Origin of the sequence: Faecalicatena orotica, assembly GCF_905197545.1 — a bacterium.
In the GTDB taxonomy this organism is placed as follows: Bacteria; Bacillota; Clostridia; order Lachnospirales; family Lachnospiraceae; genus Faecalicatena_A; species Faecalicatena_A orotica.
Genome location: NZ_CAJJZH010000011.1, coordinates 1 through 115,343, shown reverse-complemented (window position 1 = coordinate 115,343; position 115,343 = coordinate 1). Strand labels below are relative to the sequence as shown.

104 protein-coding genes (1 of these 104 running past the window's edge) are annotated in these 115,343 nt (G+C 46.8%); 15 read left to right on the top strand and 89 right to left on the bottom strand.

Translation table 11 applies throughout. From position 1 onward, the window contains the following. On the top strand, nt 1-324 hold the 3' end of the coding sequence (locus ABIN22_RS20070; protein WP_346910751.1) for a bifunctional diguanylate cyclase/phosphodiesterase. 2,667 nt of this gene lie to the left of the window's left edge; the window shows 324 of its 2,991 coding nt (coding positions 2,668-2,991); its start codon lies beyond the left edge, outside the window; it ends in the stop codon at nt 322-324. 118 nt (nt 325-442) lie between these two features. On the opposite strand, the gene lexA is transcribed toward ABIN22_RS20070, so the two are convergent. Beyond that, entirely contained in the window at nt 443-1,057 is a 615-nt protein-coding gene (lexA, locus tag ABIN22_RS20065; protein ID WP_346910749.1) for a transcriptional repressor LexA, read from the bottom strand. Nucleotides 1,058-1,282: 225 nt separating this feature from the next. On the opposite strand from lexA, the gene ABIN22_RS20060 reads away from it, so the two are divergent. Both ABIN22_RS20060 and ABIN22_RS20055 read left to right on the top strand, forming a co-directional pair. Further along, complete coding sequence (locus tag ABIN22_RS20060; protein ID WP_109730364.1) at nt 1,283-1,648, top strand: LysM peptidoglycan-binding domain-containing protein; 366 nt, start codon at nt 1,283-1,285, stop codon at nt 1,646-1,648. A gap of 222 nt (nt 1,649-1,870) precedes the next feature. Then, the gene (locus ABIN22_RS20055) at nt 1,871-2,938 is read left to right on the top strand and encodes a tyrosine-type recombinase/integrase (protein WP_118618796.1); all 1,068 of its coding nucleotides are present in this window, start codon (nt 1,871-1,873) and stop codon (nt 2,936-2,938) included. Nucleotides 2,939-2,946: 8 nt separating this feature from the next. Here the strand turns inward: ABIN22_RS20055 and ABIN22_RS20050 are convergent, their stop codons facing one another. Beyond that, nucleotides 2,947-3,567, bottom strand: a complete 621-nt coding sequence (locus tag ABIN22_RS20050; protein WP_346910787.1) for a DUF4317 family protein — start codon at nt 3,565-3,567, stop codon at nt 2,947-2,949. Between the two features lie 281 nt (nt 3,568-3,848). On the opposite strand from ABIN22_RS20050, the gene ABIN22_RS20045 reads away from it, so the two are divergent. Then, nucleotides 3,849-6,134: an ATP-binding cassette domain-containing protein gene (locus ABIN22_RS20045; protein ID WP_430517208.1), complete on the top strand. Its 2,286-nt coding sequence runs from the start codon at nt 3,849-3,851 to the stop codon at nt 6,132-6,134. Nucleotides 6,135-6,157: 23 nt separating this feature from the next. On the opposite strand, the gene ABIN22_RS20040 is transcribed toward ABIN22_RS20045, so the two are convergent. Genes ABIN22_RS20040 through ABIN22_RS20030 form a run of 3 tightly spaced genes read right to left on the bottom strand, consistent with a single transcriptional unit; the run spans nt 6,158 to nt 13,395 of the window. Further along, the gene (locus tag ABIN22_RS20040; RefSeq protein WP_346910747.1) at nt 6,158-10,456 is read right to left on the bottom strand and encodes a DEAD/DEAH box helicase; all 4,299 of its coding nucleotides are present in this window, start codon (nt 10,454-10,456) and stop codon (nt 6,158-6,160) included. 10 nt (nt 10,457-10,466) lie between these two features. Further along, nucleotides 10,467-12,512 (bottom strand): methyl-accepting chemotaxis protein, encoded by a 2,046-nt coding sequence (locus ABIN22_RS20035; RefSeq protein ID WP_346910745.1) that lies wholly within the window; start codon nt 12,510-12,512, stop codon nt 10,467-10,469. A gap of 40 nt (nt 12,513-12,552) precedes the next feature. Continuing rightward, on the bottom strand, nt 12,553-13,395 hold the full coding sequence (locus ABIN22_RS20030) for a hypothetical protein (protein WP_346910743.1): 843 nt from the start codon (nt 13,393-13,395) through the stop codon (nt 12,553-12,555). A gap of 293 nt (nt 13,396-13,688) precedes the next feature. Between ABIN22_RS20030 and ABIN22_RS20025 the strand changes: the two genes are divergently transcribed. Then, nucleotides 13,689-14,423: a tRNA lysidine(34) synthetase gene (locus ABIN22_RS20025; protein ID WP_109730370.1), complete on the top strand. Its 735-nt coding sequence runs from the start codon at nt 13,689-13,691 to the stop codon at nt 14,421-14,423. A 72-nt stretch (nt 14,424-14,495) separates the two neighbouring features. Here the strand turns inward: ABIN22_RS20025 and ABIN22_RS20020 are convergent, their stop codons facing one another. From ABIN22_RS20020 to ABIN22_RS19990, 7 genes are all read right to left on the bottom strand, one after another. After that, complete coding sequence (locus ABIN22_RS20020; RefSeq protein ID WP_109730371.1) at nt 14,496-15,143, bottom strand: cytidylate kinase-like family protein; 648 nt, start codon at nt 15,141-15,143, stop codon at nt 14,496-14,498. Between the two features lie 156 nt (nt 15,144-15,299). After that, nucleotides 15,300-16,208 (bottom strand): RluA family pseudouridine synthase, encoded by a 909-nt coding sequence (locus ABIN22_RS20015; RefSeq protein ID WP_109730372.1) that lies wholly within the window; start codon nt 16,206-16,208, stop codon nt 15,300-15,302. A gap of 1 nt (nt 16,209) precedes the next feature. Beyond that, nucleotides 16,210-16,734: a signal peptidase II gene (gene lspA / locus ABIN22_RS20010; protein WP_118618806.1), complete on the bottom strand. Its 525-nt coding sequence runs from the start codon at nt 16,732-16,734 to the stop codon at nt 16,210-16,212. Nucleotides 16,735-16,745: 11 nt separating this feature from the next. Next, nucleotides 16,746-17,546 carry a YlmH family RNA-binding protein gene (locus ABIN22_RS20005; RefSeq protein WP_118618808.1) on the bottom strand — a complete coding sequence of 267 codons (801 nt, stop codon included), beginning with the start codon at nt 17,544-17,546 and terminating at the stop codon, nt 16,746-16,748. Nucleotides 17,547-17,584: 38 nt separating this feature from the next. Beyond that, on the bottom strand, nt 17,585-18,115 hold the full coding sequence (locus tag ABIN22_RS20000; RefSeq protein WP_109730375.1) for a cell division protein SepF: 531 nt from the start codon (nt 18,113-18,115) through the stop codon (nt 17,585-17,587). 75 nt (nt 18,116-18,190) lie between these two features. Next, complete coding sequence (locus tag ABIN22_RS19995; protein ID WP_109730376.1) at nt 18,191-18,883, bottom strand: YggS family pyridoxal phosphate-dependent enzyme; 693 nt, start codon at nt 18,881-18,883, stop codon at nt 18,191-18,193. A 49-nt stretch (nt 18,884-18,932) separates the two neighbouring features. Next, on the bottom strand, nt 18,933-20,315 hold the full coding sequence (locus ABIN22_RS19990) for a biotin/lipoyl attachment domain-containing protein (RefSeq protein WP_181368608.1): 1,383 nt from the start codon (nt 20,313-20,315) through the stop codon (nt 18,933-18,935). 119 nt (nt 20,316-20,434) lie between these two features. Here ABIN22_RS19990 and ABIN22_RS19985 point away from each other — a divergent pair, with 119 nt between their 5' ends. Beyond that, nucleotides 20,435-20,638, top strand: a complete 204-nt coding sequence (locus ABIN22_RS19985) for a DUF378 domain-containing protein (RefSeq protein ID WP_109730377.1) — start codon at nt 20,435-20,437, stop codon at nt 20,636-20,638. Between the two features lie 66 nt (nt 20,639-20,704). Here the strand turns inward: ABIN22_RS19985 and ABIN22_RS19980 are convergent, their stop codons facing one another. The 27 genes from ABIN22_RS19980 to ABIN22_RS19850 all read right to left on the bottom strand — a co-directional run bounded on the left by ABIN22_RS19980 (nt 20,705) and on the right by ABIN22_RS19850 (nt 48,768). Then, a complete protein-coding gene (locus ABIN22_RS19980; RefSeq protein ID WP_430517207.1) occupies nt 20,705-21,703 on the bottom strand; it encodes a D-alanyl-D-alanine carboxypeptidase family protein in 999 nt (332 codons plus the stop codon). Then, nucleotides 21,678-22,082 (bottom strand): methylglyoxal synthase, encoded by a 405-nt coding sequence (locus ABIN22_RS19975; RefSeq protein ID WP_109730379.1) that lies wholly within the window; start codon nt 22,080-22,082, stop codon nt 21,678-21,680. Before ABIN22_RS19975 ends, ABIN22_RS19980 begins: the two co-directional genes overlap by 26 nt. Before the next feature lie 15 nt (nt 22,083-22,097). Continuing rightward, nucleotides 22,098-23,213: an FtsW/RodA/SpoVE family cell cycle protein gene (locus tag ABIN22_RS19970; protein ID WP_109730571.1), complete on the bottom strand. Its 1,116-nt coding sequence runs from the start codon at nt 23,211-23,213 to the stop codon at nt 22,098-22,100. 23 nt (nt 23,214-23,236) lie between these two features. Continuing rightward, nucleotides 23,237-23,446, bottom strand: coding sequence for a cell division topological specificity factor MinE (locus ABIN22_RS19965; protein ID WP_109730380.1), 210 nt, complete (start codon nt 23,444-23,446; stop codon nt 23,237-23,239). A 13-nt stretch (nt 23,447-23,459) separates the two neighbouring features. Then, nucleotides 23,460-24,251: a septum site-determining protein MinD gene (gene minD / locus ABIN22_RS19960; protein ID WP_109730381.1), complete on the bottom strand. Its 792-nt coding sequence runs from the start codon at nt 24,249-24,251 to the stop codon at nt 23,460-23,462. A 35-nt stretch (nt 24,252-24,286) separates the two neighbouring features. Further along, nucleotides 24,287-24,931: a septum site-determining protein MinC gene (locus ABIN22_RS19955; protein WP_109730382.1), complete on the bottom strand. Its 645-nt coding sequence runs from the start codon at nt 24,929-24,931 to the stop codon at nt 24,287-24,289. A gap of 40 nt (nt 24,932-24,971) precedes the next feature. Next, on the bottom strand, nt 24,972-27,821 hold the full coding sequence (locus ABIN22_RS19950) for a penicillin-binding transpeptidase domain-containing protein (RefSeq protein ID WP_346910738.1): 2,850 nt from the start codon (nt 27,819-27,821) through the stop codon (nt 24,972-24,974). Nucleotides 27,822-27,825: 4 nt separating this feature from the next. Further along, nucleotides 27,826-28,359: a rod shape-determining protein MreD gene (gene mreD / locus ABIN22_RS19945; protein ID WP_346910736.1), complete on the bottom strand. Its 534-nt coding sequence runs from the start codon at nt 28,357-28,359 to the stop codon at nt 27,826-27,828. A 38-nt stretch (nt 28,360-28,397) separates the two neighbouring features. Next, complete coding sequence (gene mreC, locus ABIN22_RS19940) at nt 28,398-29,270, bottom strand: rod shape-determining protein MreC (protein WP_346910734.1); 873 nt, start codon at nt 29,268-29,270, stop codon at nt 28,398-28,400. A 1-nt stretch (nt 29,271) separates the two neighbouring features. Next, a complete protein-coding gene (locus ABIN22_RS19935; protein ID WP_109730386.1) occupies nt 29,272-30,294 on the bottom strand; it encodes a rod shape-determining protein in 1,023 nt (340 codons plus the stop codon). 40 nt (nt 30,295-30,334) lie between these two features. After that, nucleotides 30,335-31,030: a RadC family protein gene (gene radC, locus ABIN22_RS19930; RefSeq protein WP_118618814.1), complete on the bottom strand. Its 696-nt coding sequence runs from the start codon at nt 31,028-31,030 to the stop codon at nt 30,335-30,337. Nucleotides 31,031-31,131: 101 nt separating this feature from the next. Then, entirely contained in the window at nt 31,132-32,736 is a 1,605-nt protein-coding gene (locus ABIN22_RS19925) for an NAD(P)/FAD-dependent oxidoreductase (protein ID WP_346910731.1), read from the bottom strand. Further along, nucleotides 32,723-33,949 (bottom strand): BaiN/RdsA family NAD(P)/FAD-dependent oxidoreductase, encoded by a 1,227-nt coding sequence (locus tag ABIN22_RS19920; RefSeq protein ID WP_109730389.1) that lies wholly within the window; start codon nt 33,947-33,949, stop codon nt 32,723-32,725. Before ABIN22_RS19920 ends, ABIN22_RS19925 begins: the two co-directional genes overlap by 14 nt. A gap of 33 nt (nt 33,950-33,982) precedes the next feature. Next, the gene (locus ABIN22_RS19915; RefSeq protein WP_346910729.1) at nt 33,983-34,648 is read right to left on the bottom strand and encodes a hypothetical protein; all 666 of its coding nucleotides are present in this window, start codon (nt 34,646-34,648) and stop codon (nt 33,983-33,985) included. A 125-nt stretch (nt 34,649-34,773) separates the two neighbouring features. Further along, a complete protein-coding gene (locus ABIN22_RS19910) occupies nt 34,774-36,075 on the bottom strand; it encodes a methionine gamma-lyase family protein (protein ID WP_109730391.1) in 1,302 nt (433 codons plus the stop codon). A gap of 60 nt (nt 36,076-36,135) precedes the next feature. Beyond that, nucleotides 36,136-37,080, bottom strand: coding sequence for a tRNA (adenosine(37)-N6)-dimethylallyltransferase MiaA (gene miaA, locus ABIN22_RS19905; RefSeq protein WP_346910727.1), 945 nt, complete (start codon nt 37,078-37,080; stop codon nt 36,136-36,138). Nucleotides 37,081-37,098: 18 nt separating this feature from the next. Further along, nucleotides 37,099-39,186 carry a DNA mismatch repair endonuclease MutL gene (mutL, locus tag ABIN22_RS19900; protein WP_346910725.1) on the bottom strand — a complete coding sequence of 696 codons (2,088 nt, stop codon included), beginning with the start codon at nt 39,184-39,186 and terminating at the stop codon, nt 37,099-37,101. A 115-nt stretch (nt 39,187-39,301) separates the two neighbouring features. Then, complete coding sequence (gene mutS, locus ABIN22_RS19895) at nt 39,302-41,953, bottom strand: DNA mismatch repair protein MutS (RefSeq protein WP_430517206.1); 2,652 nt, start codon at nt 41,951-41,953, stop codon at nt 39,302-39,304. A 106-nt stretch (nt 41,954-42,059) separates the two neighbouring features. Further along, nucleotides 42,060-42,476, bottom strand: coding sequence for a putative ABC transporter permease (locus tag ABIN22_RS19890; protein WP_109730394.1), 417 nt, complete (start codon nt 42,474-42,476; stop codon nt 42,060-42,062). 122 nt (nt 42,477-42,598) lie between these two features. Next, complete coding sequence (miaB, locus tag ABIN22_RS19885; RefSeq protein ID WP_346910723.1) at nt 42,599-44,053, bottom strand: tRNA (N6-isopentenyl adenosine(37)-C2)-methylthiotransferase MiaB; 1,455 nt, start codon at nt 44,051-44,053, stop codon at nt 42,599-42,601. 50 nt (nt 44,054-44,103) lie between these two features. After that, nucleotides 44,104-44,286, bottom strand: a complete 183-nt coding sequence (locus ABIN22_RS19880) for a DUF4250 domain-containing protein (RefSeq protein ID WP_118618828.1) — start codon at nt 44,284-44,286, stop codon at nt 44,104-44,106. After that, nucleotides 44,280-44,858 (bottom strand): 5-formyltetrahydrofolate cyclo-ligase, encoded by a 579-nt coding sequence (locus tag ABIN22_RS19875; RefSeq protein ID WP_346910720.1) that lies wholly within the window; start codon nt 44,856-44,858, stop codon nt 44,280-44,282. Before ABIN22_RS19875 ends, ABIN22_RS19880 begins: the two co-directional genes overlap by 7 nt. Beyond that, nucleotides 44,836-45,057 carry a DUF896 domain-containing protein gene (locus tag ABIN22_RS19870; protein WP_181368610.1) on the bottom strand — a complete coding sequence of 74 codons (222 nt, stop codon included), beginning with the start codon at nt 45,055-45,057 and terminating at the stop codon, nt 44,836-44,838. Before ABIN22_RS19870 ends, ABIN22_RS19875 begins: the two co-directional genes overlap by 23 nt. A gap of 62 nt (nt 45,058-45,119) precedes the next feature. After that, entirely contained in the window at nt 45,120-45,488 is a 369-nt protein-coding gene (locus ABIN22_RS19865; protein ID WP_346910718.1) for a hypothetical protein, read from the bottom strand. 72 nt (nt 45,489-45,560) lie between these two features. Next, complete coding sequence (locus tag ABIN22_RS19860) at nt 45,561-47,240, bottom strand: putative polysaccharide biosynthesis protein (protein ID WP_109730399.1); 1,680 nt, start codon at nt 47,238-47,240, stop codon at nt 45,561-45,563. A 20-nt stretch (nt 47,241-47,260) separates the two neighbouring features. Further along, on the bottom strand, nt 47,261-47,758 hold the full coding sequence (gene ybeY, locus ABIN22_RS19855) for an rRNA maturation RNase YbeY (RefSeq protein WP_109730400.1): 498 nt from the start codon (nt 47,756-47,758) through the stop codon (nt 47,261-47,263). Continuing rightward, on the bottom strand, nt 47,758-48,768 hold the full coding sequence (locus ABIN22_RS19850) for a PhoH family protein (RefSeq protein WP_109730401.1): 1,011 nt from the start codon (nt 48,766-48,768) through the stop codon (nt 47,758-47,760). Before ABIN22_RS19850 ends, ybeY begins: the two co-directional genes overlap by 1 nt. Before the next feature lie 416 nt (nt 48,769-49,184). Between ABIN22_RS19850 and ABIN22_RS19845 the strand changes: the two genes are divergently transcribed. Beyond that, nucleotides 49,185-49,670, top strand: coding sequence for a hypothetical protein (locus tag ABIN22_RS19845; protein WP_346910715.1), 486 nt, complete (start codon nt 49,185-49,187; stop codon nt 49,668-49,670). Between the two features lie 68 nt (nt 49,671-49,738). Here ABIN22_RS19845 and ABIN22_RS19840 read toward each other — a convergent pair whose 3' ends face one another. The 29 genes from ABIN22_RS19840 to ABIN22_RS19700 all read right to left on the bottom strand — a co-directional run bounded on the left by ABIN22_RS19840 (nt 49,739) and on the right by ABIN22_RS19700 (nt 81,228). Then, nucleotides 49,739-50,095: a molecular chaperone Hsp90 gene (locus ABIN22_RS19840; RefSeq protein ID WP_346910713.1), complete on the bottom strand. Its 357-nt coding sequence runs from the start codon at nt 50,093-50,095 to the stop codon at nt 49,739-49,741. A gap of 148 nt (nt 50,096-50,243) precedes the next feature. Continuing rightward, complete coding sequence (locus tag ABIN22_RS19835; protein WP_346910711.1) at nt 50,244-51,554, bottom strand: sporulation protein YqfD; 1,311 nt, start codon at nt 51,552-51,554, stop codon at nt 50,244-50,246. A 13-nt stretch (nt 51,555-51,567) separates the two neighbouring features. After that, nucleotides 51,568-51,852 (bottom strand): YabP/YqfC family sporulation protein, encoded by a 285-nt coding sequence (locus ABIN22_RS19830; RefSeq protein ID WP_109730404.1) that lies wholly within the window; start codon nt 51,850-51,852, stop codon nt 51,568-51,570. Nucleotides 51,853-51,923: 71 nt separating this feature from the next. After that, nucleotides 51,924-52,541: a hypothetical protein gene (locus ABIN22_RS19825; RefSeq protein WP_118618838.1), complete on the bottom strand. Its 618-nt coding sequence runs from the start codon at nt 52,539-52,541 to the stop codon at nt 51,924-51,926. After that, nucleotides 52,498-53,733, bottom strand: coding sequence for an ABC transporter permease (locus tag ABIN22_RS19820; RefSeq protein ID WP_109730406.1), 1,236 nt, complete (start codon nt 53,731-53,733; stop codon nt 52,498-52,500). The genes ABIN22_RS19825 and ABIN22_RS19820 overlap by 44 nt, the downstream gene beginning before the upstream one ends. Next, entirely contained in the window at nt 53,733-54,611 is an 879-nt protein-coding gene (locus tag ABIN22_RS19815) for an ABC transporter ATP-binding protein (protein WP_109730407.1), read from the bottom strand. The genes ABIN22_RS19820 and ABIN22_RS19815 overlap by 1 nt, the downstream gene beginning before the upstream one ends. 141 nt (nt 54,612-54,752) lie before the next feature. Beyond that, entirely contained in the window at nt 54,753-55,997 is a 1,245-nt protein-coding gene (locus ABIN22_RS19810; protein ID WP_346910708.1) for a HAMP domain-containing sensor histidine kinase, read from the bottom strand. Then, on the bottom strand, nt 55,985-56,656 hold the full coding sequence (locus ABIN22_RS19805; RefSeq protein WP_109730409.1) for a response regulator transcription factor: 672 nt from the start codon (nt 56,654-56,656) through the stop codon (nt 55,985-55,987). The genes ABIN22_RS19810 and ABIN22_RS19805 overlap by 13 nt, the downstream gene beginning before the upstream one ends. A 90-nt stretch (nt 56,657-56,746) precedes the next feature. Then, nucleotides 56,747-57,214 carry an NADH-quinone oxidoreductase subunit NuoE family protein gene (locus ABIN22_RS19800; RefSeq protein ID WP_243099239.1) on the bottom strand — a complete coding sequence of 156 codons (468 nt, stop codon included), beginning with the start codon at nt 57,212-57,214 and terminating at the stop codon, nt 56,747-56,749. A gap of 169 nt (nt 57,215-57,383) precedes the next feature. After that, nucleotides 57,384-58,445, bottom strand: a complete 1,062-nt coding sequence (locus ABIN22_RS19795) for an endonuclease/exonuclease/phosphatase family protein (RefSeq protein WP_346910705.1) — start codon at nt 58,443-58,445, stop codon at nt 57,384-57,386. A gap of 105 nt (nt 58,446-58,550) precedes the next feature. Further along, nucleotides 58,551-59,618, bottom strand: a complete 1,068-nt coding sequence (locus tag ABIN22_RS19790) for a helix-turn-helix domain-containing protein (protein WP_346910703.1) — start codon at nt 59,616-59,618, stop codon at nt 58,551-58,553. A gap of 116 nt (nt 59,619-59,734) precedes the next feature. Beyond that, entirely contained in the window at nt 59,735-60,766 is a 1,032-nt protein-coding gene (locus ABIN22_RS19785) for a sensor histidine kinase (RefSeq protein WP_109730412.1), read from the bottom strand. Continuing rightward, entirely contained in the window at nt 60,735-61,445 is a 711-nt protein-coding gene (locus ABIN22_RS19780) for a response regulator transcription factor (protein WP_118618852.1), read from the bottom strand. Before ABIN22_RS19780 ends, ABIN22_RS19785 begins: the two co-directional genes overlap by 32 nt. Before the next feature lie 9 nt (nt 61,446-61,454). Then, on the bottom strand, nt 61,455-63,527 hold the full coding sequence (locus ABIN22_RS19775; RefSeq protein ID WP_346910700.1) for an FtsX-like permease family protein: 2,073 nt from the start codon (nt 63,525-63,527) through the stop codon (nt 61,455-61,457). After that, a complete protein-coding gene (locus ABIN22_RS19770) occupies nt 63,517-64,293 on the bottom strand; it encodes an ABC transporter ATP-binding protein (RefSeq protein WP_346910698.1) in 777 nt (258 codons plus the stop codon). The genes ABIN22_RS19775 and ABIN22_RS19770 overlap by 11 nt, the downstream gene beginning before the upstream one ends. A 296-nt stretch (nt 64,294-64,589) precedes the next feature. Further along, nucleotides 64,590-65,495 carry a CAP domain-containing protein gene (locus ABIN22_RS19765; protein WP_346910696.1) on the bottom strand — a complete coding sequence of 302 codons (906 nt, stop codon included), beginning with the start codon at nt 65,493-65,495 and terminating at the stop codon, nt 64,590-64,592. Between the two features lie 125 nt (nt 65,496-65,620). Then, nucleotides 65,621-66,676 carry a 16S rRNA (cytosine(1402)-N(4))-methyltransferase RsmH gene (rsmH, locus tag ABIN22_RS19760; protein WP_346910694.1) on the bottom strand — a complete coding sequence of 352 codons (1,056 nt, stop codon included), beginning with the start codon at nt 66,674-66,676 and terminating at the stop codon, nt 65,621-65,623. Between the two features lie 91 nt (nt 66,677-66,767). Further along, nucleotides 66,768-67,247: a 23S rRNA (pseudouridine(1915)-N(3))-methyltransferase RlmH gene (gene rlmH, locus ABIN22_RS19755; protein WP_118618860.1), complete on the bottom strand. Its 480-nt coding sequence runs from the start codon at nt 67,245-67,247 to the stop codon at nt 66,768-66,770. 17 nt (nt 67,248-67,264) lie between these two features. After that, complete coding sequence (locus ABIN22_RS19750) at nt 67,265-67,678, bottom strand: C-GCAxxG-C-C family protein (protein WP_118618862.1); 414 nt, start codon at nt 67,676-67,678, stop codon at nt 67,265-67,267. A 78-nt stretch (nt 67,679-67,756) separates the two neighbouring features. Beyond that, on the bottom strand, nt 67,757-69,145 hold the full coding sequence (gene gltA / locus ABIN22_RS19745; RefSeq protein ID WP_109730420.1) for an NADPH-dependent glutamate synthase: 1,389 nt from the start codon (nt 69,143-69,145) through the stop codon (nt 67,757-67,759). Beyond that, on the bottom strand, nt 69,145-70,035 hold the full coding sequence (locus tag ABIN22_RS19740) for a sulfide/dihydroorotate dehydrogenase-like FAD/NAD-binding protein (protein WP_109730421.1): 891 nt from the start codon (nt 70,033-70,035) through the stop codon (nt 69,145-69,147). Before ABIN22_RS19740 ends, gltA begins: the two co-directional genes overlap by 1 nt. Nucleotides 70,036-70,253: 218 nt before the next feature. Next, nucleotides 70,254-71,435, bottom strand: coding sequence for an iron-containing alcohol dehydrogenase (locus tag ABIN22_RS19735; RefSeq protein WP_109730422.1), 1,182 nt, complete (start codon nt 71,433-71,435; stop codon nt 70,254-70,256). 182 nt (nt 71,436-71,617) lie between these two features. Then, on the bottom strand, nt 71,618-73,039 hold the full coding sequence (locus ABIN22_RS19730) for a chitobiase/beta-hexosaminidase C-terminal domain-containing protein (protein ID WP_346910690.1): 1,422 nt from the start codon (nt 73,037-73,039) through the stop codon (nt 71,618-71,620). 11 nt (nt 73,040-73,050) lie between these two features. Further along, on the bottom strand, nt 73,051-73,890 hold the full coding sequence (gene folD, locus ABIN22_RS19725) for a bifunctional methylenetetrahydrofolate dehydrogenase/methenyltetrahydrofolate cyclohydrolase FolD (protein ID WP_109730424.1): 840 nt from the start codon (nt 73,888-73,890) through the stop codon (nt 73,051-73,053). Between the two features lie 76 nt (nt 73,891-73,966). Beyond that, nucleotides 73,967-75,637 carry a formate--tetrahydrofolate ligase gene (locus tag ABIN22_RS19720; protein ID WP_109730425.1) on the bottom strand — a complete coding sequence of 557 codons (1,671 nt, stop codon included), beginning with the start codon at nt 75,635-75,637 and terminating at the stop codon, nt 73,967-73,969. A 55-nt stretch (nt 75,638-75,692) separates the two neighbouring features. Continuing rightward, complete coding sequence (locus ABIN22_RS19715; protein WP_346910688.1) at nt 75,693-78,155, bottom strand: FtsK/SpoIIIE family DNA translocase; 2,463 nt, start codon at nt 78,153-78,155, stop codon at nt 75,693-75,695. 79 nt (nt 78,156-78,234) lie between these two features. Next, entirely contained in the window at nt 78,235-78,954 is a 720-nt protein-coding gene (locus ABIN22_RS19710; RefSeq protein ID WP_109730575.1) for a ClpP family protease, read from the bottom strand. 232 nt (nt 78,955-79,186) lie between these two features. Then, the gene (locus tag ABIN22_RS19705) at nt 79,187-80,461 is read right to left on the bottom strand and encodes an O-acetylhomoserine aminocarboxypropyltransferase/cysteine synthase family protein (RefSeq protein ID WP_109730427.1); all 1,275 of its coding nucleotides are present in this window, start codon (nt 80,459-80,461) and stop codon (nt 79,187-79,189) included. A gap of 11 nt (nt 80,462-80,472) precedes the next feature. Next, nucleotides 80,473-81,228: a CFI-box-CTERM domain-containing protein gene (locus tag ABIN22_RS19700; RefSeq protein ID WP_109730428.1), complete on the bottom strand. Its 756-nt coding sequence runs from the start codon at nt 81,226-81,228 to the stop codon at nt 80,473-80,475. 235 nt (nt 81,229-81,463) lie between these two features. Between ABIN22_RS19700 and ABIN22_RS19695 the strand changes: the two genes are divergently transcribed. The 3 genes from ABIN22_RS19695 (at nt 81,464) to ABIN22_RS19685 (ending at nt 82,297) form a co-directional block, all read left to right on the top strand. Then, nucleotides 81,464-81,691, top strand: a complete 228-nt coding sequence (locus tag ABIN22_RS19695; protein ID WP_118618872.1) for a helix-turn-helix transcriptional regulator — start codon at nt 81,464-81,466, stop codon at nt 81,689-81,691. Continuing rightward, nucleotides 81,691-82,002: a hypothetical protein gene (locus ABIN22_RS19690; RefSeq protein WP_118618874.1), complete on the top strand. Its 312-nt coding sequence runs from the start codon at nt 81,691-81,693 to the stop codon at nt 82,000-82,002. Before ABIN22_RS19695 ends, ABIN22_RS19690 begins: the two co-directional genes overlap by 1 nt. A 160-nt stretch (nt 82,003-82,162) precedes the next feature. Continuing rightward, on the top strand, nt 82,163-82,297 hold the full coding sequence (locus tag ABIN22_RS19685) for a hypothetical protein (RefSeq protein ID WP_279220777.1): 135 nt from the start codon (nt 82,163-82,165) through the stop codon (nt 82,295-82,297). Nucleotides 82,298-82,460: 163 nt separating this feature from the next. Here the strand turns inward: ABIN22_RS19685 and ABIN22_RS19680 are convergent, their stop codons facing one another. The 5 genes from ABIN22_RS19680 to ABIN22_RS19660 all read right to left on the bottom strand — a co-directional run bounded on the left by ABIN22_RS19680 (nt 82,461) and on the right by ABIN22_RS19660 (nt 87,407). Next, nucleotides 82,461-83,192: a YebC/PmpR family DNA-binding transcriptional regulator gene (locus ABIN22_RS19680; protein WP_109730429.1), complete on the bottom strand. Its 732-nt coding sequence runs from the start codon at nt 83,190-83,192 to the stop codon at nt 82,461-82,463. 205 nt (nt 83,193-83,397) lie between these two features. Beyond that, complete coding sequence (locus tag ABIN22_RS19675) at nt 83,398-83,745, bottom strand: type II toxin-antitoxin system PemK/MazF family toxin (RefSeq protein WP_109730430.1); 348 nt, start codon at nt 83,743-83,745, stop codon at nt 83,398-83,400. A gap of 219 nt (nt 83,746-83,964) precedes the next feature. After that, the gene (gene alr, locus ABIN22_RS19670; RefSeq protein WP_118618876.1) at nt 83,965-85,131 is read right to left on the bottom strand and encodes an alanine racemase; all 1,167 of its coding nucleotides are present in this window, start codon (nt 85,129-85,131) and stop codon (nt 83,965-83,967) included. Next, a complete protein-coding gene (locus ABIN22_RS19665; protein WP_118618878.1) occupies nt 85,128-86,633 on the bottom strand; it encodes an NAD(P)H-hydrate dehydratase in 1,506 nt (501 codons plus the stop codon). The genes alr and ABIN22_RS19665 overlap by 4 nt, the downstream gene beginning before the upstream one ends. Nucleotides 86,634-86,756: 123 nt before the next feature. Then, nucleotides 86,757-87,407 (bottom strand): redox-sensing transcriptional repressor Rex, encoded by a 651-nt coding sequence (locus ABIN22_RS19660; protein ID WP_109730433.1) that lies wholly within the window; start codon nt 87,405-87,407, stop codon nt 86,757-86,759. A 241-nt stretch (nt 87,408-87,648) separates the two neighbouring features. Between ABIN22_RS19660 and ABIN22_RS19655 the strand changes: the two genes are divergently transcribed. Continuing rightward, nucleotides 87,649-89,592 (top strand): ABC-F family ATP-binding cassette domain-containing protein, encoded by a 1,944-nt coding sequence (locus ABIN22_RS19655; protein WP_346910683.1) that lies wholly within the window; start codon nt 87,649-87,651, stop codon nt 89,590-89,592. A 69-nt stretch (nt 89,593-89,661) separates the two neighbouring features. On the opposite strand, the gene ABIN22_RS19650 is transcribed toward ABIN22_RS19655, so the two are convergent. The 11 genes from ABIN22_RS19650 to ABIN22_RS19600 form a co-directional block, all read right to left on the bottom strand. After that, nucleotides 89,662-90,858, bottom strand: a complete 1,197-nt coding sequence (locus tag ABIN22_RS19650) for an NADP-dependent isocitrate dehydrogenase (RefSeq protein ID WP_109730435.1) — start codon at nt 90,856-90,858, stop codon at nt 89,662-89,664. Between the two features lies 1 nt (nt 90,859). Then, on the bottom strand, nt 90,860-91,540 hold the full coding sequence (locus tag ABIN22_RS19645) for a GntR family transcriptional regulator (RefSeq protein WP_109730436.1): 681 nt from the start codon (nt 91,538-91,540) through the stop codon (nt 90,860-90,862). 22 nt (nt 91,541-91,562) lie between these two features. Continuing rightward, nucleotides 91,563-92,951 carry a hydroxymethylglutaryl-CoA lyase-like TIM-barrel protein gene (locus ABIN22_RS19640; protein WP_118618882.1) on the bottom strand — a complete coding sequence of 463 codons (1,389 nt, stop codon included), beginning with the start codon at nt 92,949-92,951 and terminating at the stop codon, nt 91,563-91,565. A 264-nt stretch (nt 92,952-93,215) separates the two neighbouring features. Then, nucleotides 93,216-94,379, bottom strand: coding sequence for a phosphoglycerate dehydrogenase (locus ABIN22_RS19635; RefSeq protein ID WP_109730438.1), 1,164 nt, complete (start codon nt 94,377-94,379; stop codon nt 93,216-93,218). A 1-nt stretch (nt 94,380) separates the two neighbouring features. After that, entirely contained in the window at nt 94,381-95,463 is a 1,083-nt protein-coding gene (serC, locus tag ABIN22_RS19630) for a 3-phosphoserine/phosphohydroxythreonine transaminase (protein WP_118618884.1), read from the bottom strand. Nucleotides 95,464-95,532: 69 nt separating this feature from the next. Then, on the bottom strand, nt 95,533-97,215 hold the full coding sequence (gene ilvB, locus ABIN22_RS19625; RefSeq protein ID WP_346910680.1) for a biosynthetic-type acetolactate synthase large subunit: 1,683 nt from the start codon (nt 97,213-97,215) through the stop codon (nt 95,533-95,535). 12 nt (nt 97,216-97,227) lie between these two features. Continuing rightward, on the bottom strand, nt 97,228-98,901 hold the full coding sequence (ilvD, locus tag ABIN22_RS19620; RefSeq protein ID WP_346910678.1) for a dihydroxy-acid dehydratase: 1,674 nt from the start codon (nt 98,899-98,901) through the stop codon (nt 97,228-97,230). 105 nt (nt 98,902-99,006) lie between these two features. Beyond that, on the bottom strand, nt 99,007-100,095 hold the full coding sequence (gene leuB / locus ABIN22_RS19615; RefSeq protein ID WP_346910676.1) for a 3-isopropylmalate dehydrogenase: 1,089 nt from the start codon (nt 100,093-100,095) through the stop codon (nt 99,007-99,009). A gap of 395 nt (nt 100,096-100,490) precedes the next feature. Continuing rightward, nucleotides 100,491-100,796: a preprotein translocase subunit YajC gene (gene yajC, locus ABIN22_RS19610; protein ID WP_025657375.1), complete on the bottom strand. Its 306-nt coding sequence runs from the start codon at nt 100,794-100,796 to the stop codon at nt 100,491-100,493. Nucleotides 100,797-100,901: 105 nt separating this feature from the next. Next, entirely contained in the window at nt 100,902-102,038 is a 1,137-nt protein-coding gene (tgt, locus tag ABIN22_RS19605; protein ID WP_346910674.1) for a tRNA guanosine(34) transglycosylase Tgt, read from the bottom strand. 27 nt (nt 102,039-102,065) lie between these two features. After that, on the bottom strand, nt 102,066-103,838 hold the full coding sequence (locus ABIN22_RS19600) for a L,D-transpeptidase family protein (RefSeq protein ID WP_346910672.1): 1,773 nt from the start codon (nt 103,836-103,838) through the stop codon (nt 102,066-102,068). A 163-nt stretch (nt 103,839-104,001) separates the two neighbouring features. On the opposite strand from ABIN22_RS19600, the gene aroC reads away from it, so the two are divergent. Genes aroC through ABIN22_RS19580 form a run of 4 tightly spaced genes read left to right on the top strand, consistent with a single transcriptional unit; the run spans nt 104,002 to nt 108,865 of the window. Next, nucleotides 104,002-105,105: a chorismate synthase gene (gene aroC / locus ABIN22_RS19595; RefSeq protein ID WP_109730444.1), complete on the top strand. Its 1,104-nt coding sequence runs from the start codon at nt 104,002-104,004 to the stop codon at nt 105,103-105,105. A 1-nt stretch (nt 105,106) separates the two neighbouring features. Continuing rightward, nucleotides 105,107-106,180 (top strand): ABC transporter ATP-binding protein, encoded by a 1,074-nt coding sequence (locus ABIN22_RS19590; RefSeq protein ID WP_109730445.1) that lies wholly within the window; start codon nt 105,107-105,109, stop codon nt 106,178-106,180. Further along, nucleotides 106,170-106,985 carry an ABC transporter permease gene (locus ABIN22_RS19585; RefSeq protein WP_109730446.1) on the top strand — a complete coding sequence of 272 codons (816 nt, stop codon included), beginning with the start codon at nt 106,170-106,172 and terminating at the stop codon, nt 106,983-106,985. Before ABIN22_RS19590 ends, ABIN22_RS19585 begins: the two co-directional genes overlap by 11 nt. Further along, nucleotides 106,982-108,865, top strand: a complete 1,884-nt coding sequence (locus tag ABIN22_RS19580; protein ID WP_346910669.1) for an extracellular solute-binding protein — start codon at nt 106,982-106,984, stop codon at nt 108,863-108,865. Before ABIN22_RS19585 ends, ABIN22_RS19580 begins: the two co-directional genes overlap by 4 nt. 72 nt (nt 108,866-108,937) lie before the next feature. Here the strand turns inward: ABIN22_RS19580 and ABIN22_RS19575 are convergent, their stop codons facing one another. From ABIN22_RS19575 to dnaG, 5 genes are all read right to left on the bottom strand, one after another. Continuing rightward, nucleotides 108,938-110,608, bottom strand: coding sequence for a nucleoside kinase (locus tag ABIN22_RS19575; RefSeq protein WP_109730448.1), 1,671 nt, complete (start codon nt 110,606-110,608; stop codon nt 108,938-108,940). Between the two features lie 114 nt (nt 110,609-110,722). Further along, nucleotides 110,723-111,505: a Nif3-like dinuclear metal center hexameric protein gene (locus ABIN22_RS19570; RefSeq protein ID WP_109730449.1), complete on the bottom strand. Its 783-nt coding sequence runs from the start codon at nt 111,503-111,505 to the stop codon at nt 110,723-110,725. Beyond that, the gene (locus ABIN22_RS19565; RefSeq protein WP_109730450.1) at nt 111,495-112,220 is read right to left on the bottom strand and encodes a tRNA (adenine(22)-N(1))-methyltransferase; all 726 of its coding nucleotides are present in this window, start codon (nt 112,218-112,220) and stop codon (nt 111,495-111,497) included. The genes ABIN22_RS19570 and ABIN22_RS19565 overlap by 11 nt, the downstream gene beginning before the upstream one ends. Before the next feature lie 4 nt (nt 112,221-112,224). Further along, nucleotides 112,225-113,334, bottom strand: coding sequence for an RNA polymerase sigma factor RpoD (gene rpoD / locus ABIN22_RS19560; protein WP_109730451.1), 1,110 nt, complete (start codon nt 113,332-113,334; stop codon nt 112,225-112,227). A 59-nt stretch (nt 113,335-113,393) separates the two neighbouring features. Next, nucleotides 113,394-115,169 carry a DNA primase gene (gene dnaG / locus ABIN22_RS19555; protein ID WP_118618892.1) on the bottom strand — a complete coding sequence of 592 codons (1,776 nt, stop codon included), beginning with the start codon at nt 115,167-115,169 and terminating at the stop codon, nt 113,394-113,396. Nucleotides 115,170-115,343: the final 174 nt, after the last annotated feature.

Here is a 115,343-nt window from a genome sequence, read left to right as displayed (position 1 = left end):
GCCCTGGATGATTATGGCAGCGGCTACAATGGCGAGCGGATATTGCTAGAGCTTGCACCAAAATATATTAAGATAGACAGGGAGATCATCTTCGGGATCCATCTTAATACTGACAAGCAGAAGATTGTGGAGAATACAATTTCCTATGCGAAAGAGCGAAACATCAAAGTAATTGCGGAAGGAATTGAGACAGAGCAGGAGATGAAAAAGGTGATTGAACTGGGAGCCGACTATCTTCAGGGATATTATCTGGCCCGTCCGGATGCTGAACCACCGAAGATCAATGACTATGTCCTAAAGCAGATCAGAGAATTTCAAAACTAATAAGTACTGTCAGTTAAAAACATCCTGTCTGAAGAGAAATTCCGATACTGGAATTACCAATTCAGACAGGATGTTTTTTATTTCATAAGAAAGTACTCCTATTATCATGGATCATTAATTAAAAGAAACGGAAGACACCGATTACTTTGCCCAGAATGGAAACATCCTTTACAATGATCGGATCCATATAGTCATTCTCTGGCAGGAGGCGGCAGACGCCTTCTTCTCTGTAAAATGTCTTGACAGTGGCTCCATCCTCTATAAGGGCCACGACCATATCCCCGTTATCTGCAGTCTGCGCCTGCTCCACAAGGACCATATCACCATCCAGAATGCCCGCATTGATCATGCTTTCACCCTTTACGGTCAGCAGGAAGGTCTGTTTGTTTGGCATGAATTCCATTGGGATTGGAAAGTAGTTCTCGATGTTCTCCTGGGCGAGCAGCGGCTCTCCGGCGGCTACACGGCCGATAAGCGGTACGTTCACAACTTCACGTCTGGTCAGATTAAAAGTATCGTCCAGAATCTCGATTGCCCTTGGCTTCGTTGGATCTCGTCTGATATACCCGTTCTTCTCCAGCGTCTCCAGATGAGAGTGGACAGATGAGGTGGACTTCAGGCTGACAGCCTCGCAAATCTCCCTGACTGCAGGCGGGAATCCCCTTTCAAGAATCTGTGACTTTATGTATTCTAATATTTCCAGCTGCTTCTTGCTGATCTTCCCCTGTGACATACACGGAACCTCCTCATATTGTTAAAGTATATCTGATATGCTGTATAAATATAGTACCATAGGTCCTGTTAAAAAGCAAACACTTGTTACGAAAATACGTTCGAAAATACTGTTTAAACTATTGACAAACATGTGTTCGTGTACTATAATCTTAACTATGAAGAACAAATGTTCGACACAGAACGAGGGATCCAAATATGCAGTATGAATCAGGGGGAGATACAGATGAGAAGCCAGAAGTGTACAAAGGTAAAAGCAGTAAGACAGGACGATGGATTAAAAAAGAGAATCCTAATATGTATTGCCACAATATTTATCATATTTGCTGCATGTGCAGTGTTTGGCAATATACGGAGTTCTGCACATGGAAGCCGTTCAGAGAATCCTGTCAATTTTAAGTACTATACAAGCATAGAGATTCAGCCAGGAGATACTTTATGGGACATTGCCAAAGCATATATAACTGAGGATTACGATTCCGTACAGGAATACGTCCAGACACTGAAAGAAATAAACTCACTGAACTCAGACAAGATTAAAGCTGGTCAGAATCTGATCGTTGCTTATAATAATACAGAATTTGTAAATTAGATACGGTATCAATATACATCCCTATGTATTGATATATAAACTCACCCAGAGGCAGCCTGCCGGAGTCATCCGCATGGCTGCCTCATCCTATGTACAAATAGAAGTATAGTAATAGCAATATATCTATACGACAAATACCGATTTTTCCAATAGATATGGACAGAAATCCGTATATATGGTATAATTATTCTTACATTCATTCATTAAGGGGGAATTATTCAGATGTCCACACAGGATTCTAAGACATACCATGAACAGACTTACATAGATAACACATTGCGCCTCAGGGAGATCCTTAAGACGATGCCGCCTTTTGCGAAGGATTATTTTCGTGCCATTGAGCCGAAAAGCTCTGCAAAGACACGGATTTCTTATGCCTATGATATCCGTATTTTCTTTCATTTCCTGATGGAGAATAATCCGGTTTATAAGAACTATAAGATGGACAAGTTCACAGTCAAAGATCTGGAACGTATTGAGCCGGTCGATATTGAAGAATATCAGGAATATCTGAAGGTCTATAAAGGGGACGGGAACAAACAGATCACAAATACGGAAAAAGGTCTGGCACGTAAAATGTCAGCGCTTCGAAGCTTCTACGCATATTTCTTTAAGCATCAGATTATCGATAAGAACCCCACCCTGCTTGTCGATATGCCGAAGCTGCATGATAAGGCGATTATACGTCTGGATACCGATGAAGTTGCCACCCTTCTGGAATACGTGGAACACGGGGGCGATGACCTGACCGGCCAGCGCAAGGTATATTTTGAAAAAACTAAGAATCGTGACCTGGCGATCTTAACTTTACTTTTAGGCACAGGGATCCGCGTTTCTGAATGCGTGGGACTTGATATCCAGGATGTGGATTTTAAGAATAATGGTGTGAAGGTTACCCGGAAAGGCGGGAACGAAATGGTTGTATACTTTGGCGAGGAGGTCGAGAATGCACTGAAGATGTATCTCTATACAACGAGGAAGTCCACTACTGCCCTGCCCGGCCATGAAAATGCACTGTTCCTTTCTACCCAGCGCAGACGGATCGGGGTACAGGCAGTTGAGAATATGGTTAAGAAGTATGCACGCCAGATCACGCCGAATAAAAAAATTACGCCGCATAAGCTCCGCAGTACCTATGGCACCGCACTGTACAAGGAAACAGGTGATATATACCTTGTAGCGGATGTTTTAGGGCACAAAGATGTGAATACTACGAAAAAGCATTATGCGGCTATCGATGAGAACCGCCGCAGGCAGGCTGCAGGGGCTGTTAAGCTGCGGGAACCGTAAAACGCAGGCTAAAGTCCTAATATTTTCAGTATTTCCGGGTGTGGATGCTTTTCATCTGCCTGAAAGACATCCACAAAATTCTGTGCCGCGCCCCCGTCATAGAAGGCGGGAAACAGAAAACCGCATTCCGGCTTATCCGGCTCATAGTCCCCTGCCAGAGGACATACCGCACAGATAATATACTCGAAGACCTCTTCAGATTCCCCCAGCCGCTCATGGTTTGCTGCCTTGGCCGGGATATCATACCGGTCGTGGAACACAAAAACTGCATACTCATGATCTGACTGGTAGGATTCAGCTATCAGTTCATAGAAGGTTTCCATCAGCGCATCATTTTTCAGTCCGCAGGTTTTCATACCCATAAGAAGCTGCCACATGCTGCCCGGTTTCATGGCGCGATCGGGAAATCGATACCTTTTCAGATTGACATTTGTTTCTGAAAAGGGAATTGCCTTGGCAATCTTAAGGTTTTTTCCCTTTTCCTGCGGAGAAAGTTTCAGGAAATTTGTATTAAATGTCCCGTCGATTTCTCCATCCTGATCCATATAGCTCCCCGCAATTCTCGTAACAGAGGATCTTGCCTGTGTCATGCGCCGGGTTAAAGCCAGCATATCCTCCCTGTTTATCATCTCGTTGTTAATCACGTTCATTACCTCCATAGTTCTTGGTGCCTGCCCGGCACATTTATTCGAATATTGCCGCTGTATCGTATATTATCTCATATCTCCCCTCCCCTTTGCAATTCCCTGAACAATAAATTCTTAACAGTATTGGGAAATTTACGTGATGGTGACTTGACTCTCCCACTGGGGGAGGGTGTATCCTGAACATAGCAGTCCGGCGGGAGTCTTCACGCTCCTGACCTGAGAAAGCAGAGAAAGTCAGGTTATTTTTTCTATGTACTGCTATAATGAACTACAATTTACAGAAAGAAGGGAATAACATGTCTTATCAGGATCACATTATCATCAAAGGGTTAAAGCAAAATAATCTAAAAAATGTATCTTTAGAGATTCCGAAAGGAAAAATCATAGTTTTTACAGGTGTTTCAGGCTCCGGAAAATCGAGTATCGTATTTGATACGATCGCTGCGGAAAGCCAGCGTCAGATGAACGAAACCTATTCCGCGTTCATCAGGGGGAGGCTTCCGAAATATAAGAAACCAAGGGTCGATTTTATAGATAATCTTTCCGCTTCTGTCATCATTGACCAGTCAAGGCTGGGTGGCAATGCTCGTTCTACTGTGGGGACCATCAGTGATATGTATTCCGCAATGCGGCTGCTGTACTCACGCATTGGGAAGCCTTATGTGGGAACTGCGTCTTACTTTTCCTTTAATGATCCGAACGGAATGTGTCCGGAATGCTCGGGTATCGGTAAGATTCTGGATCTGGACATGGACCAGGTGCTGGCGCAGGATAAAAGCTGGAATGAAGGTATGGTGCAGCTTCCGGCTTTCAGTGTCAATAACTGGTATTGGAAACAGTATACACAGACAGGTCTTTTTGATCTTGATAAAAAGTGGGCGGATTATTCAGAGAGGGAAAAGAATCTTCTGTTATACGGAGCTTATGAACGCGGCGGGAAGCAGGTAAACAAGAAAATAGAAGGAATCTACAATCACCTGAACCGGCTGCTCATTAAGCGTGATTTATCGTCATCCAGCGACCGCTCCCTGATGCGTCTGAATAAGCTGGTGAAAGAACGGGAATGCCCTGTATGCCGTGGGAAGCGTCTGAATGAAGCAGCACTCTCCTGCCGGGTAAACGGGTACAGTATTGATGAGATGTGTGAGATGGAATTCACTAGGCTATATTCTGTCCTGAGTGAGGTCAGAGACCCGCGGGGAGAAGCAATCACAGGCAGCCTGACGGCGTCCCTGAAGCGCATGATCGAGATCGGGCTTCCGTATCTGAGCATGAACCGGGAGTCTACGACTTTATCAGGTGGTGAGGCACAACGTCTGAAACTGGTGCGCTATATGGGGAGTTCCCTCACGAATATGATCTATATCTTTGATGAGCCCAGTACGGGAATGCACCCGAGAGATGTGCACCGTATGACCGGGCTGCTAAAGAGCCTGCGCAGTAAAGGAAATACGGTCCTTGTAGTGGAGCATGACAAAGACGTCATATCAATTGCAGACGAAGTGATCGATGTCGGTCCCATGGCAGGCCGCAATGGAGGCCGGATTCTCTACCAGGGGAGTTATGAAGGACTTTTAGATTCTGGCACCCTTACGGGAAATGCCATGAAAGAATATATTCCGGTCAAAGAGTACCCGAGGAAGGCGGAGCATTTTCTGCCCGTGCGCGGGGCGGCCCTTCATAATCTGAAAAATGTATCCGTGGATATTCCGACAAATGTGCTGACTGTTGTGACAGGGGTAGCAGGTTCGGGTAAATCCAGCCTGATCCGTGATGTTTTTGCCCGGGAATATGAAGACCGGGTGGTACTTGTAGACCAGTCTCCGATTACTGCTACCGGGCGATCTACTCCAGCTACATTTTTGGGCTTTTTCGACCACATACGTAAGCTGCTTGCAGATGAAAACGGTGTGGAGGCTTCCCTCTTCTCTTTCAACAGCAGGGGCGCCTGCCCGGCCTGCAAGGGAAGGGGTGTTGTCATTACGGAGCTGGTGTTTATGGATCCGGTGACTACCGTATGTGAAGCCTGCGATGGCAGCCGGTATAGTGATGAAGCCTTATCCTACAGATATAAAGGGAAGAACATGATTGATATCTTAAACATGACAGCGGAAGAAGCGGCAGAATTCTTCAGTGACAGCAAAAAAATCCATAAGCAGCTTCAGGCAATGATCGATGCAGGTCTCTCCTATCTGACACTCGGACAGCCGCTTTCCACCCTCTCCGGTGGTGAAAGGCAGCGGGTAAAGCTTGCAAAGTATCTGGATAAGAAGGGGAATATCTACCTGCTTGATGAGCCCACCACAGGCCTGCATGCTTCAGATGTTAAAAATATCATGAAACTTTTAGATGGTTTTGTAAGGCGGGGAAATACAGTCATTGTAATAGAACATAATCTGGATGTAATGAAGCAGGCAGATTATATCATTGATATAGGTCCTGACGGCGGAACAAACGGGGGAGAGGTCGTATTTACCGGCACCCCTCAGGAAATGGCTGATAACGCGGATACGATCACAGCCAGATACCTGAGAAAATCTTTGGAGTAAATCACTGCCTCTGCTGGAAAATCCTAACGGTAAAGCACATAATTCATAATCTCCCGGCTGAAACCTGAATTAATTAGTACATCTTTCATTTCATCGGGATATTCCCGGACAGTAATTCGGTTCTTTTCGGGAAAGATGGCTTTCGTCCTGAAAGTATAGACGAACTCTTTTAGTACCTGTCCGGCATCTTTTGTATCAAAGACCCTGAGCACCTTTCCCTGCCGTTCCAGTACCATGACTGGTCTTCCTCCATGCAGGGCGACTGCGGTCCCCGCTATATTCAGAAAGGAGCAGCCCTCCCTGTGTTCCAGGACCTTCCCCCATATCTGAACCGGGTCCGCGGCATTCAGCCAGATGATCTCTTCTCCGGGACGCCCGAGTGCCCGGATAGTCCCTTCATAGTCCTCTTTTCTTATAAACTGTGCCCCTGACAGCCCTTTTATGAAATATCCTCTGCGGACACGGCCGGTAATCTCCCATATCCGCAGCAGTTCCAGTGCATTGCCCCAGTCTGCGGGGCATCCTCCGGCTGTCTGCACCATATTCTGGCGCTGGAGGAGTGAACGCCGGAAGGTTTCCCTGCACAGGACGGTATTTTCCTGAAAGAATGATTCCAGCAGTTCTTCCATGCTTTCTTTTTTCCGGGGCCGGATGATATCCCATCGTCCTGCGGAGAGTGCGGCGATCCTTGCATTGACCCGCGCTCTGGGGCCAGCCTTTTTGAGTTTGTCCTGATTGAGCCACTGCCTTACCGGGACGAAACTGTCGGCACATACAAGCCCCTTCTCGGCGAGATGGATGAGAAGTTCGCGGATATCTCCTGTTACCGGAAGTTTTGATAATGCTTTCAGGAAACTTGCACCGCGCCGCCGTAATTCCCGGTAGACAATTTCTTCTTCCTCTTCCAATGTCCTGTGGCTGACGGAATCTTCAACTGTCTGCGGATCTTCCCAGTCAATGTCCTCGTACCGGCAGAAAGAAAGGGTTTTATCGGGAGACATTTTCCAGAAATAATCCCCTTCTGTGAGAAGCTTATCTAAAAGCCCCTCCCGGTATTCATGGACTCTCCTCGGAAATACGATACTCTCCCAGTATGCTGCGGGAAGAGACTGTCCGCAGAACATTTCCGCGGTCTGCTTTAACTGGTCTGTGGAAGGTGCGTTGATCCTGACCCGGTCGGCCATCAGGGCTGCATAATGTGCAGGGGGCTGTGTCACGGCCTCTGTGCGGAGATTACGCAGGGTTGCTTTTCTTGCCCGGTCGTAAAGCTTTGCATGATAATAAAGCCCTTCCGCCTCTACGATTTCCCCGTGTGCACACAGCATTTCCAGCCAATTGTCTATACAATCAGCCTGGTCCGGAATGTAGCGTTTCTGAATCTGTTCTGCGGAGAACGGGCCACGGTAATAAAGCAGCCGCCGTATCATGTGCATGCCGGATTCCGGGTCCTGATCTGTCATGGCTTTGGCATATTCCTTGTTCTGTTCGGCTGCGATCCAGAGTCCGGGCTCGATATATTCTGCCAGCCCCCGTGCAGCCAGCTCTTCCAGCCAGCCTGATACTTCTGCGGTGACGGTGGCTGAAATACCGGAATGACTGGGAGTTTCATACAGCTTACCTAGTTCCGGTGCAGAAATATCGCCTTCAATCATCAGGAGCGTATGGAGTTCTTCCGCGTTTCCAGGTACTTTTTTCCTTTCCCGGACACGCTTCAGTTCCTCAGCGGAAGGCTTCAGTTTTTCCATCTCGTTCAGCTCGTCATATACAGCCTGGCGGATCCCCGGCGTTGTGGGAGTATATTCATACATCTCGGCCGCTTCCACGCGCCACTGCATTGGCAGGGACATGGGGGAAGGCAGATCCAGATATAATTCCCGTACTGCGATCCGGCCGCTTCGCACCCCGTTTAAGACCTCCAGAAGTCCGCTTATATCCCATTGGTCTTCCAGACATTCCCTCGTGGTTTCTCGTATCAGGGGGTGGTCAGGCTCCCGGACCAGTGTCTCAAGCATCTCTGTACTTCTAAGTCTCTGCATCCACAGGGGCTGCCTGCCGTTTTGCCGCATCCCCATCATCAGTGCCCTTGCAGCATTATAACGGAAAGTCATGTTAAATACCGGTGTGACAGGCAGTATCGTGCGAAGTATTTCTCTGACAGTATCCGGATCGATGGAAAAAAGAATATCTTCAGGCACGGTTTCCTCCCCGTAAGAGTACAGAAGAATGCCGTCTTCCTCATCTACACAGCCGATATTGCATCCCAGAGACTTTCGGACCGCATCCTGCATAAGAAGTGAAAGCGGGGCATTGATGCGTCTTCCAAACAGTGCATGTATCATTGCCTGATGACTGCCTGTTGAATCTTTAAAATGTTCGATGACGATGGTGCGGTCATCCGGCAGTACCCCTGCGGCCTTACGCTGTCTTTCCAGAAATCCTGCGGTATTTTCCTGTGCCGCTTCATCCATCCCGAGACGCTTGAGCTCATCCTTCAATGTCCCACGCTTATCTGCGTCAGAAAGAGTCCGCATAATCCGGCCGAAGGACAGACTGGTCTTTAAATCCCTTCCCTTGAGTTCCCCTTTCCAGAATGGCAGCCGCGCCCCTTCCGCATTTGTCTGGGTCACAACCACGGTATCTTTGTCCAGACTCACAATCTTCCATGCAAACGCGCCCAGAATAAAACGGTCCCCGCGCTGGGATTCGTAGACGAACTCCTCATCCAGTTCTCCCACCTTGACCCCATCCTCGGTCTTAGCCGTATATAATCCCTTGTCGGGAATTGTACCGCCTGCAGCTACGGAAAGCATTCTGCTGTACGAATCGGCGAAGACACGGTCATGCAGCCTGTCATACAGGATCCTCGGGCGGACCGGGATTTCCCGTTTATGTTCATAATCTCCTGCCAGCATTTTCAGGATGGATATGACATCCTGCCTTGTCACTTCCCTGAACGAATAGGTGCGCGCAAGGATATCCATCACCTCATCCACTGTATAGGCGGTGCCTGCAGGGGTCTTCCCAGTCATTTCGGAGTTCTTTGTCTTACCGGCGTCTGTATCAGAGACTGCCGCCATAGAAACCAGATGCTGGGCGAGCACATCCAGACAGAGCCTTGGCGGCCTGGCCAGTTCCACACCGCCCTCCCTTGCAATCTGGGCCGTCATGCCACAGAAGAGCGTCTCGGGTGACGTACGCGGGTACATGTACATCACACTGACTCGGCCCGGACTGTGCCCGGCTCTCCCGAGACGCTGCATGGTGCTGGAGATGGTACGGGGACAGCCGATCTGGAGGACCTGGTCAATATCTCCTACATCGATTCCGAGTTCCATAGATGAGGTGGCGCACAAAAGGCGCAGCGTACCGCTTCGCAGGGCATCCTCTGCCTCACGGCGCTGTTCTTTTGACATGCTGCCGTGGTGTACGCGTGCAAAATCTTCTCCAGCCAGCTGATTCACATAGTATGCCAGTTTTTCCGCATACCTCCGCCCTTCTGAAAATGCGATAACGCTTCTGCACTGCAGGCATCGCTCATAAACCTTTCCGGCAAGCTCTTCCCAGACAGGATCTTTCTTCCGGCCGGCAGAAGGGGTGAGGCCGTCCACTTCAATCAGGACCTCCTTGCGCATGGAAGGGGAAATGATATCAGCCGGCTCTGTAGATAAATAGGAAGCCGCGGTTTGAAGAGGCTCTATGGTTGCCGAGAGACCGATTCTTTGGAGGGGCACTTTGCAGAGATGGTCCAGTCTGGCGGCGGAAAGCATCAAATGGGCCCCGCGTTTTGTGTCAATCAATGCGTGGAGCTCATCAATAATCAGGGCTTTTGCCGTCCGAAGGACGTTTCTCCCGGTCCTGCTTGTCAGCATGAGGAACAGAGACTCCGGAGTGATGATCAGGATATGGGGCGGATGCTTGATCATCCGCTGACGGTCTTTCTGGGGCGTATCGCCTGTTCGTATTCCCACACGTATCTTCCCTGCGCCCTCCCCGCCCGGCGTGTTAGTGATACCATCCAGTGGAGTATTCAGATTCTCACGGATATCTCCGGCCAGAGACTTTAAGGGGGATACATAGATCAGATACAATTCATCCTTCAGTTCATCTTTCGAGGCAAGATCCTGCATGCGGTCAATAAATACAAGAAATGCAGATAACGTCTTCCCTGTCCCTGTCGGTGCACTGATCAGGACCGGCCGGCCGGATGCTATGGCAGGCCATGCTTCCTGCTGGACTTTTGTTGGGCTGCCGAATCGCCCCTGAAACCAGGAGGCAGTCGGCGGAGAAAATAATTCCATACTGCACTTACTGTCTTTTTTCATCTTTACTACCTCAATTATCCTGCATTTCGAATTTTGCAATCAATTCTTCCAGAAGGACCGCCTGGGCGGAAAGTTCTTCGCTGGCAGCGGCACTTTCCTCTGCAGTAGCGGAATTCCCCTGTATGACGTTAGAGATCTGGGAAATTGCCCGTGTGATATGTTCGACAGAATCTGCCTGTTCACTGGAAGCTCTGGTGATTTCAGCCAGTGCTTCTGCAACTTCCCCGGCCCCTTCTTTGACATTCTGAAGGGACATGGCTGTTTCGTCTGCTATCTGTACACCGTTTTCCACGATATCCAGAGAACTGTCAATCAGCGTGCCTGTAGTTTTTGCTGCCTCAGAACTCTTGGCAGCCAGATTTCTGACCTCTCCGGCCACTACGGAGAATCCTTTTCCTGCATCACCCGCCCTGGCAGCTTCGACAGCAGCGTTTAGAGAAAGAATATTTGTCTGGAAAGCGATATCTTCGATGACTTTCAGGATGCTTCCTATCTTGTGTGAACTCTCCTGAATCTCCTTCATTGCTTTGAGCATCTCCTGCATCCGCCGGTCACTCTCCACGGCTTCCATTCCAACAGCGGCCGCCTTTTTGCTGGCGGTATCTGAATGATCGGCATTTGAACTGACCTTGCGGGATATCTCATGTATACTAGCCGCGAGTTCTTCCACCGTCCCAGCCTGTTCAGAAGCGCCCTGGGCAAGTGACTGAGCACCGTCGGAAACCTGTTCAGAACCAACTGACACCTGTTCGGCAGCTCCCCTGATCTGTTTCAGCGTTGTATTTAGAGATTCAATAATTTGCTCGAGGGCATTCCTGATATCCTGAAAATCTCCGACATAATTCCCCTTCACAGCAACATCTAGATTTCCGTGTGAAATCTCCCCGAGTATGTAGGAAATATCCTGAATCATCTCCTTTAATGAATGGATTGCAGACCGGGTGCTGTCCGCCAGAAGTCCGATCTCATCATTGCGCATGGTCTTAAGCTCCACATTCAGATTCCCCCTTGCAAACTCCTGCATTCCTCCGCTGATCTCCGATAAAGGTTTTGTAATCCTACGGATAATCGTAATGATGATAAACACCAGCAGTGCAAGCACTACAATGGCCAGAACAGCAAGAATAGATATGAGGTGGTTGCGTGTCGCATTCATCTCAGAAACCGGTAGCGTGGCAATAGCCAGCCAGCCGGTTGTTTTACTGTCTCTGAACACAGAGGTGTACTGGTTACCCTGGTAAGTGAAATGATAGTTACCATTATAGTTTTCTTTTACCTTTTGTTTATATTCATCCGTGATATCAAGCTCGTCTACATTTTTATTTACAGCTGAAGGGTCATTGCTGTATACATATACATCATTATTTGAAATCAGTTCCATATATCCATGTTCTCCGACATGGATACCGGATATCAGTTCACTCAGGCTGTCCAGTGTTACATCCAGACCCATGAAGCCTGCTATTTCAGAATTATAATATACAGGTGTTACGATCGTAACAACGGTTTTTCCTGTTATTCCGTCAACATAAGGGTTGGAGATTGCTGTTTTCTTTTCCGACAGGGCCAGATGATACCATTCCAGGTCATCTAAACCGGCCTTTCCGTATTCGCCGGAAGGGATGACGTAGCAGTCTGTTCTTTCATCGGCGATCCATGCCTGGAGCACCTGCTCGTCCTCAGTTGCCGCCATAATATTGTTCAATTCCTGTGTAACATCACTTAGATATTCATAGCTTCCGATATCATCGGGGGTTGAAACGGCATGAAAATATTTGCCGAAAATACTGTCATTTTCATAAAGGCTGACTATGGAAATCTTTCCACTGAAGAAATCATCGACAACAGAAACGGCATAATCAGTCTGTGCGTCTATCAGCTTAGTATTTAAGCCCGATATGGAGCCTGAAGCCATAAGGCCGGCAATGGTGATCATACCTACCAGTGCCGGTACAAGAACAGCAAGAAGACTCCAGCTGATTTTCCGGCTGATGCTGCTATGCTTCCCGGCTGTCTTCTTCGCAGGTATTTTTTTTGATTTTCTGTGACTGGACATATTTATGAACCTCTTCTTCTTTTTTGTATAGTGTGCACACTTATTTTGTCAGGAAACCGTATTCCACAGTTCCGTTCTCCCATGTGCCTGTGATGCGGTATACATACCCGGAGAGGGCATCTTTTATCACAAATCCTTCGCTGTCTTTTGTAACGGTTACCGTTTCACTGCCGGGAACCTCGTCACCGTCCTGATAGGTATCCATAAGTCCGGACGGCCATCTCTCGGCCGTGATACTCTCCGGCTCTGCTGAAAAACATAATGTCAAGTCTGTACCGTGTTCCGGATCCAGCGTCATGTCGGCTATATTCTTCCAACTGAGGATAAATGCAGAATCCGTTGTAACAGACTGGGTCTGCCCGTTCTCATCTGTATACGTCCATTGAAAGCCGCCCTCCGTTATATAGGTGTAAACATTCATGGTGTCTGTCCTATATTCGATACCAAGATACGGCCTTTCAGATGGATCCGGCTCCTGATAGATCTGGTCCACGATGTTCTGATACTGGTCGGCATCGGAAGGCTTCCCCCGTTTTGTCACTTCTATCTTCGTGACACCCGGGTACTGGCCCGGATAAGATTCCAGCATGATGCCGTTCCCGTAAATGGTCAGCAGATCCCCTTTTTTCAAGTCTGATTCCGTAATCCGGCTCCCATCGGTATCATAGATATCCTCGGGCATCGTTACACAAAAGACACTGCCCGTGTCCTGATCTACCATAAGATGGGAATTTTCGCCGAAAGGAACATACATGACAAGATTCTTATTCGTTCCGGTAGTTTCAGCCCCCCTGTGAGTATGCTGCCATATTAAGATGCCTGCGGCTGCCAGCAAGGCAAACACAGCAATTCCTGCGGTCAGCCATTTTTGTTTTCGATGCATATTTATCTTCCCCCTTTCCTGAAAATCCATCCTGATTCATGCAGTATAATAGATTCATTATAGCATACAATAATCGGCCGGCACAGGCCCCAAAACAGTTTTCTTTTGTATCTTTTTGTCAGTATAATCATATGTAAATGAGATCATAGAGTTATCATTCAGACCAGATAGGCGGAAGAAGCCCGCACTTATGCAAAATAAGTATTGTATTTCGATGGCAGGGAATTTATAATAGAAAAGTCGTACAGGATTTATCTAACACGCTCCAATACATAAGAAAGAGGATTATAACGATGCAGTTACAGAGATTACTAAGCTTTACAAGAAAAGCCGTTGATGAATATGACATGATTCAGGAAGGGGACCATATCGCGGTCGGGATATCCGGCGGCAAGGACAGCCTGACCCTGCTCTATGCCCTGCATGGTCTGAAGCGGTTCTATCCGAAGCACTTTGAACTCAGTGCAGTGACTGTGGACTTAGGTTTTGAAAATTTTGACCTGAGCCCGATACAGGATTTGTGCAAAGAACTTGGGATTCCTTACCGGATCGTAAAGTCCGAGATATACCATATACTCTTTGATGTGCGCAAGGAGGCGAATCCATGCTCCTTGTGCGCAAAGATGAGGAAAGGGGCACTAAATGATGCTGTTAAGGAAATGGGATGCAACAAGGTGGCATATGCGCACCATAAAGATGATATCATAGAAACGATGCTGCTCTCGCTGATCTTTGAGGGACGTTTCCATTCCTTTTCCCCGAAAACATATCTGGACCGCATGGACCTGACTGTGATTCGTCCTATTATGTTTATTGACGAGAAAGACGTGATCGGGTTTAAGAATAAATATGACCTGCCGGTTGTGAAGAGTAAATGCCCGGTGGATGGTTATACGAAGCGGCAGTATGCCAAAGAGCTCGTAAAGCAGCTGAATGAGGAACACCCGGGAGCCAGGGAAAGAATGTTTCATGCAGTCTTAAACGGGAATATCAAGGGATGGCCGGAAAGAATCCCACATATAAGATAAAATGAAAATACCGGGAACAGAAACATAAAGGCAGGGAATGAAAGGTTCACTTCATTCCCTGCCCTGTGCTTATTATAGCTTCTTATCTGCTGCAGTAATATCCTGCTTCAATGCAATATACTGTTCGATTGCCTTCGCTGTACCTTCGATCCCAAGTTCGGAACTGCTTAAGCAGAGTTCGTAGCTCTCGGAATCGGACCACTTTTTATTCGTATAATAGTTATAGTAGCTTGCACGCTTCTTGTCTGTCTTAATGATCATATCTTTCGCCTTGGCATCCGTAAGGTCATAAAGCCTTGCGATACGGCGGATACGTGCATCCAGATCTGCATGGATGAATACACTGACTACATTTTCATAAGATTCCAGTGCATAGTCTGCACAGCGTCCGACCAGAATACACGGTCCTTCGTCAGCAATCTTCTTAATTGCATCAAACTGTGCAAGAAAAACCTTATGATTGATGGGCATATCGGAATATGTATTCCCCGGATAACCCATTGAATACGTATCCATTACCAGAGAATACAGGAAACTGTTCGTTGGTTTCTCATCGTGGGATTCAAATATCTCTTCACAAATCCCGCTCTCTTTTGCAGCTCTTGCAAGCATCTCTTTATCATAAAGCTTGATTCCAAAATACTCTGCTACTTTGTAGCCGATCTCGCGCCCTGCGCTGCCATACTGTCTGCCGATTGTAATAATTGTGTTTGTTTTCATATAAGTCACTCTCCTTTGCGTCAAACCAGGCGTTGCCATCCGTTTTCGGATAACCTTATTAGTATTATACAAGATGGTGCAGAAATTTACAAGAAAAATCCTGTTTATTGTGCAAATTCACCAGTTAATGGCGAACGTATATGCTATAGTACGGGCTTATTGACGCAATTTCCGGAGGAGTTCTTCAAAGTAGGCGGGCAGGGGGGCATCAAATTCCATGTATTCTCCTGTGCGGGGATGTTTAATTCCGAGTACTTTGGCATGGAGGGTCTGCCCTTCCAGTTTGAACGGGCATTTGACGGGACCATATACCGCGTCCCCGAGGATCGGGTGGCCGATGCTGGCCATATGCACGCGGATCTGGTGGGTGCGTCCGGTTTCCAGCTGGCACTCGATATATGTGTAGGCTCCGAACCGTTCCAGTACTTTATAATGCGTTACAGCCGGCCGGCCATTTGGCGCATGGGTACTCATCTTCTTCCGGCTGACCGGGTGACGCCCTATGGGGGCGTTGACAGTACCTGTATCTTCTTTTAAGTTTCCGTGTACGATGGCGTGGTATTTTCTTGTAATACTGTGATCTTTCAGCTGTTTAGCCAGAGACTGGTGGGCCAGGTCGTTTTTACAGATGATCAGAGAGCCGGTGGTATCCATGTCGATCCGGTGTACGATCCCGGGTCTGGATACGCCGTTGATACCGGAAAGGTTGTCCTTGCAGTGAAACATAACCGCATTTACAAGCGTCTGGCTGTAATGGCCCGGTGCAGGGTGCACGACCATTCCCTTCGGCTTGTTGACGATCAGAATATCATCATCTTCATACAGAATGTCCAGAGGGATATCTTCCGGTACGATGTCAGGTACTTCCGGATCCGGCAGGGAAACTGAAACAGCATCCCCGGTATTGACTTTATAATTGGATTTGACCTGATTTCCATTTACGGTAACAAGATGCTCCTTAATCAGCTTCTGGATGTGGGAGCGGGAGACATCGGGCATTTCGTCGGAGAGGAACCTGTCGATCCTGCTTCCGGGGACTTCTGCCGTAAAGTTCAATTCTTCCATCTTAGTTCTGTCCCTTTCTTAATGAAAAACACTTTAACTCATCTTCTTTATAGTAGAACAGGATAGAGACTGCAAATAAAATGCATGATACGACTACATAGCAGTCCGCAACATTAAAAATCGGGAAATCAATGAGCTCAAAATAGAAAAAATCTACCACATAGTTCAGCCGCATGCGGTCTATAAGGTTGCCGAAGGCACCTGCACAGATTAAAACGGAACAGATGCGCAGGATATAGTATCTGCCTGTATGTGGCATTCTGCCGTATAAAAAGCCGATCAGGGCAACGATGATGACGGCCCCGGCAGCAAATAGTATCTGCCTGTCCTGCATAATGCCGAAAGCGGCACCGCGGTTTTCCAGATATTCCAGTTTGAATACCCCCTGCCAGATGACGAACGGGGGCTGGTCCTTCAGATGTGTGACTGCCAGCCACTTCGTAAGCTGATCCAGCACGACAAGAAGGATACAGCTGAAAATTGCAAGCAGATAGCTTTGAGTTAATTTCGTATTTTTATCTCTCATGGCTCTTCCTTTTATATATATTTATGGATCGTTACAAAAATCCGGTTCTTCTTCGTGCGCGATAAAGTCCCGATATACCGGAACTTTCCCATGCCCCTGACGGAAATGATATCTCCCTCTCTTACCTGATAGCTGTTTGTTGTCATCAGGCGTCCGTTTACGAATACTTTCGCCCCTTCGATGAGTCCGGTCAGCTTTGTCCTTGAAGAAGAAAACGCCAGTGCCAGCAGGCTGTCCAGCCTGACAGAGGCAACCGTGCCTTTCAGTTCCTCATAACGGGGTGAGTAATGACAGTCCTCTAAAGTAACCTCCTTTAAAAGCACGCCTGTATGGCGCACCCGGGTAAGCTCATCCTTTAGAAAAACGCATAAGGCAGACTGTATGAAAATGTAAGCCTGCTTTCCGTCTATTATAATATCTCCCAGTTTTGAGCGTTCAATCCCCAGATTCAGGATTGCCCCCAGGTAATCCCGGTGTGTCAGCTCCTCCGCATATTTATCATGCAGCGGTTCGATGGAAAGCACACAGAACGGAAAATTACAACTGTCGGGCAGCACCTCCTGTTCTTCCCCGGAATCGGATGTCCCACGCAAATAAAGAGCATCAGGTATAAATGCTGCCATCTGACGCTCTGCTAATTCATATCCGCCGAAAGTGATATACCTTGTATATAGTTGGTCTTTCGGAAGGGAATGTAGTATATTCAGTTCATTCAGATTCAGAAAATCCGAATATGTAATGATGTCACGGTGATATGCTGTCTTTGACAGCTCAATCAGCCTTTTTTCCAATAACTGCTCTTCTTTTAACATATCAGAATAAACTGCTTCCTCTTAGTAACTGCTTATGATTAGTATCTGCCTCTTACATTTGCCGACTCCATAGAACCGCCCAGCAGATCCTGAAGATCACCGGAAATATCTACGTTCGTAGGTGTCACAAGGAAAATGTAATTAGAAATCTTCTGAAGGTTGCCGCTGATGGCAAATGTCGCACCGGAAATAAAATCTATGATACGCTGTGCAATCTCCAGATCCATACCTTCTAAGTTCAGGATTACGGTACGTCCTGCCAGCAGTGTTTCCGTGATTTCTCTGGAGTCATCCACGGATGCCGGTTTGACAACGCAGACCTCCATGTTGGCGTTCCTTCTGGATGCAGGCTGGCGCATCGGCGTTACTTTATTACCTGCCTGTGCATATTTCTTATCTTCCTGGATATCAAAATCGTCGTACTCATCTTTTCCTTTTTTATTAAACAGAGAACGGCGTGGTTTTTCATCAAAATCGTCATCATCAAATTCATCATCATAGATATCGTCATCATCATACTCATCGTCATTCAATTTCATGATGTCTAAAAATTTATCAAACACACCCATGTTTACACTCCTATCTTATGCCTTTTTCGTGCATAATTTATTTTTAAAGCACTTTCTGTTCCGGTATACTGATGCCTAAACGGCATAGTTCCTGGCACCAAAGATTCCGGTCCCAACGCGGACCATTGTCGCTCCTTCTTCGATTGCGACTTCATAATCATTGGTCATCCCCATTGAAAGTATGCTCACATTAACATTATCAATGTTTTTCATCCCAATGTCAACAGATAATTTATGTAAATTTGCGAAAATTGGGCGGTTTTCCTCGGGATTTTCAACAAAAGGCGCGATAGTCATAAGCCCGCATACGCGCAGATGTGGAAATGTGGCTATTTTTTCTACAAATGGAATTACTTCCTCAACTTTCAGTCCGAACTTACTTTCCTCCTCTGCCACGTTTACTTCGATGAGGACTCTGGCCGTGATATTACGTTTGGCAGCCTCCTTTTCAATCGTCTCTGCGAGCTTCAGGGTATCAACAGAATGGATCAGGTCCACTTTATCTATGATGTATTTTACTTTGTTCGTCTGAAGGTGTCCGATCATATGCCAGTGAATATCGTCAGGGAGGAGGCCGTGTTTCTCATCCAGTTCCTGCACTTTATTTTCACCAAAGACCCTCACTCCCAGCTCATAGGCTTCTTTTAAGACCGGCAGCGGCTTCGTCTTACTGACTGCAATCAGTGTCACCTCACTGCGGTCACGGCCGGACCTGTCACAGGCGGCCTGAATCTTTGCCTCTACTTCCATAAGCTGTTCTTTTAACATGTTCTTTCACTCCTTATTTGATGATATAGTTGTAACACAATTTCTAATTCTATTGAAAAACGACTTCCTCGTCATCGACTGTCTCACCGTCCTGCACGATATGGTCATAATTGTACAGTCCGTAGGAATCACCCTCCTGTACAATATAATATTCATCACTCTCACACAGTATCGTTACCTGTCTGAATACAGCGTAGCCCTTGTTGATGTTATAGACCCCTTTTAACGGCTCCGTCTTTGAAAGCTGGAGTGTCTCGGAGGAATCAGGGCGTACGAGGACGGTTCCTTTGTCAAATTCCGCGGGATTCAGGTATACCGTGCCGTCATCCGTTGTTTTATAGATATTCACAGTCTGGAAAACTGTGGACCCACCTCTTTTCTGTATCATAACCCCCGACGAAGAGCTGTTCCCTCCTGTCGTGATATAACTGTCGGGAACAGCATAAAAATCTTTATCCACGACAGCACTTTTCGGAATTTTCAGCCCACTTTCATCCTCGCGGATCAATTCAACGTTCAGGAATCTTTCACCGGCGTAGCGGATCATGGAATTGTCGTAATCCAGTTTCCCATAAAAGTCCCCGCCCTTTTTCAAAATGGAAAAATCCGCCCAGAGTGCTTCACTGTCCTTGTCAATCCGTGTCTTAATGTAGGTAACGTCGGAAAGCTCCGATGCGGTATCCTTTTCAAGCGGAACGATGATGGACCAGTTCTCGCTCGTGACAAGTTTATAGGCAGGATCGCCCTTCTTTACCTGTACGTTGTCCCCGCGGACGGTATGCTTATAGTTACTTCTGTCAAAGTCTGCCTTTTCAAAAGAATCCGCAGTCACGGATTCGTACCCGTCATAGCTCAACACAATAATACCATCTGCTGGTGTTGTGAAAATATCCGCACTGCCGCCGTTCTGGGCAATCACAGCGTCCATCTGCGCGGTCTTTGTCTGGTTGGACGCGTCCAGCAGGGCATTGTCGACCTCATTTTTCAGAGAATAAACAGAGGAAAACTTCTGCGGGTTGAAATTCTCATTAAAACTTTGTGTCTTGACAACCAGCGAGGTCATCTCGTCCGAACTTAAAGCAGCACCCTCTGAATCCGTATCCGCACTGTAGTTTAACTTACCCGTGGTGACGGCATAAATGTTTGTACCGGCCTTCACCTTGCTGTTCTCGTTTTGAAAATAATTAATATAACCCGTCTTTTCCGCATCCACTACGGTCTCGCTACGTATGACAAGCCCTGTGTATGAATTGTCTTTTAAAATACTGCCTTCGCGTACCTCATATATAGAGATTTTCTTGGAAGATGCATACATGATAATCGTAACTACGAGATAGATGAACACAATGGCAAATAAAAAAATACCGATATTCATCTCCCGCTTTCTTTTATATTTTTTGAGGCTTATGGAATTGTCTTTCTGTGATGCCAAATCTAACTCCTCCGTAAAATCTTTAATTTTATAACTTTAACAGTATAACATTTTTAAATGTATATTTCCAGTTTTTGTGGCAATAATAAGAGCATTGATATTGAAAAGGAGGAAATAATATGAAGTGGTTCGATAACACTGCTCTTACCATTGTGATTATTGGAGCGGTCAACTGGCTTCTGGTTGGCATTTTTCGATTTGATTTAGTAGCCTTTCTCTTTGGAAATTTAAGCTGGCTTTCCAGAATAATTTATACGATCGTTGGCCTTTGCGGCCTCTATCTGATCAGTCTTTTTGGCAGAATCAATAACATGTCAGAATAAATGAAAGAGAAAAAAAGCAGGATCTTATGATATCACATCTGGTATCATAAGGTTCTGCTTTTTGTTTTACTCGGTATCATAACTGCCGCCTGCTGCTCCTGCAGCAAGCAGATTCGTCATATCATCATAGAGGATCGTTTTGTCATTTGCACCCATAACGATCGATATGTAAGGATTATTTTCCAGATCCTGGGAATACAGGATGACACAGGACCCGGCCTCATCAGTCGTCCCTGTCTTGCCTCCGAAAATATTGACCCCGTAAGGCGCATACGCTTCCCCCAGGGAATAATAATTCGTCGGCAGCCACTGTTCTGTACGGTAAACACCGTCCGCCCCGGTCAGTTCCCCTGTATAGGAGGGCAGCGAGATAATATCCAGAAACCGCTGGTCCTTCACACATGCATTGAACATCAGGTACAGGTCATATGCAGTTGTGTAGTGATCTTCGTCCTGAAGTCCATGTGGGTTCACAAAATGTGTATTCGTGGCCCCGAGTGCTTTTGCTTCCCGGTTCATCATGACGGCAAATTCTTCCACGCTTCCGCCGAGATGCTCGGCTATCGCCACGGCACAGTCGTTGCCGGAGTGCAGGACAAGGCCGCACAGTAAATCATAAAGACTGATCTGGTCACCGGTACGGAGGTTACAGGTCTGCTCATCTGCCGCAAAATCAGTCGCATCGCTGCTGACTGTCACAATGTCGTCGAGATTGCCGTATTTCAGTGTCAGATAGGCTGTCATGACCTTTGTCGTACTTGCAGGAAAAAGCTTCTCGTGGAGCTGGTATGCATACAGTACTTCCTCATCTTTCAGATCGAACAATCCCGCCGCATGGAGACTGGTATCCTCAGTGAACCCAGCCAGAGGGACATCCTTGTCAGTCACGCATAAATCCTCTGCGAACAGGCTTCCCTGGTACAGGTTCTTATCGTAATTCGAATGTTCATAGGCGGCTGCCTGGTCATATGACGGTCTGAAACCACAGCCTGTTGTAGTGAAAGCCAGAATCAGACAGACTGCAGCCCCCAATTTTCTTTTAGTTTTTGTTTTTATATATCTCACGCCAGTCAAGATCTCCCCTGTCTAATGCTAATATCAATGCTTCTGCTGTGGCAATATTTGTCGCGATCGGAATATTGTACATATCACACAGGCGTACAATGTCGTTGACATTCGGTTCATGTGAGCGCGGGGTCAGAGGATCACGGAAAAAAATCAGAAGGTCCATCTCATTATGTTCGATCTGTGCCCCGATCTGCTGGTTTCCGCCCAGATGCCCGGCAAGATATTTGTGGATATTCAGATTTGTCACGCTTTCAACCAGCATACCTGTGGTCTCTGTAGCAAACAGATGGTGCTTGCTCAATATCCCCCTGTAGGCGATACAGAAGTTCTGCATTAATTTCTTTTTGGCATCATGTGCCACTAATCCTATGTTCATAGCTGCTACTCTCCTCTACTGATATTTATTAGGCTGTAAACCTACATTGAGTACAAAACCAATTCCCATATAGAAACAGACAACAGACGTCATCCCGTAACTGACAAAAGGCAGGGAAATACCTGTATTCGGAAAAATCTGTGTAGCCACACTGATATTGATAAAAGTCTGTACCCCTATCAGTGTGGCAACCCCGCCGCATATCAGGCGCCCTCCGGTGTCTTTGGCCTTTACTCCTATTAGAATACATTCTATCACAATTAATAATAACAAAATTATGACGACACAACAACCCACAAATCCTAATTCTTCTCCGATAATCGCAAAAATAAAGTCTGTCTGGGGTTCGGAGATGAAATTTCCGTTTTTAACGGAGGTAGTCGTATTACTGTTGTACCCTTTTCCTGTCAGCTGCCCGGATCCAATGGCCATAACCGAATTAATCTGCTGGTAGGCTTCATCTGTGGCATACTTCTCCGGTTCCAGCCATGCAAGGATACGCTTCTGCTGGTAATCCTTCAAAAACGGCTGGTTGGGCTGCACGACAATACTTAAAAACAAAGCGGCAGTCGGAATTACAATAGCCAGTACAGTCCCAATGAACTTATAGCTTAACCCTGCCAGAAACAAAATGATGCAGAACAGTATGGCAAGGCAGATCGTATTGGACAGGTTAGGCTGTTTGTAGATTAGTATCAGCGACGGCAGCAGCAGGGCGACCGCCTGTATAATAGTCTTTTTATTGTTAATCGCCTGTTCCCGGTCCATATAGAACTTTGCGTAGAACAGGATCATAATGATCTTAGTCAGGTCGGATGGCTGAAATTGCACAAATCCCAGATTCAGCCATCTCGTTGCTCCATTTACTTCTTCACCGAAAAAATGCACGGCCAGAAGCAGGACGATATTTAATCCGTACAAGGGCCAGTACCAGTTCATTACCCATTTGTAATCAATAAGTGAGATGACAACCATAGCAATCGTGCCGAGTATGACTCCGAGTGCCTGCTTCCCCTGTACAGACGCCTGTGCACTTCCCACTACAAAAATTCCAATGATGGAGATCGCAGTTACAAGTGCAACGAGGCTGAATTTATAATCTCTTAAGTGATACCTTTGTTTGATATTCAGAAAATGAAGTTTCAATTGAAGTTTCAATAGTTTTCTCCTGTTATCTTTATATGTATATCTGAATGTGTTATCTTTATGTGGAAATCTTCGGGCTTAACCTCCAGGTATTTTGATACCGTGTGGTATATATCTGAAGAGAACTTTTCAGCCGTCTCGGGTGTACACTGCATTCTGTCTGCCATAAGCAGAGTTTTCAATCTTTCTTTTGCAACGTGAACAGAAGGTACACTCATATAAGTTTCCCTCCTAATTCTTTTTAAATAGGCTGGAGAACTTTGCAAAGAATCCTTCCGGCTTGCTAAAATCTGTGATCGGGATGTCATCACCTAAGATTCTTCTGCATACATTTAAATATGCCTGTCCGGACATACAGTCTGTGCCGACGATTGGTTCACCCTGATTCGTTGCGATGACTACCTGCTCATCATCCGGAATGACGCCAAGCAGGTTAATCGCGAGAATTTCCGTGACATCCTCCACAGACATCATGTCCCCCCGCTTTACCATGTCTACCCTGAGGCGGTTGATAATCAGGTCGTTATTCTTGATGCCGTGTGTCTCTAAAAGTCCGATGATGCGGTCTGCATCACGGATGGCTGATACTTCCGGTGTCGTAACGATGATGGCCCTGTCTGCCCCGGCGACCGCATTCTCGAATCCCTGTTCGATACCGGCCGGACAGTCCAGAAGTATGTAATCAAATTCATCTTTCAGATCCGCGATGAGCTTGCGCATCTGTTCCGGAGAAACGGCTGTCTTGTCCTTCGTCTGTGCAGACGGGAGCAGGTATAATTCAGGAAACCTTTTATCTTTGATCAGCGCCTGTTTCAGGCGGCAGCTGCCTTCTATCACATCAACCAGATTATAGACGATCCGGTTTTCCAGTCCCATGACAACATCCAGGTTACGAAGCCCTAAGTCTGTGTCAATGACGATTACCTTCTTGTCCATCTGCGATAAACCGATTCCTATATTTGCTGTCGTAGTCGTCTTCCCGACTCCGCCTTTTCCCGATGTAATGACAATAACTTCTCCCATGTTTTTCTTCCTCCTACAACTTCTTATTCTAAAGATTAGTCTACAAGCGGATCCAGATAGATCCGGCGTCCGTCTACAACGGCTATCTTAGGCCCCCTGATATTGAGGCTTTCCTGATAGATCACCTGACGTTTTGCTTCGATGTCGCCAATTCGAAGTTGTTTGGGCTGCATGGAAAGGGCTACGATAAACGCGTCCCTGTTCCCTGACGCACCCGCATGGACGGAACCTGACAGAGAACCAACAATGACAACATTTCCTTTGGCAATCACCCTGGCGCCGAGCTCCACATCACCCAGTATGATGATACTTGAATCGGATTCCAGCACTTGTCTTTTGCTTAATGTACCTCTGTAGAACTGCCCTTCCCGTTTCTGGATATTGGTGAGCGTATTTTCCACAATGCTTTTGTATGTCATCTCATTGGTTTCATCGCGGTCTATGATACATACGATATCAATTCCCGTGATTTCAGCAATCAGGCCCAGAATTGTCTGTTCTTCCTGGTCTGACAGCTTACGGTCTAAAAACGTAACTGCCATCTTCGCCCCCTCAAAGAATTTTGCAGAATCTTTGAATTTGGCGGCGACACTTTCCAGAAGTACCTCAAAGGATACCTCCGGATTCAGGTGAACTTCGATACCATACCGGTTGCTTTTAATTGTTACCAGCCTGTCCATGTATATTCACATCCTTTATAAATAGTTCAGCCTGCAGGTATTAGTCACCTGCAATCGCTGTGCCAAGCTGTGCAGCAGAACCTGTGATTAATTCGTCTTTGTCGGCAAGCTTGAAGTTTGCCCTTACGATATCTCTGCCTATTTCTGCGGCATAGGATGAGCTGTAACCGTTCGCAATACGCACTGCTACTGCAATCTCGGGATCCTCTGCCGGTGCAAATCCAACAAACAGGCCGTGGTCCGGGTGTACCGCACTCTGCTGTGCAGTACCGGTCTTGCCGGCCATCTGGATCCCCAAATTTGTAAAGCTTGAATTATTTGCTACCATGGCGATCATACCCTGGTGCACCAGATCCCATGTCTCTGCGCTTACATTCTCAATCTTGCTGGCGGCAACAGGTTCGTACTGCTTGATGATCTTGCCGTTTACATCCGTTGTCTTGTTCAGAAGCGTCAGGTTATATACCGTGCCCTTGTTTGCCACTGTTGAAACATAACGGTTGAGCTGGCTGACTGTAAAGTTATTCGTACCCTGTCCGATCGCACTCTGTACGGCATATTCATCCGAAATCTGAGGTTCTGACTCCGGAATCTCGATCCCGGACTTTTCACCAAGGCCGAATTCCTTCGCATATTTGGCAAGCTTCTCGATTCCGGCATCGCTGTCATAGTTTCCCTCAGCGTCAAGGCCAAGGTCATAGCCGACTTCATAGAAGAAGACATTGCAGGATTCATTTAGCGCGCCGACCACATCCAAACTCCCGTGTCCGTAGATGTTCCAGCATTTCGGGCTCGGCGTAACCTTGTCAAATTCACCTGTACAGTTGATGAAAGACCCGCTGTTTATGACTCCTTCTGTCAGGCCTGCCACCGCAGAAACCATCTTGTAGGTAGAACCGGGCGCCGTTGTCTCCTGTGTGGCATTATTGTAAAACGGACGGGACAGCCCGGTTACCAGCTGATTATAGTAACTGGAATCCATTGTGTTTGCAAGCCTGTTATTGTCATATCCGGGATAGGATACGCAGGCCAGTACTTCCCCGGTATCCGGGTCACTGACCACGGCAGAGCCTGTACAAGGTTCCAGCGCCAGCTGTCCCGGTGTAATCTCAAGACTCTGTATTTTCTGGTACAGCCATGTGTAGGAATCTACACTGCCATCAGTCAGACCCTTGTAAGCCCCCTCATCCATAGGCAGGACTCCCTGCTCATATACCATGGCGCAAATCTGTCCGCCACTGATACCCCCTGATTTTATAAGATATTTGTAGAGAAGTTTGTCGAAATTAACATCCGAATCTAAATAATTTTGTAAAAATGTTAAAATTCCCTGGTAAATTTCGGCGGAATCAGAGTATTTTTCTTCTGAAATGTAATCAGAGAGTTTGGAAGTATCGATCCAGTTCTTGGAAATCGCGTAATTCAGGTACTTATTGATACTGATTGTTTCATCCTTAGTCCACTGTTTGTAGACTTCGTCATTCGTGTCAATGGCATCCGGCATCAGGATTCCGGTATCGGTCTGGAGCACATTGATGGAAATGTAGTCCATGAATGCCTTCATCTCATCTGACAGCGACTCATAAGAGCCGGCCTTGCTGTTGTTCATTTCATTGATGATCTCCGTGATTGCGGACTTCTTCCTCTCCGTGAAAGTGCTGTATACCTGTTTCTCCACCGGTTTCGCATCGTCCGCACCGAAATGGCTCTCATCAATGATCTCGTTGGCAATAAAAGAATTATAGGCGTCATCGACCGGGATGATGATCTCACTTGCATCGGACGTCTTACTCGGGTCATAATTCATGACATTGCGAAGCTTTGCGAGGACGATTCCGGCCAGTTTCTCTTCCAGAAGCTGGTAGGTCTGCTCCTGCAGGTCTTTATCAATAGTCAGGTAGACATCATTGCCCGCCTCAGGCTCTTTATTGCTGACAGTATCCGTTACCTTTCCGACACTGTCCACATAATACTGTGTCTCACCTTTTGTCCCCTGAAGGACCTCATCCATCGTCTGTTCCAGTCCGGCTTTTCCGACAATATCCGTCTGGGAGTACTTTTCTTTCTGGTCTTTGTCCAGTTTGTTGTATTCTTCCTGTGAGATCTTGCCCGTATAACCGATGATGGAGGCAAAATACTTGCTGTCCGTGTAACGGCGCATGGAATCGGCCACGACATCGACGCCCTCGAGCCTGTCCATATTCTCCATAATCGCAGCAACCGTTTCATCACTGACATCGGTCGCAAGTGTAGTCGGGATGAATTTCTGGAAACTGTTAAGGCCTATGGCATATCTAAGATTTACCATTTTCAGGATGTATGGCTTCTCCAGCTTTTTCACGTCCAGCCCGTAACCGTAAGTCTTGTCTGTACACAGATAATTAATGATGTCTTCCGCACTGGATGCGCGCTGTTTTTCCGTCAGCTCATCAATGGTCTTCAGGCCATATACGTCGGCGATAAAACGCAGTTTGAGCGTTTCGTTCGTCTGTGAGAATTCATAATTTCCCGCAGAATCCAGAACTACACCGAAATCACTGATTACAGAATCTCCGTTTGATTCCACGATGGTTATAATCTCATCCAGAATGCCGTTAATGATCTCGTTCTTTTCTTTTCTTGTATCGGCCGTTATGTTATCTTCTATAGTCACGGTATAAGCCAGCTCATTATAAGCCAGCAGGTTCCCGTTGCGGTCATAAATTTTCCCGCGTGTTCCGGCGGTTTCTCTTGTTTTTCGAATCTGCAGCTTATAGTTGTCCAGATAATCCTGCCCCTTTACGATCTGCAGGTAAAATACCCGGTTGATCAGTACTGCAAACATAACGCAGAACACAAGGATTAAAACAAAAAGCCGTGATTTTACGATTCGATATACTGCATCTTTCATTCGCTCAAACAAATTTACTTGCACTCCTTTTTTCTTCTGCTTCCAGTTTATGGTTCAAAAATAGAATCAGTGGATACAATCCGAGGGCGATCACAATTGTGTAGATCAGTTCAGGGATGATATTATGACTCAGGTAATAGATAAAATTAAACTCACTGCGCAGCATGAACATCAAAAGATAGATGACCAGCCCGTAAAGGAACTCACTTGCTGCAATCAGGACCAGCGGCAGTTTGATGTCTTCGTCGTAGTACACCTGCTGGAACAGACTGTTGCCAAATCCGATCAGCAGATAGATCAGGGCATAAAAGCCAAGGATAGATCCAAACTGTATATCAATCATCAGGCCGGAGAAAAAACCTGCCAGCATTCCTTCTTTTGGACCTCTCATAAAGCCGAATGCCGCGGTAACGATAATCATGAGGTTGGGCTTTATGGATGCAAGTGCCAGATGAGGAAACAGGGTGCACTGAAGCAGGTAGCACATAATTACGATCGCCGCAGTCACACCGATTCTTTTCGCCTTCATTTTTTTCACAGGTTCGTATTCTCCTTTCTTTTTGGATTTCCGTACATTTACTTCCCTTTCTCGTCTTTGCCGGTCAGGTCGGCTTTGGTTGTTGTGATGACCAGTACTTCCTGCAGATTCTTAAAATCCACAACCGGGGTGATGTAACCAGAACGTGTCAGGTTGTTGGAATCTACGGAGATCTCGCTGATATAACCAATCAGGATGCCCTGCAGATATTTGTCACTGATGTGGGAGGTGACGATCTGGTCCCCGACCTGCACCTTATTCTCGTTGTTCTCCATCTCTTCGAAACGGATCTTGCCTTCATTGATCAGGGACAGGTCCCCCCGGACCATACACCTGTCAGAGGAAGTAAGCGTCATTCCACTGACATTGCTCGAATCATCAATAATAGAGCGGACGGTTGACCATGTTGGCGCAACTTTCGTGACAATACCGACAAGGCCGCTCCCGGCCATGACATTCATATCAACCTTGATGCCGTCGCGGCTTCCTTTATCAATCGTAAATGTACTGAACCAGTTCCCGGAATCCTTACTGATAACATGTGCACCTGTCTTTTCATAATCCGCATAGTTCTGGTCCAGCTTATATAAGGCCTGGAGCCTTTCCAGCTCATACTTTTCTTCCTGCAGGTTATTATTCTCCGTGATCAGTTCATCCACCTTGGTCTGAAGTGCCTTGTTCTCCTTCCGGACTTCCTGCAGCGTATCAAAATTATCACTGATATCGCCGAGCCACGTGCCGACCTGGTTGATTCCCTTCTGCATCGGGATGATTGTTACACTGGCGATTCCATTGAAAGGGGCCGCTGCTTTGTTATAGAATAAGGACAGCACCATCAAAAGGATGCAGAAAAGACTAAGTCCCACAAGGTAGTATTTACTTTTCGAAGAGGTTTGATTTTTCTTTTTCATATTATCTCAGCCACCTATAATCTTCATCTAACATAGAATATGTTAACTTTTTATAATCTTTGTTCAATATAATCTGTTTGAGCCCTCTCACCGCACAAAGTTCAGGATCAGGCAGAGTCGTCACCTTAAGGCCGGTGCTTTCCTCCAGATATGTAGAAAGACCTTTCAGGCCTGCCAGCCCGCCGGTCAGGTAAATTCCCTTCTCGTCAATCCCCCTGCGTACATCAGGCGGCGTACGGTCGAGCAGTGCTTTGATGGAACGCACACATTCTGCAAGCGGTTCCTTCATGGCAGCCCTAATTATGCCGATAGGGATATCCTCCTGCTGGGGGACCCCGGTGAGCAGGTTCCTTCCCGCCACCTTGAGGGTTGCATCGCCTTCCTGATCAAACACACCGAATTCCTTTCGCAGTGCCTCGGCCGTCAGGCGTCCGATCAGAAAGTCCAGATTGTGCCTGACAAGATTGGCGATCGCCGCATCCATATGGACCCCGCCTATCTTTATAAGCCGGTTCAGCACCATGCCGCCCGATGCCAGAACGGATAACTCTGTTGTCTCCCCGCCGAAATTAGCGATAAAGATCCCCTTTTCATTCCAGATATCAATCCCCATACCCACGGCATCCGCTATCCCGCGTTCCACAATGCGGACCGATTTGGCCTTTGCCGTAGAATGGAAGACGAGGTCATAGAAGGCTTTCTTCTCTACTTCTGTCACATCCGTTGGAACGGCGATGACATATTCCGCCCCCCTTGAGAACTGGCGGTCCATGCCCAGCAGATTCTGAAGCAGGTACTGCATATCGTCAAAATGGGCGATCACACCGTTCTTCATCGGAAAAACAACCTGTATATTGGCCGGTGCCTTTTCATACATCGCGAAAGCCTCATCCCCGACAGAAAAGATATACTTCTTGTCCTGCATCGCAATGACATTCTTCGCTTTCCATAATTTATCTTTCTTTTTATCAAATACCTTAATCTCATAAGTGCCGAGATCGAGGCCATACACATTCCTAGCCATGCTGCATTTAATCCCCCTGCTTATGTCACTTAGATCTGTCCTATATCAGCTTTTTTTCCCTCATGCTGACATAACAGTTATTTCCGATTATAATATGGTCCAAAAGTTCGATCCCGATCAGCATGCCTGCCTCCTGTATCCTCTTCGTAATCAGAATATCGTCTCTGCTTGGAGCCGGGTCGCCGCTTGGATGGTTATGGAGCAGAATGATAGAAACGGCATTCTTCTGAAGCGCCTCCACAAACAGTTCGCGTGGCGAAATCACAGCCGAATTGACGGTACCTTTGGAAATATCGGTCTCCCCAATGAGCCTTGTTTTCGTATTGAGCAGCAGAAGTTTCATGCTTTCCTGCCTGCCGTGCCTCATATCTTCCATATAATATTGTGCGATGGAAGACGGAGTGGAAAAATTAAGCCCTGTCTGTGCCGTGGCCTTGGAGAGTCTCTTTGCCAGCTCGGACAGACATAAGATCTGGACGGCCTTTACTTTGCCGATCCCCTTGACCCGCAAAAGCTGTTCCAGTGTCCACTGATGGATATTTAAGATTCCTTCCTGAGAGAAAACCGGGTGCAGGAGCTTCTCTGCAAGACTTAAGGAAGTCTCTCCCCTTGTGCCGGTACGCAGCAAAACAGCCAGTAATTCAATATCCGTTAAATTACTCGCCCCAAACCTCGCGCACTTCTCGTAAGGCCTCTCTTCTTCCATCATCTGTTTCATTGTACTGTTCTCTTTCATTACATCATTCCCGACTGCGATGATTACAATACAATGACTTATTTTAGCATAAATTAAAATTCATGTATAGGTCTGCATTCTTAAAATTTTGTGAAGACAGTCTATTTAGGCCGGTATTTCAGGATGACAGCCTCCGCTGTTTTTATGCCGTCCATAGCCGCGGAAGTGATGCCTCCGGCGTATCCGGCGCCTTCCCCGCAGGGATAAACCCCGGGGATATTACTCTCAAACTCTTCGTTTCTGAATATTTTTACCGGTGAAGATGTACGGCTTTCCACACCGGAAAGTACAGCATCCTCTCTGGCAAACCCGTGAATTTTGTGGTCCATGAGCCGGATTCCTTCCTCCAGGGAGTCCCCGAGGCCTTCAGGGAAAATGGCACGCACATTGGCGGGTACAAAGGCCCCCTTGATCTGGGGTTTTACATCCCCGAACTGGTCAGACACCTGATTCGCACAGAAATCCTTAAAACACTGTACAGGCACCCTGCCTTGTCCCTGTTCCCATGCACGCTCCTCCAGCATGCGCTGAAACCGGATACCGGCCAGTGGATGTGCACTGCCGTAATCCTCAGGTGTAACCGTAACAATGACGGCACTGTTTGCATTGACCCCGCCGCGGTCATGGTAACTCATTCCATTTACCGCCAGACGGCCTTCCTCCGAGGAGGCATTGACCACATAACCGCCCGGGCACATGCAGAAGGTATAGGCCCCGCGTCCGTTTTCCAGCTGGGCCGTCAGTTTGTAGGAAGCGGCAGGGAGTTCCCCGGCTGCCTCTTTTCCGTACTGGCACACATTCATCATGGCCTGCGGATGCTCGATACGCACCCCGACGGCAAAAGATTTCGCCTGCATGTCCAACTGCTTTTCATACAGCATGTGGAAGGTATCTCTCGCACTGTGTCCGACAGCCAGTATGAGAAGCTTCGTTTCGAGATATTCTTCTTGATTTACGATGATTCCTTTGAGCACCGGGTGGCCGTTCTGTGTATCTGGTTTCAGGTCCAGATCCGTGAGCTGCGTGTGGAAACGGATTTCTCCACCCATCGCTTCGATGCTCTGCCTCATACTCTTTACAACGTGGATTAAGATGTCCGTCCCGATATGTGGTTTCTGTTCATACAGGATACTTTCAGGTGCGCCGTGTGCCACGAATGTCTCGAGTACGAAACGGCCCCTTCCCTTTGCATCTTTTACAAGGGTGTTGAGCTTTCCATCCGAAAACGTCCCCGCGCCGCCTTCCCCGAACTGTACATTGGAAGAAAGGTTCAGCCGTCCGCTTTTCCAGAATTCCTCCACATCCTGCATGCGCTCATCCACACTGCCGCCCCGCTCCAGAATCAGAGGCCTGTACCCCGCTTTGGCGAGCAGGTATCCGCAGAACAGGCCCGCAGGCCCGCTCCCTGCAATGACCGGGCGCGAATGCAGTGATAATTCCCCACAGGAAGGTATCTCGTAGTCCTGTCTTATGACCTTAAGCACCTGATTCTTCATTTTCCGGAGAATACTGCTCTCCTGCTTTACTTTCACATCAATCGTATACGAGAAAAAGATGTCCGGCTTTTTCCGGGCATCAATGGACTGTTTTTGTATCTGGTAATCTAATAATGCATCCTTTTTTATATGGAGGTATTTTAAAATCTTATCCTCCAGTTCCTCCCGGGAATGCCCGGGACGCAGTTTGATCTGGTTAATCCTGAGCATGAGCTGCCTCCTTTCCCGTGAGATATCCGCTGGACCATGCCCACTGCAGGTTATAACCGCCGCAGACCGCATCCACATCCAGTATCTCCCCTGCAAAATACAGACCTTTCACATACAGTGATTCCAGAGTATCCGGGTTTACCTCTTTCGTATCCACCCCGCCTCTGCATACCTGGGCATGTTCAAACGAATTGGTTTCTGTGACTTCTGTACGGAAGTTCTGGATCAGTTCTGCCAGTTCCGAAATCTCCCTGTCATTTAAGTCCCCTGCCTTTCTGCCACGGTCGATACGCGCAAGTTTCAGCCAGAGGTCCGAGAGTTTCTTATGGAACAGGCCGGTGAAAAATTCTTCCATTGTCTTTTGCGGCCGTGTGGAAATTCTTGTTTTCAGGAAAGCGAGGAACTGCTTTTGTGTAAAGTCTGGCATAAAATTCAAAACTGCCTCTACTTTTTTCTTTTCATACAGGCCGATAGCCGCATAACGGCTCACCTGAAAGACCGGGATTCCAGAGATTCCGTAATTGGCAAGCTGGATTTCCCCGGTGTCCCTCGCCTGACATTCTCCATCTGTATAGATGCTGACCTGTCCGTTCACCCTGACCCCTGCGATACTTTTATAGTATTTCTCCCTGCATTTTAGCTGCACGAGGGACGGGAGCACCGGGATCAGGTGGTGTCCAAGTTTTTTAGCCAGCGTATAACCAGAACCGTCGGAACCGGACGCGGGTGCCGCCTTGGACCCGGCAGCAAGGATCACTTTATCTGCTGTAAACTCTCCCTGATCTGTATGGATCCGGAATTTCTTTTTCCCGGGGATGATCTCCTGACATTCGGCCCCGGTGATAACGTGCACGCCTAACCGCGCGGCCTCCATCCTGAGTACATCCAGTACAGCAGATGCCTGGTCCGAATGTGGGTAAAGGTACCCGTTCCTGTTTTTCGAATAGATTCCCAGCTTCAGGAAAAAAGCGATGGTCTGCTGGGCGTTGAACTTCTCCACAATATGCCAGGGAAACATCATATTTTCGGAATGATAATAGATGGGTTCCTGTGCCAGATTTGTGAAATTGCACCGTCCGTTTCCGGTTGATAAGATTTTCCTGCCGACTTTGTCTTTATGTTCCAGAATAAAGACTTCCGCCCCTTCAGAAGCGGCAGTGACGGCTGCCATCAAGCCGGATGCACCGCCGCCGATTACTGCGATTTTTCTCATATGTGTCTCCTTACGTTTTTGCTGTTTTGTTTGTCAGGCCAGATATTCTGTTAATATCAGCCGTATCGCTTCTTTTTTCTGCTCGGATAAAGTCTCCTCATCCTGAACCGCCGCATAAGGAACAGGCTGTCCCGCGGATTCCCGCCTTTTCTGGCGAGGTGGTTCCTCCGTCTGCTTCTCCTTTAGGAAACGGTGTGCGTATACATTATCCAGATAATCAGCCAGATAGGTTTCCACGCCTTTTATTTTATAAGCCTCATCCGAGAGCTGTGAGATGACGGAAATTGTAATCATTTCTGCCGCCCCGGCAGCTAAATACTGGAACATGCCCTCACAGAAGCCATGTGCCATATAGTGGATGGCAGCCCCCAGCACTGCCAGAATTCCGGAAAACCAGACCGTCTGTGTCTCCAGCTGCCGCCATGTATGTATCCTGAACAGAAATCCCCGGTATTCGTACAGGTATTTCCGGATAAATGCAAGGACATTACTGACGGGACCGTACGTCCTGTATGCATGTCCATATTCAGAGAGAATACGTTCCATCAGCCGGTGCCTGCTTTTAGACAGATTTCCCGCCGCTTTTACCAGACGGTGAAGGGTAAGATGGTTTATGATCTTTGAGAGAATCCCGATGACGCCCACGGCAGCCATGAGATAAAAAATGATATTTGTGTCAGCAATTACATTGTACAACATAAAAGACCTCCTGTGTTTCAAATGATGTCAACCTAGTTTTCTATATGAGCCTATTATAGCCCAACACGGCAGGTCTTTCCTCATAAATCGTTCTACATAATATGCTAAAATACGTGGGATGAATGTCAGTTTTCCAGAGACTTTGCGGAAACAATGCCTGCATCCACAAGGTTCTGGAGGGATTTCAGGATGCCGAGCTTCGCATGAGGCCATGTCAGCCCGCCCTGAAAATATACAGCGTAAGGCGGCTTGATTGGTCCGTCGGCGCTCAGTTCGATGGATGATCCCTGCACGAATGCACCGGCTGCCATGATGACGTCACTGTCATACCCCGGCATTGCCCAGGGCTCGGGAGTCACGTAGCTGTCTACCGGCGCCGCGGCCTGAATCCCCTTGCAAAATGCAATCACACCCTCAGGGGTCCCGAGTTCAACCGCCTGTATGATGTCATGGCGGCTTTCATTTCCGTCCGGTATGACTCCAAAGCCCAGCTTCTCATAAATATTTGCCGCAAACACAGCGCCTTTTACCGCACTGCACACGACAGTCGGGGCGAGGAAGAAGCCCTGGTAAAAGGACTGCATAACGCCCAGAGAGGCTCCTACTTCTTTCCCGAGTCCCGGGGAAGTCAGGCGGTAAGCGCAGTTTTCAATCAGGTCTTCTCTTCCTGCAATATATCCGCCGATCGGGGCCAGTCCGCCGCCCGGATTTTTGATCAGGGAACCAACGATCATGTCCGCACCTACATCACTCGGCTCCCTTGTCTCGACAAATTCACCGTAGCAGTTGTCAACCATACAGATCACATCCGGTTTGATGCTCTTTACAAATGCAATCAGCTCACCGATTTTCTCCACGGAATAGCTGGGGCGGGTCTGATACCCTTTGGAACGCTGGATCGTGACCAGTTTCGTTTTTTCGTTGATTGCTTCCCGGATTGCGGGATAATCGAAGTACCCATCCTCCAGAAGTTCCACCTGGCGGTATGTAATGCCATACTCTGCCAGTGAGCCTTTGGACGGACGGATTCCTATCACTTCTTCCAGTGTGTCGTAAGGCTTTCCGACCGGGGAGAGCAGCTCATCGCCCGGACGCAGGTTTGCAGCGAGGGCGAGTGCCAGTGCATGGGTGCCGCATGTAATCTGCGGACGTACAAGGGCGGACTCGGTGTGGAAGGCGCTGGCATAGACGGCTTCCAGTGTATCTCTTCCCATATCGTTATATCCGTATCCACTTGCGTACTGGAAACACCCTTCACTGACACGGTTTTCCTGCATCGCATGGAGGACCTTCAGCTGATTATATTCAGCGGTTTCATCGAAAATTTTGAAACGTTCGGAGAGTTCATCCTCGATTCTTAATCCAAATTCCAGAGTTTCCTGTTTGATTCCTAATTTTTTGTATATCTGACTGATTTCTGAATTCATTTATCTAACCTCTATTCTTTTTCCTTTTGCACCCCATACATGGGGCGGAATCATCATGCTTCAGATGATCCCGCGTATCTTCAATTCTGAAAGCATCTGATCCAGAAGTTTTGTTTCCTCATATGCATAATCCTGCTTGTTTAGCCAGATCACGTCTCTTTCCCGTTTGAACCATGTGATCTGGCGTTTGGCAAAGTGTCTCGTATCCCGCTTAATAACATAGACAGCCTCATCAAGACTCATTTCACCGTCCAGGTAAGCAAGGATTTCTTTATACCCGAGCCCCTGCATGGATACCATACCGCGGGTATAGCCGCGTTCTTTTAAGCCTTTTACTTCTTCCACCAGTCCCTCTTCGATCATCTGGTCAACGCGCATGTCAATCCGTTCGTACAGGCGTGCCCTCTCGTCACTAAGGACGAAGTAAGCGGACCGGTACGGGGAAGATTTCTGCCGTTCTTCTTCATTATGCTCCGAGATTTTTTTTCCTGTCTGATGGTGGAACTCCAGTGCCCGGATGACCCGTTTCACATTGTTTTCATGAATGCTTCCGGCGGCTTTTTCGTCGATTTCCTTCAGCATCCCATGCAGAAATGCTGCCCCCTTCTCTTTTGCAAGACGCTCCAGTTCTTCCCGGTAACCGGTATCGCTGTCACTTTCCGTAAAATCAATGTCATAGAGCAGGGCCTGGATATAAAAACCTGTCCCTCCTACGACAATGGGGATCCGGCCCCTTTTGTAAATTCCTTCCATCGCCTCTTTTGCCATCTGCTGGAAACGCACGACATGGAACTCCTCGTCTGGCTCAAGCGCATCGACAAGGTGATGGGGGACGCCTTCCATTTCTTCTGCCCGGATTTTCGCCGAACCGATATCCATATGTTTATACACCTGCATGGAGTCGGCGGATATAATCTCGCCGCCGACTGCCTTTGCAAGCCCGATGGAGGCCTTTGTCTTCCCGACAGCGGTCGGGCCTGTCAGAATAATCAATGGTTTCTTCATGTTTTCCACCCTTAATTTCTATACAATTCTCTTAAACTTCTTTTCCAGTTCCCGTTTGGTCATGGAGATGATCGTCGGCCTGCCGTGCGGGCAGTGGTACGGATTCTCAAGCCCCAGCAGTTCACCGATCAGGGAATCCACCTCCATTGTGGAAAGGCGGTTATTCCCCTTGACTGCCGCTTTACAGGACATAGAAGCCACCTTCTCATCGATCAGCTCCGGCGTCATGGTCGTGGTTACCCCGTCTGCAAGGGAGTCCAGCATCTCCATGAGAAGCTCCTTCTTGGCAATACTAAAGAGATTATCCGGTACGGCACGCACCGCATATTCCTCGCCGCCGAATGGCTCGATTTCAAAGCCAATCCTCCGGAACCGGTCCATGTGTTCCTTTAACAGCTCCGTCTCCTGCATAGAAAGGCTTAAGATGATAGGGGGACTTAAGTACTGGGACGTAAACTCCCTGTTCTTCATCTCACGCAGCGTCCTTTCATATAGAACCCTCTCATGGGCGGCATGCTGGTCAATGATGTAGAGGCTGTCGTGAAACTCAACGAGCCAGTACGTGTCAAATACCTGCCCAATCAGCTTATATTCTGCCCTGATATCGCGCCGGAGCAGCTTTTCCTCGAAGAGGTCCATCTGTTTCCCGCTTCCGGGCAGGCTTTCCCCGGCCGGCGGTGCGGCCGCCTCTGGTTCAGGAGCCTTCTGTTCCCCGGTACTCTCCTGCTCTTCTATATGATAATTGCCGGTTTCACATATCCTATTCGTTTCCGGAATGCTTTTTGTCTCAGGGTTATTTTCCTTCTCCCGCCTGCTCTCAGCAGCCACACGGATGCGGTCTTCCTGTTCTTCTGCCCGGTGTATCTGGCCAGGGGCCTTGATTTCGGCGGAGGAAGCCCTGTTATGGTAGGACAAGACTCGCTCCTTCATTTTCCTGAGAAAATAATCTTCGTCTTTCGTTTCCGGAAGGGGCGCCGCTTTTTGTACGGGGGAGGAAAGTCCTGCCGCCCCTGCTTCGGCACTGGGCCTTGCTTTAGGTTTCAGCAGGAAAGGGCTGTCCTGCTCGGGAGGCTGTACGGCCTTCTTCGGTTCTGGCACATCGACGACAGGAATCAGTTCCGGCTCGAGAAGCGTCCTGTGCACACCCTCGTAGACTGTATTGTAAACCTCCTGCTGCTTCTGGAACCGCAGTTCCATCTTTGTCGGATGGACGTTGACATCAATGTCTTCCCCGTCGATCTCAAAGTGCAGGACAACAAACGGGAACTTATGCTGCATGACAAAATCCCGGTAGGCGTCCTCGACAGCCTTGGAAATCATCGCGCTCTTGATATAGCGGCCGTTGATGAAAAAGTTCTCGAAGTTCCGGTTTCCCCGGCTGATAAGTGGTTTACCGAGGAACCCTTTCATGTGGAGCCCGCCCTTCTCATAGTCCATCTCAATGAGGCTGGCGGCCACTTCACGCCCGTAAATGCTGTAGATGACATCTTTGAGTCTGCCGTTCCCCGCAGTGCGGAGCTTTTCCTGTCCGTTATTGATGAACTGAAAGGAGACTTCCGGATGGGAAAGGGCCAGACGCATCAGCAGGTCCTGAATGTGCCCGGCTTCTGTCATCGCTGTCTTCAGGAACTTCCTTCTGGCAGGGACATTGTAGAAAAGCTGGCGGATCAAAAAAGTGGTTCCGTCCGGTGCACCGGTATCCTCCAGAGACAGCTCCTGCCCTCCCTCGATGATATAGCGGGTCCCGAAGGTTTCTTCCCTTGTTTTGGTAATCAGTTCCGTTTTTGTGACAGCGGCGATGCTGGAAAGCGCCTCACCTCTGAATCCGAGGGAGGCGACATGGGTCAGGTCGTCCACGCTGTGGATTTTACTTGTGGAATGTCTCAAAAATGCGTTCGGTACATCTTCCCTCGGGATTCCGCTGCCATTATCTGTGATACGGATGAAAGATATCCCTCCCTCCTGTATCTCTACAACAACTGCGGCAGCCTTCGCATCTATGGCATTTTCCACTAATTCCTTCACAATAGAGGCCGGACGCTCAATGACTTCTCCGGCGGCGATCTTATCGATTGTAATTTGATCTAATACCTGAATATGCGGCATACATTCCCTCCTTTATCTTAGGTGCCGGCCGGCGGATGATCAGACACGCCCAAGGGCCCGGCCCTCCCGTAAAAAGGCAGAAGCCATTTTCTAAGGAAGGGTCAGACCCCTTTGCCTACCAGCGGTTTTTTAATTTATTCTGTAATCTGTAAATCGCGTTTAATGCATCAATCGGTGTCAGATTGCCTACATCCATGTTCTTCAATTCTTCCAGAACATCATCGTCTTTTACCGTATCAAAGAGGGACATTTGTGCAATATCAACTTCGTCATATTTCTTTGTTTTCGGTTTTTTTCTGGAATCGTGGTCTTTCACGGCAATCTCGCTTACACGTGTTGTAATATCTTCCTCACTTAATTCTTCCACGATTTCTTTGGCCCTGTCAATGACGATATCCGGGACTCCGGCAAGCTTCGCCACCTGAATTCCGTAACTCTTGTCTGCCCCGCCCTTCACGATCTTGCGGAGGAATACGATGTCGTCACCTTTTTCCTTCACGGCGATACAGTAGTTGTTGACGTTTTCGATCTTCCCTTCCAGCTCGGTCAATTCGTGGTAATGTGTGGCAAAGAGTGTCTTTGCGCCCAAAAGCTTTGTATCTGAAATATATTCGACAACGGCCCATGCAATGGAAAGGCCGTCAAATGTACTGGTCCCGCGTCCAATCTCGTCCAGAATCAAAAGGCTTCTGCTCGTTGCATTGCGAAGGATATTGGCAACTTCCGTCATCTCCACCATGAAAGTACTCTGTCCTGAAGCCAGATCGTCAGACGCGCCAACCCTCGTGAAGATCCTGTCCACCAGCCCGATATTGGCACTGGCCGCCGGCACAAAGGAGCCGAGCTGGGCCATCAGGACGATCAGGGCGGCCTGCCTCATATAGGTAGATTTTCCGGCCATGTTCGGGCCGGTAATGATGGAAATCCGCTGTTTCTTGTCGTCCAGATAGGTATCATTAGAGATAAACATATCATTCGGAATCATCTTCTCCACGACAGGGTGCCTGCCATCCTTGATATCAATTGTCCCCTTCTCGTTAATCTTCGGGCGCACATAATTGTTCCGTTCTGCCACCAGCGCAAGGGATGCAAACACGTCCAGGGCTGCGACAGCCTTTGCCGTCTTCTGGATTCGCTCGACCTCTCCTGCAATGGTATCCCTGACAGTGCTGTAGAGGTCATATTCCAGTGCGAACAGTTTGTCCTCCGCTCCCAGAATCGTATCCTCCAGCTCCTTGAGTTCGGGGGTGATATACCGCTCCGCGTTTGCGAGTGTCTGCTTTCTTGTGTAGTAGTCAGGAACCATATCCTTGTAGGAATTTGTCACTTCCAGATAATAGCCGAAGACCTTGTTGTACTTGATCTTCATGGTCTTGATCCCTGTCTTTTCGCGTTCTTCTTCCTCCAGCTTTGCGAGCCAGTCTTTCCCTTCTGACTTCGCGCGCCGGAGTGTGTCAACCTCCTCATGGTAACCGTCGCGGATGATCCCGCCTTCCTTCATGGCCAGCGGGGGATCGTCAATGATCGCATCCCGAATCAGCATACAGAGGTCTTCCAGCGTATCCAGATCCCCTCGGATCCCGGTAAGCAGGGGGGACTGCATTTCCTCCAGAATATAATGCAGGGAAGGCAGCATCTCCAGAGAGGTCTTGAAAGCGGTCAGGTCCCTCGGGTTGGCGGAACCGTATGTAATCCTCGTGATCAGGCGTTCCAGATCATAGACAGGAGTCAGGTATTCCCGGATTTCCTCCCGGGAGATCGCCATGCTTTTCAGCTCCTCTACCGCATCCAGACGTTTGAGGATCTCTTCTTTTTCAATCAGCGGCTGTTCCAGATACTTGCGGAAGAGGCGCGCCCCCATCGCTGTTTTGGTCTTGTCCAGCACCCAGAGGAGGGAGCCTCTCTTTTGCTTTTCCCTGAGTGTTTCTGTCAGCTCCAGATTCCTTCTTGTGGAACTGTCCAGCATCATGTACTTTGCCGTTGTATAAGGTGTAATATGCGTCAGCTGGGCCAGCGAATTCTTCTGTGTCTCAATCAGGTACTGCAAAAGAGCACCGGCACTAATGATTCCGCAGTCATAATCCTCCAGCCCGAGGCCTGCAAACGAAGAAACGTGGAAATGCTCCAGCAGCTTCTTCCTGCAGATTGCATCGTCGAAGTACCATGAATCCAGAGAATAGATCGTAATCCCCAGCCTGTTTCTCAAGTCTTCCAGATCCATGCCGCTCATGTAAAAGGATTCATTGCAAATGATCTCGGAGGGCATGAATTTATAGATTTCATCCATCAGTTTTGCACTGTCTTCCAGTTCTGTTACAAAATAATCACCGGTCGTGATATCAGCAATAGAGATGCCGTATCTGTCGGCTATGTAAACGATACACATCAGGTAATTGTTCTTTGTCTCATCGAGGGCCTGTGGGGCCAGGTTCGTCCCGGGCGTCACGATTCGTGTAACCTCCCTTTTTACGAGTCCCTTGGCCTGCTTCGGGTCCTCCACCTGTTCACAGATGGCTACCTTATATCCTTTGGCAACCAGCTTATTCAGATAGCCGTCCACTGCATGGTAGGGAATGCCGCACATTGGCGCCCTCTCCTCCAAGCCGCAGCTTTTGCCAGTCAGTGTGATCTCCAGTTCCCGGGACGCGGTAACCGCATCTTCAAAGAACATCTCATAAAAGTCGCCTAATCTATAAAATAAGATGCAGTCAGGATAAGTTTCTTTTGTCTCTAAGTATTTCTGCATCATAGGGGTTAATTCTGCCACGTTATTACTTCCTTTCGCTTTTGTAATGGATAGCGGCTAAAGACGCTATCCAAAGTATATCATTTTTTAAAAAGTTGTGAAAGATAATTTTTCTCAGTAAAAAACTCTATAGCACATGAAAATGGGGCTTTGTTTCGCCATACAGCCAGTATAAAAGGTACCCGGTCAGCAGGATGCCAAGCAGGCATAAGCCCGAAAAAAGAATGGTGAAGGGGGCGCATATCTGCCCGAACAGCTGGAACGGCTGGTCCGAGTAATCCCATACATTCCATTTCAGCCATTTGTTGACTATGATTCCCGTGATGAATTCTCCTGCCGTTACAAATAATGTGCAGCGCAGCAGCTGGAGCCACAGTGGGTCCTCCCATTTGATCCAGAGTCCCTGCTGCCCGAAAAAGACAAGGCAGAGTCCCCCGAGTACAAACATGGACCAGTGTGAAAATCCCCTGAAAATCATCTCGAATGAATAATAAATTGTCCCGCCCAGTGCAAATAACACCAGATATTCGCTCACCTTCTTCACAGAAAAAACGTCCTCCTATATATCATTCCGGTCTGTTGCTGTCATTGATATATAGTTTGGACGTTTTTGCCTGAAATATAGTTGGAATTTATTCCTAATCTCCATACGGCATCCATTTTCTTTTATGATTCGCGTACCAGTTCTCCGATATAATAAAAACCTTTGCATTCTTTCAGTTCTACAGGTACGATTCTGCCAACCAGGCTTTCATCTCCCGGAAAATGTACGAGCAGGTTATTGCTCATTCTTCCGGTCATCAGGGACGAATCATGGTCATTCACAGTTTCGACGAGAACCTCCTGAATAGTATCCGTGTATATACTGCAGACTTCGCTGGAGATATGCTGCACCTCCTTTAACAGACGGTCAAAGCGGTCTTTTACCACGTCCGCCGGAACCTGGTCTTCCATTACCGCTGCGGGCGTGCCTGTCCGTTTGGAATAGATGAAGGTAAAGGCACTGTCATAGCGGACCTTTCTGACAACATCCATTGTCTCCAGAAAATCTTCCTCTGTCTCACCGGGAAATCCGACAATGATATCCGTAGTAAGGGAGATGTCCGGCACTGCGGCTCGAATTTTTTCAACCAGTTCCAGATAATGCTCTTTCGTATACCTGCGGTTCATCTTTTCCAGAATCCTTGAACTTCCGGACTGGACAGGTAGATGCAGGTGCCTGCATATTTTTTTCGAAGTTCTCATGACCTCGATCAGTTCATCGGAAAGATCTTTCGGATGGGAAGTCATGAAACGGATCCGTTCCAGTCCCTCGATTTTTTCAATCTCCATGAGGAGCTGTGCAAAGCTCATTGGGTGCTCAAGTGTCTTCCCGTAGGAATTGACATTCTGTCCGAGCAGCATAACTTCAACGACACCGTCATCGACAAGCCTGCGTATCTCGCGGATGATATCCTCCGGGTTCCGGCTCCTCTCCCGCCCTCTTACATAAGGGACGATACAGTAGCTGCAGAAATTATTGCAGCCAAACATGATGTTGACACCCGATTTAAAGGAATACTTCCGCTCACTCGGCAGGTCTTCCACGATCTTATCCGTATCTTTCCAGATATCAATGACCATCCGTTTCGATTCCATGCGGGTTACAATCAGCTCGGCAAACTTAAAAATGTTGTGGGTTCCGAAGATCAGATCCACAAAACGGTAGCTTTTCTTTAATTTTTCAACTACCTCAGGTTCCTGCATCATGCAGCCGCAAAGGCCAATCAGCATGTGCGGGTTCTTCTTTTTCACCCTGTTTAACTGTCCCAGCCGCCCATAGACACGCTGGTTGGCGTTCTCGCGGACCGTACAGGTGTTGTATATTACAAAGTCTGCCTTTTCTTCATCCGGTTCCTCCACGTAGCCGATCTGCTCGAGAATGCCGGAGAGCTTCTCAGAGTCTCTGGCATTCATCTGGCAGCCGAAAGTGGTCACACAGAAGGTCAGCGGCCTTCCGGCTTCCTGAGACTGCTTTTTTAAATATTCTTTTGCCTTTGCGATAAAATAGTACTGTCTTTCCGGCTCTCTGGCCGGAGCCTCTTTTGACAGGTCAATCGTCGTATAATCAATCGTGTTCATATGTATGAATCCTCTTCTATCATTCATTCGTTATGTAGCAATGGTGCATGTCAGATAAACTGGTTCCTCCCTGCATCATATTCATAATCAATCATTTTAAGCCTGCCGGACAGTTCTGTTCTTGATATATCCATATCATCACACAGATCGTCCAGTGTCCTGTAATAATCTCTGAGCTTTGTGTTAATGACACCGAGCAGAATGACCGGGTCAGCCGGAAGTTTGTTTAACATGTGTATATCTCCCTTTCTGTTATAATCATCTCCGGACGGATGTCATGTTCCCTGGATGGGATGGCGTCCAGACATTGTATGGAATAAGCAAGTGCGATCGTCCGGTAGTCAGGATGGCGTTTAAGATAGGCATCGTAAAATCCTTTTCCATAGCCGATGCGCCGCCGGTTCTTATCAAAGGCAACACCGGGCATGACCACCAGCACATTTTTACCGGAATCAGGATTCCCGGCAGGTCTGTCTTCATCCGGTTCCGGAATGCCGAAATATCCTTTTTTCAGATCAGCCAGACTCTCTATATAGAAAAACTCCATCCGCATAAAGGGCCCGCTGTCCGTAAGAATTTTCGGAACGGCAAGCTTCCTGCCTGATTTCCAGACATGTTCCAGTATCCCGTATGTTATGACCTCTTCCTCAAAGGAAACGTAACAGTATACCTCGTCTGCCTGCTGGTACAGCGGCTGGTCAAAGAGCTTGTCCCTGATCAGGGCGCTGTATTTAAGCCGCTCATCTTCAGGAAGGGCGGCTCTCTTTGATCGGACTATTTTTCTAATTTCCTTTTTTGATTCCAAACTTCTCACCCAGATTCGTGACGCTTCCGTCTTTTTCCTCAATGTCAATTCTGTCGAGCTGGCTGCGGAGATTTCTCCGAAAGGAATCCACATACTCCTGACGCAGGATCTTCTGTTCCTTTTTTTCGGCATCAGTCAGCCCTTCAGCCTTTGATTTCCTGTATAATTCATTAATTCGTTTAATCTTTTGTTCGTCCATTTGTATCTCCTTTTTGTAAACCAACCTTTATATTACACTATTTGATACCATTCGTCTACTTGTCAGCTCGAATAATTTTCTAAAAATCCGTAAAGTGCTTCCTCTGTTTCCATATATTTCGCACCCCTGATTTCCTCCTGCACTTCCTCGGGCAGGTCTGTAAGCGGAATATTGGTAACCTCGAAAATGGTCTTCTTATCATAGAGATAGACTACTACATAGCCGTGCAGTTCACATATATAGTATCCTTCGTTCTTAGTTGCTTCACCTTTTGTCGTGACGCTCTCCGTATTTTGTTTAGGAATCTCGGACTCCACTCTGGCCTGCTGCCTGTCCAATGCTAATTTATAGCTTAACTGGTAACCAATCCCGATTGCGGAAACAAGCAGGAACACACCCGCAAAAAAGCCAATACAGTATCTCGGTTTCATAAGGATCCAACTCCTTTTTTACATACAGTATTGGCTTTTTATATAAAAAATATACAGTTTTACACTTTTTCATTATCCTTCTTTACGAGGAAGAAGGTGGAAGCGGCGGCAGATTCTTAAAAGCTTATAACCCTGCGGCAGATCCTTGATGTCCTGTTCCGTAAGCGTTCCCAGTTTCAAAATACTAAAGGCGTATACAGCCACGGCTGCAAGGACGGATATCATCGTTGCCACGACGCGCCCCGGGAACACGATAGCCAGCACAAGATGCACGGCATAAGTCACGATACCCATGATCACGGCGGCGATCAGCGGTTTGACAAAGGTCCGCTCCATCTCCTGCTTATAACCGCTCGCCTTGCCGATTGCCCTTGCATTTAAGAAACACATGCAGACGGCGAAAACGATATTGCTTCCAACCAGTGCGTAAATATTCCATTTAAAAACAACGAGCATGAGCAGTAACGCAGCGATATGTATAACAAGTGAAATCGCCGCGTTCTTTGCGGGCGTTGAAATCCTGTCCAGTCCCTGCAGAATGGAGTTGGACACGGTGGACCAGCAGTAGAATACTACGGTAACCGCCCCCAGGGAAAGGAGAAGCGCCGGTGTTTTACGGGAGTCATTAAATAAAAGTACCATAAGCGGTGAAGCCAGCACGACAAAACCTACAAAACACGGAATCGCCACCAGCATGGTAAACCGGATGGTCTGGCTGATCTTACCATGTATCAAAGTCTTATTGCCTGTCGGGACAGCCGCCGTCAGACTCGGGATGACAGATGCCGCCAGTCCGTTCGCCATAGCCATTGGAACATTAATCAGGGTATTATACTTCCCGGTATAGATTCCCTGGAGCGCCATATACTCCTTCTCGGAAAATCCCTGTGCAGCCATAATTTTATTAAAAAGCGTCAGGTCAATTAACTGGTTGATATTATAGATTGCCGTACTAAATATAACCGGAACCATAGTAAGAAGCAGGATCTTCAGGATACGGCTGTAACTCTCCTGCCGTCTCGTCCTGTCCGTTTTAAGCTGCCGGCGGATGACATTCTTGAATGCAAATAAAGCAAAAAGCAAAAACAGGAGCCCTGCCAGTGCACCCATAATTGTACCAACGGTTCCACCTGCCGCACCGTAGGCGGGTCCTAAGAGTTCTTCGTTATTTTTTTCGGCGGCGCCTGCCCCGATTTTAAACAGCACACTTGCCCCGACCAGACTGATCACGGCATTGATGATCTGTTCAATGACCTGTGACACCGCAGTCGGGACCATGGTTCCGAGTCCCTGAAAATACCCGCGCAGCACACCCATGACGGATACAATGAACAGGCCGGGAGCCAGTACCTTCAATGCATATACACTCAGCGGGGATTCCATCAGGTGTGTGGAAATGGCATCCGCGCCGAAAAAGATGAAAAGTGCCACGACGGCGCCTATCACGATCGAAAATGCCAGCGCACACGTAAATACCCGGAAAGCATTCCTGCGCTGCCGCATTGCCATTCTGGCGGAAACCAGTTTGGAGACAACGATCGGAAAGCTTAAAGAAGAAAGGAGCAATGCAAGGGAATATACCTCAAATGCATAACCATAAAATCCGTTTCCTTCATCCCCGAGTATATTTGCAAGCGGAATCCTGTATGCAACACCTATAATTTTGGTGAGCATGGCAGCGGCGGCGAGTATGGCTCCCTGCATCAGGAAATCATCTTTTTTCTTCTTTTTATTCTTATGTGTTTCAGCCATAAAGTCCTCCGTTTATTCAGCTACCGTAATATCTGAATCTTTTCTAAGATCTCTCTCTGCTTCTGTTCCATCTGGATGCGTTCGTCCTCCTCCATATGGTCATAGCCAAATAAGTGTAACATACTATGGGCGATCAGGAAAGCATATTCTCTCTTCGGAGTGTGGCCGTATGCTTCTGCCTGTGCAAGGACCTTATCTTTGGAAATCACGATATCCCCCAGCATAAGCTCCCCGGATTCCGGATTGAAGCTGTCCCCCGGATTCTCTTCGAGGCCGGAAAAATCTCCCGGTGTGCCATATTCCAGCATCGGAAATGACAGGACATCTGTTGCCCTGTCAATCTGGCGGAACATCTGGTTCATCTCCCTGATATCTTCATCAGTTGTCAGAAGCAGATTAATCTCCGCCTCATAAGGACATCCTTCGTATTCCAGTGCAGCCTCTATGACAAGCTCTGCGGTTTCTTCAGTATCAAACGGCAGTCTGACTGCCCCTTCTTCTTCCATGTATAGACTCATTACTTTCTCCTTTTGCCGCTGTTTCTCCTGCCATCCTTATTACCCGGCCGGATACTTTTCTTTTCATATTCTTCATATGCCTTAACGATCTTCTGCACAAGCGGGTGCCTCACGACATCCTTGCTCGTCAGTGTACAGATACTGATATCGTCGATATTTTTTATGACATTAACCGCTACATCGAGTCCTGAGACTGTTCCTGGCGGCAGGTCCTTCTGTGTGGTATCGCCTGTGATAACAACCTTGGACCCAAAGCCGATACGGGTCAGGAACATCTTCATCTGTGCGGGGGTTGTGTTCTGCGCTTCATCCAGAATAATGAAGGCGTTGTCAAGCGTGCGCCCCCTCATATAAGCCAGCGGGGCAACCTCAATCAGCCCTTTTTCAGAATTCTTCAAAAAGCTTTCGGCCCCCATGATCTGATACAGTGCATCATACAGCGGACGCAGGTAAGGGTCTACCTTGCTCTGCAGGTCTCCCGGGAGGAATCCCAGCTTCTCTCCTGCCTCGATAGCCGGACGGGTCATGATGATCCGGCTGACCTCATTGCTTTTAAAAGCCGTAATTGCCATTGCCATCGCCAGATACGTCTTTCCGGTCCCGGCCGGCCCTAAACCAAAAGTAATCATGCGGCTGCGGATCGCATCCACATACTTCTTCTGCCCGAGCGTCTTAGGCTTGATTGGTTTGCCCTGAAGTGTATGGCAGATCAGGTCCCTGTCGATCTCCACGATCCCTTCTTCCTGGTCTTCAAAGACAAGGGATATGGCATAGTCTACATTCTGTTCCGTAATCACGTTTCCGCGCCGGGATAACTCAGTGAGCTGTTCCAGTACCCTCTTTGCCTTTTCGGCGGCATGTCCCTCTCCTAATATTTTTGTCTGTCCGTCACGGGCGATTAGTGTGACGTGAAATGTGCGCTCCATCTTTTTCGCATATGCATCAAACTGGCCGAATACATTTTTCTCGTGTTCGGCCGGTATGTCAATCATCAGTTCTGCCAGACTCATCCTGTTTTTTCCTTTCCATATATATTCTATGTGTATTTTAACACTATTTTTCTTAATTGGAATACCCTTTTCCAGTATTTCCTAAGAAAAAAGAATTAAATTTTCTTTTAATTATTTTCATATTCATTTTATTGTATAACTTTTTCATCCGGATATGTATGATTTCAAAAATTTGTCATAAATCAGGTTGATACCGCTGGATGAAATTTTCTATGAGAAAAAATTAATTTCTAAGATATGTACAGATTGAAAATACTTTCATCGGTGCTAATAAACTGTAACCTTTAATTAATACAAATAATATATCAGATAATTTATTGTGCTTTCATATTATTGAATAACAATATGTAAAATGGTATAATAAATATAAGTAATAAGTAAAATGTTTATTGTAAATGAAAAGGGAGGGCAAAGAAATGGGAACTGAAGTTTTAACAAATAAAAAGTATGATTATATTTGCCGCTATCGTCCTAAGGCTTCCGGATCTGACAGGGATGAATGCAGGGAAATATATCTATCCCGGCAGCAGGCCGCATTATTAACCCTCCTGCACAGGACAAAAAGTTTTCCGGTATTCAGGCTCATGAATATGTATGATACAAGCCATGTATACGCCGAAATGTCAAAAGACCCGTTTTATGTCACCAGTGACATGGAAACGGATGAAGAGATACTCGAATCCTCAGAAGACCTGAGGTATCTGTGCGGGCTCGGACTTTTGGAAATGGATTTCGGCGGGAAGGATAAGATTTATGTCTATCATTCTCTGGAGGATGGGGAATTTTTTAAGACAATCTTACAGAAATACAGCGAAATATCACATGTACACCCACTCATCCACAGAGGCGTTGTCCGTCTGACAGAAGAAGGCAGGACGACAGAACTGATCTGCAGAAGGTAGTCTGCCCCTGCCATGCAAAAAAGGCACCTGTGTTTCAAAGCACAGGTGTCTTTTTGCAACTAATTTTCTTAGATCATAAGATCTTTCTTTTCTAGAATCGCTTCCACTGCCGCACAGGCGGGGCAGTCACAGTATTTTGCCCCGGCAGCCTTAATCTCGCGGGCATGTGCCGCTACTTCTTTTGCCTTATCCGCCCCGAACACCTGGGACCCTGCCTCGGATTCTGCAAATCCGATCAGGTTGTCGACCGGCATGATATCCTCTTCTAGTTCTTCTATATACTTTCTGGTTTCTGCGGCCTCCCCTTCTGTGCCAACAGCATCCAGCCATGCCAGAGCCGCAGCCTTTGTCTCACTGCTGCATGTCGGTGCGTCCACTAATTCGTGTGTCTTCTCAACAACGTAGTTCAATACTTCCTTGTCCATAATTAACACTCCTTTTCCTCCAGAACTTTTCCTATATTTTACCATACTTATCCGGGTAACGCAATTTGAACCTCTTTCCTATTCAAAACCCTATTCAAAACAAGAGAACCAAGCGTTACCATGCACGTCTGGTTCTCCTTTATAGGGATCATTCCTGTGTTTCTTCTGTTCCATCCGAAGTCTTATTCTCAATCTGCATGATTTCGGTGTCCTTCTCCTGTGTGATCCGCTCATTCAGGTATAAGATGCCTTTTGCTGTTGCCGTGTCCTGACCGATATGTATTTTCACACTGTTATCTTTCATCTGGACATCCTTCTCTTCCAGATCTTTGGAGAACAGGCTGAAGTTCTCACTCAGCTGTTTCTGGAGGTCTTCTTTTGTGTGTGGTTTCTCTTTGGAGGTGTATGATCTAACAATCTTACTGCCGTAAGATACAGGGAGGTAGAAATTCTCACCTAATTTCAGCTGGTGCTCCTTTGTGTACATCTCCCATTCTTTATAATCATTCTTCAGTGTGCCCACTGAGAGTATCCGGGAACCGATTTTTAGATAATACAAGCGTCTCTGGGACTTCTCATAGTATTTCTTTTTATATTTTGTGCTGATTGTATCCTCGTAAGCCATCTGTGTATCCGCAAATATATCCGCATCCGAAGTCTGGTACTGGTAGTCGATGACTTCGCCTGCATCGTTCATGACCTCGATCCTGCCGGACACGAGGATATCGCCTTTTGCGACGGTATCTCCGACATGCACCATCGGGACTCCCGTCCGGGTGATGATACTGGTAATCACGCCGTCTTTCGTTGCAACCAGGTCTTTCGGCTGAGCCTGGCTGCTCTCGGTTTTTGGGACTTCCGGGGGAGTGGAATCGGAGGAGGCACTTTTAGGGTCCGCATCCTCTCCGTCCTCCCGGAACGTATCTTCATTTTCCTTGATCTGGATACGGAGCCGGCTGCCGTCAATGGATGCAGATACCCAGACGATATCGTCGTACTCTTTTCGGATTTCTTTTACGATCTGTGCACAGTCAACCTGTTTTTTCGGCATATGGGGAGTGACCTCTTTCGTCTCGAGGAATTCAAGCAGCGTCTCGTTTGTCCATTTTTCGTTTCCCTCAAAATGAATGTCCCAGATAAAGCTGGAATACAGGTATAAAAGCCCGAGACAAAGGAAGAAGCTGATAAAAAACAGCTTCCGCTTCCGGTACCTCTGCAGAAAAAAAGGAAGACCGGCCCTGCCTGTCAGTACCACTTTTGTATGCGTCTTGCGGACGATCGGTCGAAGCTTTCGAAAACCTTTGAGGCTCATATACATCTCATACGCATTGCCGCAGGGAGTCAGTCCCCATATATAAATTTGATGGTGGCTGCACAGATTTAAAAAGCGTTCGGGGGAATATCCCTCGACGCGGACCTTTACATAGCCATGTACATACCGGATGATTGACTGTATCACAGTTTTTCTTACCTCACTTACAATATTCTAGCGAACAAATTCTGCCTGTAATCTTCATTTCATCGTTGGTATAATACTCTATTTGAAGGTTTTTCCCCTGAAGCCGGATCTGGCACCCTTTCGTCTGGACACGGATCAGGACATCCGTGTATTCAATGATGCCGCGGTAATTTTCGATGCAGACTTCCTGACAGCCCACGATTGTGACAACGGCTGCACCGAGGACTACATCCTTTGGCATACTTGCAGCAGATGCCAGTTTTTCTTTGAATTTTTCGTTATCTAAATCTCTGCCCATATAGAAATGCCACACATACGCCCTTTATTTGAAGTATATGTGCGGCACAATTGTCCTATTCTTATGAATTCTTATTTCCGGCTTCTGATGCGGACTGCTGCGGCCATCAAAATAACACCCCCGGCAAGGAGCCAGTATTTTTCGGTATAGCTGCCCTTCGTCATCGAGAAGGGATAGAATACCTTCAGATATTTAGAGCCTGCCCCCATTGCGGTGATATAGTAGAATACAGGGATCATGTAACCCGCAATCAGGTTATCCGTCAGGCTGTAAAACAAAAGTCCGAGCCCTCCCATAAAGATCATTTCCGCGAGTGTCCCTGCATAGTATGCCGGTGCCTCCATCTGGCAGCCATTTATGTGGAGAATTAAGAGGTATACGCCGAGATATAATGCGAGGACAAGCACGGCCTCTATGGCCCGGATGCTGTAAACAGTGCTTATTTTTGTATATTTCGACCGGATCAGGTCTCTTAAATCCGGATTCTGCTCGGGAAGGAAGACAGGGGGGATCAGGATAATCCCGATCAGGGCCACATACATTTCCAGAACCTTGGCAGTGTCCGCCAAAGGCAGGTTCTTTACCCCCAGTACGAGCGGGGAAAGGCAGAGCAGGATGCCTGCTGTGACGGCATGGACGGGCAGGTTATGCCTTATGTTCTCTCTTGCGATTTCCAAATAATTTGCCACGGATATCAAGCCTCCCTTTCCTCTTTAATGAATAGATCCAGACAGTAACTGCAGCGAGCAGGATGGAAATTCCTGCGTACAGCGCCCTGTTTGCAGCCAGCTGGCTGAAACCTGCATGAAAACCTTCATAATTAAACGGTGTGTTGTGTCTGGGAACGAGATCCCAGCCGTATATTCCGCCGTGCATGGCTGACATGGAACTAAAGACAGACAGAAACCACCAAATAAGCTGTACCAGTACACCCAGAGCCGTATCCGTAAGTTCCGTCAGAACCATTCCCACGGCAGTGGAGATCATGGCAGTCGGCATCAGCCAGCCAACACTGTATTTCACGAATGCCAGATAATCCAGACGGATACCTCCTCCTGCAGCTTTGATACATTCGGACAGCGGTATGCAGGAAATGAGAAGAACCGGCAGCATCAGCATTACAATCATGGAAAAGTAACGGCTGAAGATAATCACGGCTGAGGAGGCCTTTCTTGATGCGATCAGCGCCTGCATGCGGGAACGCCTGTCACGCATGCCCCGCGTGGCTGCCAGAAATACGGGCAGTATCCCGAGCATAATTCCCATGTAATCACTAAACAGTCTTGCATATGCACCGGTAAAATGATCTTTTTCTGTCAGGTCATTATATTGCTGCAGTGCCTGTTCATAAGTCATTGGTGTTTTTGCATTTGTTTTAAGACTCTCTTTACTGTAATTGGAACCTCCTCCAAGCATATCGTCTGTTTCTTCCATTAATGCACAGAACCGTTCAAAAGTAAGCCCGTCTTTTGGCTTGACCGGCGAACTGCCGTATACGATCTGGCTGTCTCCCTGGGCCGCTGTCATCGCATCGTCGATCTCCTGATCTGTGGACAGCCCTGTTGTTTCAGTAACAATCTCATGGATCCTCTTTAACTCCTTTTGACTGGGCTTGACTGTTTTATAAAACCCGATCGGGTACGTTGTAAAGGAGCCGCTCCTGTACTCACTGACCAGATATCCAAGCGTTGCCTCCATTGTGGCCTGTTCATCACCGCCTGCGACCATGCCGTAGTCTTCCTGCCCCGGTTCCGGTTTCTCGGCAAATTCCATGCTGCCGAGCTGGGAGTTGAAAAAAATAAGCAGGATCAGGATGATCAGCCAGTAGATCATGCTTTTGGCCGTCTGTTTACATTCTTTTATGAATAGATGTCCAAACATCAGGCCTCACTCCCTTCTCCGTTCATCAGATACATGTAAGCATCTTCTACACCCGCATCACAGCTTTCGGCCGAAGCGAAGGGCTTCTTCTCTGCGATAAAACGGATCATGACATTGTTTCCAAGTGTCAGCATGCTGGTTACGATGTATCTTTCTTTTAATTGCGGAAGTTCGTGTCTGCTGATCTGGGCAGTATAAACTTTTCCGTCAGCCATTTCAATCAGGCCGGAAACGGTTCCCTGATAAAGGATTTCTCCATTATTTAAGACGGCTATCTGTTCGCAGGTTGCTTCGATGTCCCCTACAATATGGGTAGAGAGAATGACGATGCGCTCTTCTGCAATCTCACAGAGAAGATTCCGGAAACGGACTCTTTCTTCCGGGTCCAATCCGGCCGTCGGTTCGTCTACAATAAGAATTCTTGGGTTATGCAGGATCGCCTGGGCGATACCGAGGCGGCGTTTCATTCCGCCGGAAAGTGCCTTTACTTTTGTTTTTCTGTCATTCTGGAGATTCACCTTCTCCAGCAGATATGGAATTCTCTTTCTGCGTTCGGCTGTACTCAGTCCGGAGAGAACGCCCAGATAATCCATTGCCTCATAGACGCTCATATTCGGGTACATGGAAAAATCCTGGGGCAGGTACCCGGTCATCTTACGGATTCTGGCAGAGTCTTCTACCGGAATTCCACAGACTGTAATCCGTCCGTCTGATTTTGGCAGCAGTGTGGCAAGCACCTTCATAAGAGTCGTTTTTCCGGCGCCGTTTCGCCCGAGCAGTCCGAACATTCCCTGTTGAATGGTCAGATCAACCTCCTTTAAAGCCTGTTTCTTTCCATAATATTGATTCAAATGTTCAATCTTAATTTCAGCAGACATTCTTTGATTAACCTCTCTTTCCTGAAGATCCCCGGACTTGTTTTGTCTTAGTCCATTTCATTTTTATGTGATCTTCTTGTCTATGAAGCTATCATACCGAAGAAATGTCTATATTTTCTCTATGAAAACTTAAGATTCTCTTCATTCATTCTTACTGGAAAATGAAGCTGTCACAACCGCACCGCCTTCTATGGAGTTGGCCAGACTTAACTCACCGCCGTGCTTGGCACAAAGCTGCCTGCAGATATGGAGCCCGATTCCAAAATGGGGATTCTCACCGCCATTCTCTTCCGGCAGTTTCCGGTGCTCCCTGTGGTAAGGAAGGAGGGCCTTTTGAAAGTCATATTCTGTAAATCCGCTTCCGTCATCCTGAACGACCAGATACAACATCTCTTCTCTTTCTTCATATTGAAGTGTGACTGTAATCCGTCTGGATGCAAAGCGGATGGCATTTGACAGCAGATTTTCCAGAACCTCCAGAAGGAGATTTACATCGACAGCCGCTTTTTTTGAGGGCAGGGTTTCAGTTTGTCCGCTAAGAATAATTTCCACATCGCCGATCTGGTTCAGTGCAAAGATAACCTCTAAAATTTCACTCTGGATCTGCCCGGGCGTATAGAGTTCTTTTTGTACCGGAATCTCATCAAGGCTGCGGATTCCTTTCATTGTCCTGCTGTACTGTTCCAGACGGCTTAAATGCTCTGACATCAGTCTGAGCGTCTCTAACATTTTCTCCTGACTGATTTTCCCCTGTGGCAAGTAGCGCTCCAGAAAGTCGGAATATCCTTTCAGAACGGTTAGCGGCGTCCTTAAGTCATGGGCAAATGCGGCATTGAGCTGTTTCTGGTTCTCTACCAGCTCCCACATCATTTCCTTATTATGTATGAGTTCAAGCCGCATTTCGTCGAAGGAACGGCAGAGCAGCCCCATCTCATCCCTGCTTTCATATGTCAGGTCAAAATCCAGATTATTCCCCCGGACCTGTTCTGTGCCTTCTTTTAGAATATTCAGAGGTTTTTTCAATCTTTTCTTATAAAAAAGCAGGCTTGCGGCAATAGACCCTGCTACTCCATAGACAAAGGGACTCCACACACGTATCGTGTCGAGCAGGAGCATCCAGAGCCCGTCGTGATTCTGAAAACCAGTGTAACTGTCCGTCCAGAACGGCCACTCCGACAATTTGATGGTAAAGAACCATAATTCGCTGTCACCGCTGTATCTGCTCCAGATCATGCTTTCATACCGGTAGCAGGCCGTTATCGTCAGATAAGACAGTACCGCCCCAGCCGCGGCAAACACGAGGATATATGCGGCGATTGCGCTTCGAAATGACATATTGCGTATTTTATGGCTGACCACAGATGTTTTTTCTTCTAACCAATCCATTTGTACCCCACTCCCCATACCGTTTCTATGTATGTTTTCTTTGTGAACCCGGACAGCTTCAGCCGGATGCGCCGGATATGCTCAGTCACAATGCTGCTGTCACCGCAGCCGTCGTAGCCACGCACTTTCTCATACACCTGTTCCTTGGAAAATACCTGTCCACTGTTCATGGACAAAAGCTCCACAATATTGAATTCTGTTTTTGTCAGGTTCACTGGCCGGTTATCGTAATAAACACAGCGCTCCTCATAGTGTATGGCCAGAGCCCCCTGTACTCTGACAGCCTGTGTCTGATTCTTCCGCTCCTCCCGGCGCAGGTGTGCCTCAACCCTTGCACCCAGTTCCTCGATACTGAACGGCTTAACGATATAATCGTCACCGCCCAGAAGGAGTCCCCGTATCCGGTCCTCCTCCTCAATCTTGGCAGTCAGAAAGACGATCGGGCAGGATACATGGCTGCGGATCATCGTACACACCTCAAATCCGTCAATCCCGGGAAGGTTTACATCCAGCAGGATAAGGTCTGGTTTCATGGACAGCCTGCTGAAAACCTCGGTTCCGTTCGTGGCTGTGATCACCTGATATCCCTGTATTTCAAAATAATCTTTTAAGAGCTGGAGGATTCCAGGCTCATCATCAACTGCTAAAATCTTTTTCATAGTTATGTTCATCCAACTTTCTACAGAGTTCGTGTTGTTATTATACTAATAAATTCTCTACAAAAAGTCTACAAGGAGATAGGACTGGAATTATTTAACCAATTTTAAAACATCTTTTGCAGTCATGTTTGAGTAGAGTTTTCCATCAATGAGTATGTTGGGGGCGGTCCGGCATTGTTTCAGGCATGGCCTTGTCTTTATACATACTTTGCCGTCTTTTGAGATGCCGTTTTTTTGGGTCTTAAGTTCCCTGTTTAGAGTTTTTAGAAGTTCCTGTGAACCTTTGTCTGTGCAGGCTTTTCCTGTGCAGACTACGATTTCATGCTGGTAGGCTGCCTCCTTCAGTGAGGGGTAGATTTTGACCAATACCTGGATGACAGAAGGGCTGACCCCGGCGGCTTCGGCCGCACGTCGCTTTAACTCCGAGGTGATGCAGCCGTTGACTTCCTGAAGTTCCCTCAGCATCTGTACAATATTATCCTGATCGCTTTTGTTGTCCATCTGGCTGTAATACTGCAGTATTTCTTCTGTCTGCCCTGCTTTCTGAGAATCATTCATTTCTATTAACCTCCGTTTCTCTTCCATTTTATCAGTATTACCTGAAACTGTCAGCCTTAATCTTAATACAGTCAAAGACCCCGCAGGCATAGATAAACCGCAGGGCCGGATGTTCTGCGGTTTGTTCTTGATGGTTGACCTCTGTTTTGCAAAAGGAGCCATAAACATATTAATTTAAAAGTGTCCCTTCCATCCGCACCGGCTGGTGGTCTGTGTATTCAAAGTCAGTATTGATATTCTCTACCTGATTAACCTTTATATTATCTGATACGATAAATCCGTCCAGGACATAGACCTGTGAGTCCTCGTAGTTTCCGCTGTAAGGCCCGTTTAACAGCCTGCATGTGGGTACGTTGTCGGAAACGGCGAAGGAGAACCCGTCAGGGATATCTTCCGTGCCGACAATACCGGGAACCCAGTTGTCTTTGTTGTGGATCGGGTATTTATCCATGCCCTCGAATGTCTGGTTGAAGTCTCCACCCGCAATGACATAATTACCTTTTTCATATTCGGCTTCCAGTTTTTCTGCAAGCATCCTGCTCTGTGCAATCTTTCCTTCGCCGCTGTCATAAGCCTCGAGATGGAAATTGATCAGGACGAGTTCTTTGTCTGTGCCTTCAAGCGGGACCCTCGTCTCGAGCATACAGCGCTTCAGGTTACAGGTCTTGACCGGCCAGCTGAAGGACTCCGGAAGTGCGATACGGGATGCATCCGTGACTTCCAGACTGGTCATGGTGACAAGGCCGCTTTTTACTTTTCCGATCGGTGGCAGCGGGTACGGAACATAATCACACTTAAAATTGCATGCGAACATTCCGGTTAACCCGAGTGCATCCTCATAGTATTCCTGCTCGTCAATATGGTAGGAACGTTTGGAATCCCGGTCTACTTCCTGAAGGAAATAAATATCCGCGTCCTGTTTCTCTAAAATGGACGTGATCCCCTTTAGATTATTTTCTACTAATTCTTTGCTCTCCGGCTGCACTTTGGTACCGCCGTCCATAAAAAAATCTTCATCTTTACTTAATCCCGCATAACCGGTATTGTATGTAAGTATTGTAAATGAATCCCCAATATCCAGCGAATCTGTTCCATTTCCCGTTTCAACGGCTTCAACCGCCTTCGGACGGTATTCCCGTATCGTCAGATATCCCACTAAAACTGCGAGAATCAGTATGACAGCAAGTACAATTCCTCCTGCTATTTTCAATCCTTTTCTCTTCTTTTTCATAAAACCGCCTCTCTCCATACTTTGTTTAAGGATAAAAATGATGTATATACCTTGAACTTATTTTAACTTAAACTTAACATTTTGTATAGTAGGAGGAGAAAACATTCACAGAAACCGTTTTGCTATTCTTAAAAATTCTTCATTCGTCTGGAGAAAATCATACATTGGATTATTTTTCATTTCAGACATCAGTCCCGAAAGTAGCTTTTTTTCTGAGTTCTGTTTTTGTGACGCATCGATTCCAGAAATATCAGGTGCTATATCCCGGAACAAAACGGTGTTTTTCATATCCCAGGGAGTCCGAATAGCAAAGAGCATTCTTTTTAGGAGAGAGACCGCTCTTTCTTCATCTTTTAGAAGGACTGCCGTGTGAAACTTGAGCACCTGGCTGCTGTACTCCCATAGTCCGAAGGTTTCGGCAGTCTTTTCCCATGCTTTAGCAGCATACCCGGCCATCTCATGATCTTCTTTTTTTACGGCACATTCACCCAGATACATCAGTATGATCATGATTTCGTTCAGTCGCATTTGCAGCAAATGTTCCAGTATTCTGGCCGCGTCATCCAGCTTCCCCTCCTTCATATAAATCGAGGCTTCCTGCTGCTTCTTGTCTATTCCCAACCGTTCCGGGACCAGTTCCAGCATTTCATGGGCCTTCTGGTAATCTCCCCGCAATTCATACTTGGAAGAAAGCATAAATGCAGAAGAAATCCGGATTTTTTCATCTCCGTCTTCCACTGCACGATGATACAGTTCCATGATCTGGTCCGTATACTGGCCTTTTTCGTCAGCAGGCATTCCCGCCATGATTAGGGCACCGTCCAGCAGGAGGGCCGATTTATGTACCAACGGGGCGCAGCGGGGATATGCCCGCAATTTTTCGTGTAAAAGTGTAAAACCGGCATCGAGCCCGCTTTCGCTGATGGCCTGTGATAATTCTTTGCAGAAAGATTCGATTTCCTGTTCTGAGAGTTCCTCATGGAAACAAAACAAAGTATTCATATCTACCTGCAACAGGCGCGCCAGCGGCGGAAGTAGTGTAACATCCGGATACGACGAACCCTTTTCCCACTTATTTACGGCAGGGGTGGATACACCCAGATATTCGGCAATTCTCTCCTGGGTCAGCCCCAGTTCCTTCCTTTTTTCACGGATAATTGTATTAATCGGCATAATTTGTCCTCCCAAACTTTTTATCTTCTTCCTGACAAAATAATTATATCATTTAAGGAGGCACTTTTACAATTTACCACCTGGCAACTAACCGGAGGCAGAATTTAACCTGTGGTTTACTTCGACACACGGGGAAATGTTAATACGAGTTCAAATCCAGTCTTATATTCCGGGTTTGTGCCGACACGGATCTTGAGCCTTTTCGCTAATTCTCTAACCAGGTAGAGCCCCATGCCGGTTGCTTTTTTCCGCTGCCTGAGATTTCCGCCGGTAAATCCTTTATCGAAAATGAAGGGAATATCATATTCAGGGACTCCGATACCGTTGTCGCGGATATGCAGCATGGTTTCATTCCCAGACGGGGCCCACTCTGTATACAGTTTAAGAGTATTTTTCTCTTTCTCCGGGTCTGCGTATTTGATGCTGTTGCTGACAGCCTGTCCGATGATGAAAATGAGTCCCTTTCTGTCCGATAAAACCCCGATGTCCTCTGTTTCGTTTTGTATCAGGAAACCCGCTTCATCCAACAGGGCCCTGTATTCAGACAGAGCCTCCGTACAACAATCCCTTAAAGATACCTTTTCGAACAGGAAATCCGAATGTACGGCCTTCAGTCCTGCATAGTACAGGACCTGGTCAATATCTTCCTGCAGCTGGCTTCTTGCATACTCCAGCTTATGGAAAACACCGGTGGACATCTCCTCTTTTCTGTTATCGAGTACAAACGTCATTAATGCCAGCGGCGTCTTAACCTCGTGTGCCCATGTTTCCATATAATCTTCATATTCCTGAATATCACTCTTCTGCTTCTTGTTTTCGCGGTATTCGCTCTGAAGCCTTTTCACCAGAGCCTGTGCAATCGTATAATCTGTTCCGCAAAAAGCGGTCAGAAAGCTTTCATCTTCCGCCAGCTCCCGGTTTTCCAACAGCTCCATATAGGCTTTTTCCTTTTTTGAATCACTGCTGTAAGCGATCCACAGAGCGATGCTGAACATGAGAAAAGACACAAAGAGCATGGCACCGAGCAGGATCAGGAATTTGCCCGGACTAAGCAGCCATAAGAAAATTATGAACAGAAAATCGGTACACACAAGCAGTGCCAGCCAGATGCTATGGTTATAACAGTAATGAAGCAGTTTCTTCAGCATGCGGATCCTCCTGTTTTTGCTCAATAAAATATCCAGTGCCGCGCACAGTAACGATTCTATAGTTCAGCGCCAGCCGTTCCAGCGTCTTTTTCAACCGGGTCATGTTGACCTGAAGTGCATTTTCATCTACATATTCGGAAGTTCCCCAAAGCGTCTGAAAAAGCTCCTCCTTCGAAACAATTCTGCCCAATGGGGATAACAGCTGTTCCATGATCTTTCCCTGATTCTCAGGGAGTACATAGGATGTCTGATTTGTATATATCGTATAAGTATTTAAATCCAGACGGATTCCGGGCACTTCCAGAAAGTGCTCTTTGTCCTTGTATCTTCTGAGCAGATTGGCAATCCTCGCCAGCAGGCGGTCCCTGTGGCAGGGCTTTGGCAGATATTCATCCGCCCCAAGCCCCAGGGCATGCAGTTCGTCCTTCATATTGTCCCTGCTTGTCAGAACGAGTACCGGTACCAGACTTTTCCGGCGGATGAATCTGCATACCTCGAATCCGGTCTGCCCCGGCAGATTGATATCCAGCAGCACAAGGTCCGGATTGTTTGCAAGTATTTCCGAAGCCGTATCCGAAAAATGGTTCAGGCTTACCGTTTCATAGCCGGCCCCGGAGAGAAGATACTCCAGTTCTTCCCTCATAAATTCCTCGTCTTCTGCTATTACAATCCTGCTCATATAAATCTCCTACTCTTCCCTCTTATTCTCAATCATACCAAGAAGCTGCCTGCGGCTTAATCTCGTTACGGCAGCAATATAAATAAATTCTACCACAACAAGCAGGATTATCATAGCGCAACCCAGCTTTAAAAGCATGGGCACCTCCGTTTTCATTTCCATTGAAATAAAGCCTGCAAACAGCGCCTGTATACCGAAGAAACTGCTGACTGCCGCGGTCAGGACGGGCAGGCCGAAATACCATTTGATCTGTTTGTCTGCGCTTTTGCATAATGCCTTGTACGAACTCCCGAGGCGGATCAGGACATGGTAACGCCTGCCTGTTTTCCGCTGGTGCATCAGGAATTGTACTCCCATGACAGTATTGGCTATGATCAGGAAAATGACGGCAAGGTAGATCGTAATATATCCCAATGCGATGAAATAGAACAACTGCCTGCCCATATTCTGCAGATAGCTTTCATATTCAAGGGAAGTCTGATTCAATCTTTCATTAATACCCATCATGGCCTGCATCAGCCCCTCTTTCTGAACAAGGTTCTCTTTTAAGACCGCATTCCAGTAAGAATCGGAATTTCTGGTCACAAGGCGGTCATATACGCTGTCCGGGATAATGACTCCAAGGGCAAGCGTAATGGAGCGGTCCACAACTAAATTTGTCTGGTATACCTGATCCTTCAATTCGAAAGGGACACCATTGAGCTCTATAACAGGATTTTGGGAGAGTGCCTCATTTAAAAGGTCCAGCCGTTCTCCGAAATAAAAGTCCTGGTCACTGTACAGCGCGGCCTGATTCCCGGAAAGCTCAATAGGGGCTTTCCCGTCAGTCTCAAGGATCTGGTTGTATCCGGACAGGGAAATAAAATAAGGCGTTGTAAAATATTCAAGGCTCTCTGACAGGCTTTGCACGTTTTCTGAATTTCCAAGTGAATTTACTGCACGGCGAAAACCTTCCCCGGAGAATGTGTTTTCATCATCAGGCATCCCCGTCTTTACTTCGAACAGTTGCGAAAATTCCGCATCTAATCCTGTGTTTTTCAAAATCTCTTTGACGGATGGTTCCTCGTCTGCTGTCTCCTTGTCAGGAACGCTTTGGCTGTAATCTATGAATGTGTAATCTATATGGTGTGCCTCACTGCCGGATGCTTCGAGGCTTACAGACATGCCATAGCCAAAACAGCAAAGTGCGGCCAGAATGAGCAGGGAGGACACTGCCAGGGAGGCCGGGCGCAGAAAAACATTTTCCTGCAGCTGGCGGAATGTAAATGTCGACAGCCCCCTGTTTGTTTTCTTTAATCTGAAAGTCAGTTCCAGAAGAAGTCCTGATCCATGAAACCAAAGGAAGGTCCCTGCAATTCCCAGTACAACTGTCATCCCAAACCTGAGAGGCGACTCCCATGCGTTTCCACGGATCGCCGTATAGTAAGCCACTGCCAGAGAGAGGATTCCGGCAATGACCTGTACATACCCGATTCCGCGTCTCTTCCTCTTCTGTTTTTTCTCCTGTGTATCTGACAGCAGGCTGATGACTTCTTTTTTGACGACAGAACCGCTAAATAGCAGCATTGCAAAAAATTTGATGGTAAAGAATCCGATAAAGGTCCATAAGACCGCCTTCCATGACAATGTAAAGCGATGCCCTATGATTCCCAGTCCAACCACTTTCGCAGTAATCAGGCTGATCATTTCTGAAAGAAATATGGCAATCGGGATACCAATCAGCAGCGAAAAGATGCTGTTGAAGATATCTTCCGCCATCATCATGGCAAAGAGCTTTGAGCGCCGCATCCCCATCATCAGATACATTCCCAGCTCATGGCTTCTTCTTTCGATCTGGTACTTTCCTGCAAAATAAACGAGAAAGAACAGTAAGAAGAGCGAAACACCGTAGAGTACCGGAAGAAGCCGGTAGATCTTATTTACCGCATCACTTTCCATCCGGAGCAGAAATTTCATGACATCCTGGTTTTCAAGAGACAGGATAATGTAAAATGCAATGATAGAAACAATCAGTGAGAGGAAGAATAAACCGTTTTCTTTCCGGCTCCTCCTGCCGTTTTTCAGGACAAGTTTAAAGAACATTTGCGCTTCCCCCTCCCAGCTGAGCCATGACACTTAGAATGCGCTCGTAAAAATCCTGCTGTGTCTCCTTTGGATATTTTCTCCTTAATTCATGGAAAATCCTTCCATCCTGAATGAAAAGGATACGCGAGCAATAGCTTGCCGCATTGCAGTCATGCGTAACCATAAGGATGGTTGAGCCATCCTGCTGGTTCAGTAAAGACAGTTTTTCCATCAGCGATCTGGCATTCTTAGAATCCAGAGAACCCGTCGGTTCATCCGCAAGAAGCATGTCCGGATTCAGAATCATTGCCCTGGCCGCCGCGATACGCTGTTTCTCTCCCCCTGACATTTGTGACGGGAATTTGTCCAGAATGTCCTCAATCTCCAGATATTCCGCCAGTTGTGCCAGACGGGCCGCCCCCTCTTTTTCCGGCACATTCTGGATTGCAGGCGGAAGCATAATATTTTCCCGGCCGGTAAGATTATCGAGCAATTCAAAATTCTGAAACAGGTAACCGATACGCTTTCCCCGGTATTCCGCGAGTTTCTTCCCCTTATAGGCACTGATGTCCTCCCCGTTTAAAAGGATTTCGCCTTCTGTCGGGTGCACCGCGGTCGCAATACAGTTCAAAAGAGTCGTCTTTCCAGAGCCGCTGCTTCCCATGATCCCTAGAAACTCACGGTCCAACACCTGAAATGTAATTCCGTTTAACGCTTTTGTCACGTTACCATTCTTTCCATAGTTTTTCTTTAGTGATTGGATGTCCAGTAATTTTTCCTTCATTTAAATCCTTTCCCCTTTCTACTCTATCTGTCAGTCTGCTGACTGTTTCATTTGGTGGATCTCTATTCATAGTATACAGGATTCCTGTGCAGGAAAACACTTACAGTCTTTGTAAGGATTCAGGAAAAATACTATTGAAGGTACTGTGTGCGTCCAAAGAAGGGAATAGTCATGTGAACAATACCTGCCGTACAAAAAGCGGAACAAGGTTTTCTGACCCTGTTCCGCTTTGATCGAGATACTGTCACAGTGTGAGCCTGCCGGGCAAACCTGTAACAGAATTTTTCAAACACACTCTAGTATGTAAACAACTGTGTCCAGTAATTGCGCCCGGCTGCATTCTGATAATACCCCACACCGAATTTCGTGAATTTGGGATTCAGGATATTCGCCCTGTGCCCGTCACTGTTCATCCAGCCTGTCATAACTTCCTGCGGAGTGCGCTGTCCCCATGCGATGTTCTCACCGGAGCCCTGAAAGCTGACCCCCTGTTCTGTGAGTGCTGTACTGAAAGAACTCCCGTCTGGCCTTGTGTGCGAAAAGGATGTTTCTGTCTCTTTTGCCCTCACAAGTGCCGCCGCCTCGATTTTGCTGTCAATCGCAAGAGGGGTGAGGCCTGCTTTTACTCTTTCGGCATTTACTAAATCTGCTACCTGCTGTATGAAAGTACGGTCCTGTGAATCTGTTTCCGGCTGGCTGTCATCCCCCTCCGGATGATTGATATCTCCGCCGGGTTTGTCGGCGTCTTCTCCCGGCCCGTCTATATCCTGATCCGGCTGGCCTGTTCCGCCGCCTGGCACCTCATTATCCGTTCCCGGCTGATCCGTATCCGGAAGATTCATGTCAGGGGTATCTGTCCCCGGCTGGTCAGTATCGGGCAGATTGTTATCCGGAAGATTACTGTCCGGAATGTCCGGCTGGTCTGTATCCGGAGTATCCGTGTCCGGTAAATCCGGTGTATTTTCACCCGGAGGAGCAAAATCCGGCGGGCATACCTGCCAGTAGATCCCCCCTATGTTACCGCCCAGACCGTTTAGCTTGTCTTTCAGGCTGTTCAGATCATCTCCCTGGATGATGGTTACCCCGTAGCCCGGTGCCACTTTCTGACTGCCTGTGCCTGTATCTGCTGCCTGCGCCGGGAGAACGGTACTTCCTGCAACCCCGATTGCTGTTGTAATTGCTAAAATTGATAGCCTTCTCATATGAACCTCCTGTTGTTTTATTATTATGTAAGTATTACGTAGATATTACATAGTTGTTACAAACAGGATGATAACATGCACTGTGAAAAAATGATACAAGAAATAACTGGTACAGATTCCTGATATTACAAATTTGACCTGACGGCCCACCTCATCTTTGTGGAACGGGCCCTGCTGTTTCTTGCACACTCCTCGGCGGACGGGCGGATGACATCGTTTGCAATCTCGCTGTAGAGGCCCTCTCTCTGATACTGTTTGAATGACTTCTTCACAAGCCGGTCTTCCCCGGAATGGAAAGTCAGAATGGCTGCGCGGCCCCCGGGTGCAAGGATGTGGGGCAGCTTATCCAGAAACTCATAGAGAACTTCGAATTCACTGTTCACATCGATGCGGAGTGCCTGAAAAGTCCTCTGGCAGGATTTTTTGACTGCTTCCTTTTTTTCGGCTGCAGGCAGAAAATCAAGTGTCTGTGCGATAATATCCCGCAAATCCTTTGTGGCGGCAATCTCCCTGCCCTTTTGTATCTCAGTCACAACCGCTTCGGCAATCAGGGCAGCATAAGGTTCATCCGCATTTTCCGTCAGCATCCCTTCAAGCTCCTGTACATCAATTGTACGCAGACGTTCTGCCGCGGTAATTCCCTTTTCCGGGTTCATCCGGAGGTCAAGAGGACCGTCCGTCTTATAGGAGAATCCTCTTTCGGGATTATCGATCTGCATAGAGGATACACCCAGATCAGCCAGCACAAAATCAAATAAACCGGTCTCACTGGCAATCTGGTCCACATTCGCAAAATTCAGAAGCTTTACTGTAAGGATGTCCGGGCCATATCCCAGATTTTCCAGACGTTCCTTCGTTTTGGCTGATTCGATCGGATCGACGTCCAGCGCATAAATGTGTCCTTCATGCTCCAGACACTTCAGCATCTCCAGTGTATGTCCGCCGTAACCTAGCGTGGCATCCAGCCCCCGCTGCCCCGGTTTAATCTCCAGAAAGTCAAGGATTTCCCTGACGCAGATGGAAATATGCATTCCGGCAGGGGTACTTCCTTTTTGGATAACCTTTTCAATCGTGTCTGCATATTTTTCAGGCTGCAGTTCTTTGTATTTTTCCTTATAATTTCTCGGATGCGTACCCTTGTACCGGGGACGCCTTTTATGTTTTTGTTCTTGATTGTCCATGATATTCCTTTCCTGAGAGCAAAGTACGGTTTTACTCAAAGCCGCCCCTGTTATATGCGCGTGTGATTACATAAGAAGGCTAAAACCTCCATTATTTATGGTATGGTTCTTTTTGGATAATCCGGTAACTCCGGTAGATCTGTTCTAAAAGGATTACACGCATCAGCTGATGTGGGAATGTCATTTTTGAAAAACTCAATGCGTAATCAGACCTTTCCAAGACCGCTTTGCCCAGTCCGATAGACCCCCCTATGACAAAAATAATATGGCTGATACTGGAAATTCCCAGCTTGTCGATCTTATCCGCCAGTTCTTCCGAAGTCAGCTGCCTGCCCTGAATTTCGAGGGTAATGACATAGGCATCGTCCCTGATATACTTCATCAGACGCTCCCCTTCTTTCCCGCGGATCTGTTCTTCCACGGTTTCACCCGCCTGGTCAGGGGTCTTTTCATCCGCCACCTCTATGATTTCCAGCTTACAGTATTTGCTCAGTCTTTTGCTGTATTCAGCGACTGCGTCTTTTAGATATTTTTCCTTTATTTTTCCTACGGTTAAAACTGTAATTTTCATATGGTCAGCCGTCTTCCTTATGCCGGATTTTCCCGGAGATATTCTTCTACAAGATCAACAGCATCTGCAATACACTGGTCACAGCTGCAGATTGGCCGGTCTGAGCCGATTCCTTTTAACTCGCGGCAGAGGATGGAGCGGTTCTTCTCTTTGAATTTTTCAGCATAGTCCTTAACTTTCCTGTAGGTATCTGCCTTCGTTGATTTCCCTTTGTCAAGGTCACCTACGCTGTTGTTCAGACCGATGATCATAAACAGTCCGGACAATGCCCCGCAGACTTCCATCATTCCCATTCCGAAACCAAATCCTTCTGAAATACGGAACATTTCCTCCTCGGAAACCCCAAAGTCTTTGCAGAAAGAACAGGCAACGGCCTGACAGCAATTGTATCCTTTTTTATGATATTCTAATGCAAGTTCTTTTTTTGTCATCTTTTCCTCCTGATAAAAGAACTTCTCCATAGCCGTCTGCTGAATGTCCCGCAGTCTTTACAGCTATGGAGAAGCTTTCTATTTGTGATTCAAATATTCGTCGATTCCTTTTGCACCGGCTTTTCCGGCACCCATTGCAAGGATTACTGTTGCAGCCCCTGTTACGGCATCACCGCCGGCATAAACGCCTTCCTTGGATGTCTGGCCGTTTTCTTCCTCTGCTACAATACATTTTCTTCTGTTTACTTCGAGTCCCTTTGTTGTAGAAGAGATCAGCGGGTTCGGTGAAGTTCCGAGTGACATAACAACGGTATCTAATTCGATCTCGTATTCAGAACCCGGGATTTCAACCGGACGTCTTCTGCCAGATGCATCCGGCTCGCCCAGTTCCATCTTAATAACTCTCATGCCTTTTACATATCCGTTGTCGTCCACAAGGATCTCTTTTGGATTCGTCAGAAGGTCGAAGATTACACCCTCTTCTTTTGCATGGTGTACTTCTTCCACTCTGGCCGGAAGCTCAGCTTCACTTCTCCTGTATACAATATGTACTTCAGCCCCTAGTCTTAATGCAGTTCTGGCAGCATCCATTGCAACGTTTCCTCCGCCGACTACTGCTACCTTGGTGCCGGCAACAATCGGGGTATCATAGTTGTCATCGAATGCTTTCATGAGGTTGCTTCTCGTCAGATATTCATTTGCTGAGAATACACCGTTCGCATTTTCTCCCGGGATTCCCATGAACATTGGAAGTCCTGCTCCTGAACCAACAAAAACAGCCTCAAATCCTTCTTCCTCGATCAGCTGGTCGATGGTTGTGGATTTACCGATTACAACGTTAGGCTCAAACTTAACACCTAATTCTTTTACCTTTTCAATCTCCTTGGCAACAACTTTCTGCTTCGGAAGACGGAATTCAGGAATACCATATACGAGTACGCCGCCGAGCTCATGGAGTGCCTCAAATACAGTAACATCATACCCCATCTTGGCAAGGTCACCTGCACATGTGAGTCCTGACGGGCCTGATCCAATTACTGCAACTTTATGGCCGTTTGTCGTCTCAGGGCATTCCGGCTTGATATCATGCTCCAGCGCATAATCTGCTACGAATCTTTCCAGCTTTCCGATAGAAACAGGTTCGCCTTTGATTCCGCGGATACACTTTCCTTCACACTGGGATTCCTGCGGGCATACACGTCCGCAGATCGCAGGGAGTGCTGAAGACTTACCAATCACTTTATAAGCCTCTTCGATATTGCCTTCCTTTACTTCCTTGATGAATCCGGGAATATCAATCGCAACCGGGCATCCGGCAATACATTTTGCGTTCTTGCAGCCTAAACATCTGACTGCTTCTTCCATTGCTTCTTCCTTATTATATCCAAGACAAACTTCTTCAAAGTTTGTTGCACGTACTTTCGGGTCCTGCTCTCTGACAGGAACTTTCTTTAATACATCAGCCATTAGTTGTCACCTCCGCAGTTTCCGCAGCCACCATGATGAGTGTCTCCTTCTTGTAATTTCAGCATAGCACGGCCTTCTTCAGACTTGTACATCTGGCTTCTTTTCATAGCCTGGTCAAAATCAACGAGGTGTCCGTCGAATTCCGGTCCGTCAACACATGCGAATTTAATTTCGTCTCCTACCTGAAGACGGCATGCACCGCACATACCTGTTCCGTCTACCATGATCGGGTTCATGCTGACAATTGTAGGAAGCTCCAGCTTCTTTGTAAGCAGGCATACAAACTTCATCATGATCATCGGTCCGATTGCAACACAGACATCATACTGTTTTCCTTCATTCTTCACCAGATCTTCGATTACAGCCGTAACCATTCCTGAACGACCATAGGAACCGTCATCTGTTGTAACATAGAGATTGCCCGCAACCTCTTCCAGTTCTTTTTCAAGAATCAACATATCATGTGTCTTGGAACCAACGATGACATCTGCATCTATTCCGTTCTCATGCAGCCATTTTACCTGTGGGTAAACCGGTGCAGCACCTACACCGCCGGCTACAAATAACATCTTTTTGTTCTTCAGTTCTTCAAGATCTTCGTGAATAAACTCAGATGGACATCCCAGAGGCCCAACGAAATCACGGAAACTGTCCCCTTCTTTTAAATCTGCCATCTTAGTTGTAGATGCTCCAACTTCCTGGAACACGATTGTGATTGTCCCCGCCTCTCTGTCGTAATCACAGATTGTAAGAGGGATTCTTTCTCCTTTGTCATCCATCTTCACAATCACGAACTGGCCTGGCTGGCAATGGCTTGCAACACGCGGTGCGTGTACATCCATAAGATAGATTTTATCAGCCAGTTTTTCTGCTTTTAATATCTTGTACATCTTATTCCTCCTTGTAAAAAATCACCCTTTCCTTATAATACGCTATAAACAAAGGATTGGCAAGTATTCTTTCAATGAATTCACGCCCCGGAGGGCTTTTTATTTCATAGGGCGTACTTTCCTAATGAAATGAAAAAATACCGCCTGAAATGCAGGTCCCCTGCATTCCAAACGGTATTTTTTCAAGAATCCTAAAGCCTGCCTGTTAATTTCTTTTCTTAGAAATCTACCTCTGTTCCGTAGTAGATGCAGTTAAACAGTCTTTCCATTTCAGCCGGTGTTATGCTTCTTGGGTTGGAGCCTGTGCAGGCATCTCCTACTGCCAGCTCGGAAATCTTTGCGATCTTCTCTTTGAATTCTTCTTCGATAATTCCAAATTCTTTGAGAGTCTTCGGAATGCTCATCTGTACATTGAAGTCGTCAATTTTTTCACAGAGGCTGTTGATTAATGCCTTTTCTGAAGCACCCTGAAGGCCCACCCTGCGGGCGATCTCTGCATAGCGTTTAGCAGCTACCGGGTCTTTTGCATTGTATTTGATTACATATGGCAGGTACATTGCATTGGCGCATCCGTGTGTGATATGTCCGGTTGAGAATGCAGCGCCTGTCTTGTGTGCCATAGAATGTACAATACCAAGCAGTGCATTGGAGAATGCCATACCTGCCAGACACTGGGCTGTGTGCATTTCTGCCCTTGCATCCATGTTTCCTCTGTAAGAAGCCGGCAGGTAATCAAATACCATCTCAATTGCCTGAATTGCAAGCGGATCTGTGAAAGCGCAGTTTAATGTAGATACATATGCCTCGATTGCATGAGTCAGTGCGTCCATACCTGTGTAGGCAACCTGTTTTGCAGGAAGTCCTTCAACCAGTTCGGAATCTACGATTGCAACATCTGGTGTGATGTTAAAGTCAGCCAGAGGGTATTTCACTCCTGTCTGGTAGTTTGTGATAACAGAGAATGCAGTAACTTCTGTCGCTGTACCTGATGTTGACGGAATTGCAGCGAATTTCGCCTTCTGTCTCAGTTCCGGGAAGTTAAACGGGATACATAAGTCTTCGAATGTAACTTCCGGATATTCATAAAATGCCCACATTGCTTTTGCTGCATCTATTGGTGAACCACCGCCCATTGCTACGATCCAGTCCGGCTCGAATGCCCGCATAGCTTCGGCGCCTTTCATAACGGTCTCTACAGACGGGTCCGGCTCTACACCCTCAAATAACTGAACTTCCATTCCTGCTTCTTTTAAGTAATTGACTGCCCTGTCAAGAAATCCCTGACGCTTCATGGAACCGCCGCCTACTACAAGGATAGCCTTTTTTCCTTTCAGGTTTTTCAGTTCTTCCAGACAGCCTTTTCCGTGGTAAATGTCTCTTGGTAATGTGAATCTGCTCATTTTATGCATCTCCTTTATAAGTACGTTATTTTTTTAACGTTTTCATTATAGCACTGTTAAACTTTTAACGCAACCATAGTAACATAAAAATCACGTTAAATTTTGTACAAAAATACCGCTGTGTTTTTGTTTATTTTTTAACACAACGGTACTTCTTTCCATATATTCATTTATACAGCATTCTATTCACTGATTTCCAGTACGTAATTTCTCTTGGTAACCTGTGTGTATTTGCCGGAATTATTATTTTTGAGAACGGCAGAGAACATAGTCTGTCCCTCAGGCATATCTATCGGGCCGGTATATTCTTCAGCACTCACAGCCGGATCTGTCGGATCAGTATTGTCCATCGTATAATATGCCGTGTATCCTTCCGGCACGGTAATGGTAATCTGCCCTGCTGACTCATACTGTCCCGTGGAAGGGGTGACAGATGGCGCATCCTCGATCGGGAGTTCGATGACATATGTTTTCGAAGCGGTCAGGCTCGGGATCTTCTTCTTGTTCACGGTGATTGCCTTTATAACGTTTGTTCCTTCCTTATTCAGCAGGATCGGTTCCGTATACTTCTTGCTAGAAGTATCTGGTTCGGAACCATCATCTGTATAATAGATTGTCCCGTTATCCGTACTTAAGGTTACCTGCTGTACTTCCTCATATGTGCCTTCCTCCAGGCTGAATTCCGGCTCAGTGGAAACATAATCCCTGACCCCGTCCAGGACTTCATCGTATTCGCAGTCATCCAAAAGCTCTGAGACTTTGATCAGCTGCTTTGTATCCACATAGAAACTGATCGCAGCCTTATAGATCTCGACATTGGAGGGCTGTGAGCCGATCGCTGTTAAAAATACTGTTTCTGCAGCCTCCAGATCATCCTGCTGGATATAGACCTTTGAAAGCCCGGTATAGGCCTCCGCCTTTTTGTTATTTTTTGAAATTGCTTTGTTATAATATGTCTCAGCAAGTGAATAATCACTTGACTGGAGGGCCTGATTTCCTTTTCTTATCTGTCCCTCATAAGAATTCTGGTAATAGGCAAAACCAAGAACACCTCCCAGAATAATTAAAAGCAGGATAATAATAAGCGCCCTCTGGCGGCGTTTTTTAGCAAGCCGCTTCTTGCGTGCGATCTGTTGGCGTCTCTTTTCCTCTGCTTCACTCCTCTGGCGTAGATTACCTGTTGTTTGTCTGCGTATAGAACCGGTATCGGGACGTGTCTGCCGCATGTTCCCTGTTGTACCCCTGCCCGTCTGCCTTATATTTCCTGTCGTATTCCTGCCTGTCTGCCGCTGGTTCCCTGCCGTATTTCTCCCGGCCTGGCGGCTCTGCCTCATGGCGGCATTCCTCTTGGCGCGTATCTCGTCCAGCTCCCCCTGACTTAATACCCTTGTTGAATTGCTGTATTCCCTTGACCCCTCACGGCGGTATCTTCTGATATCGTCCGTCCTTATCTGTCTTGTGGCGTCTTCAATAGATCCTTTTACTTCCTGCGCGAGGACATCTTCCAGAGGGTTATAATCCGGTACAATCTGAACTTCCATACCGCATTCCGGACAATACAGCATATCGTCCGGAATCATGGCACCACAATTTGTACATCTCATCTTAACTCCTCCTACTTACGCGCAGTTTCCACACAATTGTTCATCAACATCGCGATTGTCATTGGTCCTACCCCGCCCGGTACAGGCGTTATGGCAGACGTCCTGTCTGCAACATCTGCAAAGTCAACATCTCCGCACAGTTTATTATTTTCATCCCTGTGCATCCCCACATCAATGACAACAGCCCCGTCTTTTACATAATCTGAATTGATAAACTGCCGTTTTCCGATAGCCACAATCAGTATATCGGCGCGTTTAGCAACCTCTTTTAAGTTCTTTGTCCGGGAATGTGCAACAGTGACAGTCGCATTTTCACGGAGAAGCAGTGCGGCCATCGGCTTGCCGACAATGTTGCTTCTGCCGATTACAACACATTCCTTCCCCTCAATTTCAATTCCGGAACGCTTTAAGAGCTGGATAATCCCTGCCGGAGTACAGGACAGAAATCCCTTCTCTCCGATCCACAGCCTTCCTACACTGACCGGATGGAAACCATCCACATCTTTATCCGGCGAAATTGTCCGGATAATCCTGTCTTCATCAATATGGGAAGGCAGCGGCAGCTGGACCAGAATCCCGTTTACACCTTCGTCATTGTTCAGCTGTTCCACAAGACCTGTCAATTCTTCTTCTGTCACGGAATCCGCAAGTTCATATGCCCTGGACTCTATACCTATATAAGAGCAGGCTTTCTTTTTATTATTTACATAGACTGAAGAAGCGGGATCGCTTCCGACCTGCACGACAGCCAGACAGATATTGGTGCCTTGCGCCTTCATTGACTGGACTTCTTCTTTTAACTCATCCTTTATCTGCTTAGAAATCAGTTTTCCATCAATAATCTGTGCCATTTCATTCTCCTTTATTCACGCGGCCAGCGAGCCGGGCGGACATGCCGGCAGTGATATTCTACTCTGACTGGTTTTATTAAAACAGGCCGGTAATCTTACCATCCTCTGTCACATCAATGTTGTTTGCGGCAGGGACTTTCGGCAGTCCGGGCATTGTCATGACTGCGCCTGTCAGTGCTACAACAAATCCGGCACCGGCACTTACATATACTTCACGGATATGAATATCAAAGTTTTCCGGTCGTCCCAGCTTTTTCGCATCATCCGACAGGGAATACTGGTTCTTTGCCATACATACAGGGAATGAACCGAATCCCATTGATTCGATTTTTGCGAGCTGTTTATCAGCCGCGGGTTCATATACTACGCCGCGCGCACCGTAGATCTCTTTCGAGATTTTTTCTATTTTTTCTTTCAAAGTCAATTCATCCTCATACAATGGATGGAAATGGCTTTCCTTGTTTTCCAATGTATCCAGAACTTTCCGGGCAAGTGCAATACCGCCCTCCCCGCCTTTTTCCCAAACCTCGGAAAGTGCAAATTCACATCCGCGTTCCTCGCAGAATCTGCGGATATATTCGTTTTCAGCTTCGGTATCCGTTACAAATGAATTCAAAGTAACGATTACTGGCACATCGTATTTCTGTATATTTTCAATATGTTTTTCCAGATTCACAATCCCTTTTGCAAGTGCTTCCAGGTTCTCTTCACCTAAGTCGTTTTTGGCAACCCCACCATTATACTTCAAAGCACGTACAGTTGCAACTAAAACTACTGCGTCCGGTTTCAGCCCGGCCTTCCGGCATTTGATATCCAGAAACTTCTCAGCTCCAAGATCGGCTCCGAAACCGGCTTCTGTGATCGTAATATCACTGATCTTTAGGGCCATCTTCGTTGCACGTACGCTGTTGCAGCCGTGTGCAATATTGGCAAATGGCCCGCCGTGAACAAGGGCCGGTGTATGCTCCAGGGTCTGGATGATGTTCGGTTTGATGGCATCCTTTAAAAGTGCAGTCATGGCGCCTGTTGCCTGAAGATCGTCTGCGGTCACCGGATCACCACTGAAATTATAAGCAACAATAATTCTGCCCAGACGGCGTTTCAAGTCTGTAAGGTCATCTGCAAGACAAAGAATCGCCATGATTTCTGAAGCAACGGTAATTACAAAATGATCTTCCCTTACCATCCCGTCCATTTTATTTCCTAGTCCTACAACCGTATTGCGCAATACTCTGTCGTTCATGTCGAGACAGCGTTTCCAGACTACCTGCCGCGGATCAATGCAAAGTGCATTGCCCTGCTGTATATGGTTATCCAGCATAGCAGCAAGCAGATTGTTTGCGGACGTGATAGCATGGAAATCACCTGTAAAATGAAGGTTCAGGTCTTCCATCGGCACGACCTGCGCATATCCGCCGCCGGCGGCTCCGCCTTTGATTCCGAAACATGGTCCCAGGGAAGGTTCCCTTAAGGCAATCAGCGCTTTTTTATTCAGTTTTGCCATTGCCTGTCCAAGGCCGACTGTTGTTGTTGTCTTGCCTTCCCCTGCCGGGGTCGGGTTGATTGCAGTCACCAGAACAAGCTTGCCGTCCTCTTTGTCTTTCAGTTTATCCCAGAGCCCGTCAGACAGTTTTGCCTTATACTTCCCGTAAAACTCCAGATCATCTTCCTCAATCCCAATACTTGCCGCCACATCTTTTATGTGCAGCATCTCTGCTTCCTGTGCAATCTGAATATCTGTTTTCATTTGTTTATCCTCCTGTATGTTATAATTTCGTGCTTCTGTCCATGACTCCGGCCATCTACACATTTTCTTCTATGTATTGTTCAAATTCTTCCGGTGACATCAATATCTTTCTTGGCTTTGTGCCCTCTTCCTCGCCTACGACGCCTGCTTCCGCAAGCTGGTCCATGATGCGGGCGGCTCTGTTGAAACCAATTTTGAACATCCGCTGCAGCATACCAATTGAAGCTTTATCTTTGTCTATAATCAGCTTTCCGGCCTCTACAAAGTAGGTATCCCTCTCGCTGCCGGAGTCTGCCGCTCCCGGCAGTGAACCGGAGGCTCCCACCGTACCGGAATTGACATGTTCCTCAATCTCCTCACTGTAGGATGCATTGCCATTGTGCTCGATCAGATAGTCGACCACCTTCTGCACTTCTTTATCCGATACAAAAGATCCCTGTACTCTGACCGGCTTTGGGTATCCTGTCGGGTAAAACAGCATATCCCCCTTGCCCAACAGCTTTTCCGCACCGTTCATATCAATGATGGTACGGGAATCTACCCCGGATGAAACCGAGAAGGCAATTCTGGAAGGCATATTTGCCTTGATCAGTCCTGTGATAACATTCACGGACGGACGCTGTGTTGCAAGGATCAAATGAAGTCCCGCAGCTCTGGCCAGCTGTGCAAGCCGGCAGATTGCGCCTTCCACTTCCCCGGGCGCTACCATCATGAGGTCTGCAAGCTCGTCTACGATAATCACGATCTTCGGCATCTTCTTTGGCACACCGTCGCCAGGTTCCATCTGTTCTATTTTATCATTAAATCCTTTTAAATCCCGGACATTATAATCTGCAAAAAGCTTGTACCGCTTTTCCATCTCGGCCACGGCCCAGTTCAGGGCGCCCGCCGCTTTTTTCGGATCTGTCACGACAGGGATCAAAAGATGCGGGATCCCGTTGTATACACTCAGTTCGACAACCTTTGGATCGACCATGATCAGTTTGACATCATCCGGGCTTGCTTTATAAATGATGCTCATGATCAGCGTATTGATGCAGACCGACTTACCTGATCCGGTTGCCCCTGCAACAAGCAGATGGGGCATCTTTGCAATGTCTGCAACTACGGTTTTCCCTGCAATATCCTTACCGACTGCAAATGAGATTCCCGATTTGCTGTTCTTAAATTCTGAAGTGTCAAGCAGGTCTCTTAACATGACGGCTGTGTTTTCGTTGTTCGGCACTTCAATGCCCACGGCTGCTTTCCCCGGGATTGGGGCCTCGATTCTCAGGTCCGTTACCGCGAGGTTCAGTTTAATATCATCAGAGAGCCCTACAATCTTGCTGACCTTAACCCCCTGTTCCGGCTGGAGTTCATACCGGGTAACGGATGGGCCGCAGCTCGCATTGGTTACATGAACCTTTACCCCGAAATTCTGGAGTGTCTGCTCCAGCTTCAAAGCAGTTGCCCTTAAGTGGGCGTCAGAATCCCCGCTTGTCTTCTTGCCCCGGTTCAGTAACGAGATTGGCGGCGTTCTATATACTTTGGGCGGCTTCTCTTCCTGCGCCTTGACTGCAGCCTCCACCTGGTCCGCTTCGGCGGCCACGCTCTGGGCGCTCTCCTTGGTCTTTTGCTTCTTCGCGGATTCTGTGGTCTTCACAGGCTCCTCCGGAATAATCTCTTCCACGGGTTCCGGATTCTCTCCTGCCACAGGCTCCGGCCGGTTGATGACCAGATTCTCAAATGGCGAAGGGATTGGTGCTGTCCCCGGCAGTTCTTCCTCCAGAGTCAGTTCTTTCATCTCAGGAGACTTCTTCCCTGACACTTTGTCCGATAATGTGGTAGCAAAAGAAACACCTGACACTTTATGATCCTGTCTCTTTGCTTTTTCTATATTCTTTCCGGCAGCGCGTTCCTGACGGCGTTCCATACGCTTCGTGGAGGAGACCTCTTTTCTCCGCCTTGCATCGTCATACGCCTTCCTGCCTGTATGGCGCAGAGGTGTCAGCAGTGACTTTTCCGTAATCAGAATGATACAGATTACCATTACGATAATGATGATCACATAACTTCCGACAACACCGGTCAGCGGACACAGGAGTTTTACAATGCAGCCTCCTAAAAGGCCGCCCGCATTCCTGTGCTCACTGGCAAGTTTATAATAGGTTAAAAGACCTGCTTTTGCGTCATAGGGATTCATAATCAATTCCAGAAATGCTGTGAGCATCAGCAGAAGGACTGCCGACGCACCCACTTTTATGTAAGCGTGTGCATTGCCTTTATTGGATATCGTAAAGGCAGCCACAGCAAACAGGATAAATGGCAGAAGATACGCCATAAATCCAAATAATCCAAACATTACCGACGAAACTGCCTCCCCCGCAATCCCGCCGAGACCAAAGTTGCTGATGACTAGCAGGATGCATGCTGCCAACAGGACAAGAATCAGAATCTCATCTCTTATTGCAGCATTCCCCTGTGTCTTCTTTGGCTTGCTTCTTGTGCTTTTTCTCTTTTTTGTTGACTTTGCAGCCATTATACTTCCCCCTTGGCTTTTTAAACATACTGTTATTAGTATATCATTTTTTCAAAAGCCTGTCATTAATAAATTTTCTTTACAGCGGAGGCAGTTCCAGTGAACCTGCTTTTTGATCCCCTTCTATCATTTCATGCAGCTTCTTAAGTGCCTGGCTGATTCCTCCTACTTCGTCGATGATCCCTTCCCGTACCGCGTCCCCGCCTTCCAGAAGTGTTCCGACATCCTTTACAAGCTGTGTGGAGTCGAGCATTAACTCCTCGAGGCGTTCCTGTGTGATTTTCGAATGGGAAGAAATAAACTTCGTGATTCTGTCCTGTGTCTTTTCCATATTTCTGTAGCTCTGGATCACACCGATGAACATGCCGGAGGAACGGACCGGATGGACGATCATCGTGCCGCTCGGGACAATAAAGGAATAGTCAGCCGATACTGCAAGCGGCCCGCCGATGGAATGGCTCCCGCCAAGTACGAGTGACACAGTTGGCTTGCTTAAAGACGCAATCATTTCAGCAATTGCCAGACCTGCTTCCACATCTCCCCCCAGAGTGTTGAGAAGAATCAGAATTCCTTCTATATCATCGTTGTCCTCCGCTTCGGCGAGACGCGGGATCAGGTGTTCATACTTTGTCGCCTTCGTATTCCCGGATACCGCCTCATGGCCTTCTATCTCACCGATGATTGTCATGAGCTGGATGTTATGTCTGCCGCTTTCTTTTCCAAGGCGCAGAGTCCCGGTCTCTTTAATCTCCTCATTCTCGCCGGCCTGATTCTGCTGGATTTGTTCTTCCTTGTTCATTTCGTCCTGATTGACCTGGTTTTGTTTATTTTCCTGCATGGTAAATTTCCACTCCCGTCATTTAAGTATTCGCTGCAAAAAAAGTATTTAGCGCTTCACTTATTATGTGGAAGAACACAGGAATTATACATAATCTGCAAGCTTTAAACGGAATCAGAAAACTGTATTGAAGCAGTGGTTTTACAGCAAAAAATGGTATGGATGCAAATTGTATACATCCATACCATCCTGTTTAAAGCAATGCCTGCTCTACATCCGCAATGATATCATTCACATTTTCAATTCCGACGCTGAATCTGATCAGATCCGGCTGAACACCCGCTTCCATCAGTTCCTGGTCATTCATCTGGCGGTGTGTATGGCTAGCCGGGTGAAGGACACAGCTGCGTGCATCTGCGACATGTGTTACGATCGCAATCATTTTCAGCTTATCCATCATCTCAACTGCCGCATCTCTTCCGCCCTTCAGGCCGAATGTCAAAACACCGCATGTTCCGTTCGGCATATATTTCTGTGCCAGGTCATAGTATTTGTCTCCCGGCAGTGACGGACAGGAAACCCATGCCACTTTTTCGTGATTCTTAAGGTACTTTGCAACAGTCAGCGCATTTTCGCAGTGACAGGGCACTCTCAGATGAAGTGTCTCCAGCCCGATATTCAGAAGGAACGCGTTCTGCGGAGACTGGATGGAACCGAGGTCTCTCATCAGCTGTGCGGTTGCTTTCGTGATGTAGGCACCTTTCCCGAATTTCTGGGTATATACGATCCCGTGATATGTCTCATCTGGTGTTGTCAGGCCCGGAAATTTATCTGCGTATGCCTCCCAGTCAAAATTGCCGCTGTCCACGATTGCACCGCCTACGCATGTTGCATGTCCGTCCATGTATTTCGTTGTGGAGTGTGTCACAATATCCGCCCCCCACTCGAACGGGCGGCAGTTAATCGGTGTTGCAAATGTATTATCAATGATAAACGGTACACCGTGGGTATGTGCAGCGTTCGCAAACTTCTCGATATCCAGCACAACAAGGGCTGGATTGGCGATTGTTTCACCAAACACGGCCTTCGTATTATCCTGAAAAGCTGCATCCAGTTCTTCCGGTGTGCAGTCAGGGTCCACAAATGTAGCCTCTACTCCCATCTTTCTGATCGTGTGGGCATACAGGTTATATGTACCGCCGTAAAGCGCGGATGCACATACAATGTGGTCACCCGCCCCCGCGATGTTCATAATTGCATAAAAATTCGCCGCCTGTCCGGAGGAAGTCAGCATCGCAGCCGCACCGCCCTCAAGATCGCAGATCTTGGCGGCAACCGCATCATTTGTTGGATTTTGGAGCCTTGTATAGAAATATCCTGACTCCTCCAGATCAAAAAGACGCCCCATCTGTTCGCTGCTTGTATATTTGAATGTTGTACTCTGATAAATAGGAAGAACTCTCGGCTCCCCGTTTCCCGGTTCATAACCGGACTGTATACATTTTGTCTCAATCTTATAGCTGCTCATTTTCTTTCCTCCTATGAATATAAATATTTCTTTTCCAGTTCGTGTACCATATCACTGTAAAGTACCTTGCATTCCTCTCTCTTACCGGCCTCGATCAGGCTGACACAGGGACTTAAGTACTCTTCCCAGATACCTTCATATATCTTTGCGGAATCCTTCTGGCGGTCAATTCTTTTGACTATCGTCGGTGCGATATTGTAATATTCTTTTACAGTATTCATGCCGTCTTTGGAATTCATCATATACTGGTCGCGGTAGTCCCGAAGGAGTGTCAGTTCGTAGCAGTCATCCGGCTTATCCAGGCTCTTGCAGACTGCTGTTGTAATGTAGCACAATCCTTTTTTAAATCCGCCCTGTATCTGTTCGCGGGTAGAAAGTCCGATCTTGTTATCCGGCATCTTCTGGTTCCAGAGTTCAATCATTCTGGCCGTGAATTCTTTCGTCTTCAGGCTGGTGATCTCACCCAGCAGCGGTACGAAAAAGGACACCATGTTCATATTGTAGTCCAGACAGACAATGCCGCGTTTTCTCTTAGAAGGTTCCCCGTCAAGCAATTTTGCCACGTGATCCGGAATATAGGCGGCAACTTCATCCAGCTTCTCGTCAGATTCTTCGAAAGCTTCCCTGATCCGTCCCAGAAGTGCACTGTACTTGTTCATCAAAGTATCCATATCCGACTCATAGGTCTTCTTATGGAACTTTTTTGCATATCCGGCAGTTTCTCCGAATAATGCTATCATCTCTGACTGTAAATTTTCCTGTTCCATTTTATCTCCTCTTAATAACGTATACTTGTTGTTTTCATTCACAAAATATTCGATTCTTTCAATACATTACAGAATATTATATCATATCCCGGGGTTGCTATCAATAAAAAAAGAGTTTCGCTTGCGAAACAGATTTGCATGCTTTACAAATAGTTTGGGAAAGGAAAAAGTGTTACAAAATATAAGAAATATGTTATAATCGGCAGTATATTATCTTAATAAAGGTGGTGTGCGAGTGGCTATTAAAGATAAATATAAATTTGACAGTAAAATTCATGTATTTAGGGCAACAAAAAGAATGAGTCAGCAAGATCTTGCTGACCTTGTGGGGGTATCAAGACAAACGATTATTCAGCTTGAGAGGAACAAATATAATCCGTCCATGCTTTTAGCATATAGTATCGCAAAGGTCTTTGATGTAAGCATTGAGGATTTATTTGACTTTGAGGAGGTATTACGATAATGACTTTTTATGAATTGATGAATAGCATGGCATTTGTGTGGTTTCTGTATGTACTTATGATTGTAAACACGATACTATTTATAGTATATGCGGTTTCTAAGGAAGGTAGAGATGAGCACGGCAGAGCTATTCTTGGAACAGCATGTTTTTATGGTGCTATAGCTTTATTCATCTTTATGAATATAACCAGTTACTATATGTATCATGTCATAGAGAATATTATCATTTTTGCAAATACCTTACGTTTAATGTATAATGGCTTTTTGATGGTTGTATTGATTTCTATTGCTGTACTAAGAAAAATAAAATAGAAGTGTCTTAATTGCCTATTTGCAATATCTGAATGCAATTAGGCGAATATTTATAACTATATGTAAGAAATATTTGACTATTAGTGAAAAATAAATTATAATATAGTTACAAACGTGTAGCATCGTAAAAAACAAATTGTCTGAAAAGGAGGGATATGTAATGGATAACTTATGGGTATACATTTTAATCATTGTGCTTATTTTAGGTGGTGGGTGTTCATTGGCTGGTACTTGGTGGAGTAAAAATAGAAACAAGAAAAAGGAAGAAGAAAAAGATAAAGCCATTCCCAAATAATCGGCGATACATATTGGCCGTTTGGTGTGTCCGTCTATAAATACAGAGAAAAAACCGTAGGTTATGTATCACTTATAGTGAATTACATATAATCTACGGTTTTGTATATTTATCATAGCGTCATATCAAAGCTCTTTTGTAAATGGTAAAATCTAAACGATAATTACTCGTCCCAGTTGTGATATACATCCTGTACATCATCATCTTCATCCAGCAGGTCGAGAGTCTTCTGGATATTCTTGATATCCTCTTCATTTGTCAGTTCTACATATGTCTGTGGAATCATAGTAACCTCGGCGTCTGCCATAGCGATGCCTTCTTCTTCCAATTTCAGGCGGACCGCACTGAAATCTTCCGGTGTGGTAAGAATCTCGAAGCTGTCCTCATTCTCAGTAAAATCTTCAGCGCCTGCATCAAGTGCAACCATCATCAGCTCATCGGCATCCATGCTGCATTCTTCCTTGTCTACAAGAATCTGTCCCTTTTCGTCAAACATAAAGGATACACAGCCAGGTGTTCCGACATTACCGCTTCCTTTTGTGAATGCATTCTTTACATTAGAAGCTGTACGGTTCTTATTATCTGTCAGAGTTCTTACGATGATAGCTGTACCGTTTGGTCCGTAGCCTTCATATGTAATATGCTCGTAGTTGTCCCCTGCACCTTCCCCGGCTGCTTTCTTGATATTTCTGTCAATGGTATCGTTCGGCATGTTGTTGGATTTTGCCTTTGCGATGACATCGCGCAGTCTGCTGTTATTATTAGGATCTGGACCGCCGCCCTCTTTTACTGCTACTGCAAGCTCACGGCCAAGTTTTGTAAATACCTTCCCTTTTGCAGCATCATTTTTTTCTTTCTTATGCTTAATATTCGCAAATTTAGAATGTCCTGACATTTCTAATCTCCTCTTTCCCTTTTCTTATCTCAGATGTAACTGTTCAGAACCCATGAACAGTTATGCCGTGCAGTAAAGTGCACGGCACAGTTTGAACAGTAACAATTTTATCACTCTTTATACAAAATTTCAATTCTTTCTTGACATTCTTTAAGTTTCTTTTCCATCCGCATTCCGGGCACTGCCTAAACGTTTACGTTCTCTGTTATGTAGGAAGTTCCAGACTGATTCGGATAGCATCGTTTACCTTCCTCATTAATCCGCTGTCCACATGACAGACAAACTCTTTGAGCCTTTGTTTATCGATTGTACGGATCTGTTCCAGCAGAATCACGGAATTCTTGACAATGTGATATTTTTCTGCACTGATCTCTATGTGGGTAGGGAGTTTTGCCTTATTCATTCTTGATGTAATTGCCGCACAGATCACGGTCGGGCTGTGTTTATTACCCACGTCATTCTGGATAATCAAAACCGGACGGATGCCTCCCTGTTCTGAACCTACCACCGGACTTAAATCCGCATAATATATATCGCCTCTTTTTATAACCAATTCACTTCACACTCCGATTCTCATACTTTAACCTATGAACATGCGGGTGCACGTAAGTTTAAAAACACGGTGCTTCGCAATGTCATATGGGGATACCTGGCAGTATCAGCTTTCCTGTTCCTTATTTGAAAGCATACTTGAGTATTCCCGACTTTTTCGGATGTATGCAAGTGCACGAATTTTTTCCATACAGTTCAATGCTCTGCATGGACTGACATATCAGGAGAGATACTCTACCTGTTCTACGATCTCTCCGCCCCTCATATAAACACGGGGAATTCTCCTGCCGAGACAGCAGACGAATTCGTAGTTGAACCTTCCGCAGATGCTGCTCAGTTCCTCTACAGGAATGTGTTCCTCACCGTCGTATCCAACCAAAACCACCTGGTCCATAAACTTCACGTCCGGTATGTCTGTCACATCGACCATAAACTGGTCCATGCAGACGCGGCCCAGTATCCGGGCACGTTTTCCACGGATCAGGACGTCCGCCTTGTTGGACAGTCCCCTGGAATAGCCGTCCGCATAACCGACCGGAACGGTCGCAACTTTCATTTTTCTTTCGGCTGTAAACGTTCCCCCGTAACTGATGGAAGTCCCGGCTTCTATCTCCTTGACGAAAATCACGTGGCTGATCAGTTCAAGTGCCGGTTTTAAATCGACCACCTCACGGCACACCTCTTCGGAAGGATACATCCCGTATGTGGATATCCCCGCCCGGACCAGATTATGCTTCATGTCAGGGAAATCTATGATCCCTGCACTGTTGTCACAGTGATAATATGTAATATGGACCCCCTGTGCCTCAAGGGCATTCTTCATCCAAATAAACTTCTCGTGCTGTTCTAACGTGTAGCTCTTATCCGTCTCATCAGCTTTTGCAAAGTGTGTGAATGCACCTTCCAGCTCCACGTAGGGCAGACGGCTGATTTTTTGAATTTTTTTTACACTGTCATGGTCTGGCAGAAAGCCAAGCCGTCCCATCCCAGTGTCTATTTTGATATGGAATCGTGCGGTTTTTCCGAGACGGTCAGCTGCTTTTGCAATCTCTGATGCTGTTTCTTCCATGTAAATTGTGGCACGGATGTCGTATTCCAACATCTCCTCATACTGTTCCGGAAAGATACAGCCAAGAACTAGAACAGGCTTCTTAATCCCAGCCTTTCTTAGTAAAACAGCCTCCTCCAGAGTTGCCGTTGCAAATCCCCAGACATCGTTATTTTCCTCAAGCATTCGGGCAATCGGTACCGCACCGTGTCCATAACCGTCTGCCTTGACAACGGCTATAAGCTGTGCGCCGTCCCCAATCCGCAGTTTCATCTGTTCCATATTATATGCAACTGCATCCAGGTCTACCCTGACAAATACTCTGCTGTATTGTTTCATTTTCCCATACTCTCCTCTGTCTTTTTTGTGCAGGAAGCAATTCCCGCGATCAAATCCTCTGCCAGTACACTGTAAGAACCCTTTGCGGCTTTTGCCTCATCGCCGCCACAGGCATGCAGGTAAACGCCCAGTACAGCCGCCTCATAAGGATCCATATGTTGTGCAAGAAGGCCGGCAATTACCCCCGCAAGGACATCGCCGGAACCGGCTTTTGCCATAGAACTGTTTCCCGCAGTATTTACAAAATTATGTTTTTTCCTCTTAGCCACAACCGTCCTTGCATCTTTCAGGACACACACAACACCATATTTTTCTGTAAAGGCTTTTACCTTTTCAAAACGTTCTTCCTGAAGTTCCGCTACCGAACAGCCGAGAAGGCCGGACATTTCTTTCATATGCGGTGTCAGGATAAGAGGTCTCTCTGTCGTTATCAAGAGTTCGGGATGACAGCTTAATATATTCAGTCCGTCTGCATCAGCCACACAGGGGACCCTGACTTCTTTCAGTGTCGTTTCCAGAATACTTTCTGAAAGCCTGCTCTGCCCCAGACCGCATCCAATACATACCACGTCCGCCCAGCCAAGCAGGTTCTTTAGTTTTTCCTCTTCAAATTCAGTATATGTTGAGATGATGGCTTCGGGGAGTAGCTGCTGCAGAATCACGCGGTTATCCTCTGAGGTATAGATCTGAACAAGTCCCGCCCCGCTTGTATAAGCAGCCTTTGCACTTAAGTAGGCGGCACCGGACATGCCCTTGCTTCCTGTAATCATCAGGACCTTCCCGTAAGTGCCCTTATGGGAGTTCGGTCGTCTGGGCGGCATAAGGTCCGGCAGATCTTTTTTCTCATAGGTATAACAGATATCATTTTCCTTTTCAAATAATCCGCATTGGATACCAATATCAGCCACAACTGTCTTTCCTGCATACATATGCCCGGGATGGAGGATCAGTCCCAGCTTTTCACACTGGAAGGTAACTGTCAAATCTGCCTGAAAAGCACAGCCAAGCACCCTGCCCGTGGCAGAACAGATCCCGGACGGGATGTCTACGGCCACTTTCTGCCCGCTTAAAGCATTCATTTTTACGATAGACTCCAGATAGTCCCCCGTGATTTCTCTATTGAGTCCTACCCCGAAAACTGCATCCACTATAGTAGTATATTCCTGACGGCATACAGTTGTTACCATCGGCACGCCACATTTTTCTGCAATTTCCTTCTGCCTGCGGCAGTCGGCACTCATGGAGGATTCATGGCCCACAAATACGGCCGTAGCATCATATCCTTTTTCTTTCAGCAGCCGGGCAACGGCAAAACCATCCCCGCCATTGTTGCCGGAACCGCAGAATATAAGTGGTTTTTCCAGATTGATTTGTTCCCGCTCCATAGCTTCCACAACTTTTAAGGCGGCCCGCTCCATTAAAACCAGGGACGGCAGGCCAATCTCATTGATGGTAAAGCTGTCCGCTTTCTGCATCCATTCCCCTGTAGGCAGATATCTCATATGCTCTTCCTCCTTGTTTACTTTCAAATTTCCCAAAATACGCCGAAATGAAATGACGTGTAAAAAAGGCACCGCCTTCGTTACACGTCCTGAACGTCTTTGTTAAACTCAAATTTCTACTGTTTACGCTTTGCTGCCGTGTTCCTCATTATAGCTTGTGATATTGTAGGAAAGTTTCATCAGACTATCTGAGAGGTGTACACTCTCTACAATGACATCATCCGGAAGGTTTAGATCCGTATGTGCAAAGTTCCAGATAGCTTTAATTCCATTTGCTACAAGCAGGTCTGCTACTTCTATTGCTTTTGATTTTGGAATCGTAAGCGCTGCAATTTCTATTTCGTTATGTTTTAAAAAGTCTTTTAATTCATCCATCATGCGGACCGGTATGCCGCGGATAGAAACACCTTCGAGTCTCGGATTCACATCGAACAGTCCTTTCAGACTGAAACCACTCTTCTCAAAAGACGCGTAATTCGCAAGTGCCTGCCCGAGATTGCCGGCTCCAATTATAATCATATTATGCTGTCTGTTTAAACCGAGGATCTTCCCGATCTCTGTATAAAGATACTTTACGTTATATCCATAGCCCTGTTGTCCAAAGCCGCCGAAATTATTTAAATCCTGACGGATCTGTGAAGCAGTGACACTCATCTTCTTGCTCAGGTCATTTGACGAAATCCGCTCAACCCCTGCATCCAGTAATTCTCCCAAATATCTGTAATATCTTGGCAGCCTTCCTATTACCGCACGTGATATTTCTCTCTCTTCCACAGTTATCACCCTCCAAACTTAGTCTAGTACATCGTTTTGTAATGATCTATGCTCTTCATAATATGATACATAGGTACTTACAAAACAATGTACCGAATTTTATTATATAGAATTGTGTGGACAAAGTCAATTTTTTAGTTGTATTTTACTTTATTTTCGCTATAATGAAATAAGTATGTATTTCCTTATTACGGCCAAAACGCTGTAAAATAAGGCACACTTAAGATGCAGGAGGTTAATTATGATACTCGCATGTCATAATCTTAATAAATCATTCGGAGACCAGCTGATCGTAAAAGACGGGTCTTTCCATATAGAAGACAGAGAAAAGGCCGCACTTGTCGGCGTAAACGGGGCGGGCAAATCCACCATTTTAAAGATGATCGTGAAGGAAGAGCCCATAGACAGCGGTGAGGTTGTTCTGACAAGGGGGAAGACGCTTGGCTACCTTGCACAGCAGCAGAAGCTGGAAAGCGGACGTTCCATTTATGAGGAGGTCAAGACCGCTAAGGCCGATATTATTGCAATGGAACAGCAAATCCGCACGATCGAACATGAATTGAAGTCATTAAACGGTGAGGAACTTGAGAAGCGGCTGGAAACCTATAACCGCCTTATGTCACAGTTTGAAGCACAGAATGGATATGCCTATGAAAGTGAGATCACCGGCGTCTTAAAAGGTCTTGGTTTTGGTGAAGAAGATTTTAATAAGATGACGGACACCCTTTCTGGCGGGCAGAAAACCCGTGTCTCCCTCGGTAAGCTGCTGCTGACCAAACCGGATATCCTGCTCCTTGATGAACCGACGAACCATCTGGACCTGAATTCCATCACCTGGCTGGAAACCTATCTTCTGAACTACCCGGGTGCTGTTTTTATTGTATCCCATGACCGTTTCTTCCTGAACCGTGTCGTGACAAAGGTAATCGAAGTTGAGAATGGGGCTGTCCGCATGTATGCCGGGAATTACAAGGCGTATGCGGATAAGAAACAGCAGATCCGGGATGCCATGCTCAAAGAATACCTGAACCAGCAGCGTGAAATCAAGCATCAGGAAGCTGTCATTGAAAAGCTCCGCTCCTTCAACCGCGAAAAGTCTATCAAGCGTGCAGAGAGCCGGGAAAAGATGCTGAACAAGATGACGCTTGTGGAAAAGCCACAGGAGCCCGCTAAAGAGATACACTTTTCCCTGGAACCATCCTGCATCAGCGGAAATGATGTTCTGTCCGTGGAAGAATTATCCAAATCTTTCGATCATCAGATCCTGTTCCAGAATATCAGCTTTGATATCAAACGAGGGGAACACGTGGCTGTTATCGGGGACAACGGGACTGGAAAGACAACCCTGCTCAAGATACTCAATCAGGTAGTTTCGCCGGATACCGGGTCATTTACTCTGGGTTCCAAAGTGAAGATAGGCTATTATGACCAGGAACACCATGTACTCCATGACGGAAAGAATATTTTCGATGAAATCTCGGATGATTACCCGACCCTCACGAATACGCAGATACGCAATACACTGGCTGCATTCCAGTTTACCGGGGATGATGTCTACAAGCTTATTGGCGATTTGAGCGGCGGTGAAAAAGGCCGCGTTTCTCTTGCAAAGCTTATGTTGTCCGAGGCGAATTTCCTGATTCTCGATGAGCCGACGAACCATCTGGACATCACATCCAAGGAGATTCTGGAAAAGGCCCTGAATGAATATACGGGCACCGTCCTCTATGTATCACACGACAGGTATTTTATTAACCAGACGGCCGGGCGGATTCTGGAACTTGTCAATCAGACGTTCGTGAACTATATCGGGAATTATGATTATTACCTTGAAAAGAAAGAAGAACTGACTGCGGTTTATGCATCTTCCACCGCCTCCCCGGCATCTGTTTCAGACAATACCGCATCATACGGGGAGGATATCGGATCTGCATCAGATGGGCGTTTAAGCTGGCAGGAACAGAAGGAACAGCAGGCGAAAGAACGTAAACGGCAAAGTGATTTGAAAAAGACCGAGGACAGGATCGCAGTTTTGGAAGAAAGAAATGCCAGGATTGATGAGCTGATGACACATGAGGATGTCTATTCCAACTCTGTGAAATGTCAGGAGCTCGCCGTAGAGAAATCTGGAAATGAAGAAGAGCTGGAACTGCTTTATGAAAAGTGGGAGGAACTGGCCCAATAAAAGAGGAACACCTGACACACGCAAGTGCCGGGTGTTCCTTTTTTGCAGCCCCTTTGGGGGCTGTACATTCTATAGGTGTGCTGCGATTGCTTTGATGAAGTCCTCGCTGTTTAATACTGTAGGATTCTCAATAGTGGTAATCAGGGCCAGATCCTTTGTCATGCTTCCTGCTTCAATCGTGTCAATTGTGGCCTTTTCCAGTCTGTCTGCAAATTCCATCAGCTCTTTGTTCCCGTCCAGTTCACCGCGTTTTCTGAGTGCGCCTGTCCATGCAAAAATAGTGGCAACAGAATTTGTGGAAGTCTCCTCCCCTTTCAGGTGTTTGTAATAGTGGCGCTGAACAGTTCCGTGGGCAGCCTCGTATTCAAAGTATCCTTCCGGAGATACAAGTACGGATGTCATCATTGCGAGGGAGCCGAATGCAGAGGATACCATATCACTCATAACATCACCGTCATAATTCTTGCAGGCCCAGATATAACCGCCTTCTGATTTCATAACGCGGGCAACCGCATCATCGATGAGGGTATAGAAATATTCGATCCCCGCAGCCTTGAATTTATCATCAAATTCAGCATCATAAATTTCCTGGAAAATATCCTTGAAGGTGTGGTCATATTTCTTTGAGATCGTATCCTTTGTTGCAAACCACAAATCCTGCTTTGTATCCAGTGCATAGCTAAAGCAGCTTCTTGCAAAGCTTTCGATGGACTGGTTCAGGTTATGCATTCCCTGCACGATACCCGGTCCGGCAAAGTTATGTACCAGCTCTTTTGTCTGTGTCCCGTCTTCGGCAGTATAGACTAATTCTACTTTTCCTGCACCCGGAATCTTCATCTCTGATCCTTTATACACGTCACCGTATGCATGTCTTGCAATAGTGATTGGCTTCTTCCAGTTTCTGACACACGGTTCGATTCCTTTAACAACAATCGGAGCACGGAAAACGGTTCCATCGAGGATTGCCCTGATTGTACCGTTCGGGCTCTTCCACATTTCTTTCAGGTCGTACTCATCCATACGTGCGGCATTCGGAGTGATTGTTGCACACTTTACGGCTACTTTATATTTCTTCGTCGCATTGGCAGAATCAATGGTTACCTGATCGTCTGTCTCGTTTCTGTGTTCCAGTCCCAGGTCATAGTATTCTGTGTTGAGTTCAATGTATGGTTCAAGAAGATTGTCTTTGATCATCTTCCAGAGGATACGTGTCATTTCGTCCCCATCCATCTCAACTATAGGTGTCGTCATCTTAATCTTTTCCATCTTATCTGTCTCCTCCTAAAATTTCTTCGTAACCTTGTTTCTTCAGGTTCTGTATGACATGCAGAATGTGCTCGTTAGCGAGCTGCTCTGCAAGGTCTGCATCTTTGTCACGAATTGCACGTAAAAGCTGCTTGTGTTCCCGGATCGACTTGCGGGCGCGTTCTTCTGCCACAACAGATGTCTTTCGTGCCAGCTGTACATATTTGTGGAAATCCAGTAATACATGGCTTAATATACGGCTGTCGGATGCCTCATAGAGAATCGCATGGAACTTACCGTCCAGCTCTGCCATCTGTTCTGCACTGCCGCCCCCTTCTCTTTTCATATGGAATTCAGAAAGAAGCATAATCTCATCAAGTTCATCTAACTGTTCGTCCGTAATATTTTCTGTTGCCCATCTGGCACAGAGTCCTTCCAGCATGGAACGGATCATGTAGATATCACTGACGTCCTTCGGTGAAATGCCCGTTACATATGCCCCCTTATTGGGAATGATGGAAACAAGCCCTTCCAGCTCCAGCTGTCTTAAAGCCTCCCGCACGGGTGTCCTGCTGACCCCTAATTCTTTCCCAATCGTGTTCTCCCTTAATTCATCGTGTTCCTTATATTTTCCTTTCAGAATATCATCCCGGATTCTTTGAAACACGCGGCTGCTTAAGGAATTGTCCTGATAATCTCCCATTTTGTTTTTATGTCCTCCCAGGTCAGAGTGTTATATGCAGTTCACTGCATACACTGTCTATTTTGGCAATTAATTCTTCATCTGTCAAGACCGTAACCCGACCTTCTTCATATTCTTTGTCGACCCACTGTTTTATTTCTTTCACAATTTGCGAATTTTTATCGACCTGACGGTCACCCGAAAGTTTATAATAAGCATTGATCCAGTATGCAATCCCTGCAGCGCCGGATGTGTTGGAAACCGAAACAAGCGCCGGCCGGTTCAGGTATTTTTCAGTATCGAAAATATTATAAATTTCTTCATTCTTCAGCATACCGTCTGCATGGATTCCCGCACGTGTAACATTGAAGTTCCTTCCAACAAATGGTGTTCTCGAAGGAACACGGTAGCCAAGTTCTTTCTCGTAATATTCGGCCAGCTCAGTAATCACTGTTGTATCCATCCCGTCCAGTGTCCCGCGCAGCTGTGCATATTCAAATACCATTGCCTCCAGCGGTGTATTTCCGGTGCGCTCCCCGATTCCGAACAGGGAACAATTCACGCCGGATGCCCCGTACAGCCATGCCGTTGTAGAGTTGTTGACCGCTTTGTAGAAATCGTTATGGCCGTGGAATTCGATCAGTTCACTCGGAACCCCGGCATGAGTCATTAATCCATAGATGATTCCCGGTACAGACCGCGGTATAACGGCACCCGGAAAATTCACTCCGTATCCCATCGTATCACAGGCACGGATTTTCACCGGAATCTGATATTCTTCCATCAGCTTCATCAGTTCCAGACAGAACGGGATCACAAACCCGTAAATGTCAGATCTGGTGATATCTTCCAGATGGCATCTCGGCCGTACTCCCGTCTCCATACATTCCCTGACTACAGAAAGATAATGTTCCAGCGCTTCTCTCCTTGTCATCTTGAGCTTGTAAAAGATATGATAATCGGAACAGCTTACGAGGATCCCTGTTTCCTTCAGCCCAATATCCTTAACAAGCTGGAAATCCTTCTTGCTTGCCCGGATCCAGCTTGTCACTTCCGGAAACTGATATCCCTTTTCCAGACATTTATAAACAGCATCCCTGTCCTTCTTGCTGTACAGGAAGAACTCGCTCTGTCTGATCTTTCCCTTATGGCCTCCGAGTTTATGTAAATAATCAAAAATCGTCACGATCTGTTCTGTCGTATAAGGAGCCCTTGACTGCTGACCGTCACGGAAAGTCGTATCTGTAATCCAAATCTCGTCCGGCATATTATGCGGCACGATCCTGTCATTGAAAGCGATCTTCGGAATCTCGTCATAATGAAACAAATTCCGGAAAACATTCGGAGTATCCACATCCACCAGCGGATACATATGTTCTTCCAGTTCCAGCAAATTCGTATGCTTGTTTAAAAATACCTTCCTGTTCTCCATTTTTAAATACCTCCTGGTCTAATCAAACTGCTTTATTCACAAAGGCAATGAGCCCTCGATACATATTGTATATTTGCATCCTTGTATAATTGTATACAATCTTCTTTTTCCTGTCAATAAAAAAGTGAAGAAAATGGAGAATTTTTACTACAAAAAAAGGAAGCACCCGGAAAGAACTGCCTGATTATTAAAAATCAAACGTCTCCTTCCGGTACCTCCTGCCTTATTGGAAGTGTCTGGCTGTGCAGTTTACTTTCCTGTACACTACAGGATTACACGCACCTTCAGAACACCCTCGATCCTGCTTAATTCCTCTTCTACTTCTTTGCTGACATCTCCATCGATATCCATCATAGTATAGGCATATTCTTTCCTGCTCTTGTTTGCCATCAGGGAAATATTCATGTCTGCCTTTGCAAGAAGAGCGGTAAACTGTCCCAGCATGTTCGGTTTGTTATGGTGGAGGATCGTGATTCTGGAGCCGCCTTCTTTTTTACCCATATCGCAGTCCGGATAATTTACAGAATGTGTGATATTGCCGTTCTCCAGATAATCGATGGTCTCCTTGACAGCCATCTTTGCACAGTTATCTTCCGACTCCTCTGTGGACGCGCCAAGGTGCGGGATTACAATTGCACCCTTTACCCCTGCGACCTCCGGTGTCGGAAAGTCTGTTACATAGCCCTTTACCCTTCCGGATACAAGTGCATCTACCATATCCTCGCCATTTACAAGAAGGTCTCTTGCAAAGTTCAGGATGACCACATTTTTCTTCATCAGGCTGATTGTATCTTTGTTGATCATGCCCTTCGTATCATCCAGCGCCGGAACATGGATGGTAATGTAATCACATTCTTTATAGAGCTCATCGACCGTTTTTGCGTGGTGAATACTTCTTGAAAGCTTCCATGCGGCATCTACAGACACATACGGGTCATATCCGTATACATCCATCCCCAGATGTGTTGCAGCATTGGCAACAAGGACACCAATTGCCCCGAGTCCGATTACACCGAGTTTTTTGCCTTCCAGCTCTGTCCCTGCAAAAGCTTTTTTCTTCTTTTCTGTTATTTTTGCGATATCGCCGTCTTCTTCATTTTCCTGTACCCAGTTAATTCCGCCGATGATATCACGCGCTGCAAGCAGCATACCTGCAATCACAAGTTCCTTTACACCGTTTGCATTTGCGCCCGGTGTATTGAAAACGACAATCCCCTTCTCTGCACATTTTTCGAGAGGAATGTTGTTGACCCCGGCTCCTGCACGGGCTATCACCTTCAGATTCCCACTGAATTCCATCTCATGCATAGATGCACTCCTTACGAGTATCGCATCTGCCTCCTCAGGCTTTTCGGTTTTTACATAACTTTCATCAAATTTCTCCAGTCCTACATGAGCGATTGGATTCAGACAATTATACTTATACATCTTACAGATTCTCCTCCTCGAACTTCTTCATAAATGCAACGAGTGCTTCCACTCCTTCATATGGCATGGCATTATAAATACTTGCGCGCATTCCACCCACGCTTCTGTGACCTTTCAGGTTCTCAAGGCCTGCCGCTTTCGCCTCCTTCACAAACCTGGCATCCAAATCAGCATCTCCTGTCACAAACGGGACGTTCATCAGGGAGCGGTCTTTCTTCTCTACCGTGCCTTTAAACAGTCTGCTCTGGTCGAGGAAATCATACAGAAGGGCTGCTTTCTTTTCATTGCGTTCCTTCATAGCTTCCAGGCCGCCCATAGCCTTCAGCCATTTAAATACTTTTCCACAGATATAGATTCCATATGCCGGCGGAGTGTTATAGAGGGACTTCGCATCTGCGTGTGTCTTATATGTAAGCATTGTCGGTGTGCCCGGCAGTACATCCTCTGTAATCAGGTCTTCACGGATAATGACAATAACCATACCGGCCGGCCCGATATTTTTCTGGACTCCGCCATAGATAATTCCATATTTTGTGACATCAACAGGCTCTGATAAAAAGCAGGAAGATACATCTGCAACAAGAGTCTTACCCTTTGTATTCGGAAGCTCTTTGAATTTTGTTCCATAGATCGTATTATTCTCACAGATGTAAACATAATCTGCATCTTCTGAAACAGGAAGATCTGAGCAGTCCGGGATATAAGAAAATGTCTTGTCTTCTGAAGAAGCGATTTTATTGACTTTCCCGTATTTTGCGGCCTCACTGGCAGCCTTCTTTGCCCACTGGCCCGTCACAATATAATCTGCGACCCTGTTCTTCATCAGGTTCATCGGGATCATGGCAAACTGCTGGGAAGCACCGCCCTGAAGGAACAGCACCTTATAGTTGTCAGGAATATTCATAAGTTCCCTGAGATCAGCCTCGGCTGTACCTATAATTTCCTCGAAAGCCTTTGAGCGATGACTCATTTCCATTACCGACATTCCGGTCCCGTTGTAATCTAACATTTCTTCTGCTGCTGACTTTAATACTTCCTCCGGTAATACTGCCGGTCCTGCTGAAAAATTGTACACTCTACCCATTTCTAATTTCCTCCTGAACATATTTATCAAATCCAACATCCCGGCATGTACATGCACGGCGGGATATGTTTAACGGTGGTTCATATCGTTCTCGTCAAAAGCCTCACTGATTGCGGCTCCCGGTGCTACCATAGGCCATACTTTATCGTCTGAATCAATCTGGCAGTCGATCACGATTGGTTTTTTCAATTCCATTGCTTTTGCAAAAGCTTCTTTAAACTCATCCTGTGTTGTCACACGGATGCCCTCTGCACCCATAGCCTCTGCAAGCTTCACGAAATCTACGGCGTCGTTCAGCACAGTTGCGGAGTAACGCTGTTCGTAGAACAGATTCTGCCACTGGCGCACCATTCCGAGGACATGGTTATTAATCACGACCTGGATAACAGGAATCTGGTATCTGGCTGCCGTAGCAATCTCATTCATATTCATGCGGAAACAACCGTCCCCTGCAATATTTACAACGAGCTTATCCGGGCACCCCATCTTAGCGCCGAGTGAAGCGCCGAGTCCATAACCCATCGTGCCAAGGCCCCCTGATGTCAGGAAGGTGCGCGGTTTTGTATATTTATAAAATTGTGCGGCCCACATCTGGTGCTGGCCTACCTCTGTAACAATGAGGGCGTCACCCTTTGTCTGCCTGTAAATTTCTTCTACGACAAAAGGTCCTGTCAGCATATCTGTATGATAACTGAGCGGATATTTCTCTTTATATTCCTGAATCTTCTTCATCCAGTCCGGGTGGGACTGCTGTGTCAGTTTCGCATTTACCCTGCTTAAGACTTCCTTTAAGTCTCCGACAACGCCGTCAGTGATAATGACATTCTTATTCATCTCGGCCGCGTCGATATCAAACTGGAGAATCTTCGCGTTTTTAGCAAACTTCTTTGTATTTCCCGTGACACGGTCACTGAACCTGGCCCCGATTACGATCAGCAGGTCACATTCACTGACCCCGTAATTGGACGTCTTCGTACCGTGCATGCCAAGCATGCCTGTGTACCGCTCATCGGTTCCCGGAAATGCGCCTTTTCCCATAAGGGAATCTGTAACAGGTGCATCTGCTTTGTCTACAAACTCTTTCAGTTCTTCGCTGGCACCGGAAAGTACGGCACCGCCGCCGACAAAGATGAACGGCCTCTTTGCCCTGCTGATCAGGGAGACAGCCGTATCAACGTCCTTCTCACAGATATCTTCTGCATCCATAGGCTGTACAGGCTTAATTTCTACCGGTTTGTAATCTGCCTTATTACTGGTTACATCCTTTGGTATATCGATCAGGACAGGTCCCGGCCTTCCGGTCTGGGCTATCTTAAACGCCTTGCGTATGGTCTCTGCCAGTTTGCTTACATCTTTTACAATATAGTTATGCTTTGTAATAGGCATGGTGATCCCGGCAATATCGATTTCCTGAAAACTGTCTTTACCAAGAAGTGATACCCCTACGTTACAGGTAATTGCCACAACAGGTATGGAATCCATATAAGCAGTCGCAATCCCTGTGACCAGATTCGTAGCCCCCGGTCCACTGGTGGCAAAGCACACACCGACTTTTCCCGTGGCTCTTGCGTATCCATCTGCCGCATGTGCAGCTCCCTGCTCATGGGATGTCAGGATATGCCTGATTTCATCACTATGTTTATATAATGCATCATATACATTCAAAATTGCTCCGCCCGGATACCCAAAAACAGTATCCACGCCCTGCTCTTTTAAACATTCGATTACAATCTCTGCTCCATTTAAATGCATGGTCAGAACCTCCTAATTTTTCTTTGGTACTTCCAGAATCGCTCCTCTGTTTCCTGAGCTGACCATGGACGCATACCTCGCAAGATATCCGGTCGTGATCTCAGGTTCTTTCGGCTGCCATTTTGCTCTCCTTGCCTCCAGCTCTTCAGCAGAAACATCCAGATCCAGTGTCAGCTCCGGAATGTTGATCTTTATGATATCCCCTTCTTCCACAAGCGCGATCGGGCCGCCTACAGCCGCCTCCGGTGATACATGGCCAATGGATGCACCTCTGGATGCGCCACTGAAACGGCCATCCGTGATCAGGGCAACAGAGGAACCGAGGCCGTAGCCTGCAATGGCAGAAGTCGGGTTCAGCATTTCTCGCATTCCCGGTCCGCCTTTTGGTCCTTCATAGCGGATTACAATGACGTCACCTGCATTGATCTTCCCGGTCTTGATTGCTTCCGTTGCTGCTTCGTCACTCTCGAAGATCCTTGCCGGCCCTTCGTGCACAAGCATTTCCGGAACGACTGCGGAACGTTTTACAACGCTTCCGTCAGGAGCAAGATTTCCTTTTAAGACAGCAATTCCACCAGTCTCACTGTATGGATTTTCAATCGGGCGGATAACCTCAGGATTATGGTTGATGCATCCCTCAATATTCTCACCAACGGTTTTTCCTGTTACGGTCAGACAGTCTGTATGCAGCAGTCCTTTTTTATTCAGTTCGTTCATGACGGCATATACACCGCCTGCCTCATTTAAGTCTTCAATATATGTAGGCCCCGCCGGTGCCAGATGGCAGAGGTTCGGAGTCTTTTCACTGATCGTATTCGCAAACTCAATCTCAAAATCCATACCAATCTCATGGGCAATAGCCGGGAGGTGCAGCATACTGTTCGTAGAACATCCGAGTGCCATGTCCACGGTCAGTGCATTGAGGATTGCTTCCTCTGTCATAATATCTCTCGGACAGATATTCTTTCTTATAAGCTCCATGACCTGCATACCTGCATGTTTTGCCAGCTGGAGCCTTGCGGAATATACGGCCGGAATCGTTCCGTTTCCTTTAAGACCCATTCCAAGTGCCTCTGTCAGGCAGTTCATGCTGTTGGCTGTATACATTCCCGAGCAGGAACCGCATGTCGGACATGCTTTGTTTTCAAATTCGCATAAGTCTTCTTCAGACATTGTTCCTGCAGCATAGGAGCCAACTGCCTCAAACATACTGGAGAGACTGGTCTTGCTGCCCTTTACATGGCCTGCAAGCATCGGACCGCCGCTGACAAAAATAGTCGGTACATTGATTCTTGCGGCTGCCATCAGAAGTCCGGGCACATTCTTATCACAGTTTGGAATCATGACAAGCGCATCAAACTGGTGGGCCATCGCCAGAGCCTCCGTAGAATCCGCGATCAGATCTCTTGTAACAAGGGAATACTTCATTCCCACATGCCCCATGGCGATTCCGTCACATACAGCGATTGCAGGAACCATGATCGGAGTTCCCCCTGCCATAGCCACGCCCATCTTAACCGCTTCTGCAATTTTATCCAGATTCATATGCCCCGGGACAATCTCGTTATAAGAACTGACAACACCTACCAGTGGTCTGTCAAGCTCCTCCTGTGTCATTCCCAGTGCATTGAACAGGGAACGGTGGGGAGCCTGCTGTGCTCCTTTTGTTACTGTATCACTTCTCATCTTAAAAACCTCACTTTCTACTTATGCCGCAAAAGCTTCATATATGTTATGTTTCGTTACAGTTCATACTATGTTTCCTGATATCTGCCTTATACGCATTCACCTTTATAAGTGAATATAAGAACAGATTCTGTCCCCCATCTCAGAAGTCGAAATCTGCGTCTTTCCTTCAGACATAATGTCTATTGTGCGGTATCCGTCTTTTAATACCTGTGAAACCGCATTCTCTATCGCTTCTGCCTCCTGATCCAGATCAAAAGAAAAGCGAAGCATCATCGCTGCAGACAATATCGTAGCAATTGGATTTGCAATCCCTTTTCCTGCAATATCCGGTGCAGACCCGCCGCTCGGCTCATATAGGCCAAACTTCGTCTCATTCAGGCTTGCCGATGCGAGCATTCCGATGGACCCTGTCACCATGCTGGCCTCATCCGAAAGAATGTCTCCGAACATATTCTCAGTCAGAATTACATCGAACTGCCCCGGGTCCTTTACGAGCTGCATCGCACAGTTGTCGACGAGCATATTCTCCAGCGTCACTTCAGGATAGTCCGCTGCAACCTCCTCCACAACTTTTCTCCAGAGTCTGGAGGAATCCAGTACATTTGCCTTATCAACACTCGTCACCTTTTTGCGCCGTTTCATGGCAATATCGAAACCGCGTTTTGCAATTCTGCGTATTTCGTTCTCATTATATGTAAGCTCATCCGTGGCGGTCATGACGCCGTCTACTTCAACAGTCTTTCTTTCTCCAAAATACAGACCTCCGGTCAGCTCGCGCATAATCATCATGTCAAATCCGCCGTCTGTAATCTCTTCCTTCAGGGGACAGGCCCCTTTCAGTTCATCATAGAGCACTGCAGGACGCAGGTTGGCGAACAGGTTCAGCTCCTTGCGGATCTTCAGAAGTCCTGCTTCCGGCCTTTTGGAAGGCTCCAGCTGATACCAGGGAGAAGTCTTGGCATCCCCGCCGATAGACCCCATCAGTACCGCATCACTCGCTTTCGCCGCCTCAATCGTTTCATCCGTCAGAGGCACCCCATGTACATCAATAGAAGCCCCGCCCATTAAAAGCTGCGTATAAATACATTCATGTCCGTATACTTCTCCCGTTTTATCCAGTACCTTCATAGCCTCCGTCACAATCTCCGGCCCGATACCGTCTCCTTTAATGACTCCAATATTCAGTCTCATATCAAACAACACCCTTCTACAAGAATTAAAAATACTATTTTTAATAATACCGTATTTTTCGGCACGTTTCAACCCTTTAATTCGTAAAAGTGGAAATGGGGGTGGGAATTTTGTAGACTGGGGGACGCTTTCGGGAGGGCATTTAAGTGCGCGAATAGAGGCACTTGCAGAAAAAGAGCGGGATTTCATGGATGAAAATTGTTTACCAAAACAATTTTCAAGACGGCCTGAGCCGGGTAATCATCAAGATTACCCGGTGAATGGCTGTCGGTTCCATGAAATCCCGCTCTTTTTCTGTTAGTGCCTCTTCGCAAACGGCCTGTCCCCCGGAAGCATCCCGCAGGCCCTGACGGGCGGACTACTCACCAATCAAATAACAAACTCTCTCTCCGTACTTACTCCGCAGACGGCTTCTCGATCTGTGCGATTGCAGCTTTCTGCATTGGTATACGGCAGTTTTTGTTATTTCCGAATTCTACGATTACGTCATCATCTGTGATATCGATTATTACACCGTAAAAACCGCTTGTTGTTAATGCGGTATCGCCTACTTCCATTGTTGAGAGCATTGCCTGCACTCTCTTCTGCTCTTTTTTCTGAGGGCGCATGAGCAGGAACCACATACCACCGATGATTACTACATAAATCAGGATGATACCACCCATTCCTGTTGCTCCGCCTGCAGCTAATAAACCATTCATCTTATTTCCTCCTAATTACTATCTTCAAACAATAAGTCTACTATACACAAAAATGGATGATTCTTCAAGTATCTTTTAGAATTTCCGCATATTTTTATGAATTTTTTATATGTCTTTTCCGTTTTTCATACCTTCGAGTTTCTTTTCCTTATATGACTTGTATTCTCCGGCTTCGATCGCTGCACGGATTTCTTCCATCATGGTATTATAAAAATACAGGTTGTGCAGGACGCAGAGCCGCATACCAAGCATCTCTTTAGCCTTCAGGAGGTGTCGGATGTATCCCCTGCTGTAGCTTCTGCAGGCCGGACACTGGCAGCCTTCTTCAATCGGATTGTCATCCAGTTCAAACTTTGCATTAAACAGGTTCAGTTTTCCGTGGTTGGTATAGACGTGGCCATGCCTTCCGTTTCTGGTTGGATACACACAGTCAAAGAAATCCACGCCTCTTTCTACTCCCTCCAGGATGTTAGCCGGGGTCCCGACGCCCATCAGATAAGTAGGCTTCTCAACCGGAAGGTAAGGAACGACTGCCTCCAGAATGCGGTACATCTCCTCATGGCTCTCTCCTACGGCAAGACCGCCGATGGCATATCCATCCAGTTCCATTTCCGTAATCTGCTTTGCATGTTCGACGCGGATATCCTCGTAAATGCCACCCTGGTTAATTCCGAAAAGCATCTGTTTCTGGTTGATCGTATCGGGCAGGGAATTTAAACGGTCCATCTCGGTCCTGCAGCGTGCAAGCCAGCGTGTTGTTCTGGCCACGGAATCTCTCATATATTCTCTGTCTGCGATACTGGACGGACATTCATCGAATGCCATCGCAATGGTGGACGCAAGGTTGGACTGAATCTGCATACTTTCCTCCGGGCCCATGAATATCTTGCGGCCATCAACGTGGGAATGGAAATGAACACCCTCCTCCCTGATCTTGCGGAGGTCTGAAAGTGAAAACACCTGAAATCCGCCGGAATCCGTGAGAATTGGCTTGTCCCAGTTCATAAACTTATGAAGGCCGCCCATTTTTTTCACAACCTCATCTCCCGGGCGCACGTGAAGGTGATAGGTGTTCGATAATTCTACCTGTGTCTTGATTCCTCTCAAATCATCTGTGGAAACCGCACCTTTGATCGCTGCCGCTGTTCCCACATTCATAAATACCGGCGTCTCAATGACCCCGTGGACCGTATGAAAACGGCCCCGCTTAGCAAGACCGTCTCTTTTGATTAATTCGTACATAGTTACCTCGTTGTATTTTTTTCCTGATTAGTAATGAATAATAACCGGTGTTCCTACTGAAAGCATACTGTACAGGCTTGCTGCCTGATCGGGCGGCATGTTAATGCATCCGTGGGAACCGATTGACGTATACAGGGAACCGCCGAATCCCGGCTGCCAGTTTGCATCATGGAAGCCGATTCCGGTCCATGTAACGCGCATCCAGTAGCTGACAGGGGTTTCATATTCTGGTTTTCCTGTATCCGGCTGAATCTCTCCGACCAGTGTCTTATCCAGCTGCATCTCCAGAATATTGTAAACACCTGAAGGAGTCTCCTTTTCCGGGGTAGGAAGCCCGGTGACGACATCCGTTTCCAGTGCAATGTTCCCGTCTACAATATACCACATATGCTGTGTGGACAGATCGACCTCGGCATAGGTATTGCCCCAGTCCTGTGCGGCATGGGCAGCTGCGGTCTGGTAGTAGGCAGGCTCTTTAGATACGGTCTCCCCGTTCTTAATGCTGTTAACCAGTGCCTCGAATTCTGTGTCTTCATCAATTGACCAGCCGTATGTCCCGCCGGACACCTCGGCAGTCTTTCCTGTCGGAGTCGTGATCGTTCTGGCAGTCCCTACAGTATCATATTTATCACCGAAGCCTGTCAGCCAGTTTCTGACTTCATCCTCATTAAATGTCACCTGCATGTTATCGTCCACAGTCAGCCAGGTTGAGATCAGGGCCTTATCTACCACTTCCGTCTCTGTCATCGTATAGGTAATGCTTGCCTGTACATACTTGTTCATGACATCGCATGCTTTCTTGACTTCTTCTGAATCAGATGTAAACTTCGGCTCAGCGTAGCACTCTTCTTTTTCCATATCCAGATCTGTCTTAAATTCAGAAATATAGGTATGCACCTTTTCCTTCAGCACGTCCATATTTACTGCAGTGCCGATGACCTCAGGCTCGATGACGTACTTCTCACCGTTGAACTTCGGGTAGGCTGACTTCGGGGCTGTCTGCTCCGCCGTTACTGCCTGCAGACTGCCGACCGCCTGATTGAGCGCTTCCTCATCATAAGACACTTCAATCGTAACCTTCGCCGAATTTTTAGAAAACAGTGCCGCCGGCCATGCAAAACCATTCTGCTTTTTCAATGCCTTCTGGATATCGTTATTCTCCTTGTATGTAAGGGAAATATCCGTTCCATCTATTGTATCCGACTTATTGTCTTTCTCATGAACTGTCAGACTGTAATCCTTCACCTGCTTTTTCAGATACTCTTCTACATCAGATACTTTTTTACCCGAAAAATCATGACCATTGATTTCCGTATTAATATAGAAGTGACTCATAAAGAAAACAGAAGTACCAACATACGCTGCAATCAATACAGCGGCTATGCATCCAAGGATGATCCAGAGCTTCTTCATACTTTTTTTATTTCCGCCTTTCTTTCTCCCGGGCTTCTTATTCTTTTTCTTTGGTTCCTCCTCATCTGGAAAAATATCATCCAGATCTTCCTCTTCGTCGAAAATGTCTACTTCCACCGGAACTGGTTTCTTCTTTGCTTTTACGGGGACAACATCCGGTATAACCTGGGTCTTTGCCATATCATCTGATGAACCGTCCTGTTCTTTAAGTTCATCCGCGGCATCCTCTTCCTCGTCAAAGAAGTAATCTTCATCATCTTCGCCGGGTTCATCATCCAGATAATAATCATCATCTGACTCGTCTATTTCATCAAAGTAGTAATCTTCGTCAAAATCTTTATCTTCTGAGTTGTAACCATCTGATTTTTTCATGTCGCGTTCGCTCATCTAGTATTACTCCCTCTTTTTTATCAATATCTAGTCCACATTATATTACGAATCCTGGTAAATGTACAGTAAAAAAGTATGAACTTAAAGATAAATTAAGGATTGCACGTTTATATAACTTCTTATATAATAAGTCTATGTGCAAAAAGAAAGGAGTACTACCATGAGTGGATCAACATTTGGCAAATTGTTTCGCGTAACAACCTGGGGTGAATCACACGGTGCCGCTATAGGTGCGGTTGTGGATGGATGTCCTGCAGGGCTCTCCTTATGTGAAGCTGATATACAGGAATATTTAAACCGACGAAAGCCGGGACAGAGTAGATATACAACAAAAAGACAGGAAACGGACCAGGCAGAGATACTTTCCGGGGTTTTTGAAGGAAAGACAACAGGCACTCCCATCTCTATTATAGTCCGCAACCAGGACCAGCGATCCCGTGATTACGGGAATATCGCGTATACCTATCGTCCTGGGCATGCGGACTATACTTTTACCCAAAAGTACGGATTCCGTGATTACCGGGGCGGCGGCCGGTCTTCCGGCAGGGAGACAATCGGACGGGTTGCCGCAGGCGCTGTTGCTTCCTTATTATTAAAAGAGATGGGGATCAGCCTGACTGCCTATACGAAATCAGTCGGTCCTGTTACAGTTCCATCTGATGCGTATCATTTCGATGAGATTACAGAGAATACTCTTTATATGCCGAACAATCAGGCTGCCAAAGAAGCCGCCGGACATCTGGACCTCCTGATGAAGAATCAGGATTCATGCGGAGGCACGGTTGAATGTATGGTGGACGGACTTCCGGTGGGACTTGGCGAACCGGTATTCGACAAACTGGATGCGTCTCTTGCAAAAGCGCTTATGTCCATCGGTGCGGTGAAAGCGGTGGAGATCGGTGACGGTATTTCTGCCGCGGCTTCATCCGGAAGCAGGAATAACGATGCGTTTGCTGTCAGGGATGACAGGATAATAAAGGAAACGAACCATTCCGGCGGTACTCTGGGCGGCATGAGCGACGGTTCCACACTCCTGGTACGGGCGTCCTTTAAGCCGACACCGTCCATTTCACAGATTCAGCATACAGTAACAGAGGAAAAAGAAGAAACAGAGCTTTCCATCCACGGACGGCATGACCCGATCATCGTACCGCGCGCGGTCGTGGTAGTGGAAGCTATGACAGCCCTTACAATCGCGGACCTGCTTCTGGAAAACATGAGCAGCCGCCTGGATAAAGTAAAAGCCTATTATACGGAGGATTAGAATGTCTAACAAATTAATTGATATTGTAAATATTACAAAATCATTCGATGAGAATGTGGTTCTGGACCAGCTGAATCTGTATATTCGTGAGAACGAATTTCTTACACTTCTGGGGCCAAGCGGCTGCGGAAAGACCACTCTTCTGCGGATTCTCGGCGGTTTTGAGACACCGGATTCCGGAGATATTATTTTCGACGGCAAGAACATCAATAATCTGCCGCCGAACAAAAGGCAGCTAAACACTGTGTTCCAAAAATACGCCCTGTTCTCCCATATGTCCATTGCAGAAAACATCGCTTTCGGCCTGAAGATCAAAGGAAAGTCAAAAGGATATATTCAGGATAAGATCCGGTATGCCTTAAAGCTCGTCAATCTGGAAGGCTATGAAGACAGGACACCGGATTCCTTAAGCGGCGGCCAGCAGCAGCGTATCGCCATTGCGAGGGCCATCGTGAATGAGCCAAAAGTACTCCTGCTTGATGAACCGCTCGGTGCTCTGGATTTAAAGCTGCGTCAGGATATGCAGTACGAACTGATCCGCCTGAAGAACGAGCTGGGGATTACTTTCGTCTATGTTACCCACGATCAGGAAGAGGCTCTTACCATGTCCGATACGATTGTTGTCATGAATCAGGGGTATATCCAGCAGATCGGAACTCCCGAAGATATTTACAATGAACCTCAGAATGCCTTTGTTGCAGATTTTATTGGGGACAGCAACATTCTCCCTGCCACCATGGTGGAGGATAAAGTTGTGAAGATGCTGGGAGCCGTCTGGCAGTGTGTGGACGTGGGCTTTGGACGCAACAAACCGGTTGATGCGGTGATCCGCCCGGAAGATATCGATCTCGTGAAGCCGGAAGAAGGCATCATCGAGGGTGTAGTCACCCACCTGATTTTTAAAGGTGTCCACTATGAGATGGAGGTCCTTGCCAACAATTATGAACTTCTTGTTCACAGCACGGACATGTTCCCTGTCGGGACAGAAGTTGGTATCAAAGTAGACCCATTTGATATTCAGATTATGAAAAAACCAGAATCTGAAGACGCGGAGGCTGTTGGAATTGAAGAATAGAAAATTACTGACCGGCCCTTATCTTTTCTGGGCTGCATCATTTATCATCATCCCTCTTCTGATGATCGTTTATTACGGACTGACAAATAAAGAGGGCTCATTTACACTGATGAACCTTGCCAGGATCACAACACCTGAGAACTTAAAAGCACTTGGACTCGCTCTTCTTCTGTCCTTTATCAGCACCCTGATCTGCCTTGTGCTGGCTTACCCTCTGGCTATGATCCTTTCCGAGAAGAATGTAAATCAGACAAGCTTTATTGTGCTGATCTTCATCCTGCCTATGTGGATGAATTTCCTTTTAAGGACACTTGCCTGGCAGAATCTGCTGGAAAAGAACGGAATCATCAATATGATTCTGGAATTTTTCCACCTGCCGGACCAGACGCTGATCAACACGCCTTATGCAATCGTGCTCGGCATGGTATACAACTTCCTGCCGTTTATGGTACTTCCCATATACAACGTCCTCGCAAAGATAGACAAGGATGTTATTTCTGCTGCACGTGACCTGGGGGCCAATAATTTCCAGACTTTTTCCAAGATCATCTTCCCATTAAGCATACCGGGGATCATCAGCGGAATCACTATGGTATTCGTACCTTCCCTGACGACGTTCGTCATTTCCGACCTGCTCGGTGGAAGCAAGATACTCCTGATCGGTAATGTCATCGAACAGGAATTCAAGCAGGGGAGCAACTGGAATGTAGGTTCCGGCCTCTCCCTTGTATTGATGATATTTATCATCGCAAGTATGGCGCTCATTGCCAAATATGATAAAGACGGGGAGGGAACTGCATTTTGATTAAAAACGGACTGAAACGCTTTTACTTAATCTTGATTTTCATCCTGCTTTACGCTCCCATCGTCACTTTGATGGTACTGTCTTTTAACAGCTCAAAGTCCCGTTCCAAATGGGGCGGTTTTACAGGAAAATGGTATGTTGCTCTGTTCCAGAATCAGGATATTATGAATGCCCTGTACACGACATTGATCATTGCCCTTGTATCCGCGCTGGTTGCAACGATCATTGGGACGGCGGCGGCCATCGGGATTCAGGTGATGAAGCCTAAATTCCGTACATTTATGATGGGTGTAACTAATATTCCCATGCTGAATGCGGATATCGTAACAGGTATCTCTCTGATGCTGCTGTTTATTGCATTCAGGTTTTCACTGGGATTCATGACGATTTTACTGGCACATATTACCTTTAATATCCCTTATGTCATACTGAGTGTCATGCCAAAGCTCAAGCAGACAAGCAAGCATACTTATGAGGCTGCAATGGATCTGGGGGCCTCACCGGTATATGCCTTTTTCAAGGTTGTATTTCCGGACATCATGCCAGGTGTATTTTCCGGATTTCTGCTTGCATTCACGATGTCACTGGACGATTTTGTTATCACCCACTTCACAAAGGGGCCCGGGGTGGACACGCTGTCAACGAAAATTTACAGTGAGGTAAGAAAAGGAATCAAACCGGAGATGTATGCCCTCTCCACGATCATGTTTGTGACTGTCCTGATTCTTTTGATTCTGGTAAATGTCACACCAGAAAAAAAAGCATCTTCCTCCGGTCAGAAACAGGAAATCAAAAAGAAACACCGCATCTCCCGGTTTATTTTCCGGAAGGTGGTTCCGACAGCAATCGTCATTGTAATCATAGCCGGCGGCTTCTTCTACGGTTCACAGAACAGTGACGCAGGCAATAACCAGGTGATCGTATATAATTGGGGTGAATATATTGATCCGGAAGTTCTGACTATGTTCGAGGAAGAAACCGGAATCGATGTTGTCTATGAAGAGTTTGAGACAAACGAGATTATGTACCCGAAGATCCAGTCGGGAGCGATCGCTTATGATGTTGTCTGCCCGTCAGATTATATGGTGCAGCGTATGATAGAAAATGACCTGCTCGCAGAGATCGATTTTAATAATATACCGAACCTGAAGTACATCGACAGTACTTATATGGAACAATCGCGCCAGTTTGATCCGGAAAATAAGTACTCTGTCCCATATCTGTTTGGCACCGTTGGGATCCTGTATAATAAGACGATGGTTGATGAGCCGATCGACAGCTGGAGTGTACTCTGGGATCCAAAATATAAAGACAGCATCCTGATGCAGGACAGCGTCCGCGACGCATTCGGAGTGACCTTGAAATACCTGGGCTACTCACTGAACTCCACAGATTTGGATGAGCTTAATGAGGCGAAAAATCTGCTGATTAAACAGAAGCCGCTCGTGCAGGCCTATGTTGTCGACCAGGTGCGTGACAAAATGATCGGAAACGAGGCCGCTATCGGTGTAATCTATTCCGGCGAAGCGCTTTATACGAAGCAGGAAAACCCGAATCTGGAATATGTAATTCCAAAGGAAGGGTCAAACCTCTGGATTGACTCCTGGGTTATTCCAAAGAATGCCAAGCATAAGGAAAATGCAGAGAAATTTATTGATTACCTCTGCCGTCCCGAGATTGCTAAGATGAACTTTGATTACATCACCTATTCTATCCCGAATTCAGAGGGACGCAAACTGATCGAGGAAGACTGGATGAGGGAAAGCAAGGTTGCCTTCCCCGATCCGGAGGATCTGGCAAACTGCGAGACTTTCAAGTTCCTTGGGGATGATAATGACGCCGTCTATAATCAGCTCTGGCGTGAAGTAAAGTCTAAATAGTTTCTTCGGATAAAACAGGAGGAGGCTGTAAATCAAGTGAAAACCTGATTTACAGCCTCCTCTTATTGACCGTTACACATTAAAGCAGCCACCGCCTATGAATTCCCTCAGAAGGGAGTTGGTCGGCACTGGTTCGCTGCCGATTCCGACGAAATAATCGAAGAATTTCAGAAGCCTCTTGGCCTCCACATATTCGGGACAGTCTTTTCCCATCCCGAACAGCAGCGGTTCCACATACTGCTTTAGTACGGCCAGCTCATACAGAAGGGACGAATTAAACATAACATCCGCCTCTTCCTGATACGGGAAGATATTTTCCTCCTCTCCTCTCCTGACAGACGGCCACATGGCAATGGTATTGCGCGCGGATGTGCCGCGCGTCCTGGCATCTCTTACGATGCGGCGAATCAGCCGTCCGTCTGTTGACGGGATCCGGTTGTGTTCGTCAATATTAAGCTGGGTCAGTGCGCTTATATAGATCCTGAATTTGTTATCATTGTTCAGTTTCTCTGTCAGCTTTGGATTCAGGCAGTGAATTCCTTCAATGACCAGAATATCCTGTTCATCCAGCTTTTTCGGCTTTATATCATATGTGCGCTTTCCTGCCTTGAAGTCAAAGATGGGAAGATAGACCTCCTCACCCTTAAGCAGGGCCTGCATGTCTTCGTTAAACTGCTTCACATCTATTGCTTCGATACATTCGAAATTATAATTACCGTTCTCGTCTTTCGGGGTCATTTCACGGTCCACGAAATAATTGTCCACGGCTATGGGGTGGGGCCTCATCCCGTTCACCATCAGCTGAATGGACAGGCGGTGTGAGAATGTCGTCTTACCGGATGACGAGGGGCCTGCAATCAGCACGAACTTCACATCCGGCTTATCGGCGATCTGCTTTGCGATCTCCCCGATCTGGCGTTCCTGATAGGCCTCCTGTACGAGAACCACTTCTCTCATATCATGCTTGGTCACCATATCATTCAGGGCACCAACCGTATCGATACTCTGGAGGTCTCCCCATTGGATTGATTTTTTCAGCACTTCAAAAAGTTTTGGCCTTGGCACAAACGGTTCAACTTTCTCCGGTTCCTCCCTTGTCGGCATCTGGATGATAAAGCCATCGTCATAAAGATGTAACGAATAATACTTCAGATAACCGGCATCAGGCACCATATACCCGTAATAATAGTCTTCAAATTCGTTCATGCTGTAAATATTTACCTTGGAAACACGTCTGTACTCGAACAGCCGCTCTTTATCATACATGCCATGTTTCCTGAAAAGATCAATAGCCTCGGTTGTATGGATGGTCCGCTTTTCTATTGGGATACGCCCTTTTACGAGCTCTTTCATCCTCTTGTCAACCTTTTCTAAAAATTCCTGCGTCAGATTAACATCGCCTTCCAGGGTACAGTAATATCCTTTGCTGACAGAAAAGTGAATCCTGACACTCTTCACCTTGTCGTGGCCGCCAACATCATGTACAGCTTTCACAAGCATAAAGCAGAGACTCCTCTTATATGTCTCGTGCCCGATTGGATCCCCTGTTGTCAGAAATTGAATCTCACAGTCTTTCTTTAGTGTCTTATCCAGTTCCTGAAGCCGGAACTGGTTCACAAAGACAAGCACGATCTGATGTGCATATCTCTCCTGAAAATCCTCAGCGATCTGCTGGTAAGTAACCCCTGCCTCATATTCTTTTGTCTCATTCCCTACCCGTACTGTACACAGCTTTTTGCCCATAATCATTCCTTTCCGCAGAATCTTCTGCCCTTATAAGTTTCCCGCACGGAATTTGCAGTAAATGTACAGCGAGGTACCGTACATTTACTTAACATCTATATAGTATATGCAGTTTCAGATAACCTGAAACGGATGAATAACAGGTGCCGCTATTACGTCCAGACACGGCAGCTTTCTCTCAAGGAAATGCTTCATATCATCGAGGAAAATATATTCCGTCCCGTAATGTCCGGCATCGATTACTGCAAGTCCCTGCTCCACTGCATCCAATCCATCGTGGTGTCCAATATCCCCTGTTACAAGTACATCGGCCCCCTTTTCAACAGCCGGTCTGACAGCACTCTTCCCTGAGCCGGGGGAAACGGCCAGCCGTGAGACCTCTTTCTCCATATCTCCAAAGACCTTGACAGACCCAAGGTTAAGATGATGCTTTACGTACAGGCAGCACTCCTTTAGTGTCATCGGCTTCTGAAGCTTTCCAAGCCTCCCGATCCCCTCCGGTTTATCCTCTGTTCCGGAAGTGATATCCAGTACTTCTGTATCTTCCAGCTTTAAGATGTCTTTCGCAAGCTCTGCCATGCCAAGGACATCATAATTCGTGTGCATTGCATAATAGGGAATATCATACTGGATCAGCTTCAGGATTCTCCTGCTGATAAAGTCTTCATCCGTTATGCTTTTTAAGGGTGAAAAGATCAGCGGGTGGTGTGTAACCAGCATATCTGCCCCGGCTTCTTTCGCCGCCTCTATTACCCGGTCCGTGGCATCCAGTGCCAGATACACTCTGTTTACTTCCTTTGTGCTCCTTCCTGCCTGCAGGCCTACGTTGTCAAAATCCAATGCCGCACTCTTTGGGTACGCGGCCTCAATTACCTGTATGATTTCTTTACATTGCATAAAATTCCATCCCTTTCCGCGCATACTCCAGATCCTTTTCCAGTTCTCTTCTGCGCTCTTTTGAATGTGGACTGTCCAGATTTTCCAGATCCCTGATAATCCTGCTTTTTAATGTAATCTCCCTTTCCAGAAACTGTTTCAGCACAGGATGCCTGTCCTGAAGCAGAAGCTTCCCGTAGCGGATCTCGGTCTCCGTCCAGACGGGAGGCGTTTCCCTCTTTTGGCGGAGGGTGCTGCCCGCAGATGGCTGTACCTTCATCATCGGATAGTATTTGCCGTCCTCAAACACCATATCTTCTTTGATAAACAAAAAACCTTCCTCTAAAAGAAAGGCTCTGACTTTTGCGATTTCCGACTGAGGCTGCAGGATGCACTCTTTCAGGCTCCCTGTTATGTCAGGATGCGCCTTTAGGATCTTCATGACCAGTCCTCCCCCCATCCCGGCAATGACAGCCGTCTTTGCTTCTCCGGGTGCGAGTCCGGCCAGTCCGTCTGAGAGCCTCAGCTCGATTCTGCCGGAAAGACCACATTCCGTCACATGCTCCTTTGCCCGCTCCAGCGGCCCCTCGTTTATGTCCATTGCAACAGCTGAAGGAACCATACCATTCTCTATAAGATAAATGGGGATATAAGCATGGTCCGTGCCTATATCCGCCATTTCATATCCGGCAGTCACCAGACCGGCAACTGCCTGTAATCTCTTTGATAATTCCATATGCTTAATCCAAATAGTCTCTCAGCTTACGGCTGCGGCTTGGATGGCGCAGCTTTCTGAGTGCTTTCGCCTCAATCTGGCGGATACGTTCACGGGTGACATCAAACTCTTTACCGACTTCCTCCAGTGTTCTTGCCCTTCCGTCATTCATTCCAAAACGGAGGCGCAGGACCTTCTGCTCTCTGTCTGTCAGAGTATCCAGAACTTCATCCAGCTGCTCTTTGAGCAGTGTCTGTGCGGCTGCCTCTGCCGGGACAGGTACATTGTCATCCTGGATAAAGTCTCCCAGATGGCTGTCTTCCTCCTCACCGATCGGGGTTTCTAAAGATACCGGCTCCTGAGAAATCTTCAGGATCTCACGTACACGGTCCACAGGCATGTCCAGTTCCTTTGCAATCTCTTCCGGCGTGGGTTCACGTCCTAACTCCTGGAGTAACTGTCTGGACACACGGATTAGTTTGTTAATTGTCTCTACCATATGCACCGGGATACGGATCGTCCTTGCCTGGTCTGCAATTGCCCTTGTGATTGCCTGACGAATCCACCATGTTGCATAAGTACTGAACTTATATCCTTTATGATAATCAAACTTTTCAACAGCTTTGATCAGACCCAAGTTACCCTCCTGAATCAGGTCCAGAAATAACATTCCTCTACCAACATAGCGTTTTGCGATGCTGACTACAAGACGAAGGTTCGCCTCTGCCAGTTCCTTTTTGGCATCCTCATCACCGTCTTCCATTCGCTGTGCCAGTTCGATTTCCCTCTCCGCACTCAGCAGCGGTACTTTACCGATCTCCTTCAGATACATGCGCACAGGATCTTCAATGCTGACCCCGTCCGGCACAGATAAATCAATGCTCTCCATATCAACTTCATCTTCTTCAACAATGATGAGCTCATCATCTACATCGTCATCATCTCCGCTGATACGCAGCACATCAATATTATTTGACTCAAGATGTTCAAATACCTTTTCCATCTGCTCTGCGTCTAATTCCATATCATTGAAAAAGTCATTGATCTCCTGAAGCTCGAGAATGCTTTTCTTTTTCTTACCTAACGCAACAAGTTCTTTTAGCCTCTCGTCAAATTTCTGTGTGTTTTCTTCCATGTGTCCATCCTTCCTTCCCCTATACACACGGTATAGGGCTATCTTGTTTTATTTTATCCTTATTCAATAGAAATATGCAGTTTCTTTATATCATCGAGTTTTCTCTTCTCTTCCATCAGCCTCTGCAGGCCCGCCATATCTGTCGGTTCCAGATGCATCGTGCGGTAATCTATGCTGTTCGCCTTGACACGGAGGATTGTCTCCTTTAACGCCTGTTCCTGTTCTTCCTTCGTGGAAAGCTCTCTGATCTTTGTATGGAACAAGGAAGCCGCTTCCCGATGATCTTCCTCCTCGGTAAAGTGATTCAGTATCTTTGCCGGATTCAGTTCCCCTGTATCAAACTGCTGATAAAGCAGTTCTGCTACAGTCCGATACAATGGTTCCGTGAAGTCTTCCGGGCTTATGTATTTTTTTATCAGGCTGAAAATCCCCGCATCCTCGATCATCCATGTCAGAAGCAGCTTCTGGGATACAAGGATTCCACTTTCCTTCGGCTTCTGTCCGGACGGAGCTGACTTTGGACGCGCGGCAGGTTTGGCCATGCCTTCTGTAACAGCGGTCTTCGTCACAAGTTTTTGAAGACTTTCCGGGCTTACCTTGTATGCCTTTGCTACAGCCTCCACATAATTGTTGCGCTCGAGTTCATCTTCAAATCCGATCAGGCGCTTCGCCGTTTCTTTAAAAAAGGCTGTCTTCCCTTCCGGGGATTCCATATCATAGTCTTTGGAAAGAATCTCCAGACTGAACAGGAATCCATTCCTTGCCCCGCCGATTCTCTTCTCAAATTCTTCGGCTCCCAAATTCTTAATGAATTCGTCGGGGTCCTTATAAGGGTCCATCCTGATGACTTTGGCAGAAATGCCCGCCTGTTTCAGGATCGGTACTGCGCGGAGTGCGGCCTTCGTTCCCGCTTCATCGCTGTCATATGTCAGATAGACTTCCTGCACATACCTCTTAATCAGTGAAGCATGTCCCGTCGTCAGAGCGGTTCCCAGCGATGCGACTGCATTCGTAAATCCTGCCTGATGAAGGGAAATTACATCCATATACCCTTCGCACATGAGGAAATACGGTTTGCGCGAGGTTCTTGCACGGTTCAGTCCGTAAAGATTGCGGCTCTTATCGAAGATAACTGTCTCCGGTGAATTCAGGTACTTTGGTTTTCCATCACCCATCACCCGGCCGCCGAATCCGATCACCCGGTTATTCACATCCATGATCGGAAACATAACACGGTTCCAGAACTTATCATATACGCCGTTCCTTTCATCCGTGTTGATCAGGCCTGCCTGCCGGATCAGATCCTCACTGTAGCCCTTCCCCTGAAGGTATTTGAACAGGTCATTGCTATATTTGTTGGAATAACCAAGCCCGAAAGCTTTGATTGTTTCATCTGACAGCTCTCTGTTTTTCAAATATGTATATCCAATCTTCCCCTGTTCTGATTTCAGCTGCACATAGAAATACTGGGCGGCAATCTTATTGATTTCCAGAAGTGTCGCACGCAGGTCGGCTTTTTCCTTCGCTTCTTTCGAGTACTCCATCTCGGGGAGTTCGACTCCCGCCCTGTCGGCAAGGACCTTCAGAGCCTCCACAAAAGAGAAGTTCTCATATTCCATCAAAAATGTAAAAACATTGCCTCCGGCTCCGCAGCCAAAGCAGTAATACATCTGTTTCCCCCTGCTGACAGAAAAGGAGGGCGACTTTTCATTGTGGAACGGGCAGAGTCCAAAATAAGAGCTGCCTTTTTTCTGCAGCCTTACATACCCGGATATCACATCCACGATGTCATTCTTCATCCTCACTTCTTCAACCAATTCCTCCGGATAATACATGCATTCCCCTCCTGCTTATACAACTTAGGTCCGGTCCTTTCGGGCCTTAGTTGTAAAGTACATCCTGTCGACTTAGGTTCGGTCCTTTCGAACCTTAGTGACATGGATGTTTCCTCGCCTATACAACTTAGGTCCGGTCCTTTCGGGCCTTAGTTGTAAAGTACATCCTGTCGA

Coding starts and splice junctions, on each gene's coding strand:
- lexA (WP_346910749.1), bottom strand. CDS start 1,057: ATGTCACAGGGGAAGATCAGCAAGAAGCAGCTGGAAATATTAGAATAC.
- ABIN22_RS20060 (WP_109730364.1), top strand. CDS start 1,283: ATGAGAAGCCAGAAGTGTACAAAGGTAAAAGCAGTAAGACAGGACGAT.
- ABIN22_RS20055 (WP_118618796.1), top strand. CDS start 1,871: ATGTCCACACAGGATTCTAAGACATACCATGAACAGACTTACATAGAT.
- ABIN22_RS20050 (WP_346910787.1), bottom strand. CDS start 3,567: ATGATAAACAGGGAGGATATGCTGGCTTTAACCCGGCGCATGACACAG.
- ABIN22_RS20045 (WP_430517208.1), top strand. CDS start 3,849: ATGAACTACAATTTACAGAAAGAAGGGAATAACATGTCTTATCAGGAT.
- ABIN22_RS20040 (WP_346910747.1), bottom strand. CDS start 10,456: ATGAAAAAAGACAGTAAGTGCAGTATGGAATTATTTTCTCCGCCGACT.
- ABIN22_RS20035 (WP_346910745.1), bottom strand. CDS start 12,512: ATGTCCAGTCACAGAAAATCAAAAAAAATACCTGCGAAGAAGACAGCC.
- ABIN22_RS20030 (WP_346910743.1), bottom strand. CDS start 13,395: ATGCATCGAAAACAAAAATGGCTGACCGCAGGAATTGCTGTGTTTGCC.
- ABIN22_RS20025 (WP_109730370.1), top strand. CDS start 13,689: ATGCAGTTACAGAGATTACTAAGCTTTACAAGAAAAGCCGTTGATGAA.
- ABIN22_RS20020 (WP_109730371.1), bottom strand. CDS start 15,143: ATGAAAACAAACACAATTATTACAATCGGCAGACAGTATGGCAGCGCA.
- ABIN22_RS20015 (WP_109730372.1), bottom strand. CDS start 16,208: ATGGAAGAATTGAACTTTACGGCAGAAGTCCCCGGAAGCAGGATCGAC.
- lspA (WP_118618806.1), bottom strand. CDS start 16,734: ATGAGAGATAAAAATACGAAATTAACTCAAAGCTATCTGCTTGCAATT.
- ABIN22_RS20005 (WP_118618808.1), bottom strand. CDS start 17,546: ATGTTAAAAGAAGAGCAGTTATTGGAAAAAAGGCTGATTGAGCTGTCA.
- ABIN22_RS20000 (WP_109730375.1), bottom strand. CDS start 18,115: ATGGGTGTGTTTGATAAATTTTTAGACATCATGAAATTGAATGACGAT.
- ABIN22_RS19995 (WP_109730376.1), bottom strand. CDS start 18,883: ATGTTAAAAGAACAGCTTATGGAAGTAGAGGCAAAGATTCAGGCCGCC.
- ABIN22_RS19985 (WP_109730377.1), top strand. CDS start 20,435: ATGAAGTGGTTCGATAACACTGCTCTTACCATTGTGATTATTGGAGCG.
- ABIN22_RS19975 (WP_109730379.1), bottom strand. CDS start 22,082: ATGAACATAGGATTAGTGGCACATGATGCCAAAAAGAAATTAATGCAG.
- ABIN22_RS19965 (WP_109730380.1), bottom strand. CDS start 23,446: ATGAGTGTACCTTCTGTTCACGTTGCAAAAGAAAGATTGAAAACTCTG.
- minD (WP_109730381.1), bottom strand. CDS start 24,251: ATGGGAGAAGTTATTGTCATTACATCGGGAAAAGGCGGAGTCGGGAAG.
- ABIN22_RS19955 (WP_109730382.1), bottom strand. CDS start 24,931: ATGGACAGGCTGGTAACAATTAAAAGCAACCGGTATGGTATCGAAGTT.
- ABIN22_RS19950 (WP_346910738.1), bottom strand. CDS start 27,821: ATGAAAGATGCAGTATATCGAATCGTAAAATCACGGCTTTTTGTTTTA.
- mreC (WP_346910734.1), bottom strand. CDS start 29,270: ATGAAAAAGAAAAATCAAACCTCTTCGAAAAGTAAATACTACCTTGTG.
- ABIN22_RS19935 (WP_109730386.1), bottom strand. CDS start 30,294: ATGGCTAGGAATGTGTATGGCCTCGATCTCGGCACTTATGAGATTAAG.
- radC (WP_118618814.1), bottom strand. CDS start 31,030: ATGAAAGAGAACAGTACAATGAAACAGATGATGGAAGAAGAGAGGCCT.
- ABIN22_RS19925 (WP_346910731.1), bottom strand. CDS start 32,736: ATGCTCAGGATTAACCAGATCAAACTGCGTCCCGGGCATTCCCGGGAG.
- ABIN22_RS19920 (WP_109730389.1), bottom strand. CDS start 33,949: ATGAGAAAAATCGCAGTAATCGGCGGCGGTGCATCCGGCTTGATGGCA.
- ABIN22_RS19915 (WP_346910729.1), bottom strand. CDS start 34,648: ATGTTGTACAATGTAATTGCTGACACAAATATCATTTTTTATCTCATG.
- ABIN22_RS19910 (WP_109730391.1), bottom strand. CDS start 36,075: ATGAATTCAGAAATCAGTCAGATATACAAAAAATTAGGAATCAAACAG.
- miaA (WP_346910727.1), bottom strand. CDS start 37,080: ATGAAGAAACCATTGATTATTCTGACAGGCCCGACCGCTGTCGGGAAG.
- mutL (WP_346910725.1), bottom strand. CDS start 39,186: ATGCCGCATATTCAGGTATTAGATCAAATTACAATCGATAAGATCGCC.
- miaB (WP_346910723.1), bottom strand. CDS start 44,053: ATGAACACGATTGATTATACGACGATTGACCTGTCAAAAGAGGCTCCG.
- ABIN22_RS19880 (WP_118618828.1), bottom strand. CDS start 44,286: ATGTTAAACAAACTTCCGGCTGACCCGGTCATTCTGCTCGGTGTCATT.
- ABIN22_RS19870 (WP_181368610.1), bottom strand. CDS start 45,057: ATGGACGAACAAAAGATTAAACGAATTAATGAATTATACAGGAAATCA.
- ABIN22_RS19865 (WP_346910718.1), bottom strand. CDS start 45,488: ATGAAACCGAGATACTGTATTGGCTTTTTTGCGGGTGTGTTCCTGCTT.
- ABIN22_RS19860 (WP_109730399.1), bottom strand. CDS start 47,240: ATGGCTGAAACACATAAGAATAAAAAGAAGAAAAAAGATGATTTCCTG.
- ybeY (WP_109730400.1), bottom strand. CDS start 47,758: ATGAGTCTATACATGGAAGAAGAAGGGGCAGTCAGACTGCCGTTTGAT.
- ABIN22_RS19850 (WP_109730401.1), bottom strand. CDS start 48,768: ATGAGTCTGGCAGAACTGATGATTGACATACCGGCCGAACACGAGAAA.
- ABIN22_RS19845 (WP_346910715.1), top strand. CDS start 49,185: ATGGGAACTGAAGTTTTAACAAATAAAAAGTATGATTATATTTGCCGC.
- ABIN22_RS19840 (WP_346910713.1), bottom strand. CDS start 50,095: ATGGACAAGGAAGTATTGAACTACGTTGTTGAGAAGACACACGAATTA.
- ABIN22_RS19830 (WP_109730404.1), bottom strand. CDS start 51,852: ATGGGCAGAGATTTAGATAACGAAAAATTCAAAGAAAAACTGGCATCT.
- ABIN22_RS19820 (WP_109730406.1), bottom strand. CDS start 53,733: ATGTTTGGACATCTATTCATAAAAGAATGTAAACAGACGGCCAAAAGC.
- ABIN22_RS19815 (WP_109730407.1), bottom strand. CDS start 54,611: ATGTCTGCTGAAATTAAGATTGAACATTTGAATCAATATTATGGAAAG.
- ABIN22_RS19810 (WP_346910708.1), bottom strand. CDS start 55,997: ATGGATTGGTTAGAAGAAAAAACATCTGTGGTCAGCCATAAAATACGC.
- ABIN22_RS19805 (WP_109730409.1), bottom strand. CDS start 56,656: ATGAAAAAGATTTTAGCAGTTGATGATGAGCCTGGAATCCTCCAGCTC.
- ABIN22_RS19800 (WP_243099239.1), bottom strand. CDS start 57,214: ATGAATGATTCTCAGAAAGCAGGGCAGACAGAAGAAATACTGCAGTAT.
- ABIN22_RS19795 (WP_346910705.1), bottom strand. CDS start 58,445: ATGAAAAAGAAGAGAAAAGGATTGAAAATAGCAGGAGGAATTGTACTT.
- ABIN22_RS19790 (WP_346910703.1), bottom strand. CDS start 59,618: ATGCCGATTAATACAATTATCCGTGAAAAAAGGAAGGAACTGGGGCTG.
- ABIN22_RS19785 (WP_109730412.1), bottom strand. CDS start 60,766: ATGCTGAAGAAACTGCTTCATTACTGTTATAACCATAGCATCTGGCTG.
- ABIN22_RS19780 (WP_118618852.1), bottom strand. CDS start 61,445: ATGAGCAGGATTGTAATAGCAGAAGACGAGGAATTTATGAGGGAAGAA.
- ABIN22_RS19775 (WP_346910700.1), bottom strand. CDS start 63,527: ATGTTCTTTAAACTTGTCCTGAAAAACGGCAGGAGGAGCCGGAAAGAA.
- ABIN22_RS19770 (WP_346910698.1), bottom strand. CDS start 64,293: ATGAAGGAAAAATTACTGGACATCCAATCACTAAAGAAAAACTATGGA.
- ABIN22_RS19765 (WP_346910696.1), bottom strand. CDS start 65,495: ATGAGAAGGCTATCAATTTTAGCAATTACAACAGCAATCGGGGTTGCA.
- rsmH (WP_346910694.1), bottom strand. CDS start 66,676: ATGGACAATCAAGAACAAAAACATAAAAGGCGTCCCCGGTACAAGGGT.
- rlmH (WP_118618860.1), bottom strand. CDS start 67,247: ATGAAAATTACAGTTTTAACCGTAGGAAAAATAAAGGAAAAATATCTA.
- ABIN22_RS19750 (WP_118618862.1), bottom strand. CDS start 67,678: ATGACAAAAAAAGAACTTGCATTAGAATATCATAAAAAAGGATACAAT.
- gltA (WP_109730420.1), bottom strand. CDS start 69,145: ATGGCTGATGTATTAAAGAAAGTTCCTGTCAGAGAGCAGGACCCGAAA.
- ABIN22_RS19740 (WP_109730421.1), bottom strand. CDS start 70,035: ATGTACAAGATATTAAAAGCAGAAAAACTGGCTGATAAAATCTATCTT.
- ABIN22_RS19735 (WP_109730422.1), bottom strand. CDS start 71,435: ATGAGCAGATTCACATTACCAAGAGACATTTACCACGGAAAAGGCTGT.
- ABIN22_RS19730 (WP_346910690.1), bottom strand. CDS start 73,039: ATGAGATGTACAAATTGTGGTGCCATGATTCCGGACGATATGCTGTAT.
- folD (WP_109730424.1), bottom strand. CDS start 73,890: ATGGCACAGATTATTGATGGAAAACTGATTTCTAAGCAGATAAAGGAT.
- ABIN22_RS19720 (WP_109730425.1), bottom strand. CDS start 75,637: ATGAAAACAGATATTCAGATTGCACAGGAAGCAGAGATGCTGCACATA.
- ABIN22_RS19715 (WP_346910688.1), bottom strand. CDS start 78,155: ATGGCTGCAAAGTCAACAAAAAAGAGAAAAAGCACAAGAAGCAAGCCA.
- ABIN22_RS19710 (WP_109730575.1), bottom strand. CDS start 78,954: ATGAACAAGGAAGAACAAATCCAGCAGAATCAGGCCGGCGAGAATGAG.
- ABIN22_RS19705 (WP_109730427.1), bottom strand. CDS start 80,461: ATGAGCAGCTATAAGATTGAGACAAAATGTATACAGTCCGGTTATGAA.
- ABIN22_RS19700 (WP_109730428.1), bottom strand. CDS start 81,228: ATGGAACAGGAAAATTTACAGTCAGAGATGATAGCATTATTCGGAGAA.
- ABIN22_RS19690 (WP_118618874.1), top strand. CDS start 81,691: ATGACTTTTTATGAATTGATGAATAGCATGGCATTTGTGTGGTTTCTG.
- ABIN22_RS19685 (WP_279220777.1), top strand. CDS start 82,163: ATGGATAACTTATGGGTATACATTTTAATCATTGTGCTTATTTTAGGT.
- ABIN22_RS19680 (WP_109730429.1), bottom strand. CDS start 83,192: ATGTCAGGACATTCTAAATTTGCGAATATTAAGCATAAGAAAGAAAAA.
- alr (WP_118618876.1), bottom strand. CDS start 85,131: ATGAAACAATACAGCAGAGTATTTGTCAGGGTAGACCTGGATGCAGTT.
- ABIN22_RS19665 (WP_118618878.1), bottom strand. CDS start 86,633: ATGAGATATCTGCCTACAGGGGAATGGATGCAGAAAGCGGACAGCTTT.
- ABIN22_RS19655 (WP_346910683.1), top strand. CDS start 87,649: ATGATACTCGCATGTCATAATCTTAATAAATCATTCGGAGACCAGCTG.
- ABIN22_RS19650 (WP_109730435.1), bottom strand. CDS start 90,858: ATGGAAAAGATTAAGATGACGACACCTATAGTTGAGATGGATGGGGAC.
- ABIN22_RS19645 (WP_109730436.1), bottom strand. CDS start 91,540: ATGGGAGATTATCAGGACAATTCCTTAAGCAGCCGCGTGTTTCAAAGA.
- ABIN22_RS19640 (WP_118618882.1), bottom strand. CDS start 92,951: ATGGAGAACAGGAAGGTATTTTTAAACAAGCATACGAATTTGCTGGAA.
- ABIN22_RS19635 (WP_109730438.1), bottom strand. CDS start 94,379: ATGTATAAGTATAATTGTCTGAATCCAATCGCTCATGTAGGACTGGAG.
- serC (WP_118618884.1), bottom strand. CDS start 95,463: ATGGGTAGAGTGTACAATTTTTCAGCAGGACCGGCAGTATTACCGGAG.
- ilvB (WP_346910680.1), bottom strand. CDS start 97,215: ATGCATTTAAATGGAGCAGAGATTGTAATCGAATGTTTAAAAGAGCAG.
- ilvD (WP_346910678.1), bottom strand. CDS start 98,901: ATGAGAAGTGATACAGTAACAAAAGGAGCACAGCAGGCTCCCCACCGT.
- leuB (WP_346910676.1), bottom strand. CDS start 100,095: ATGAGACTGAATATTGGAGTCATTAAAGGAGACGGTATCGGGCCGGAG.
- yajC (WP_025657375.1), bottom strand. CDS start 100,796: ATGAATGGTTTATTAGCTGCAGGCGGAGCAACAGGAATGGGTGGTATC.
- tgt (WP_346910674.1), bottom strand. CDS start 102,038: ATGTACGAATTAATCAAAAGAGACGGTCTTGCTAAGCGGGGCCGTTTT.
- ABIN22_RS19600 (WP_346910672.1), bottom strand. CDS start 103,838: ATGAGCGAACGCGACATGAAAAAATCAGATGGTTACAACTCAGAAGAT.
- aroC (WP_109730444.1), top strand. CDS start 104,002: ATGAGTGGATCAACATTTGGCAAATTGTTTCGCGTAACAACCTGGGGT.
- ABIN22_RS19590 (WP_109730445.1), top strand. CDS start 105,107: ATGTCTAACAAATTAATTGATATTGTAAATATTACAAAATCATTCGAT.
- ABIN22_RS19575 (WP_109730448.1), bottom strand. CDS start 110,608: ATGGGCAAAAAGCTGTGTACAGTACGGGTAGGGAATGAGACAAAAGAA.
- ABIN22_RS19570 (WP_109730449.1), bottom strand. CDS start 111,505: ATGCAATGTAAAGAAATCATACAGGTAATTGAGGCCGCGTACCCAAAG.
- ABIN22_RS19565 (WP_109730450.1), bottom strand. CDS start 112,220: ATGGAATTATCAAAGAGATTACAGGCAGTTGCCGGTCTGGTGACTGCC.
- rpoD (WP_109730451.1), bottom strand. CDS start 113,334: ATGGAAGAAAACACACAGAAATTTGACGAGAGGCTAAAAGAACTTGTT.
- dnaG (WP_118618892.1), bottom strand. CDS start 115,169: ATGTATTATCCGGAGGAATTGGTTGAAGAAGTGAGGATGAAGAATGAC.